The 113890-nt window shown below is 56.4% G+C and carries 104 protein-coding genes (1 of these 104 only partly in view); 76 read left to right on the forward strand and 28 right to left on the reverse strand.

Annotated elements, in window-relative coordinates; translation table 11 throughout:
- From MID00_RS13985 to MID00_RS14060, 16 genes are all read left to right on the forward strand, one after another.
- On the forward strand, window positions 1–112 hold the end of the coding sequence (locus MID00_RS13985) for a porin (RefSeq protein ID WP_003801062.1). It extends 1082 nt beyond the left edge of the window; 112 of the gene's 1194 nt are visible here — the last part of the coding sequence; the start codon falls outside the window, past its left edge; it ends in the stop codon at window positions 110–112.
- A 606-nt stretch (window positions 113–718) separates the two neighbouring features.
- Window positions 719–1078: an NADH-quinone oxidoreductase subunit A gene (locus MID00_RS13990; protein ID WP_003801061.1), complete on the forward strand. Its 360-nt coding sequence runs from the start codon at window positions 719–721 to the stop codon at window positions 1076–1078.
- Between the two features lie 147 nt (window positions 1079–1225).
- Window positions 1226–1702 (forward strand): NADH-quinone oxidoreductase subunit B family protein, encoded by a 477-nt coding sequence (locus MID00_RS13995; protein ID WP_003801059.1) that lies wholly within the window; start codon window positions 1226–1228, stop codon window positions 1700–1702.
- Between the two features lie 26 nt (window positions 1703–1728).
- Entirely contained in the window at window positions 1729–2340 is a 612-nt protein-coding gene (locus MID00_RS14000; protein WP_254498963.1) for an NADH-quinone oxidoreductase subunit C, read from the forward strand.
- A 5-nt stretch (window positions 2341–2345) separates the two neighbouring features.
- Window positions 2346–3599 carry an NADH-quinone oxidoreductase subunit D gene (locus MID00_RS14005; RefSeq protein ID WP_009456688.1) on the forward strand — a complete coding sequence of 418 codons (1254 nt, stop codon included), beginning with the start codon at window positions 2346–2348 and terminating at the stop codon, window positions 3597–3599.
- Window positions 3600–3628: 29 nt separating this feature from the next.
- Entirely contained in the window at window positions 3629–4123 is a 495-nt protein-coding gene (gene nuoE / locus MID00_RS14010) for an NADH-quinone oxidoreductase subunit NuoE (protein ID WP_026483139.1), read from the forward strand.
- Window positions 4120–5487, forward strand: a complete 1368-nt coding sequence (gene nuoF / locus MID00_RS14015) for an NADH-quinone oxidoreductase subunit NuoF (protein ID WP_009456684.1) — start codon at window positions 4120–4122, stop codon at window positions 5485–5487. Before nuoE ends, nuoF begins: the two co-directional genes overlap by 4 nt.
- Before the next feature lie 14 nt (window positions 5488–5501).
- A complete protein-coding gene (nuoG, locus tag MID00_RS14020; RefSeq protein WP_035272463.1) occupies window positions 5502–7832 on the forward strand; it encodes an NADH-quinone oxidoreductase subunit NuoG in 2331 nt (776 codons plus the stop codon).
- Window position 7833: 1 nt separating this feature from the next.
- A complete protein-coding gene (gene nuoH / locus MID00_RS14025) occupies window positions 7834–8907 on the forward strand; it encodes an NADH-quinone oxidoreductase subunit NuoH (protein ID WP_060186470.1) in 1074 nt (357 codons plus the stop codon).
- Between the two features lie 17 nt (window positions 8908–8924).
- Window positions 8925–9413: an NADH-quinone oxidoreductase subunit NuoI gene (nuoI, locus tag MID00_RS14030; RefSeq protein WP_003801051.1), complete on the forward strand. Its 489-nt coding sequence runs from the start codon at window positions 8925–8927 to the stop codon at window positions 9411–9413.
- A gap of 18 nt (window positions 9414–9431) precedes the next feature.
- The gene (locus MID00_RS14035; RefSeq protein WP_009456678.1) at window positions 9432–10073 is read left to right on the forward strand and encodes an NADH-quinone oxidoreductase subunit J; all 642 of its coding nucleotides are present in this window, start codon (window positions 9432–9434) and stop codon (window positions 10071–10073) included.
- 2 nt (window positions 10074–10075) lie between these two features.
- Entirely contained in the window at window positions 10076–10384 is a 309-nt protein-coding gene (nuoK, locus tag MID00_RS14040; protein ID WP_026483136.1) for an NADH-quinone oxidoreductase subunit NuoK, read from the forward strand.
- 15 nt (window positions 10385–10399) lie between these two features.
- A complete protein-coding gene (nuoL, locus tag MID00_RS14045) occupies window positions 10400–12403 on the forward strand; it encodes an NADH-quinone oxidoreductase subunit L (RefSeq protein ID WP_060186471.1) in 2004 nt (667 codons plus the stop codon).
- A 12-nt stretch (window positions 12404–12415) separates the two neighbouring features.
- A complete protein-coding gene (locus tag MID00_RS14050; RefSeq protein ID WP_026483134.1) occupies window positions 12416–13903 on the forward strand; it encodes an NADH-quinone oxidoreductase subunit M in 1488 nt (495 codons plus the stop codon).
- A gap of 11 nt (window positions 13904–13914) precedes the next feature.
- Window positions 13915–15393: an NADH-quinone oxidoreductase subunit NuoN gene (gene nuoN, locus MID00_RS14055; RefSeq protein ID WP_009456673.1), complete on the forward strand. Its 1479-nt coding sequence runs from the start codon at window positions 13915–13917 to the stop codon at window positions 15391–15393.
- A 12-nt stretch (window positions 15394–15405) separates the two neighbouring features.
- Window positions 15406–15939, forward strand: coding sequence for a DUF2818 family protein (locus MID00_RS14060; RefSeq protein WP_254498964.1), 534 nt, complete (start codon window positions 15406–15408; stop codon window positions 15937–15939).
- A gap of 131 nt (window positions 15940–16070) precedes the next feature.
- Here MID00_RS14060 and MID00_RS14065 read toward each other — a convergent pair whose 3' ends face one another.
- Window positions 16071–17186, reverse strand: coding sequence for a nitronate monooxygenase family protein (locus tag MID00_RS14065; RefSeq protein WP_254498965.1), 1116 nt, complete (start codon window positions 17184–17186; stop codon window positions 16071–16073).
- Between the two features lie 170 nt (window positions 17187–17356).
- Between MID00_RS14065 and serB the strand changes: the two genes are divergently transcribed.
- The gene (gene serB, locus MID00_RS14070; RefSeq protein ID WP_009456669.1) at window positions 17357–18208 is read left to right on the forward strand and encodes a phosphoserine phosphatase SerB; all 852 of its coding nucleotides are present in this window, start codon (window positions 17357–17359) and stop codon (window positions 18206–18208) included.
- 62 nt (window positions 18209–18270) lie between these two features.
- Here serB and mfd read toward each other — a convergent pair whose 3' ends face one another.
- The gene (mfd, locus tag MID00_RS14075) at window positions 18271–21750 is read right to left on the reverse strand and encodes a transcription-repair coupling factor (protein ID WP_021446887.1); all 3480 of its coding nucleotides are present in this window, start codon (window positions 21748–21750) and stop codon (window positions 18271–18273) included.
- A gap of 29 nt (window positions 21751–21779) precedes the next feature.
- On the opposite strand from mfd, the gene ispD reads away from it, so the two are divergent.
- On the forward strand, window positions 21780–22481 hold the full coding sequence (gene ispD, locus MID00_RS14080) for a 2-C-methyl-D-erythritol 4-phosphate cytidylyltransferase (protein ID WP_009456665.1): 702 nt from the start codon (window positions 21780–21782) through the stop codon (window positions 22479–22481).
- Window positions 22478–22963, forward strand: coding sequence for a 2-C-methyl-D-erythritol 2,4-cyclodiphosphate synthase (gene ispF / locus MID00_RS14085; protein ID WP_021446886.1), 486 nt, complete (start codon window positions 22478–22480; stop codon window positions 22961–22963). Before ispD ends, ispF begins: the two co-directional genes overlap by 4 nt.
- Before the next feature lie 64 nt (window positions 22964–23027).
- Here the strand turns inward: ispF and MID00_RS14090 are convergent, their stop codons facing one another.
- Both MID00_RS14090 and ompR read right to left on the reverse strand, forming a co-directional pair.
- Window positions 23028–24437 (reverse strand): ATP-binding protein, encoded by a 1410-nt coding sequence (locus MID00_RS14090; protein ID WP_128831615.1) that lies wholly within the window; start codon window positions 24435–24437, stop codon window positions 23028–23030.
- Window positions 24438–24472: 35 nt separating this feature from the next.
- Complete coding sequence (gene ompR / locus MID00_RS14095; protein WP_003801024.1) at window positions 24473–25207, reverse strand: two-component system response regulator OmpR; 735 nt, start codon at window positions 25205–25207, stop codon at window positions 24473–24475.
- Between the two features lie 277 nt (window positions 25208–25484).
- Between ompR and tsaB the strand changes: the two genes are divergently transcribed.
- Both tsaB and MID00_RS14105 read left to right on the forward strand, forming a co-directional pair.
- Window positions 25485–26717 (forward strand): tRNA (adenosine(37)-N6)-threonylcarbamoyltransferase complex dimerization subunit type 1 TsaB, encoded by a 1233-nt coding sequence (gene tsaB / locus MID00_RS14100; RefSeq protein WP_254498966.1) that lies wholly within the window; start codon window positions 25485–25487, stop codon window positions 26715–26717.
- Window positions 26714–27637: a uracil-DNA glycosylase gene (locus MID00_RS14105; RefSeq protein ID WP_254498967.1), complete on the forward strand. Its 924-nt coding sequence runs from the start codon at window positions 26714–26716 to the stop codon at window positions 27635–27637. The genes tsaB and MID00_RS14105 overlap by 4 nt, the downstream gene beginning before the upstream one ends.
- 123 nt (window positions 27638–27760) lie before the next feature.
- Here the strand turns inward: MID00_RS14105 and lplT are convergent, their stop codons facing one another.
- Window positions 27761–29071: a lysophospholipid transporter LplT gene (lplT, locus tag MID00_RS14110; protein WP_009456657.1), complete on the reverse strand. Its 1311-nt coding sequence runs from the start codon at window positions 29069–29071 to the stop codon at window positions 27761–27763.
- A gap of 500 nt (window positions 29072–29571) precedes the next feature.
- Between lplT and smc the strand changes: the two genes are divergently transcribed.
- From smc to ligA, 3 genes are read left to right on the forward strand one after another with little or no spacing between them, the layout of a single operon-like run.
- The gene (gene smc / locus MID00_RS14115; protein ID WP_254498968.1) at window positions 29572–33096 is read left to right on the forward strand and encodes a chromosome segregation protein SMC; all 3525 of its coding nucleotides are present in this window, start codon (window positions 29572–29574) and stop codon (window positions 33094–33096) included.
- A 45-nt stretch (window positions 33097–33141) separates the two neighbouring features.
- Complete coding sequence (locus tag MID00_RS14120; RefSeq protein ID WP_021446882.1) at window positions 33142–34164, forward strand: cell division protein ZipA C-terminal FtsZ-binding domain-containing protein; 1023 nt, start codon at window positions 33142–33144, stop codon at window positions 34162–34164.
- Window positions 34161–36248 carry an NAD-dependent DNA ligase LigA gene (ligA, locus tag MID00_RS14125; protein ID WP_254498969.1) on the forward strand — a complete coding sequence of 696 codons (2088 nt, stop codon included), beginning with the start codon at window positions 34161–34163 and terminating at the stop codon, window positions 36246–36248. Before MID00_RS14120 ends, ligA begins: the two co-directional genes overlap by 4 nt.
- Window positions 36249–36549: 301 nt before the next feature.
- Here the strand turns inward: ligA and MID00_RS14130 are convergent, their stop codons facing one another.
- The 4 genes from MID00_RS14130 to msrB are packed head-to-tail and all read right to left on the reverse strand — an operon-like array spanning window position 36550 to window position 38564.
- Window positions 36550–37326 (reverse strand): peptidylprolyl isomerase, encoded by a 777-nt coding sequence (locus MID00_RS14130; protein ID WP_026483124.1) that lies wholly within the window; start codon window positions 37324–37326, stop codon window positions 36550–36552.
- A gap of 8 nt (window positions 37327–37334) precedes the next feature.
- Window positions 37335–37598 carry a BolA family transcriptional regulator gene (locus tag MID00_RS14135; protein ID WP_009456641.1) on the reverse strand — a complete coding sequence of 88 codons (264 nt, stop codon included), beginning with the start codon at window positions 37596–37598 and terminating at the stop codon, window positions 37335–37337.
- A 7-nt stretch (window positions 37599–37605) separates the two neighbouring features.
- A complete protein-coding gene (locus MID00_RS14140; RefSeq protein ID WP_009456639.1) occupies window positions 37606–38172 on the reverse strand; it encodes a septation protein A in 567 nt (188 codons plus the stop codon).
- Window positions 38169–38564 carry a peptide-methionine (R)-S-oxide reductase MsrB gene (gene msrB / locus MID00_RS14145; protein WP_239054505.1) on the reverse strand — a complete coding sequence of 132 codons (396 nt, stop codon included), beginning with the start codon at window positions 38562–38564 and terminating at the stop codon, window positions 38169–38171. Before msrB ends, MID00_RS14140 begins: the two co-directional genes overlap by 4 nt.
- Window positions 38565–38903: 339 nt before the next feature.
- Here msrB and MID00_RS14150 point away from each other — a divergent pair, with 339 nt between their 5' ends.
- From MID00_RS14150 to MID00_RS14165, 4 genes are all read left to right on the forward strand, one after another.
- A complete protein-coding gene (locus MID00_RS14150; RefSeq protein ID WP_009456635.1) occupies window positions 38904–40073 on the forward strand; it encodes an ABC transporter substrate-binding protein in 1170 nt (389 codons plus the stop codon).
- A 138-nt stretch (window positions 40074–40211) separates the two neighbouring features.
- Window positions 40212–41249, forward strand: coding sequence for a branched-chain amino acid ABC transporter permease (locus MID00_RS14155; protein ID WP_035272757.1), 1038 nt, complete (start codon window positions 40212–40214; stop codon window positions 41247–41249).
- A 5-nt stretch (window positions 41250–41254) separates the two neighbouring features.
- Window positions 41255–43087, forward strand: coding sequence for an ATP-binding cassette domain-containing protein (locus tag MID00_RS14160; protein ID WP_052159445.1), 1833 nt, complete (start codon window positions 41255–41257; stop codon window positions 43085–43087).
- Complete coding sequence (locus tag MID00_RS14165) at window positions 43084–43866, forward strand: ABC transporter ATP-binding protein (RefSeq protein ID WP_026483121.1); 783 nt, start codon at window positions 43084–43086, stop codon at window positions 43864–43866. Before MID00_RS14160 ends, MID00_RS14165 begins: the two co-directional genes overlap by 4 nt.
- Here the strand turns inward: MID00_RS14165 and MID00_RS14170 are convergent.
- From MID00_RS14170 to fdxA, 6 genes are all read right to left on the reverse strand, one after another.
- Entirely contained in the window at window positions 43863–44504 is a 642-nt protein-coding gene (locus MID00_RS14170) for an OmpW family protein (protein WP_009456629.1), read from the reverse strand. The two genes, MID00_RS14165 and MID00_RS14170, sit on opposite strands and share 4 nt — an antisense overlap.
- Window positions 44505–44840: 336 nt before the next feature.
- Window positions 44841–45554, reverse strand: a complete 714-nt coding sequence (locus tag MID00_RS14175) for an ATP-binding cassette domain-containing protein (protein WP_060186482.1) — start codon at window positions 45552–45554, stop codon at window positions 44841–44843.
- 244 nt (window positions 45555–45798) lie between these two features.
- Window positions 45799–46437 (reverse strand): endonuclease III, encoded by a 639-nt coding sequence (nth, locus tag MID00_RS14180; protein WP_026483118.1) that lies wholly within the window; start codon window positions 46435–46437, stop codon window positions 45799–45801.
- On the reverse strand, window positions 46434–47075 hold the full coding sequence (locus MID00_RS14185; protein WP_009456623.1) for an RnfABCDGE type electron transport complex subunit B: 642 nt from the start codon (window positions 47073–47075) through the stop codon (window positions 46434–46436). Before MID00_RS14185 ends, nth begins: the two co-directional genes overlap by 4 nt.
- Before the next feature lie 52 nt (window positions 47076–47127).
- Entirely contained in the window at window positions 47128–48351 is a 1224-nt protein-coding gene (locus MID00_RS14190; protein WP_009456621.1) for a polyhydroxyalkanoate depolymerase, read from the reverse strand.
- Between the two features lie 212 nt (window positions 48352–48563).
- On the reverse strand, window positions 48564–48887 hold the full coding sequence (fdxA, locus tag MID00_RS14195; protein ID WP_009456619.1) for a ferredoxin FdxA: 324 nt from the start codon (window positions 48885–48887) through the stop codon (window positions 48564–48566).
- 240 nt (window positions 48888–49127) lie between these two features.
- On the opposite strand from fdxA, the gene pncB reads away from it, so the two are divergent.
- Window positions 49128–50303, forward strand: a complete 1176-nt coding sequence (pncB, locus tag MID00_RS14200) for a nicotinate phosphoribosyltransferase (protein ID WP_035272486.1) — start codon at window positions 49128–49130, stop codon at window positions 50301–50303.
- Window positions 50304–50484: 181 nt separating this feature from the next.
- Here pncB and MID00_RS14205 read toward each other — a convergent pair whose 3' ends face one another.
- Window positions 50485–51003, reverse strand: coding sequence for a flavodoxin family protein (locus MID00_RS14205; protein WP_254498970.1), 519 nt, complete (start codon window positions 51001–51003; stop codon window positions 50485–50487).
- An 83-nt stretch (window positions 51004–51086) separates the two neighbouring features.
- Here MID00_RS14205 and MID00_RS14210 point away from each other — a divergent pair, with 83 nt between their 5' ends.
- The 4 genes from MID00_RS14210 to accD all read left to right on the forward strand — a co-directional run bounded on the left by MID00_RS14210 (window position 51087) and on the right by accD (window position 56502).
- Entirely contained in the window at window positions 51087–53381 is a 2295-nt protein-coding gene (locus MID00_RS14210) for a bifunctional (p)ppGpp synthetase/guanosine-3',5'-bis(diphosphate) 3'-pyrophosphohydrolase (protein ID WP_254498971.1), read from the forward strand.
- Window positions 53382–53456: 75 nt separating this feature from the next.
- Window positions 53457–54656, forward strand: a complete 1200-nt coding sequence (trpB, locus tag MID00_RS14215) for a tryptophan synthase subunit beta (RefSeq protein WP_009456612.1) — start codon at window positions 53457–53459, stop codon at window positions 54654–54656.
- A gap of 16 nt (window positions 54657–54672) precedes the next feature.
- Window positions 54673–55506, forward strand: coding sequence for a tryptophan synthase subunit alpha (gene trpA / locus MID00_RS14220; RefSeq protein WP_083053270.1), 834 nt, complete (start codon window positions 54673–54675; stop codon window positions 55504–55506).
- A 117-nt stretch (window positions 55507–55623) separates the two neighbouring features.
- Window positions 55624–56502, forward strand: coding sequence for an acetyl-CoA carboxylase, carboxyltransferase subunit beta (accD, locus tag MID00_RS14225; RefSeq protein ID WP_026483112.1), 879 nt, complete (start codon window positions 55624–55626; stop codon window positions 56500–56502).
- Between the two features lie 843 nt (window positions 56503–57345).
- Here accD and MID00_RS14230 read toward each other — a convergent pair.
- Window positions 57346–60687, reverse strand: coding sequence for an Rne/Rng family ribonuclease (locus tag MID00_RS14230; RefSeq protein WP_254498972.1), 3342 nt, complete (start codon window positions 60685–60687; stop codon window positions 57346–57348).
- Between the two features lie 548 nt (window positions 60688–61235).
- Between MID00_RS14230 and MID00_RS14235 the strand changes: the two genes are divergently transcribed.
- Genes MID00_RS14235 through MID00_RS14250 form a run of 4 tightly spaced genes read left to right on the forward strand, consistent with a single transcriptional unit; the run spans window position 61236 to window position 64410 of the window.
- Window positions 61236–62138: an RluA family pseudouridine synthase gene (locus MID00_RS14235; RefSeq protein WP_026483109.1), complete on the forward strand. Its 903-nt coding sequence runs from the start codon at window positions 61236–61238 to the stop codon at window positions 62136–62138.
- A 2-nt stretch (window positions 62139–62140) separates the two neighbouring features.
- A complete protein-coding gene (locus tag MID00_RS14240; RefSeq protein WP_009456607.1) occupies window positions 62141–62794 on the forward strand; it encodes an HAD family hydrolase in 654 nt (217 codons plus the stop codon).
- 54 nt (window positions 62795–62848) lie between these two features.
- The gene (msrP, locus tag MID00_RS14245) at window positions 62849–63802 is read left to right on the forward strand and encodes a protein-methionine-sulfoxide reductase catalytic subunit MsrP (RefSeq protein WP_254498973.1); all 954 of its coding nucleotides are present in this window, start codon (window positions 62849–62851) and stop codon (window positions 63800–63802) included.
- Window positions 63802–64410 carry a sulfite oxidase heme-binding subunit YedZ gene (locus MID00_RS14250; protein ID WP_254498974.1) on the forward strand — a complete coding sequence of 203 codons (609 nt, stop codon included), beginning with the start codon at window positions 63802–63804 and terminating at the stop codon, window positions 64408–64410. The genes msrP and MID00_RS14250 overlap by 1 nt, the downstream gene beginning before the upstream one ends.
- A gap of 43 nt (window positions 64411–64453) precedes the next feature.
- On the opposite strand, the gene MID00_RS14255 is transcribed toward MID00_RS14250, so the two are convergent.
- From MID00_RS14255 to MID00_RS14265, 3 genes are read right to left on the reverse strand one after another with little or no spacing between them, the layout of a single operon-like run.
- Entirely contained in the window at window positions 64454–65263 is an 810-nt protein-coding gene (locus MID00_RS14255) for an N-acetylmuramoyl-L-alanine amidase (RefSeq protein WP_254498975.1), read from the reverse strand.
- A 1-nt stretch (window position 65264) separates the two neighbouring features.
- Entirely contained in the window at window positions 65265–65987 is a 723-nt protein-coding gene (locus MID00_RS14260; RefSeq protein ID WP_021446873.1) for an SAM-dependent methyltransferase, read from the reverse strand.
- A 12-nt stretch (window positions 65988–65999) separates the two neighbouring features.
- Entirely contained in the window at window positions 66000–66554 is a 555-nt protein-coding gene (locus MID00_RS14265) for a Maf family protein (RefSeq protein ID WP_254002104.1), read from the reverse strand.
- A 340-nt stretch (window positions 66555–66894) separates the two neighbouring features.
- Between MID00_RS14265 and MID00_RS14270 the strand changes: the two genes are divergently transcribed.
- The 20 genes from MID00_RS14270 (at window position 66895) to rarD (ending at window position 84176) form a co-directional block, all read left to right on the forward strand.
- Window positions 66895–67416 (forward strand): DUF177 domain-containing protein, encoded by a 522-nt coding sequence (locus MID00_RS14270; protein WP_009456592.1) that lies wholly within the window; start codon window positions 66895–66897, stop codon window positions 67414–67416.
- A gap of 74 nt (window positions 67417–67490) precedes the next feature.
- Window positions 67491–67673, forward strand: coding sequence for a 50S ribosomal protein L32 (rpmF, locus tag MID00_RS14275; RefSeq protein ID WP_003800968.1), 183 nt, complete (start codon window positions 67491–67493; stop codon window positions 67671–67673).
- A 41-nt stretch (window positions 67674–67714) separates the two neighbouring features.
- The gene (gene plsX, locus MID00_RS14280) at window positions 67715–68803 is read left to right on the forward strand and encodes a phosphate acyltransferase PlsX (RefSeq protein WP_009456590.1); all 1089 of its coding nucleotides are present in this window, start codon (window positions 67715–67717) and stop codon (window positions 68801–68803) included.
- A 25-nt stretch (window positions 68804–68828) separates the two neighbouring features.
- Complete coding sequence (locus MID00_RS14285; RefSeq protein ID WP_009456588.1) at window positions 68829–69806, forward strand: beta-ketoacyl-ACP synthase III; 978 nt, start codon at window positions 68829–68831, stop codon at window positions 69804–69806.
- A gap of 46 nt (window positions 69807–69852) precedes the next feature.
- A complete protein-coding gene (fabD, locus tag MID00_RS14290; RefSeq protein ID WP_021446871.1) occupies window positions 69853–70791 on the forward strand; it encodes an ACP S-malonyltransferase in 939 nt (312 codons plus the stop codon).
- Complete coding sequence (fabG, locus tag MID00_RS14295; RefSeq protein ID WP_021446870.1) at window positions 70792–71535, forward strand: 3-oxoacyl-ACP reductase FabG; 744 nt, start codon at window positions 70792–70794, stop codon at window positions 71533–71535.
- A 184-nt stretch (window positions 71536–71719) separates the two neighbouring features.
- Complete coding sequence (acpP, locus tag MID00_RS14300; RefSeq protein WP_003800961.1) at window positions 71720–71959, forward strand: acyl carrier protein; 240 nt, start codon at window positions 71720–71722, stop codon at window positions 71957–71959.
- A gap of 140 nt (window positions 71960–72099) precedes the next feature.
- Complete coding sequence (fabF, locus tag MID00_RS14305) at window positions 72100–73332, forward strand: beta-ketoacyl-ACP synthase II (protein WP_021446869.1); 1233 nt, start codon at window positions 72100–72102, stop codon at window positions 73330–73332.
- A 274-nt stretch (window positions 73333–73606) separates the two neighbouring features.
- The gene (locus MID00_RS14310; protein ID WP_235484275.1) at window positions 73607–73792 is read left to right on the forward strand and encodes a hypothetical protein; all 186 of its coding nucleotides are present in this window, start codon (window positions 73607–73609) and stop codon (window positions 73790–73792) included.
- Window positions 73792–74394 carry an RNA polymerase sigma factor RpoE gene (gene rpoE, locus MID00_RS14315; RefSeq protein WP_009456579.1) on the forward strand — a complete coding sequence of 201 codons (603 nt, stop codon included), beginning with the start codon at window positions 73792–73794 and terminating at the stop codon, window positions 74392–74394. The genes MID00_RS14310 and rpoE overlap by 1 nt, the downstream gene beginning before the upstream one ends.
- 6 nt (window positions 74395–74400) lie before the next feature.
- Complete coding sequence (locus MID00_RS14320) at window positions 74401–74898, forward strand: sigma-E factor negative regulatory protein (protein WP_009456577.1); 498 nt, start codon at window positions 74401–74403, stop codon at window positions 74896–74898.
- Window positions 74895–75920 carry a MucB/RseB C-terminal domain-containing protein gene (locus tag MID00_RS14325; RefSeq protein WP_230940648.1) on the forward strand — a complete coding sequence of 342 codons (1026 nt, stop codon included), beginning with the start codon at window positions 74895–74897 and terminating at the stop codon, window positions 75918–75920. The genes MID00_RS14320 and MID00_RS14325 overlap by 4 nt, the downstream gene beginning before the upstream one ends.
- A 24-nt stretch (window positions 75921–75944) precedes the next feature.
- Window positions 75945–77453, forward strand: coding sequence for a DegQ family serine endoprotease (locus MID00_RS14330; protein ID WP_250755914.1), 1509 nt, complete (start codon window positions 75945–75947; stop codon window positions 77451–77453).
- 243 nt (window positions 77454–77696) lie between these two features.
- Window positions 77697–79490, forward strand: a complete 1794-nt coding sequence (gene lepA / locus MID00_RS14335) for a translation elongation factor 4 (RefSeq protein WP_009456571.1) — start codon at window positions 77697–77699, stop codon at window positions 79488–79490.
- A gap of 64 nt (window positions 79491–79554) precedes the next feature.
- The gene (gene lepB, locus MID00_RS14340) at window positions 79555–80439 is read left to right on the forward strand and encodes a signal peptidase I (RefSeq protein WP_009456564.1); all 885 of its coding nucleotides are present in this window, start codon (window positions 79555–79557) and stop codon (window positions 80437–80439) included.
- Window positions 80439–81197: a ribonuclease III gene (gene rnc / locus MID00_RS14345; protein ID WP_009456563.1), complete on the forward strand. Its 759-nt coding sequence runs from the start codon at window positions 80439–80441 to the stop codon at window positions 81195–81197. The genes lepB and rnc overlap by 1 nt, the downstream gene beginning before the upstream one ends.
- Window positions 81194–82084: a GTPase Era gene (gene era / locus MID00_RS14350; protein WP_009456562.1), complete on the forward strand. Its 891-nt coding sequence runs from the start codon at window positions 81194–81196 to the stop codon at window positions 82082–82084. The genes rnc and era overlap by 4 nt, the downstream gene beginning before the upstream one ends.
- Window positions 82077–82667: a DNA repair protein RecO gene (gene recO, locus MID00_RS14355; RefSeq protein WP_026483095.1), complete on the forward strand. Its 591-nt coding sequence runs from the start codon at window positions 82077–82079 to the stop codon at window positions 82665–82667. The genes era and recO overlap by 8 nt, the downstream gene beginning before the upstream one ends.
- Window position 82668: 1 nt before the next feature.
- Entirely contained in the window at window positions 82669–83274 is a 606-nt protein-coding gene (locus tag MID00_RS14360; protein ID WP_254498976.1) for a PIN domain-containing protein, read from the forward strand.
- Window positions 83271–84176 (forward strand): EamA family transporter RarD, encoded by a 906-nt coding sequence (gene rarD, locus MID00_RS14365; RefSeq protein ID WP_250755912.1) that lies wholly within the window; start codon window positions 83271–83273, stop codon window positions 84174–84176. Before MID00_RS14360 ends, rarD begins: the two co-directional genes overlap by 4 nt.
- A gap of 245 nt (window positions 84177–84421) precedes the next feature.
- On the opposite strand, the gene epsC is transcribed toward rarD, so the two are convergent.
- From epsC to MID00_RS14385, 4 genes are all read right to left on the reverse strand, one after another.
- Window positions 84422–85351, reverse strand: coding sequence for a serine O-acetyltransferase EpsC (epsC, locus tag MID00_RS14370; RefSeq protein WP_021446866.1), 930 nt, complete (start codon window positions 85349–85351; stop codon window positions 84422–84424).
- A 266-nt stretch (window positions 85352–85617) separates the two neighbouring features.
- On the reverse strand, window positions 85618–86328 hold the full coding sequence (locus tag MID00_RS14375) for a Bax inhibitor-1/YccA family protein (protein ID WP_254498977.1): 711 nt from the start codon (window positions 86326–86328) through the stop codon (window positions 85618–85620).
- 81 nt (window positions 86329–86409) lie between these two features.
- A complete protein-coding gene (locus MID00_RS14380) occupies window positions 86410–86832 on the reverse strand; it encodes a DNA polymerase III subunit chi (protein ID WP_009456558.1) in 423 nt (140 codons plus the stop codon).
- Window positions 86833–86834: 2 nt separating this feature from the next.
- Complete coding sequence (locus tag MID00_RS14385) at window positions 86835–88328, reverse strand: leucyl aminopeptidase (RefSeq protein WP_009456557.1); 1494 nt, start codon at window positions 88326–88328, stop codon at window positions 86835–86837.
- 56 nt (window positions 88329–88384) lie between these two features.
- Here MID00_RS14385 and lptF point away from each other — a divergent pair, with 56 nt between their 5' ends.
- Entirely contained in the window at window positions 88385–89494 is a 1110-nt protein-coding gene (gene lptF, locus MID00_RS14390; protein ID WP_021446865.1) for an LPS export ABC transporter permease LptF, read from the forward strand.
- A gap of 66 nt (window positions 89495–89560) precedes the next feature.
- On the opposite strand, the gene MID00_RS14395 is transcribed toward lptF, so the two are convergent.
- Window positions 89561–90454, reverse strand: a complete 894-nt coding sequence (locus tag MID00_RS14395) for a LysR family transcriptional regulator (protein WP_009456556.1) — start codon at window positions 90452–90454, stop codon at window positions 89561–89563.
- 165 nt (window positions 90455–90619) lie between these two features.
- Between MID00_RS14395 and MID00_RS14400 the strand changes: the two genes are divergently transcribed.
- The 3 genes from MID00_RS14400 (at window position 90620) to MID00_RS14410 (ending at window position 93692) form a co-directional block, all read left to right on the forward strand.
- On the forward strand, window positions 90620–92113 hold the full coding sequence (locus MID00_RS14400) for a CoA-acylating methylmalonate-semialdehyde dehydrogenase (RefSeq protein WP_009456555.1): 1494 nt from the start codon (window positions 90620–90622) through the stop codon (window positions 92111–92113).
- A gap of 86 nt (window positions 92114–92199) precedes the next feature.
- Window positions 92200–93150, forward strand: coding sequence for a CysB family HTH-type transcriptional regulator (locus tag MID00_RS14405; RefSeq protein WP_009456554.1), 951 nt, complete (start codon window positions 92200–92202; stop codon window positions 93148–93150).
- 206 nt (window positions 93151–93356) lie between these two features.
- Window positions 93357–93692, forward strand: coding sequence for a DUF2325 domain-containing protein (locus MID00_RS14410; protein WP_254498978.1), 336 nt, complete (start codon window positions 93357–93359; stop codon window positions 93690–93692).
- A 111-nt stretch (window positions 93693–93803) separates the two neighbouring features.
- Here MID00_RS14410 and MID00_RS14415 read toward each other — a convergent pair whose 3' ends face one another.
- A complete protein-coding gene (locus MID00_RS14415) occupies window positions 93804–94523 on the reverse strand; it encodes a C40 family peptidase (protein ID WP_031232602.1) in 720 nt (239 codons plus the stop codon).
- 346 nt (window positions 94524–94869) lie between these two features.
- Between MID00_RS14415 and MID00_RS14420 the strand changes: the two genes are divergently transcribed.
- The 3 genes from MID00_RS14420 to MID00_RS14430 all read left to right on the forward strand — a co-directional run bounded on the left by MID00_RS14420 (window position 94870) and on the right by MID00_RS14430 (window position 99309).
- Window positions 94870–96174 carry an MFS transporter gene (locus MID00_RS14420; protein WP_026483086.1) on the forward strand — a complete coding sequence of 435 codons (1305 nt, stop codon included), beginning with the start codon at window positions 94870–94872 and terminating at the stop codon, window positions 96172–96174.
- Window positions 96175–96271: 97 nt separating this feature from the next.
- Window positions 96272–98257 (forward strand): acetate--CoA ligase, encoded by a 1986-nt coding sequence (acs, locus tag MID00_RS14425; protein WP_026483085.1) that lies wholly within the window; start codon window positions 96272–96274, stop codon window positions 98255–98257.
- Window positions 98258–98421: 164 nt separating this feature from the next.
- The gene (locus MID00_RS14430; RefSeq protein ID WP_031232600.1) at window positions 98422–99309 is read left to right on the forward strand and encodes a DMT family transporter; all 888 of its coding nucleotides are present in this window, start codon (window positions 98422–98424) and stop codon (window positions 99307–99309) included.
- A gap of 84 nt (window positions 99310–99393) precedes the next feature.
- On the opposite strand, the gene MID00_RS14435 is transcribed toward MID00_RS14430, so the two are convergent.
- Window positions 99394–101040, reverse strand: coding sequence for an electron transfer flavoprotein-ubiquinone oxidoreductase (locus MID00_RS14435; RefSeq protein ID WP_254498979.1), 1647 nt, complete (start codon window positions 101038–101040; stop codon window positions 99394–99396).
- 182 nt (window positions 101041–101222) lie between these two features.
- Here MID00_RS14435 and MID00_RS14440 point away from each other — a divergent pair, with 182 nt between their 5' ends.
- The 8 genes from MID00_RS14440 to MID00_RS14475 all read left to right on the forward strand — a co-directional run bounded on the left by MID00_RS14440 (window position 101223) and on the right by MID00_RS14475 (window position 108506).
- Window positions 101223–101645, forward strand: coding sequence for a thioesterase family protein (locus tag MID00_RS14440; protein WP_009456536.1), 423 nt, complete (start codon window positions 101223–101225; stop codon window positions 101643–101645).
- 122 nt (window positions 101646–101767) lie between these two features.
- Window positions 101768–102466: a CoA transferase subunit A gene (locus tag MID00_RS14445; RefSeq protein WP_009456533.1), complete on the forward strand. Its 699-nt coding sequence runs from the start codon at window positions 101768–101770 to the stop codon at window positions 102464–102466.
- A 19-nt stretch (window positions 102467–102485) separates the two neighbouring features.
- Window positions 102486–103139 (forward strand): CoA transferase subunit B, encoded by a 654-nt coding sequence (locus tag MID00_RS14450; protein ID WP_009456529.1) that lies wholly within the window; start codon window positions 102486–102488, stop codon window positions 103137–103139.
- A 93-nt stretch (window positions 103140–103232) separates the two neighbouring features.
- Window positions 103233–105011 carry an aminopeptidase P family protein gene (locus tag MID00_RS14455; protein WP_254498980.1) on the forward strand — a complete coding sequence of 593 codons (1779 nt, stop codon included), beginning with the start codon at window positions 103233–103235 and terminating at the stop codon, window positions 105009–105011.
- 148 nt (window positions 105012–105159) lie between these two features.
- Window positions 105160–106806, forward strand: coding sequence for a CTP synthase (locus MID00_RS14460; protein WP_009456525.1), 1647 nt, complete (start codon window positions 105160–105162; stop codon window positions 106804–106806).
- An 88-nt stretch (window positions 106807–106894) separates the two neighbouring features.
- The gene (locus MID00_RS14465) at window positions 106895–107275 is read left to right on the forward strand and encodes a VOC family protein (RefSeq protein ID WP_009456523.1); all 381 of its coding nucleotides are present in this window, start codon (window positions 106895–106897) and stop codon (window positions 107273–107275) included.
- Window positions 107276–107351: 76 nt separating this feature from the next.
- Entirely contained in the window at window positions 107352–108203 is an 852-nt protein-coding gene (gene kdsA, locus MID00_RS14470; protein ID WP_009456521.1) for a 3-deoxy-8-phosphooctulonate synthase, read from the forward strand.
- 18 nt (window positions 108204–108221) lie between these two features.
- Window positions 108222–108506, forward strand: coding sequence for a DUF1330 domain-containing protein (locus MID00_RS14475; protein WP_009456520.1), 285 nt, complete (start codon window positions 108222–108224; stop codon window positions 108504–108506).
- A gap of 125 nt (window positions 108507–108631) precedes the next feature.
- Here the strand turns inward: MID00_RS14475 and MID00_RS14480 are convergent, their stop codons facing one another.
- Window positions 108632–109357: an SDR family oxidoreductase gene (locus MID00_RS14480; RefSeq protein WP_254498981.1), complete on the reverse strand. Its 726-nt coding sequence runs from the start codon at window positions 109355–109357 to the stop codon at window positions 108632–108634.
- A 163-nt stretch (window positions 109358–109520) separates the two neighbouring features.
- On the opposite strand from MID00_RS14480, the gene MID00_RS14485 reads away from it, so the two are divergent.
- The 4 genes from MID00_RS14485 (at window position 109521) to ftsB (ending at window position 113530) form a co-directional block, all read left to right on the forward strand.
- Complete coding sequence (locus MID00_RS14485; protein WP_031232598.1) at window positions 109521–111089, forward strand: MFS transporter; 1569 nt, start codon at window positions 109521–109523, stop codon at window positions 111087–111089.
- Between the two features lie 2 nt (window positions 111090–111091).
- Window positions 111092–111538: a MarR family winged helix-turn-helix transcriptional regulator gene (locus MID00_RS14490; protein ID WP_021446859.1), complete on the forward strand. Its 447-nt coding sequence runs from the start codon at window positions 111092–111094 to the stop codon at window positions 111536–111538.
- A 354-nt stretch (window positions 111539–111892) separates the two neighbouring features.
- Window positions 111893–113179, forward strand: coding sequence for a phosphopyruvate hydratase (gene eno / locus MID00_RS14495; RefSeq protein WP_009456510.1), 1287 nt, complete (start codon window positions 111893–111895; stop codon window positions 113177–113179).
- A gap of 45 nt (window positions 113180–113224) precedes the next feature.
- Window positions 113225–113530, forward strand: a complete 306-nt coding sequence (ftsB, locus tag MID00_RS14500; RefSeq protein WP_009456508.1) for a cell division protein FtsB — start codon at window positions 113225–113227, stop codon at window positions 113528–113530.
- Window positions 113531–113890: the final 360 nt, after the last annotated feature.

Consider the following 113890-nt stretch of genomic DNA (forward strand, 5'->3'; position numbering starts at 1 on the left):
ACTGAGCAAGCGCACGAACGTGTACGCCATCGGCTCCTACGCCAAGAACGTGTACTTCCTGCCTGATGCTAAGTCGACTCTGATCGGCGTCGGTCTGCGTCACCAGTTCTAATCGTTTCGCGTAGCTTGTCTACGCGTTGCGAAGGGCAAATCTCCGGACTTGCCTGAACTGTAGAAGTATAAAAAGCCATCCTTCGGGATGGCTTTTTTATTGTCTACTGCTTTTTTGAGGCCTCTGCTTAAGTCCGTTTGGGCTATAGAGGCTTTATTGGGTTTTGTCGCTCGTGTTTATGGGTTCGTTGGTATGTGTTGGCTATTGGTGTAAGGTCCGTGAGTTTCCTGGGGTGGTGCTCTGTTGTTGTGGTGTGGGGTCTGGGGCCGGAGCTGGGGTGCGTGCTAAACCCTTCTAACGACCATTGCGACTACTTGGTCTTGTTTGGCTTGCTTACAAAATAAGCAGGAAAAATCATTTTCTTCTGTTTGGTGGCTGACATTTACCTTACAAAAACGAGTAAGATATTTGATTGAGGTCTACAATCACAACCCTTAATAGAATAAATAATCAATAGTTGAAGGGTTTCCAGTCAGGTAGCTGACAGTTTTTGCGGCATGGGTGCAACACCCTTGCATAGATGTAATGGTTTGGGGTTATCCCCCAAAACTGTGCTCTCAAAATGCTACAATCCAAGAGTTTATTTACTGCGATTGGATGCTTTGCATGAACCTGCAAGAGTACTTTCCCGTTTTGCTATTTATCATCGTCGCCACTGGGATTGGCCTGGCTCTACTTTTAGTCGGTCGAGTGCTCGGTCCAAACCGGCCCGATGCTGAAAAGCTCTCTCCTTACGAATGCGGTTTTGAAGCATTCGGTGATTCGCGCATGAAGGTGGACATTCGTTACTACCTGATCGCGATTCTGTTCATCATGTTCGATCTGGAAATCGCTTTTCTGTTTCCCTGGGCCATGGCCAATGGAACAGTAGGCCTGGTCGGTTTCTGGACCGTTATGGCGTTCCTGGCCGTTTTGACGGTCGGTTTTATCTACGAATGGAAAAAAGGCGCTCTGGACTGGGAGTAAACCCATCCATAGAGAACCCTGCTAGGGGTTTTCGCGTCTGCTGCTGGGCATAAGGGGCACGAGGATGCGTCTTGATGACAGCGGGTTTGGTCAGCAACAGGATAGGCCGGGGCTTCCCAGGGTCTGATCCGGCAAAAGGCAACTACTATGGCTATCGACGGCATTCTCAAAGAAGGTTTTGTGACGACCAGTGCAGACAAGTTTCTGAACTGGGCAAAAACAGGGTCCATGTGGCCCATGACATTTGGTCTGGCCTGTTGTGCAGTGGAAATGATGCACGCTGGTGCAGCTCGTTATGACCTGGACCAATTCGGCATTATTTTCCGTCCCAGTCCACGTCAATCTGACTTGATGATTGTGGCGGGCACCCTGTGCAACAAGATGGCACCCGCCTTGCGCAAGGTGTACGACCAGATGGCCGAGCCACGCTGGGTCGTTTCCATGGGCTCCTGTGCCAACGGTGGCGGTTACTACCACTACTCCTACTCGGTCGTTCGCGGCTGTGATCGCATCGTGCCGGTAGATGTGTACGTGCCAGGCTGCCCTCCGACTGCTGAGGCTTTGGTTTACGGCTTGCTGCAGATGCAGAACAAGATCCGTTTGACCAATACCATCGCACGCTGAACGGTTAGAACAGGCTAAACAAGACTATGACACGGCTAGAAACTTTAAAAACCAACTTGCTCTCTATCCTTGGCGAGCAGGCTGCGTTGACGCAAGCGCGCAATGAACTCACTTTGGAAGTGCCCGCTGATGCATGGGTCGACACTTGCACATTGCTTCGCGACCACGCTGATCTGCGCTTTGAGACCTGTATCGACTTGTGCGGGATTGATTATTCCGCCTGGAAAGCGCCTACCTATCAGGCTGCATCGGCTCAGTTCCCCCATCGCTTTGCCGTTGTGCTGCACCTGATGTCCTTGAAGCACAACTGGCGCCTGCGTGTGCGCTGCTTTGTGCCCAACGACGATTTCCCCACTTTGCCAACCCTGTTCGAGGTCTGGCCGTCGGTGAACTGGTTCGAGCGCGAGGCGTTTGACCTGTACGGCATTATTTTCGAGAACCACCCTGATCTGCGTCGCATCCTGACCGACTATGGTTTTATCGGTCATCCGTTCCGCAAAGACTTCCCCATCTCCGGCTACGTCGAAATGCGCTATGACACCGAGCAGAAGCGGGTCATTTACCAGCCCGTCACCATCGAGCCGCGTGAAATCACGCCACGAGTGGTGCGCGAGGACGATTACGGAATTGGGCGATAAGCATCATGGCAGAAATTCAAAACTACACCCTGAACTTTGGTCCTCAGCACCCAGCCGCACACGGTGTGTTGCGTTTGGTGCTTGAGCTGGACGGCGAAGTCATTCAGCGTGCTGACCCCCATATTGGTCTGTTGCATCGTGCCACCGAAAAGCTGGCCGAGCACCGCACTTTCCTGCAAACCCTGCCATACATGGATCGTCTGGACTATGTGTCCATGATGGTCAACGAGCACGCTTACTGTATGGCCGTGGAGCGTCTGGTCGGTGTTGAGGTGCCGTTGCGTGCTCAATACATCCGCGTCATGTTTGACGAGATTACCCGCATCCTTAACCACCTGATGTCGGTCGGTTCGCATGCGCTGGACGTGGGTGCCATGGCTGTGTTCCTGTACGCCTTCCGTGAACGTGAAGACCTGATGGACTGCTACGAAGCGGTCTCCGGCGCCCGTTTGCACGCGGCCTACTACCGTCCAGGTGGCGTTTACCGCGATCTGCCCGGCACCATGCCACAGTACAAGGCCAACAAATACCGCTCCGACAAAGAACTGAAAGCCATGAACGAAGCGCGTTCGGGTTCTTTGCTGGATTTCATCGAAGACTTCACCAACCGTTTCCCCACTTGTGTTGACGAATACGAAACCCTGCTGACCGATAACCGTATCTGGAAGCAGCGTCTGGTGGGCGTGGGCGTCGTGGATCCTGATCGCGCCAAGGCGCTGGGCTTTACCGGCCCCATGCTGCGTGGTTCGGGCGTTGAGTGGGATCTGCGCAAGATGCAGCCCTACGAAGTCTATGATCGCGTCGAATTTGATATTCCTGTGGGTCGCAACGGTGACTCTTACGACCGTTACCTTGTTCGTATCGCGGAAATGCGCGAGAGCAACCGCATCATCCGTCAGTGTGTACAGTGGCTGCGCAACAACCCCGGTCCTGTCATCACGGATAACCACAAAGTGGCACCGCCATCGCGCGAACGCATGAAAACCGGGATGGAGGACTTGATCCACCATTTCAAACTGTTCTCCGAAGGTATGCACGTGCCTACTGGCGAAGTGTATGCCGGTGTGGAGCATCCCAAGGGCGAGTTTGGCATTTATCTGGTATCTGACGGCGGTAACAAGCCTTACCGCATGAAGATCCGTGCTCCGGGCTTCGTCCACTTGCAGGCCCTCGATGAAATGAGCCGCGGTCACATGATTGCCGACGCGGTAACGATCATCGGCACGCAGGACATTGTGTTTGGCGAGATCGACCGCTAAGGTCGCGCCTGGAAAAACGGAACCGAATTATGTTGCTTTCCGAAAAAGCCTACCAACAGATAGATAAGGAACTGAGCAAGTTCCCGGCAGATCAACGTCGCTCTGCCATCATGGCCTCCCTGGCCATTGCCCAGCAGGAAAAAGGCTGGGTATCGCCAGAAATTATCGAGGATGTGGCTCAATACATTGGCGTGGAGCCTATCGCTGTGCAGGAGGTTGCGACCTTCTACAACATGTTCCACACCAAGCCCGTTGGCCGCGTCACCATTTCCGTTTGCACCAACTTGCCCTGTGCGCTGCGTGATGGCGTCAAGGCTGGCGAGTACCTGAAAGAGAAACTGGGTATCGAATACGGTGAAACCACGGCGGACGGCCAGTTCTCCCTGATCATGGGAGAGTGCATGGGTTCATGTGGTGATTCGCCCGTCATGCTGCTGAACAATCAGCATATGTGCGTGCGCATGGAAGCCGAGCGCATTGATGCCATGCTCGAAGAATTGAAGACACACGGAGAATCGGCATGATTGCACCGGACATTCTGCGCAAGTTCGCACAGGGATTGGAACCTAACCCTGGTGGCGACCTGTCGCGCAGCATGATTTTTCATGATCGTCATATTCAGCCACAGATTCTGGCTGGTTTGAACGGCGACAACTGGGGCCTGGAAGAGTACGTCAAGCGTGGTGGCTATGAAGCTCTGCGTAAAGTACTGACTACCGGCATGAAGCCCGAAGACGTGATTGCTGAAGTCAAGACTTCGGCCTTGCGCGGTCGTGGTGGTGCAGGTTTTCCATCGGGTTTGAAGTGGAGCTTCATGCCCCGCAGCTTGCCCGGTCAAAAGTACCTGGTATGTAACTCCGACGAGGGCGAACCCGGCACTTTCAAAGACCGCGATATCCTGCGTTTCAACCCGCACATCGTGATCGAAGGCATGGCCATTGCAGCCTACGCCATGGGTATTACCGTGGGCTACAACTACATCCACGGTGAAGTGTTCGAAATCTATCAGCGTTTTGAAGAAGCGCTGGAACAGGCCCGTGCGGCAGGCTTTCTGGGTGACAAGATCCTGGGTTCGGATTTCAGCTTCCAGCTGCATGCGTTCCACGGTTACGGTGCCTATATTTGCGGTGAAGAAACTGCGCTGCTGGAGTCCCTGGAAGGCAAGAAGGGCCAGCCTCGCTTCAAACCACCATTCCCGGCCAGTTTTGGTCTGTACGGCAAGCCGACGACCATCAACAACACCGAAACCTTCGCGGCTGTACCCTGGATTTTGCGCAACAGCGGTCAGGAATACCTGGAAGTGGGTATCCCCAATGCGGGCGGTACCAAGATCTTCTCCATTACTGGCGACGTAGAGCGTCCCGGTAACTACGAAGTGCCTCTGGGTACGCCGTTTGCCACCTTGCTGGAATTGGCAGGCGGCATGCGCGACGGTCGCAAACTGAAAGCTGTGATCCCTGGTGGTTCCAGCTCGCCCGTTTTGCCCGCCGACATCATCATGGCGACCAACCTGGACTATGACTCCATTGCCAAGGCTGGTTCCATGCTGGGTTCGGGCGCTGTCATCGTGATGGACGAGACTCGTTGCATGGTCAAGTCCCTGCTGCGCCTGTCCTATTTTTACTATCACGAAAGCTGCGGCCAGTGCACGCCGTGCCGGGAAGGCACAGGCTGGTTGTGGCGCATGGTGCATCGTATCGAGAACGGTCAAGGTCGCCCAGAAGATCTGGACATGCTCGATGACATCGCACAGAACATCATGGGTCGCACCATTTGCGCCCTGGGTGATGCTGCTGCCATGCCGGTGCGCAGTTTCGTTAAGCATTTCCGCGACGAGTTCGCACACCACATCGAGCATAAAGGCTGTGTGGTGCCTCAATATTTGTAGGCCAGGACAACGTAATGGTAGAACTCACCATCGATGGCATTAAAGTTGACGCCCCGGAAGGCAGCATGGTCATTCAGGCTGCCCATGACGCCGGGGTCTACGTGCCGCACTTCTGTTATCACAAAAAACTGAGTATTGCCGCCAACTGCCGCATGTGTTTGGTGGACGTGGAAAAAGCGCCCAAGCCTTTGCCTGCTTGCGCCACTCCCGTCACCAACGGCATGGTTGTGCGTACTCGTTCGGAAAAAGCCATTGCCGCTCAAAAAAGCGTCATGGAATTCCTGCTGATCAACCACCCCCTGGATTGCCCCGTGTGCGACCAGGGCGGTGAGTGTCAGCTACAGGATCTGGCCGTGGGTTACGGTGGCTCCGAGTCGCGCTACAAGGAAGAAAAGCGCGTTGTGGCCGCCAAATCCATGGGCCCACTGATCTCGACCGAAGCCATGCAGCGCTGCATTCACTGCACCCGCTGTGTGCGTACGGGCGAAGAAATCGCCGGCGTTCAAGAGGTTGGTATGCTCAACCGCGGCGAGCACGCCGAAATCACCACCTTCGTGGGTCGCGCAGTCGAGTCCGAATTGTCGGGCAACATGATTGACGTTTGCCCCGTGGGTGCCTTGCTGTCCAAACCCTTCCGCTTCAATGCCCGTACCTGGGAACTGGCCCGTCGTCGCAGCGTTAGCCCGCACGACAGCGTGGGTGCCAACCTGGTGCTGCAAGCCAAGATGGACAAGGTGCTGCGTGTTGTTCCTTTCGAGAACGACGAAGTCAACGAGTGCTGGATCAGCGACCGTGACCGTTTCTCCTACGAAGGCCTGTACACCGAAGATCGTCTGACTCGCCCCATGGTGCGCGGTGATGACGGCCAGTGGCGCGAAGCCTCCTGGAACGACGCCATGCAAACCATCGTTGCCGGCATGAACGCCGTGCGCGAGAAGTTTGGTGCAGATCAGCTGGGCTGTATTGGTTCGGCTACCTCCACGACTGAAGAACTGGCTTTGCTGGCTCGTCTGGGTCGTGCTCTGGGTACCGAAAACGTGGACTTCCGTCTGCGTCAGACCGATGCCCGTCTGGATGGTGCTCTGGCCGGTGTGCCTTGGTTGGGTATGCCTCTGACCGCCTTGAACGAGCTCGATCGCGTTCTGGTCGTGGGCTCCTTCCTGCGTAAAGATCACCCCTTGATGGCCCAGCGTCTGCGTCAGGCTGTCAAACGTGGCGCTCAAGTTTCCTTTATTGATTCGGCTGCCGATAATCCATTGTTCAATGCGATTGCTGGCCGCATGACGGTGGCTCCCAGCCAGTTGGCCAACTCTCTGGCTCAAGTGCTGGTTGCCGTTGCCAAAGCCAAAGACAGCGCAGTTCCTGCGGGTCTGGAAGGCGTGCAAGTTTCTGCTGAAGCTCAGCAGATTGCTGACAGCCTGGTTTCCGGCGAACGCGTGGCTATCTTGCTGGGCAATATGGCTGTCAACTCGGATCAGGCTAGCGTAATTGCTGCCAACGCCAATGCGATTGCACAGGCTAGCGGTGCCAAGCTGGGCTTCCTGACTGCCGGTGGTAACACCGTGGGTGGCTACTTGGCTAACGCCGTACCGGGCAAGGGCGGTTTGACTGCCGAGCAAATGCTGGCTCAAACCCTGCGTGCTTACCTGGTTCTGAATGTTGAGCCAGCACTGGACAGCGATCTGGGCGAACGTGCAGTAGAAACACTGAAGTCCGCCACCTTCTCGGTCGCGCTGACTTCCTATCGTTCCGCTGCCGAGCAGTGGGCCGATGTGATGCTGCCCGTGTCTCCTTTCACTGAAACCTCCGGCACCTTCGTGAACGCCGAAGGCCGTGTACAAAGCTTCAAGGGTGCTGCTGCTCCTGTGGGCGATACACGTCCGGCCTGGAAGGTTCTGCGCGTGCTGGGCAATCTGTTCCAGCTGGATGGTTTTGACGATGAAACCTCGGAATCGGTTCGTGACTCTGTCATGGCTGCCGGTGTGGAATCGCGTCTGTCCAACCAGATCAATCTGGCTGCCAGCGTTCTGCCTGCAGCAAGCGGTCTGGAGCGTGTGGCTGATGTGCCTATCTACCGTAGCGATGCGCTGGTGCGCCGTTCGGCTCCCTTGCAGGAAACACCTGCTTCGGCAGCACCTACGGCTCGCATGGCCGCTGCCACGCTGGCCCAACTGGGTCTGGCTGACGGCGATCTGGTAAAGGTTCGTTCTTCGCAAGGCGAAGTCAGCCTGCCAGCTCAGCTGGATGACACCGTGGCATTGAACTCGGTGCGTGTTGCCACCGCTTTTTCTGAAACAGCCGCTTTGGGTAGCGCATTCGGTCAATTGACAGTGGAGCGTGCATAACATGGAATTTCTCTCTGCCATCAATAGCTACGGCACGGACCTGCTGGGTCCGACCGCATGGTATGTGGTGTGGACGCTGCTGAAGGTTGTTGCCATCGCTGTGCCCGTCATTCTGTGTGTTGCCTACCTGACTTACTGGGAACGCAAGATGATCGGCTTCATGCACGTTCGTCTGGGACCAACCCGTGTTGGTTACCGTGGCTTGCTGCAGCCTTTCGCTGACGTTTTCAAACTGCTGACCAAAGAGCTGATCGTTCCTGCGAAGTCCAACAAGGTCCTGTACCTGCTGGCTCCGGTTGTGACGCTGATGCCTGCTCTGGCTGCCTGGGCTGTGATTCCTTTCAGCCCCGATGTGGTTCTGTCCGACGTTAACGCCGGTCTGCTGTACATTCTGGCGATTACCTCGCTGGGTGTGTACGGTGTGATCGTGGCCGGTTGGGCTTCCAACTCCAAGTACGCCTTGCTGGGTGGTCTGCGTGCAGCCGCTCAGGTGCTGTCCTACGAGCTGGCCATCGGTTTCGTGCTGATTACCGTGCTGCTGGTTTCCGGCACGCTGAATCTGTCGGGCATCGTGCTTGGTCAGACTCAGGGTTACTTTGCGGACAAGGGCTTGAACTTCCTGTCCTGGAACTGGCTGCCATTGCTGCCACTGTTTGTGATCTACGTGATTTCCGCCGTTGCTGAAACCAACCGTCACCCGTTTGACGTGGTGGAAGGCGAATCGGAAATTGTGGCCGGTCCCATGGTGGAGTACTCCGGTACCGGTTTCGCTCTGTTCTTCCTGGGCGAATACGCCAACATGATTTTCCTGTCGGCTCTGGCGTCCATCATGTTCTTGGGTGGCTGGACTCCCATTGTCGAGTTCGCTCCATTTACCTGGATTCCGGGGTGGCTGTGGCTGGGTCTGAAGACCTTTGTCGTGGTCTCCATGTTCATCTGGTTCCGTGCAACGTTCCCACGTTACCGCTATGACCAGATCATGCGTTTGGGCTGGAAAGTATTTATCCCGCTGACCGGTGTTTGGCTGGTTATTGTGGCGATCTGGATGCAGACGCCCTGGAACATCTGGCATTAAGGCTAAGGGGCAAGATTATGGAAGCAATCAAAGATTTCTTTGGCAGCCTGATGCTGTCCGAGATGCTCAAAGGCATGCGCCTGACGGGGAAGTATTTCTTCAAGCGCAAGGTAACCCTGCGTTATCCCGTTGAAACCACGCCCGCTTCGCCACGTTTTCGCGGTCTGCACGCTTTGCGTCGCTACGAAAACGGCGAAGAGCGTTGCATCGCGTGCAAACTGTGCGAGGCCGTATGTCCCGCCATGGCCATCTCGATCGAATCGGCAGAGCGCGAGGACGGTACCCGTCGTACTACGCGTTATGACATCGATCTGGCCAAGTGTATTTTCTGTGGTTTCTGTGAAGAAAGCTGCCCGGTCGATTCGATCGTGGAAACGCACATTCACGAGTACCACGGTGAAAAACGCGGCGATTTGTACTACACCAAGGACATGCTGCTGGCTATCGGTGACCGCTACGAAGACGAGATCGCTCGTCGTCGTGCCGCAGATGCACCTTATCGCTAAGGCCGGAGCTCTACACTCATGTTATTTACTACTGTTCTGTTTTATGTGCTGGCGCTGGTGATGGTGGTGGCCGCGTATCGCGTGATCGCTGCTAAAAACCCGGTTACAGCCGTATTGCATTTGATTCTGGTGTTCTTCACGGCCGCCATGATGTGGATCACGATGGGCGCCGAGTTCCTGGGCCTCTTGCTGGTGGTGGTCTATGTGGGCGCCGTGATGGTGATGTTCCTGTTCGTCATCATGATGCTGGACGTTCGTCAGGAATCCGCTGCCAAGAAATTCAAGGCTCACGTGCCTATGGGGCTGTTGATCGGCGCCATCATGGTTCTGGAAATGGGCTTTGTGCTGACCAAACTGTGGTTCACGACGGCACCTGCTGCCGCGGTGGCTGCGGACTACAACAACACCCGTGTGATTGGCGAGTTGATGTACTCCCAGTACGTGCTGGCGGTGTTGCTCGGTGGCATTGTGCTGCTGGTTGGCATGATCTCGGCCATTGCACTGACTCTGCGTAAACGTGAAGGTGTCAAACGCACCGTTTCCAGCGAACAAGTCAAGGTTCGTTCGCAAGACCGTCTGCGCATGGTTTCCATTCCTTCTCAAACCGAAAAGCCGTCGGCGTCCAGTTCGGCTGACGCTGTCGTGCCAGGAGACAAATGATGATGACGCTGACGCTTGCGCACTATTTGGTCCTGGGCGCTGTGCTGTTCACGATCGGCCTGTTCGGCTTTTTCCTGAACCGTCGCAACCTGATTATCTTGCTCATGTCTGTTGAGCTGATTCTTTTGTCGGCCAACATGAACTTTGTGGCCTTCTCCACCTGGATGGGCAACGAGGCAGGTCAGGTGTTTGTCTTTTTCGTCCTGACGGTCGCTGCGGCCGAGGCGGCCATTGGTCTTGCAATTCTGGTTCTGTTGTTCCGTAACCTTAATTCGATCAATGTCCAGGATCTCGACCAGCTCAAGGGTTGATGGGATAGCACACTAATGAACTCCATAAATCTTTACTTAACGATTGCGCTTGCTCCCCTGGTGGGTTCGGCGCTAGCCGGTTTGTTCGGTACCGGCTTTCTGGGTCGATTTATCGGCAAGACAGGCGCTCACCTGATTACGATCGCGGGCGTGCTGATTTCCTTTATCGGCTCGGTCATGGTCATGTTGCAGGTTCTGGAAGGCCAGACCTTCAACGGTCCGGTCTACACCTGGATCACCATTGGCAGCATTCAGTGGGATATCGGTTTCCTGATCGACAAGCTGACTGCCCTGATGATGGTGGTGGTGACGTCCGTGTCGCTGATGGTGCATATCTACACCATTGGCTACATGAAGGATGATCCGGGCTACCAGCGCTTTTTCTCCTACATCTCGCTGTTTACCTTCTCGATGCTGATGCTGGTCATGTCCAACAACATGCTGCAGCTGTTCTTCGGTTGGGAAGCGGTGGGTCTGGTGTCTTACCTGCTGATCGGTTTCTGGTACGAGCGCAAGACTGCCATTTTTGCCAACATGAAGGCCTTCCTGGTCAACCGTGTGGGTGACTTCGGTTTTGCTCTGGGTATTGGCTTGCTCTACGCCTACACCGGCTCCATGAACTACAGCGACGTGTTCGCCAAGGTTCAGGAACTGAGCACCATGACATTCCCCGGTACTGACTGGCAATTGCTGACCGTTGCTGCTCTGGCCCTGTTTGTGGGTGCCATGGGTAAATCGGCTCAGGTTCCTTTGCACAGCTGGCTGCCTGACTCCATGGAAGGTCCTACTCCTATCTCGGCGCTGATTCACGCCGCGACCATGGTGACGGCCGGTATCTTCATGGTGGCTCGTTTCTCGCCTGTGTTTGAACAGTCGACAACCGCGCTGTCCTTCATCATCGTGATCGGTGCAACGGGTGCCTTGTTCCTGGGCTTGCTGGGTATTATCCAGAACGACGTCAAACGCGTTGTGGCTTACTCCACCTTGTCCCAGCTGGGTTACATGACGGTAGCTCTGGGTGCTTCGGCTTACTCGGCTGCTGTGTTCCACCTGATGACACACGCTTTCTTCAAAGCCTTGCTGTTCCTGGGTGCTGGTTCGGTGATTATCGGTATGCACCACGATCAGGACATCCGCAATATGGGTGGTCTGCGCAAGTACATGCCTATTACCTGGCTGACTTTCCTGATCGGTACGCTGGCTCTGGTGGGTACGCCGTTCTTCTCGGGTTTCTACTCGAAAGAGCACATCATCGAAGCCGCAGGCGAAGCCGGTATCTGGGGTTCGACCTACGCTTACTACGCCACACTGATCGGTGTGTTCGTCACCTCGCTGTACTCCTTCCGTCTGTACTTCCTGGTATTCCACGGCAAAGAGCGCTTCCGTGACGTCAAGCACGACGAGTCGCATGGTCACGACGACCATCACGCTCACGGTGGCGATCCTCACGAGTCGCCTTGGGTGGTTACGCTGCCTCTGGTTCTGCTGGCCATTCCGTCGATCTTCGCCGGTATCTGGTTCGTTGATCCATTGCTGTTCGGTGGCTACTTTGAAGGCATTGTGACGGTTCTGCCTGACCATCCTGCAATGGCAACGCTGGCCGAGCACTGGACCGACTGGATGGCTTACGCCGTACACGGTTTTGGCACACTGCCATTCTGGCTGGTTGTGGCTGGTGCTGTGGTGGCCTGGTACATGTACCTGGTTAATCCTGCTTTGCCTGCCGCTATCAAAAAGAACTGCTCTTTTATCTACCGTATCCTGGAGAACAAGTACTACGTTGACTGGTTCAACGAGCAAGTGCTGTCTCGTGGCGTTCGCTGCCTGGGTACGGGCCTCTGGAAAGGTGCTGACCGCGGTCTGATTGACGGCCTGGTGGTCAACGGTAGTGCACGCGTAGTGGGCTGGGTGGCTGCAATCAGCCGTCATATCCAGTCCGGCTATGTCTATCACTACGCCTTTGCCATGATCCTCGGGATCCTGGCGCTCTTATCCTTTTTTGTACTGACGGTTCGGTAAATGGCTAGCGATATGGCGTCTTCTACTCTTCCTTGGTTAACGCTGGCGATTTTCGTACCTATCGTCGCTGGCCTGTTGGTGCTGGCTCTGGGGCGTGATGATCGTCCCACCTTCACCCGCTGGCTGGCTCTGCTGGGTTCGATTGCCGGTCTTGTTGTCACTATTCCTCTGTACACGGGCTTCAATCCCGGTACGGCCGACATGCAGTTTGTCGAGCTGGCCCCCTGGATTGATGCCTTCAAGGTGAATTACCACCTTGGCGTGGACGGTATTTCCATGTGGTTTGTTCTGCTGACCGCTTTCATCACGGTGATCGTGGTGCTGGCGGGCTGGCAGGTGATCAAGAACCGCGTGGCTCAATACATGGGTGCCTTCCTGATCCTGTCGGGTCTGATGGTTGGCGTGTTTGCCGCTCTGGATGGCTTGCTGTTCTATGTGTTCTTTGAAGCCACGCTGATCCCGATGTACTTGATCATCGGTATCTGGGGTGGTCCGAACCGCGTGTATGCATCGGTCAAGTTCTTCTTGTACACCTTGCTCGGCTCGCTGTTGACCCTGATCGCATTCATCTACTTGTGGAATGTGTCCGGCGGTACTTTCGATATCCTGACCTGGCATAAAGTGCCGCTGGATTACACCACTCAGGTGCTGATCTTTGCTGCTCTGTTCATGGCTTTTGCTGTGAAGGTGCCTATGTGGCCTGTCCACACCTGGTTGCCGGATGCCCACGTGGAAGCACCTACTGGTGGTTCCGTGGTGCTGGCTGCCATCATGTTGAAACTGGGTGCTTACGGTTTCCTGCGCTTTTCCCTGCCCATCGCTCCTGATGCTTCGCAAGGTCTGGCCGGAATCATCATTGCCCTGTCTCTGGTCGCGGTGATCTACATTGGTCTGGTCGCCATCGTTCAGGACGATATGAAAAAGCTGGTGGCTTACTCCTCTGTGGCTCACATGGGTTTTGTCACGCTGGGCTTTTTCGTGTTCAACACCACGGGTATGGAAGGCGCGATCATGCAAATGATCTCGCACGGTTTCGTGTCCGGTGCCATGTTCCTGTGTATCGGTGTTCTGTACGACCGTCTGCACAGCCGCCAAATCGCCGATTACGGTGGTGTGGTCAAGGTGATGCCTCGTTTCGTTACCTTCTTTGTGCTGTTCTCGATGGCCAACAGCGGTTTGCCAGGCACCAGCGGCTTTATCGGTGAGTTCACCGTCATCATGGGCGCGGTGGAGTACAACTTCTGGATCGGTCTGTTGACAGCAACAGCGCTGATTACAGGCGCGTCTTACTCGCTGTGGATGCTCAAGCGCGTGGCCTTTGGCCCCGTGGGTAACGACAATGTTGCCGGCATGAGCGACCTGAGTGGCCGTGAGTTCTTCGTTCTTGGCGTAATGGCGATTGCGGTGCTGGGCATGGGTGTGTATCCCAAGCCATTTACCGAGGTCATGCACGTTTCGGTTGAAGCGTTGCTGCAACACGTCTCCATCTCGAAACTGTAGGCCGAATCACTATGGATACTACCTTTAACTTTTCTCTGGCTTTGCCCGAGATCCTGCTCCTGGTTCTGGCTTCGTGTGTGCTGATTTTTGATGCTTTCAGCAAACACAAACAGCGCCACTCGACGTTTGTTCTGAGCCTGTTGACGCTTGCCGTGGTTGCGGCCAGCGTAGCCTGGCAGTGGTCCAAGGGTGTGAGCGGTGTCTCGTTTGGTGGCCTGTTCGTCGCAGACGAGTTGGCGCACTTCCTGAAGCTGCTTTCGTGTGCTGCGGTCGCCGCTACCCTGATCTACGGTCGTGAGTACGCCGAACAGCGCGACATGATGGAACGCGGTGGGGAACTCTACACTTTGACTCTGATGGCTCTGCTGGGCCAGATGATCATGATTTCGGCCAACAGCATGTTGACCGCTTATCTGGGTGTGGAGCTGATGTCCTTTGCGCTGTACGCACTGGTTGCCCTGCGTCGTGAACACCGTCAGTCCATTGAAGCGGCGTTGAAGTACTTCGTTCTGGGTGCGTTGGCATCGGGTATCTTGCTGTACGGTATGTCCATGATTTTTGGCGCTACCGGCCATCTGGAATTCCCACGTATCGCTGAAGTCATCGCTAACGGGCAAGCCGAGCGTCTGGCTCTGGTCTTCGGTGTGGTGTTTGTAGTGGCAGGTCTGGCCTTCAAATTGACGGCTGCTCCTTTCCATATGTGGACACCGGACGTCTATCAAGGCGCTCCTACTACCGTTACCCTGATCATCGGTGCTGCTCCTAAACTGGCTGCTTTTGCCGTAACCATGCGCTTCCTGGTTGAGGCTCTGCACGGTATTGCCGTGGACTGGCAGCCCATGTTGCTGATCATGGCTGTGCTGTCGCTGGCTCTGGGTAACCTGACTGCGATCATGCAAAAGAATCTCAAGCGTATGCTTGCGTATTCGACCATCTCGCACATGGGTTTCATTTTCCTGGGCTTGCTGGCTGGCGTGTTCAATGGCGAGACTCACTCTCAAGCCTACGGTGCTTCGCTGTTCTATGTGGTGATCTACGTTCTGACCACCCTGAGCACTTTCGGTCTGATCCTGATCCTGAGCCGTCGTGGTTTTGAATGCGAAAACATCAGCGACCTGAAGGGCCTGAACCGCCGTAACCCTGGTCTGGCCTTGATCTGGCTGCTATCCATGTTCTCCCTGGCTGGTATTCCTCCGCTGTCCGGCTTTGCTGCCAAGCTGAGTGTTCTGCAAGCTGTGGTGGGTGCGGGCTATGTCTGGCTGGCCGTGTTTGCCGTCATCATGTCCTTGATCGGTGCTTTCTACTACCTGCGTGTCGTGAAGGTTGTTTACTTCGACGAACCTGAAGGTGAAGAGCATCCTGTGGCAACGGGCTTGCTGACCAAGCTGGTCATGCTGGTAAACGGCGTTCTGATTATCGGCCTGGGCGTTTTGCCTGGTGGCTTGATGGACACCTGCATCCGCGTGATTCAGTCTTCCTTGCAGTTTTAAGTAGGTAGCACTATGGACCAAAGCCTTTCCATCTGGGTCTTGATTGTTCTTTCCGTGATTACGGCTAATCTGCCGTTTCTCGTGGAAAAGCCCTTGCTGGTTTTGCCTTGGTCCATGCCGGGCGAGCGCTCAGGCCTCTCGCCCTGGCTGCAGCTGATCGTTGGCCTTGTGTACCTGGCCGCGCTGGCTGCTTTGGGTTTGGGAATCTACACGGTGATTGCCTCCAGCTCTGGCCTGAGCTCCTTGCCAGTCATGTTGGGCAAGTTGTTTTTGGGTCTGGCTTTGGTGGGAGCCATGTTTTATTTTCCGGCCTGGCGCTCCCGCCATCAGAAAGTTTCCAAAGGCTTTTTTTCTCGCCTTCTGGAAGTCTGTGCGTTTTACGGGATTATGGGTGCGTTCGGCTTTGCTTTTGAAGCCAGCATCGGTAACCCGTTCAAGCAGACTTGGGTGTTCTACACCATTACCTTTGCTTTATTCTTGGTGATGGCGTACCCCGGCTTTGTGTATCGCTATTTGATGCGTCACCCCAAGGGCAAGTTTGAATAGTGCTGAATGCATGAAAAAACCTCGCAATTTTGCGAGGTTTTTTTTGTCCTGAATGTCTGGGCCATGCCGTCAGCGGCTGGTTTTGACGCATGTGAGGGGCTGCACACCGCGTGTGCAGCCCCCAGAATCGATCAAGGTTTGTCCAGGGGAGCATGGGTAGCGCCAGCCACGCCCAGACGCTTGCAGACGCCCTGAGCCTCTTGGGCGAGAACCAGTGTCAGTTCCTCGGCAGGCAGGGCACGACCCAAGGCAGCGCTTTGTCCGCTCCAGAGGGAACTGAATTCGGTACGGCCTTGTTTTTCGGCTTCGATACGCAGCGGGCTGAGAGCCGAACCCGCATGGGGAAATACCGGAGCGCTGGCACTTAAAGGACCGATTTCATCCATCAGACGAGTGCGGATACTGCGGGCAGGGCGACCGGAGAACAGATTGGTCAAGGCTGTGCTGTCCGAGCGACTATTGGACAGTGCTTCGCGATGCAGTGGAGTGATCTTGGATTCAGGGCAGAACAGGTAGGCCGTGCCAATTTGAGCGGCGCTGGCGCCCAAGGCCAGGGCGGCAGCAATACCGCGTCCATCGGCAATACCACCGGCCGCAATTACGGGAATAGTGACGGCATCGGCAATCTGGGGAACCAAGGACATGGTGCCCACTTGGGTATGCACTTTATCGTCCAGGAATATGCCACGGTGGCCACCGGCTTCCAGACCCTGGGCGATGATGATGTCGGCGCCGTGCTCTTGCAGCCAGACTGCTTCAGCCGTCGTGGTAGCGCTGGACATGATCAGGGCACCGGCTTTTTTCACGCGCTGGACCAGCTCGGGGGAGGGCAGGCCAAAGTGGAAGCTGACGACTTCGGGTTTCAGGTCTTCGACCAATTCTGCATGCTGGTTGGAGAAGGGCGCGCGTGCCGCTTTGGGCAATTCCTGATTGGGGTCCTGGCCGTATTCCTGGTAGTAAGGCATCAGGCGCAGACGCCACTCTTGCAGAGCCTCTGGCTCCAGGCGCAGGTCTTCATGACAAAAGAAGTTCAGATTGATAGGGGCCGATACGGCTTGCCGGAACAAGCCTACTTGTTCCCGAATCTGCTCCGGGCTGAGCATGGCGCAGGCCAGAGAGCCCAGGCCGCCAGCACGAGCAACGGCAATAGCCAGTTCGCTGTCTTGGGCGCCGGCCATAGGGGCTTGAATGATGGGATGTTCGATGTGGAGCAGATCCAGCAGGGTATTGTTGGGCCAGATGTACATGGAGGGCGTCCTCGGTCATTTCGCGATAGCTTTTATCGTAGCAGGATGAGTTCAGGCTGAAAACTGACATTGCACCTGTTGGCAGGGCCGTGCCGGGGCCGCAGCAGGCTACAATAATCGTCTTTTGGCACAGTGGCTGTGCTGTATTTTCTTGCTTTGTGGACGATCTGATGTCTCATCTCATTCTTCAAGGGCCGCGCCTGGATAGCGCCATCATCGAAAAAATTGCGGCAGTGGTGCAGGCCGATGGAGTGCAGGAGCTGGGTCCTACCGCCGTGCGTCTGCTGGGTGCAGATGCTACGCAACGCGCTGAGGTGCAGGCCCTGTGCAAGACCGGCGCGATGGATTTTGCCTTTCTGGAGCAGATTGATCGCCTGAAAGAAATGCGTGTGCTGGCAATGGACATGGATTCCACGCTGATCAATATCGAGTGTATTGACGAGATCGCCGATATGGCTGGCCGCAAGGAGCAGGTTGCCACAATTACTGAAGCGGCCATGCGCGGCGAAATCAAGGACTTCACCGAGAGTCTGAATCGTCGTGTCGCATTTCTGGAGGGTGTGCCCGTCAGCGATCTGACTCGCGTCTATGAAGAGCGCTTGCAGCCTAACCTGGGTGCAGACCGCTTGATTGCGACGGCCCATGCCCACGGGGTGAAAACTTTGCTGGTGTCGGGGGGCTTCACCTTCTTCACCGAGCGCATGAAAGACCGTTTCAGTCTGAGCTACGCCCACTCCAATACCTTGGAAGTGGTGGACGGCAAACTGACCGGTAAAGTGTTGGGCGCAATTGTAGATGGTCAGGCTAAAGCCCGTTTCCTGCAGGAACTGGCGGCTGAGCTGGGTGCAGGTCCAGAGCAGTGTATTGCGATTGGAGATGGGGCCAATGACTTGCCCATGATGTCCAAGGCCAAGTACTCGGTGGCTTATCGTGCCAAGCCGGTGGTGCAGGAGCAAGCCAGCTTTGCCTTGAATCACTCTCCGTTGGATGCCGTGTTGAACTGGTTCCGCCTGGACGTTTGATGTCGGCGGATCGTCAGCCTAGTATGGCGAAAAAATGAAGGTGGGCGCCGCAAACTCAAGGCTTACTTTTCTTTGCGCAAGCTGTTCAAGACATTGCGCACGGCTTGAATACGGTTCTTGATTTCCTCGCCTTTGGTAATTTCAACCTTGAGCTTGTCGGGCCCAGCCAGGCGTACCTGCTTGTTCTTTTGCACCAGCTCAATAATGCTGACCGCGTCCACATTGGGCTTGGAGGAAAACTGAATCGTCGCTTGAGCTTCGCTGGCATCGATTTTCACAATGCCCAGCGGTTCGGCCTTGATGCGCAAGCGATGTACGGCCAGCAGGTTCTCGCCCGCTTCTGGCAGCAGGCCGTAGCGGTCGATCAGCTCCTCATGGATATGGATCAGGTCGTCTTCGGTACGGGCGTGCGACAGGGCTTTGTAGTGTCCCAGACGGGCATTCACATCCGGACAGTAGTTGGCCGGCAGCAGCGCAGAAGTATGCAGATTCACTTCGCACTGCAAGGCAAAGGGCGAGTCCAGATCAGGTTCTTCACCGGCCTTCAGGGCTTTGACGGCGGTGTTGAGCATATCCGCATACATGGAATAGCCCACTTCCTGAATGTCGCCGGATTGGGATTCGCCCAGCACTTCACCGGCACCCCGAATTTCCAGATCGTGCATGGCCAGGAAAAAGCCGGCACCCAGCTCTTCCATGGCCTGAATGGCTTCCAGTCGCTTTTTCGCATTGCTGGTGATGGCATCCTCGCCGGGGGTCAGCAGATAGGCATAAGCCTGGTGGTGGGATCGACCCACTCGTCCACGCAACTGGTGCAGTTGAGCCAGACCCAGGCGATCCGCACGGTGGATGACGATGGTATTGGCCGTGGGCACGTCAATGCCGGTTTCAATAATCGTGGTACACAGCAGCACGTTGTAGCGCTTCTGGTAGAAGCCCTTCATGACGGCTTCCAGTTCGCGTTCCGGCATTTGGCCGTGGGCCACTGCAATACTGGCTTCCGGCACCAACTCTTCCAGACGGGCACGGCGGTTGTGAATGGTTTCGACTTCGTTATGCAGGAAGTAGACCTGACCACCGCGTTTCAATTCGCGCAGCAGCGCTTCGCGTATGGTGCTGCCATCTTCACGACGCACGAAGGTCTTGATCGCCAGACGTTTTTGCGGTGCCGTGGCAATGACGGAAAAGTCCCGTATGCCTTCCAGGGACATGCCCAAGGTGCGTGGAATAGGTGTGGCGGTCAGGGTCAGGATATCGACTTCGGCACGCAGCTGTTTCAAGGCCTCTTTCTGGCGCACACCAAAGCGGTGTTCCTCGTCGATGATGACCAGACCCAGTTGTTTGAAACGCACATCCGAGGACAGGATTTTGTGCGTACCAATCACAATATCTACGCTGCCATCGCGCAGGCCAGCAATTGCGGCCTGCGTTTCCTTGGTCGAACGGAAGCGGGACAGTTCGGCAACACGGATGGGCCAGTCGGCAAAACGGTCCGAGAAGGTCTGCGCATGTTGCTCGGCCAGCAGAGTGGTTGGGCACAACAGGGCAACCTGTTTGCCATTGGCCACGGCCAGAAAGGCGGCACGCAGGGCGACTTCGGTTTTACCAAAGCCCACATCCCCGCAAACCAGTCGGTCCATAGGCTGGCCGGACGTCATGTCGTTCACGACGGCTTCAATGGCAGCAGCCTGGTCCGGTGTTTCCTCAAAGCCAAACCCTTCGGAGAAGGCTTGATAGTCATTGAGCGGCAGCTTGAACTTGAAGCCTTCACGAGCGGCGCGCTGAGCGTACAGGGCCAGTAATTCCGCAGCGCTGTCACGTGCTTGTTTCGCAGCACGGCGGCGGGCCTTATCCCATTGGCCGGAGCCGAGCTGGTGTAAAGGTGCATGCTCGGGATCAGCACCGCTGTAACGGGCAATCACGTGCAACTGGGCTACGGGCACATATAAAGTGCTGCCTTTGGCGTATTCCAGGTGCAGGAACTCGACCGGGCCTTCGCCCAGGTCCATTTCTTTCAGGCCGCAGTAGCGTCCAATCCCGTGCTCGGCGTGAACGACGGGGTCGCCTTCACGCAGTTCGGACAGGTCCCGCACCATGGCTTCCACATCGCTGCTGCGCTCGTTGCGGCGACGGCTGCTTTGGGTGCGAGTCTGGGTGGGGTAAAGGTCGTTTTCAGTCAGCAGGCTCAGGCTGTCATGCACCAAGGCAAAGCCACGCGACAAAGGCGCGACGACCAGGGCAAAAGCCGCGTCTGACTCCAGGAAATCGGCCAGACTCTGGCAGTCTGTTGCGGGTGACAGATCATGTTCACGCAGCATCTGCAGCAGCGTTTCCCGACGACCTGCCGAATCCGCACACAGCACGGTCCGGTTTTTCGGGTCCAGCACTTCTTGCCGCAGTTGAGCCAATGGATCCTTGTCGCGTCGGTTTACAGCAACCACAGGCAAAGGCTCGAAATCGGGATGAGCTATAGGCTGGTTGTCAGCCTGGGCGCTCAGGCTCAGGCGGCTGAAAGGCTTGATGCCATTGAAAAACTGCTCGTCTGACAAAAACAGGCTTTCTGGCGGCAGAATCGGGCGTTCACGGTCGTTCTTCAGGAAGGAAAAACGGCTATGAGTATCGCTCTGGAAGCGGCCAATCGCGTTTTGTGCATCCCCGTGAGTAATGACCAGGCTACCTTGGGGCACATAGTCCATCAAGGTGGCCGTTTCTTCAAAGAACAGCGGCAGATAGTATTCAATACCGGCAAAGGCAATGCCATTGCCTACATCTTTATAGGGCAGGGCGCGTGAAGGATCGCCTTCAAAGAACTCGCGAAAACGAGCCCGGAATTGCGTGCGCGCCTCTTCATCCATGGGGAATTCACGGCCGGGTAGCAGCTGGATTTCCTTGACCGGATACAGGCTGCGCTGGGTGTCGATATCAAAGCTGCGTATGCTTTCAATTTCGTTGTCGAACAGGTCCAGACGATAAGGCAGCACTGAACCCATAGGGAACAGGTCAATCAGGCCACCGCGAATGCTGAATTCGCCTGGAGCGCTGACCTGTGTCATATGGGTGTAGTTGGCCAACATCAACTGGGCGCGCAGTTGCGCCTCATCCAGCTCGTCGCCCTGGCGGAATGAGAAGGTGTAGGCGGCCAGAAAGGAGGGCGGTGCCAGACGATACAAGGCGGTGGTGACGGGGACCGTCAGTACATCGACCTCGTGCATGGTCAGGGCATGCAAGGTGCGCAAACGCTCGGAGATCAGATCCTGGTGCGGAGAGAAGCTGTCGTATGGCAGTGTTTCCCAGTCCGGCAGTTGGCGAACGCGCAGGGCGGGGCCAAACAACAGGATCTCCTCGGCCAGCCTTTGGGCCGTCAAGGGATCGGCGCAGAGCACCAGAATAGGCGCTTTATGTTGGCGGGCCAGGTCGGCAATCAGGCAGGCATCACCCGAGCCGGGGGGCATGGGCTGCGAGTAGCGTTGACCGGGGCGTAAGGCAGCCAGCACATCTTGGGTGCTGGGCAGGGACAGGGAGTGCTGTTTTTCGGTTTCCATCAGGATTGTCATTATAAAATCACCCACCTATGAAGACTACCTTGATTGCAATTGTTCCAGCCGCCGGTATTGGCTCGCGCGCCCTGGATTCTGCCACGAAGGCGCAAGGCTTGCCCAAGCAATACCGTTTGCTGGGTGGGCAGCCCATGTTGCGCCGCTCGGTACAGGCTTTGCTGGCTGATGAGCGCATCAGCCAGGTGCGGGTGGCCGTGGCCCCCGGTGATACCTGGGCCGCCGCCGCCCTGGAAGGCTTGCCGCGCACGATTTGTCTGCCTTGTGGTGGAGAAACGCGAGCAGAAACGGTGCTCAATACCTTGCAGAGCCTGGATAAGGACGAACAAGCCTGGGCTCTGGTTCACGACGCTGCTCGTCCCGGTTTGCCCAGGAAGGCTTTGGCGCGCCTGATTGATGCCTGCTTGCAGGCGCAACGCGGTGGCTTGCTGGCTTTACCCGTGCCTGATACCGTCAAGCGCGCAACGCCCGCCGAGCCGGTCGCGGTGCAGGGAACAGTGGACAGAGATGGACTGTGGTTAGCGCAGACTCCCCAGCTGTTTCCTGCCCATACTTTGCGTGAGGCTCTGCTAGCGGCTAAAGAACAGGGTTTTGCGGTGACGGATGAGGCCAGCGCCATGGAGTTGACGGGCAGCCAACCCTTATTGATATTGGGTTCGGCGCGGAATTTTAAAGTCACCTGGCCTGAAGATTTTGAATTGATGGAGAAATGGTTATGAGCATGCCGATTCGCGTAGGACAAGGTTTTGATGTGCATGTGCTGTGCGAAGGCCGGCCTTTGATTCTGGGCGGCGTCACCATTCCGCATACGCATGGCCTGATGGGGCATTCGGATGCCGATGCCTTGCTGCACGCCATTACCGATGCGATTTTGGGGGCGGCGGGTCTGGGAGATATTGGGCGTCACTTTCCGGACACGGACCCAAAATACAAGGGTGCCGATAGTCGAGTGCTGCTGCGTCATGCTTATGAGCAGGTACGCGCGGCGGGCTGGTTGGTAGGCAATGTGGATGCCACGATTCATGCGCAAAAACCCAAGATCGCACCACATGCTCCGGCGATGGTGGCCAATATCGAGGCCGATCTGCAATTGGAACCCGGCAGTGTGAACATCAAGGGTAAAACAAACGAGGCGATCGGTTTTGTGGGACGCCAGGAAGGGATTGCGGTGACCTCAGTCGCCCTGTTGTACCGTGCTTGATCGGCTTGGGACTGAACCCGGCCTTGGGCAAGGGGGGCTATCCCCTGCCTAAGGCTCAAGGTACTCAGATGGCTTTGGTGTCTTTATCGCCTTGCGTTCCAGGTGCATTACGACTGGCACGGATGCGGGGCAATTGAATGCGCGCGGTCAAGCCCTCGGACGGCGCACTGACCAGCTCGAAGTGACCTCCGACTTGTCCCAGCAAACGCTCCACAATAGCCAGTCCCAAGCCTGCGCCACTGACGCCTGTGCGTGCAGAGACGCCGCGCGAGAAGGGGCGCAGCAGGCGCTGGATATCGCCCTTTTCAATACCGGCTCCCTGATCCTTGACGGCAATCACCAGAATATTGCCATGCTGATGCGCCGACAGCTCAATGCGTGCCCGATCATCCTCAGGACTGCGTCCATAGCGACGGGCATTTTCGATCAGGTTGGAGACGATACGCTTCAAGTCGTGCGCGCTGATGCGAGCATACAGATTGGGTTCGACGGAGGCCGTCAAAATTCCACCCAGCGATTCTGTATGCGTGCGTTCGCGTTCGTAGACGTCATTGAGCACGGCGGAAACATCAATGCCATGTTCAGGGACTGCCGTAGCGGGACGGGCGTACTCCATCAACTGACCAATACTGTGGTCAATCTGGGCCAGGTCCTCGTCAATGGCGGCGCGGGTTTCGTCCGAGACCTGGCTTAATTCAATTTCCAGACGCATGCGCGCCAGCGGTGTGCGCAAGTCGTGCGAAATACCGGCCAGCATGATTTCTCTATCGGCCTCCGTCTGGCGAATGTCGCGCGCCATGCGGTTAAAGGCGATATTCATGTCGCGGATTTCAACCGGACCTTTTTCAGGCAGGGTACTTGGGGTCTCGCCACGGGCCAGTTGCTGAGCCACTTTGGCCAACTGAGCCAAAGGCCGGTTCACAAAACGCACACTGACAGCGGCACCAATCAAGGCCAGCAGCAAGGCGGTAGCGCCCCAGCCAAGCCATTCCACGCCGGCAGTCAGACTTAATTGTTCGCGATCAAAGACCAGCCAATACTGATCTTCATTGATATCAAAGGAAACCCAGATGCCCGGCACGCTGTTGACCGACCACATGATCAAGGTCTGGCTGCCCAGTGCGCCACGCACTTCGGTAGAGACGTGCTGCCAGTAGTTGGAGCGCGGCAGGGGTTCCAGTTCGTCCGTGTTCTCGCGTGGTTGTACGCGCAGACTTTCCTTGGTGGCCAGATCCAGCAACAGGGCAGGGCGTACCGCCGGGGGCGCGTACACCAGGGCCGAGCGGGTGATGCTGACAATGGACGCCACGCGCTGCGCCATTTGGGCTGCGCGTGGGCCTTCTTCCATACTGAAGAATACTTGCAGCCAGGCACCCAGGCTGACGAGCATCAACGCTGCGAGCAATAAAAAAGACCGGCTGAATAAACCCAGCCGGATACTTGAGTTTTTTGTTGCTCGGCGTTGGGCGGCCACGGCGGGCCGCCCTTCTTGCTGACCGGAAGACAAGGTCAGTTACCGCCGTCTGGAACAAAAACGTAGCCCAGACCCCAGACCGTTTGAATGAACACGGGCTTGGAGGCATTGGGTTCGATCAGCTTGCGCAGACGCGAAATCTGCACGTCCAGGCTGCGGTCAAAAGCTTCGTATTCGCGGCCACGCGCCAGTTCCATCAGTTTGTCGCGCGACAAGGGGATCTTGGGATGACGGGCAAACACCTTCAGCACGGAGAACTCGCCCGTTGTGATGGGGACGACTTCGTTGTTGCGTGTCAGTGTTCGTGTGGACAGGTTCAGCACATAGGGGCCGAACTCGATCGATTCATTTTCCTGACTAGGTGCGCCGGGGTGTTCCTCGGTACCACGGCGTCGCAAGATAGCGTTGACACGGGCTAGCAGTTCGCGGGGGTTGAAAGGTTTGATGAGGTAGTCATCGGCACCCATCTCCAGGCCCACGATACGGTCGATTTCTTCGGCCTTGGCTGTGAGCATGATGATGGGAGTGTTGTCGTGTCCGCCGCGCAGCCGACGACAGATGGACAGGCCATCCTCGCCTGGCAGCATCAGATCCAGTACCAGCAGATCGAAATGCTCGCGTTGCCAGAGTTTGGCCATTTCTTTACCGTCTTCGGCGACGAAAACGTTGAACCCTTGTTCAGACAAGTAGCGGCGCAATAAATCGCGCAGCCGGGGATCGTCGTCAACGACAAGGATTTTGCGGGTGAGGGGGGGGGTCGGCGTATTCATAGCGAAAATGTAACAGGCATCAGAAACCGCGTATAGGGGGGTGTAGAAAAATATTACACATTAAGCGTTTTGTACTATTTATGCGCCTTGCAGCGGATTTGGACTGGCTTCACAGAAGATTATATGGTGGCAAATAGTTTGACAGCCCGGCTTGAGTCAGGGCAAAAAAAGAGCGGCCAGAGGGCAAATACACCCGAAATTCCATGGTGGACTGCTTTGTCCTTGTCCGATCCCAGGGAGCTGCCTATTTTGAGTCTGCTTAAACTAAAATAGCGCGATGGATGCACATATTCTTGCCCTGGAGACTTCCTCCAATCTCTGTGAACTGACCTTGTTGTCTCGCACCCAAGCGGGTATTTCGCTGGTGGAGCTGAGCCACGAGGGGACTGGCGATCATGCCGAACGCCTTTTGCCCATGGCCGAGCAACTGCTGGAGCAGGCGGGTCTGGATAGGCACGCTCTGACGGCGATTGCTTTCGGCCAAGGCCCTGGTGGTTTTACCGGCCTGCGCGTGGCCTGTGGTGTAGCTCAAGGTATGGCTTTTGCCTTGGACTTGCCGGTGCTGCCGGTCTCGTCCTTATTGGCGGCTGCTGCTTGCGGTACGCCTGTAGAGGGCACCGCCTATGTGGTGGCACAGGATGCGCGCATGCAAGAGGTCTACGCGGCTGTGTACTGCTGGACAGCTGAGAAGTCCTGGTCTGTGCTGCAAAGCCCGGTCTTGCTGGATGCCCCGCAGGTCACTACCTGGATCGCCCGTTTGCAGGCTGAGGGTTTGATCGCAGAGCAGCAGCCTATTCAAGTCGTCGGTGACGCATTGGAGCAGTTTCCTGATCTGGCCCCAGCTGTGCTCGCACAGGGTTGGGAAGTGGGTCAGGCATGGCGTGCAACAGGTGCCAGCGTGGCGCATTTGGCTCTGCATGATCTGGATGAAGGACGGGGGATCTCCCCGGATCTGGCCATGCCGCTGTATGTGCGCGAGAAAGTCGCCTACACCATCCAGGAGCGTGAGCAGGGCCTGGGCGGAAACCCTGCGGCTCTGGATCAACCTCTACAAATTGAAGCCATGCAGGCCGGGCATGTGTCCGCCGTGTTGGATATTGAACGTCGTGTGGAAAGCCATCCCTGGACGGCTGGCAACTTCACGGATGCCCTGGGCAATAGCGCGTACTGCTCCCGGATCATTCACAAACAAGGCTTGGTGCAAGGCTATGCCATCTGGCTGCAAGCTCCCGATATGATCGAACTCTTGCTGATTGGGGTGGCCCCTGAACAGCAGCGGCGCGGTCTGGCTCGGCAATTGCTGGATGACGGCCTGCTGTGGGCTCGTCAGCATCAACTGGAGCGCGTGGTTCTGGAAGTGCGGGCCTCGAATGCGCCAGCTATTGGCTTGTATCAGAAGTACGGTTTCAAGGCGGATGGTCTGCGTAAAAACTACTATCCGCTGGGCGATGGACAGCGTGAAGACGCGGTCTTGATGAGTCTGAATCTGGCCAGCAAGGCAGGGGCATGATCGATTTTCAGCCTATCTCTCCTTTGCAGCGCACCTGGCTTTTGGAGTTGGGGCTGGAGCGTGCTTTTCTGGCGCGTCTGCCGCAGCCACAACCTCTGGTGCAATCCGCCGCCAATACCGCAGCCCCTGCGCAAGAGGCCGCAGCGTCACCGCAGACGGCTCAGTTGGCAGGCCGAAATCTGGATGATGCAGGCAGCCCTGCGCCTGTTTCAGCTCCCGCAGCGGCTACTGATGCCATGTCGGCGCGTGATCAGGCGCTAGCAGTTTTGCGTAAATCCGGCGCTCGACCTGTTGCAGCGGCTCCTGTGGAGGAGGTCGTGCAGCGGCCTGCTGTACTGATTCAGCCCGAAAAAGCCCAGGATATGGCCAGCTTGCTGGAGCAGGTACAGGCTTGTCAGGAATGCGGTTTGCATACGGGCCGCGCTCAAGTGGTATTTGGTTCAGAGCTCTTGTCCGAGCCGGACTGGATGATTATTGGTGAAGCGCCGGGCACCAGCGATGATCGCAGCGCCCAGCCTTTTGATGGCAAAGCCGGTCTGCTTTTGCAAGCCATGCTTAACAGCGCGATTCCTGATGCTTCGGTCTATAAAACGCATCTGGTGAAATGCCGCCCCTTGGGCAACCGTCCACCCACCCAAGAAGAGCTGGCCGCGTGTCGTCCCTTTCTGGATGCACAAATTCGCTTGGTACAGCCCCGTCGCTTGCTGGCCGTTGGCCATTTGGCGGCGGTGGCACTAAGTGGTCGTGATGAAGATCTGGAGGCTTTGCGGGGCCAGGCCCTGACGTATACCGATGCCCAGGGTCGTAGCCTGCCTTTGGTGGTGACTTATCATCCTGCCTCGCTGTTGCTGCGCCCGCAGCACAAAGCCAATGCCTGGCGGGATTTGTCCTTGCTTCGCGAGTTGCAGGGCCAGTCCTGATCTCAGTTCTTGCAGGCGGCTTTTAGCGCTGAGTTGCCTCGTCAGACGTCATCATGGAAAAACACCCCAAAGATTGGATTCATGTCCAACTTTTGGGGTGTAGTGCCTTTTTGGGGCTGTCCCTTACTTGGCCGTCAAGGCCTGCCCATGACCTTCCTGGCCTATGCAGGCTTCCAGCTCGGGATGCGCGCGTAGATTGGCGTTTTTCCAGATGATGAATACCGTCATCAAGGACGCTACCATCAGGCCAAAGAACACAATGATGTAGTTGATGGGCAAACGCAGCCACAACAGCAGGCTGTACAGCGCCAGCATGAACAGAATGTTCAGCTGTTCATTGAAGTTCTGCACGGCAATGGAATGACCGGCCGACAACATGACGTGGCCACGATGTTGGAGCAGGGCATTCATGGGAACGACGAAAAAGCCGGACAAGCCGCCGATGCCCATCAGCAGGGTGTAGACCGCCCATTTCTCGTGCACCAAAGGCATGAGCAGAACCACAAAGCCCATTGCCACGCCCACTGGCAGAACGGCCAGTGATTTCTTCAAGGGAACGCGGGCCGCAAAAACGGCGCCAAAGACCGTACCCAATGCGGCCACGCCCATCAGAACCGAGGCCTGGTCCAGACGGTAGCCCAGATGCTGAGCGCCCCATTCGATCACAATGAATTGCAGCGTGGCACCGGCACCCCAGAATAAAGTGGTTACTGCCAGCGAGATCTGGCCCAGCTTGTCACGCCACAGAATATGTACGTAGGTACGGAATTCCTTGAGCAGCAGAATGGGGTTCTTTTGTTGGGGCGGGTAGTCGATATTGGTGCGGGGAATCAGCAGGTTGCACAGCGCTGCCGACAGGTAGATAAAGGAAATCAGCAAGATAGCGACTTCGGCACGCGTCTGGGCCAAAGGTGCAATCAGTGGGTGTTCGGCCAGTGAACTGGCGATCGACGGGTTGATCAGAATACCGCCCAGCACGGTGCCGCCGATAATGGACAGAACGGTCAGCCCTTCAATCCAGCTATTGCCCTTGACCAGCTGTTCGGGCTTGAGCATTTCGGTGACGATGCCGTATTTGGCGGGAGAGTAGGCAGCAGCACCGATACCTACCAGGGTGTAGGAGATAAAGACCAGAACCAGCTGCTGGGAGTCGTTCATGCCAAAGTACTGGTGGCAGAACATCAACATACAGCCTATCAGCTTGATGGCATTGGTGGCGAACATCACCCGGCCCTTGGGATACGAGTCGGCAAAGGCCCCTACAAAAGCGGCCAATAGCACGTAGGACAGCGCAAACCACCATTTCATCATGGGGACCATCCAGATAGGTCCGTGCAGGTCAGCGATCAGGGCGATGGCGGCAATCAGCAAGGCATTGTCGGCAACTGACGACAATGCCTGCGCGGCCATGACCAGATAAAATCCTTTATTCAAAATACATCCCGAATACGTGTGCCCACAGGTGCAGTCTCGGGACTGCAGAGCACGAATCAAAGCCAGGTGTCAGGCCTGGGGAGCTTTTTCAAGGCGGCTCCTCATGGTTTTTCTGACCAAGCCTGAGCCGGTGTGAAATTTACGAAGAGAGATGGGGAGCAAGAATAACAGGGACTGCGGGGGCAGTGGTATCAGAAATTCATTGCGGCTATCTGTCTGCGCGGATTTTCTGGCCGGGCGGGCGCTGGCAAAGCGCTATTGTAAATGCCCTGTCTGACACTCTTGTCCTGCTTGCCAAGCAGGGTAAACAGGACTTGACGGCAAGGGGGAGTTTACTGCCTTATCATCCCAGCAGCCGTGCCGTGGTTTTCATTTGTTTTTTGGCGTGTTTTGCTGTGGGTGGCAGGTGCTGCGGTATCATACGACTCGCGGTGCCGGGCAGATCAAGATGCGCCTGTGCGCCTGTTCAAATTGGTCTTTTCTGAGCTGACTTCTACCCTGTGCGTCTAACCCAGATCAAACTAGCTGGTTTCAAATCCTTTGTGGACCCGACCTCCATCCCAACTCCCAGTCAGTTGGTTGGCGTTGTCGGGCCCAACGGCTGTGGAAAATCCAACATCATCGATGCGGTGCGCTGGGTGCTGGGCGAGAGCAAAGCCTCCGAGCTGCGTGGCGAGTCCATGCAGGACGTGATTTTCAATGGCTCCTCGCAACGCAAACCGGCGGGCCGCGCATCGGTTGAGCTGGTTTTCGATAATTCTGAAGGGCGGGCCTCGGGTCAGTGGAGCACCTATGCCGAGATCTCGGTACGGCGTGTCCTGAGCCGGGACGGGACCAGCAGCTACTTTCTGAACAATCAGGCGGTTCGTCGGCGTGATATTCACGACATCTTCCTGGGTACGGGCTTGGGGGCGCGGGGTTACGCCATCATCGGGCAGGGCATGATCAACCGCCTGATTGAAGCCAAGCCGGAAGAGCTGCGTGTGTTTCTGGAAGAAGCCGCGGGCGTATCGCGCTACAAGGAGCGTCGTCGCGAAACGGAAAGCCGCTTGCGCGATACTCGTGAAAACCTGCTGCGTGTGGAAGACATTCAAAGAGAACTGGATGCGCAGCTGGAGAAATTGCAGGCGCAGGCCGAAGTGGCACGTCAGTATCGTGATTTGCAGCAAGACGGTGAGCTCAAGCAAAACCTGCTGTGGCTGCTGAAAGAGTCCAATGCACAGAGCGATCAAAAAGCCCGTTTCCTGGCAATTGAACAGGCTCAGACCAAGCTGGAAGAATCCATTGCCGGTTTGCGGCATGCCGAATCCACGTTGGAGTCACAGCGACAAGCTCATTTACAGGCAGGCGATGCCTTGCATCTGGCGCAGAGCCAGTTGTATGAGGCCGGCTCTCAAGTGTCCAGCCTGGAAGCGGAAATCCGCCACGTGCTGGATTCGCGCAGCCGCATGGCGCAGCGCCGTGAGCAACTGGAACAACAGCAGCATGACTGGATTGAACAACAAGAACATTGCCAGCAAGAACTGGAAAACAGTGAGCAGCAGCGCGAAGAAGCCGCGGTAAAGCTGGAAGAATTACAGATTCTGCTGGAGGAGGCGCAAGGCGCCTTGCCCGATCTGGAGCTGCGTGTACGCGAACAGGCCCAGCGTCGGGACGAAATGCGCATGGCTTTGGCGCGTCTGGAACAGAACTTGGCCCTGGCTGCGCAATCGCAGCGTGATGCCGACCGCCAGATTCAAGGCGTGGAGCAGCGTCAGGAGCGCTTGAAACAGGAGTTGCGCGAACTTAATGCTCCGGACCCGGACAATCTGGAGCGCCTGCAAGGCGATCTGAACATGCTGCAAAACCAGTTGCAGCAAGCTCAGGAGCATATGCAGCAACTGGAAGCCCAACTTCCTCGACTGGAAGAGGAGCGCAAGAAGGCGCAGGAGCAAGCCTTGCAAGGCGGGCAGGATATGGCCCGCCTGGAAGCACGTCATCTGGCCTTGAGTCGTTTGCAGGAGGATGTGGCGCGCAAGGGAACTCTGGAACCCTGGCTGGCCAAGCATGGACTGGAGAGCATGAAGCGTCTATGGCAAAGCCTGGACGTGGAAAAAGGCTGGGAAACCGCGCTGGAGGCTGTGCTGCGCGAGCGCATGACGGCCTTGGAGCTGCGCCGCCTGGATATGGCCGCAGCTTTCGCCAGTGATGCACCACCGGCCCGTTTAAGTTTTTATCAGTTGCCCGAAGCGGGAGCGCCGGCCAAGCCTGTCCTGGATTTACCCTTGTTGACTTCGGTGTTGCGACAGCAAGAGGGTGGCTTGCGCAGCTTGCTGGATAATTGGTTGCACCAGGTTTATGTCTGTCAGGATTTGAAGCAGGCCCTGAGCTTGCGCGATCAACTGACAGATCAAATGGCAATCGTGGTGCGTGACGGCCATTTGGTGGATAAGCACAGCATTCGCTTTTATGCACCCGACTCCGAACAAGCCGGGATGCTGGCACGTCAGCAGGAAATTGCTCATCTGGAGCGCGAGCTGCGCGGCGCTCAACTGATTGTCGATGAACTGGGCCATACCAGCACCCAGGCCGAAATGGCCTTGCAGCAAGTGCGTAACGGCCTGGTTCCGGCCCGAGCCCGCGTGGGCGAGCTGACAGCTCGGATGCACGATGTGCAGCTGGAGCACTCCAAGTTGGCCCAACAGGCGCAGCAGTCGCAAGAGCGTGGTAGCCGCATCAACGAAGAGCTGGAAGAACTGGCAGTACAGCGCGAAGAGCTGCAGGCGAACCGCGAGGAATTCGAGGCCCGCTTTGAAACGCTGGATGTAGAGCTGGCTGAACATCAGGGCGTGTTTGCCGAAGCGCAGATGGAAGGCGAGAAGGGCGCTGAACAGGCAGAACAGGCCCGTCGTACCGTACACGAGCGTGAGCGCGCCGTGCATGATGCCCAGTTTGCCGAGCGTGCTTTGGTGCAGCGCATGGCCGAACTGCAGCGCAATCTGGCCCTGGCGCAGGAGCAGGCACAACGCACAGCCGGTCAGCTGGAAGGTTTGCAAGGCGAACTGCTGGATCTGGATGCTTCCGCTGCACAAGCCGGTTTGCAAGATGCCCTGGAGTTGCGTGCCGAACGTGAAGAAGCCGTTCGTCTGGCAAAAATTCAACTCGATACGCTGGCTGCCCAATTGCGTGAGCATGAACAGGCTCGTGCCGAGAACGAAAAGAATCTGGCACCCTTGCGCGAGCAAGTCACTGAATTGCAGTTGCAGGAACAAGCGTCGCGTCTGGCGGTCGAACAGTTTGCTGAACAGCTGGACAGCAGAAAGGTGAACCGTTCCGAACTGTGGAGCTTGTTACAGGAAAAGACACCGGAATGGCAGCGTGTGGGCTGGTTGCAGTCTGAAGTGCAGCGTATCTCGCGCCAGATTGAAGGCCTGGGTCCGGTGAACCTGGCGGCCCTTGAGGAGCTGACTACGGCCCAGGAACGCAAGACCTATCTGGATGCTCAGCATAAAGATTTGAGTGATGCCATCGAGACCCTGGAAGATGCAATTCGCAAGATTGACCGCGAGACGCGCCAGTTGCTCATGGAAACATTCAACATCGTTAATCAGCACTTTGGCGAGCTTTTCCCAAGGCTATTTGGTGGTGGAGAGGCTAAACTGACGATGGTGGGCGATGAAGTGCTGGAAGCTGGGGTGCAGGTCATGGCTCAGCCACCAGGCAAGCGTAATAGCACGATTCATTTGCTCTCTGGTGGTGAAAAGGCATTGACGGCGACAGCGCTGGTTTTTGCCTTCTTCAAGCTCAATCCCGCGCCCTTTTGTTTGCTGGACGAGGTGGATGCGCCACTGGATGATGCGAATACCGAACGCTATGCCAATCTGGTGGCTAGCATGAGTGACCAAACCCAGTTTTTATTTATTTCTCACAATAAAATTGCCATGCAGATGGCCAAACAACTGATCGGGGTCACCATGCAAGAGCAAGGTGTATCCCGAATTGTGGCAGTGGACGTAGACGCTGCCATGCAAATGAGCAGTGTGTAAGCCTGTTTTTTTTAATCCGCTAGTGTTGATTCGACGGAACTGACAATGAGTGATTTGCAAATCGCACTGATTTTATTGGGCATTTTGCTCATCTTGCTCGTGGTGGTCTTTAACTGGTGGCAAGACCGCCGAGTGCGCCAGCAGATGCAAAGCCAATTCCCGGATGGGGATACCGATCCCTTGATGAGCCAGCTCACCGAGCTGGAACGCCGCGAGCCCAGCATGACGCGTGGCGGCGATTCTGCGTCTGCTGACGGTGAGCACGATGCGGCCGAGGCCGACTGCACGACCGAGGCTGTTATCGATATCAGTTTCAGCCAGCCCGTGGATGCTCAGGATCTGGCTCAGGCCTTGCAATCGGTATCGCGTACCGGTGCCAAGCCTGTGCGTTATTTTGCGGAATGCGAAGGGGGCGGTCATCGTGCTCGCCTGCGTTCGGGCGAGTCCTACGCCAGCATGCAGATTGCCGTTTTGCTGGCCAACCGTAGTGGCCCCTTGTCGGCGATCGAGTGGTCGCAGGTCTGGATGGCTGCGCAAGCGCTGGCACAGCAGTTTGATGGTTCGGTAGAAGGTCCGGAACAGGATGATGTGCTGCGTCGTGCGGCTGCCCTGGATAATACCTGCGCTGATCTGGATGCCCTGGTGGGCGTGTCGGTGCGCTTGCCTGGCCCCATGCCTGCCTCGTCCGTGATTCAAATGGTCAAGGATGCCGGTTTTCTGCCCTTTGGCCAGCAACTGGCCTGGTTGGCAGATTCGGGGCAACCCCGTTTCACCGCCATGTTCGATGGTGTCCAGCCTAAAGATATTCAGTCGGCCAGCATTGAGCGTATCGACTTGCTGCTGGATTTGCCCAACAGCCCGGCGGACGATCATGCCTTCAGCCGCATGGCAACGGTGGCCCGTGATCTGGCCAGCCGTCTGGACGGCGTGGTGCTGGATGATCAAGGTCGCCCCTTGCCCGAGAGCACCGATCAAAACATTGATGAACAACTAAGTAATCTGTACGAACGCCTGGAGCAGGCTGGCTTTACAGCAGGCCAGGAACGTACAGGCAGGATTTTTTCGTGAGCTTGAAGCGAGTACAGCAGTTACATGAAGAACTGGCCCAGCATAACTGGGCCTATTACGTTCAGGATGCGCCCAGCATTTCGGACGCGCAATACGACGCATTGATGAACGAGCTGCTGGCGCTGGAAGCCGAGCACCCGGAATGGATTACTCCGGACTCGCCCACACAGCGTGTGGGTGCAGCGCCACTGGACGGTTTTGATACGGTTCAGCACGCTGTCCCCATGCTGTCCTTGGGTAATGCCTTTGATGCTGAAGAAGTTCAGGCCTTTGACAAGCGTGTCGCCGATACCCTGGTCGAGGCAGGTGTGGTGGGACTGGACCGTCGGGTAGATTATCTGGCCGAATACAAGTTTGACGGCCTGGCGATCAGCTTGCGCTATGAGCAAGGTCTGTTGGTACAGGCATCGACTCGCGGTGATGGCACCACGGGCGAGGACGTCACCAGCAATATTCGCACCATCAAGTCCATTCCTCTGCGCTTGCGTGGCGATGCGGCACAATTGCCCGCCGTGCTGGAGGTGCGAGGCGAGGTTCTGATGAACCGGGCGGACTTTGAGCGCCTGAACGAGAACCAGACCAAGCGTGGCGAGAAAGTATTTGTGAATCCGCGCAATGCGGCCGCAGGCAGCTTGCGTCAGCTGGACCCGAAAATAACTGCCAAACGGCCTTTGCGCTTTTTTGCCTATGGTTGGGGTGAGGTCAGCCCCATGCCTGCCGCGAATCAGCCACAAAGTGCCTTGTTTGCTGAACCCGCTGGCGAGGCACTGCCCCGTGATACCCAATCGGGCATGATGGACTGGCTGGAAAGCCTGGGTATGCCCTTGAGCCGCGACCGTAAAGTCGTGAAGGGCGTGCAGGGCTTGCTGGGTTTCTATGGTGAAACCCAGCAACGTCGCCCCGATTTGCCCTTTGAAATTGACGGTGTGGTTTATAAGGTCAACTCTTTGGCTGCGCAGCGTGTTCTGGGCTATGTGGCCCGTGCGCCGCGCTTTGCCGTTGCTCATAAATTCCCCGCGCAAGAAGAAATGACGCGTGTGGAGAGTATCGAGTTTCAAGTAGGCCGTACCGGGGTTGTCACACCTGTCGCACGTTTGAAGCCGGTGTTTGTGGGCGGTGTCACAGTCACTAATGCCACGCTGCATAACGAAGACGAAGTGCGTCGCAAAGATGTGCGAGCGGGCGATACCGTCGTGGTACGCCGTGCTGGTGATGTGATCCCTGAAGTGGTTGCTGTGGTGTTGGAGCAGCGTCCCGAGAGCAGCGTGCCTTTCGAGATGGTCAAGGAGTGTCCCGCTTGTCAGTCGGCACTGGAGCGTCTGGAAGGAGAGTCTGCCTGGCGTTGTACTGGTGGTCTGATTTGTCCTGCCCAGCGCAAGCAAACCCTGATTCACGCCGCCAGCCGTAAAGCGCTGGATATTGAAGGCTTGGGTGAAAAGCTGGTGGATCAGTTGGTGGAAACCGGGCTGGTGCATACCTTGGCCGATATCTTCAAGCTGCAAGTCGAAAAGTTGGTGCTACTGGAGCGTATGGGACGCAAGTCGGCCGAGAATCTGATCGAGGCGATTGATAAAGTGCGCGAACCGGCCTTGAATCGTCTGATTTACGCCTTGGGCATCCGCCATGTGGGTGAGACCACGGCGCGCGATCTGGCACAGCATTTTGGCTCCTTGCAGGCATTGGAGCAGGCTGATGAAGAAGCGCTGCTGCAGGTCAATGAGGTGGGCCCGGTTGTAGCGGCTTCCGTACGGCACTTTTTCCAGGAGCCGCATAATCGTGAGGCCCTGGATGCGCTGCTGGCGGCTGGGGTCACACCTCAACAGGGGCAAGCCCGCGCCAATAGCGCTAATCTGCCGCTGGCGGGCAAAACGGTGGTCATTACGGGTACGCTACCCAGCATGAGCCGGGACGAAGCTACACGCCGTGTATTGGAAGCAGGGGGCAAGGCCAGTGGCTCGGTCTCCAAAAAGACCGCCTATGTGCTGGCAGGTGCAGAGGCGGGTTCCAAGCTGACCAAGGCGCAGGAGTTGGGCGTGACTATTCTGGACGAAGCCCAGTTCCTGGCTTTACTGGCGGGTGAATAGCGCAGGGGGAAGAAGTGAAGTTCTGCCACCTTGCAGGCTTAGCTTTTTTGCCAAGAGTCTATGAGTCAGCAGGATATTTGCTCTGGTAGCTATTTTTCGACTTTTAGGCAGTGCGCTAAGCACGCACTGCCTTTTGTTTTAATGCGCGTTGAATAGTCCTGGTGGTGGTTCAGCAGTGATCTGGGCTTTTAATTACCGCATGAACGACCTGCACAACAAACAAATATGGCGCCATTGAGGCGCCATATTTGTTTTTCCTGCAAGCCGCCTTATCGGGATGATAAAGCGGCCTGCAAAGCCATTACTTGATATTGGCTTCTTTCAGGATTTTCTGCTGGTACTCGGCCAGCTTGCGCTGACGCATCATTTCTTCCAGCTGAGGCTTCACTTCGGCCATGGCGGGGAAGGTCACAGGGCGAGCATCGTCCACCTGGATGATGTGCCAGCCAAACTGCGACTGCACAGGTGCAGCGCTCAGCTCGCCTTTTTTCATCTTCTCTACAGCCTGAGCGAACTCGGGCACGTAGGTGGAGCTAGGAGCCCAGCCCAGATCGCCGCCTTGCTGGCCGCTACCGGTGTCGATGGAGTCTTTCTTGGCGGCATCAGCAAAGCTGATTTTCTTGGACTTGATCTTGGCCAGCAAATCTTTGGCGGCAGCTTCGTCCTTGACCAGAATGTGGCGCACCTTGTATTCCTGCTGACCTTCTTCCATCGCCTTGATGGTGTTGTATTCCTTGGTCAGGTCGGCGTCGGTGACGGGGTTCTTTTTCAGGTAGTCAGCCATCAGGGCACGGACCAGAATGCTCTGGCGGGCCAGTTCCAGCTCTTGCTGAACCTGGTTGGTCTTGTCGATACCGGCTTTTTCAGCGGCTTGCACCACAGCCAGACGGTTGACCATTTCCTGTTTGACTTGCTCACGCAGCTCGGGCGAGTCCTTGGCGCCTTGCTCGACCAGAACGGCGACGAACTGATCCAGGTCTTTTTGCGTGAGGTTTTTGCCGTTTACGGTGGCAATCGTCTGTGCATAGACGGGAGCAGCCATAGCGCAGGTCAGGGCAAATGCGGCAATACGTTTCATGAGCATCCTTAAGCGGTGGTTTTGGCTTGAATAGCCAATGCGTGAATCGGGAAAGGCATTAGATCGTGGACGCGATCATACACAAGTCTGTGTCGTGCCAGTGTTGAAATTCCATCAAATTGTTTCGAGGCGATGATCACCCGAAAGTGGCTTGCACCACCTTGTGCACCGGCGTGGCCAGCGTGCAGATGGGACTCATTGATGATGTCCAGTTCCGACGGCTCCAGTGCCTGGAGCCGTTCGTGAATCAGGGAAGCAAGTGCGTCTGTCATGGCGAAATCAAGATTTTGGGGGAGTGGAGTTGTCGGAAGAGTCTTGCAGGTAGCGGCCCAGCCACAAGGATTGGGCAACGACAAACACCAGCATCAAACCCAGCAGGCCGAAGGCCTTGAAGTTGACCCATTGGGATTCGGTAAAGTGACCCGAGAAGGCAACGTACAGATTGACCAGGCCCATGGCGACAAAAAAGCTCGCCCAGACCAGGTTTAATTTGTCCCAGACATGGCCGGGCAAGACCAGATGGGTGCCCATGAATTTTTGCATCAGATTGCGATGCATCAGGTAACGTCCGCCCAGCAGCACCAGCGCGAAGATCCAGTACAGCACCGTGGGTTTCCAGCGGATGAAGACATCATTGTGGAAAAACAGGGTGGCACCGCCAAAGACCACAATGACGGCCAGATTGATCCAGTGCGAGGTCTCGATCGCCTTGCTGGTGAGCTTCAGCCACAGTATCTGCAGGACCGAGGCGGCCATGGCCACGCCGGTGGCGACATAAATGTCGGAGAAGCGAAACGCCAGAAAGAACAGTACGAGCGGGAATAGATCAAATAAGAGCTTCTTCATGCTTCGGGTTCAAAAGTCATGGATAGAGAGTTAATGCAATATCGTAGCCCAGTGGGTGGGGGACCGTCTTCAAAGACGTGCCCCAAATGAGCATCGCAGATATTGCAAAGCACTTCGGTACGGCGCATGCCGTGACTGGTATCCAGCTCCTCGCGCACATTGTCCGGGTTCAGGGGCGTGAAGTAGCTGGGCCAGCCGCAACCGGCATCAAACTTCGTGTCCGAGGCAAACAGGGGTGTGCCGCAACCGACGCAGCGGTAGATGCCGGGCGTGGTGGTGTCCCAGTAGCGGCCGGTAAAGGGGCGCTCCGTCCCTTTCTGACGGGTGACATAGAATTCTTCCGGGCTGAGCTGGGCGCGCCACTCAGCGTCTGTTTTACGTACTTTTTCCACGTGTGCTGCCTTATGAAAAACAGTTCAATGCCTACAGGAGGTGCAGTCCTACATAGTAATCGACAATTAGAGTGCGTTTGGAACAGAGGGTTCCAAAGTGCAGATCTTCCTGACCTCCAGTGGGCTCTCCAGTGAAGAAAATCGCGGCACAGGGCACTTAATTAGTGAGCTATCACTTTAGTTAGTGCACTATTTAAACTTTTAATATTTAAGGTAAACACCAATATCTGAAATTCTCGTGACTTGATACGTTTCTGGTATGTGCTGGTGATTATCTGTATTACGATTTTTTGACCGTTAAATCGGTCCACAACAATGAACAAAATTTGGGAGAAAAGGATGAACTGCATTACTACTGGTCGCCTGACGACATTGGCTGCAGCCCTGGCCTTGAGCCTGCCCGTGGCCGTGTCCGCGCAGATCAAGGTGGGTGTGACGGTGGCAGCGACAGGACCGGCGGCCTCGTTGGGCATTCCTGAGCGCAATACAGTCAGCCTGCTGCCTACTGAAGTGGCCGGCCAGAAAATCGAGTACATCGTTCTGGACGATGCAACCGATACCACCGTAGCCGTACGCAATATGCGCAAGCTGATCACCGATGACAAAGTGGACGTGGTGATCGGTACTTCCGTGACCCCCGGTTCCCTGGCCATGGTGGACGTTGCCGGCGAAACCAAGACTCCCATGATCAGTGTGGCCGCCAACGCCAAGATTGTTGATCCTGTGGAAGGCGCCCGTACCTGGGTGTTCAAGACCCCTCAGAATGACCAGTTGATGGCCGGTGCCCTGGCCGATGCCATGGTCAAGCAGAACGTCAAAACCCTGGGCTTTATCGGCTACAACGACGCCTACGGTGACGGCTGGCTGAACGTGATTACCGAAGCCGCTCAAGCCAAAGGCATCAAAGTGCTGGGCGCCGAGCGCTACGGTCGTAACGACACCAGCGTGACCGGTCAGGTTCTGAAGCTGCTGGGCACCAAGCCTGATGCCGTTCTGATCGCCGGTTCCGGCACCCCTGTTGCCTTGCCCCAGCGCGAACTGAAAGGTCGCGGCTACGCTGGCATCATTTACCAGACACACGGTGCCGCCAACAGCGACGTGCTGCGTGTGTGTGGCAAAGACTGTAACGACATGATCTTGCCAGCCGGTCCATTGCTGGTTGCCGAACAACTGCCTGACAGCAGCTCGGTGAAAAAGACCGCCATGGACTACAAGGAAAAATACGAAGCCAAATACGGCGCTGGTTCCATCAATACCTTTGGTGGTCACATGTGGGATGCCGGTCTGCTCGTGACCGAAGCCATTCCGGAAGCCCTGAAGTCCGGCGCCAAGCCAGGTACCCCCGAGTTCCGCGCAGCCCTGCGTGATGCTCTGGAGCAAACCAAGGAACTGGCTGCTTCCCAAGGTGTGTTCAATATGTCTGCAACGGACCACGCCGGTCTGGACAAGCGTGCCCACGTGATTGTGAAAGTGGTCGACGGTAAATGGACGTATCAGCCTGATCTGTAATATCTGACAGGCAAAAACCGGCTCAAGAGCCGGTTTTTTCCAAGGCGGGTGCTGGCTGATCCTGGCACCCGTTCCCGCTACAGGCCTGCGTTTGCCGTAAGCCCTTTGCCCATTTTGTTGTACAGGATGTTGTCCGACATGGATACCACCATCGCTTTAATTTTGTTGCAGGATGGCATATTGAATGGCGCCATCTATGCCTTGCTCGGGCTCGCCCTGGTTCTGGTTTTCCTGGTTACCCGCGTCATCTTTATCCCGCAAGGTGAGTTCGTCACCTTTGGCGCCTTGACCCTGGCCTTTGTGGTCAATGGCCGCATGCCGGGAACCGTTATTTTGCTATTGATCGCTGGTGCGCTGGTGTTCTTGCTGGAGTTGCTCTCTGCCTTGCGCAGCCGCAGCCTGGCCGGCATGCCCCGCAAGTTTCTGGTCAATATCGTGATCCCCGTCGCGGTTTACTTTGCCGCTCCCGCCATTGTCAGCTCGGAGCTGCCATTGTGGGTGGCCGTGCTGTTCTCGCTGGCGGTAGTGATTCCTCTGGGCCCTATGGTCTACCGCCTGGTATACCAGCCTATCGCCGAAGCCAGTGTGCTGGTGCTGCTGATTACCTCGGTGGCCGTGCACTTCGCGCTGACGGGTCTGGGCCTGGTGTTCTTCGGTCCGGAAGGCTGGCGCACGCCTCCCTTCATGGAAGGTGAAGTGTCCCTGGGTGCAGTGAGCTGGTCCGCTCAAACCTTCTTTGTGATGGGCGCCTGCGTGGTCCTGATTCTGGCCTTGTGGGGCTTTTTTGGTAAGACTCTTTACGGTCGCGCCCTGCGTGCCACGGCGGTGAACCGTCGTGGTGCCCGTCTGGTGGGTATCAGTACCAATATGTCCGGCTCCCTGACCTTCACTCTGGCTGCGGCCATCGGTGCCTTGTCAGGCATGCTGATTGCGCCTGTAACGACCATCTACTACGACACGGGCTTTTTGATTGGTCTTAAAGGCTTTGTGGCTGCAATCTTTGGCGGCCTGATCAGCTACCCCGTCACCCTCTTGGGTGCCTTGTTCCTGGGGGTTCTGGAAGCGTTTTCCTCTTTCTGGGCCAGTGCCTACAAAGAAGTTATTGTATTTACCATGGTGATACCGGTGTTGTTGTGGCGCTCCTTCGGTAGCAAGCATGTGGATGATGAGGAGTAAATCACATGAGACACTGGCTGACGCTACTATTTATTGCGGTTCTATTGGTTTTGCCGCAGCTGGGCGCAACGCCCGAATTCTGGATTACCCAGCTTAACTATATTGGCTTGACCAGCTTGGTCGTGCTGGGTCTGGTGTTGTTGACTGGCGTGGGTGGTCTGACTTCTTTTGGTCAGGCTGCATTTGTGGGCCTGGGTGCATACACTACGGCGTACCTGACGGCTCGCCTGGGCTGGTCGCCCTGGTTCAATCTGCTGATTGGCATGGCCATTACCATGATGGTGGCCTACATTCTGGGCGCGATCACACTGCGCTTGTCCGGTCACTTCCTGCCCCTGTGTACCTTGGCCTGGGGCCTGGCCTTGTACTACCTGTTCGGTAACCTGGAGTTCCTGGGGCAGTACGATGGTATTTCCGGTATTGCTCCTTTGGAGTTCTTCGGTATTTCCCTGTCCTCCGGTCGGGATATTTACTACCTGATCTGGGCCTTTGCCTTGCTGGCCATGTGGGGTACGCGTAACTTGCTGAACTCCCGTCCCGGACGTGCTATTCGCGCTCTGAAACACGGCAGCGGCATGGCCGAGTCCTTTGGTGTGAACATGGCCAATTACAAGGTCATCGTGTTCGTTTACGCCGCTTTGCTGGCTTGTGTGTCCGGTTGGCTCTACGCGCACTACCAGCGCGCCGTCTCGCCCAGCCCCTTCGGTTTGAACTACGGTATTGAATACCTGTTCATGGCCGTGTTGGGCGGAGCAGGCAGTGTCTGGGGTGCCGTTCTGGGTTCGGCCCTGGTGCTGAGCCTGAAAGACCAGTTGCAGAACTGGTTGCCCAAACTGCTCAATACCGACATCAACTTCGAGCTGATCGTTTTCGGTATCTTGATGGTTCTGATCTTGCAGTACGCGCGCGACGGTTTGTGGCCCATCCTGCACAAGGCCTGGGAACAGGTTTTCGGTGCACAGAAGCGTCATCAGGCTGCTCCCCCACAAGCCGAGGCTTTGCCTCAACGTGAGCGTCCGCAGGCCGGTTCGCTGGTTCTGGAAGTGAACAAGATTCGCAAGGAGTTCGGTGGTCTGGTGGCTGTGAATGACATCAGCTTCACCTTGAATGCAGGTCAGATCATGGGCCTGATCGGTCCTAACGGTGCGGGCAAGAGCACGACCTTTAACCTGATTACCGGCGTGCTGTCGGCCACCAGTGGTCAGGTCAGCTTTCTGGGGCAGCGGATTGATGGCAAACCTGCACGCGAGATTTCTCGTCTGGGCGTGGGCCGTACCTTCCAGCACGTGCAATTGCTGCCTACCATGACGGTTCTGGAGAACGTGGCACTGGGCGCTCACTTGCGTCGGAATGTCGGTGTGGTGTCCGCCGTCCTGCATACCGAGCGTCGCAGCGAAGCCGAGCTGTTGCACGAAGCGGCTGTTCAGCTGCAGCGTGTGGGTCTGGGTGACTACCTGTACGAAGAGGCGGGCAATCTGGCCCTGGGCCAACAGCGTATTCTGGAAATTGCCCGTGCTCTGGCTTCTGATCCGCTGCTTTTGCTGCTGGACGAACCGGCTGCCGGCTTGCGCTACAAGGAAAAGCAGGAACTGGCCAAAGTGCTGGATCAGCTGCGTAGCGAAGGCATGAGCATTCTGCTGGTGGAGCATGACATGGACTTTGTCATGAATTTGACGGACAAGCTGGTGGTCATGGACTTTGGCACCAAGCTGGCCGAAGGTTTGCCCAAGGAAATTCAGGAAAATCCAGCCGTGCTGGAAGCCTACCTGGGTGGTATTGATGACGACCTGGATCTGGATCAGGTCAATGAGCCCGCCTCGGCAGGAGCAGCGCTATGAGTTCGGCACAATCGAAAGACATTATTCTGAAGGTAGACAATCTGGCGGCTCAGTATGGCAAAGTCAGTGCCGTGATGGGTGCCAGCCTGGACGTGCGTGCCGGCAGCATTGTGACCGTGATTGGTGCCAACGGCGCCGGTAAGTCCACTTTGCTCAATTCCATGATGGGTTCTTTGCCCAGCGTGGGCCGCAGCACAGGCTCGGTGCAGTACGAAGGGCAGGAGATCAGCCATTGGGAAGTGGAGCGTCGCGTTGCGGCCGGTATTTCCCTGGTGCCAGAACGCCGCGAGCTGTTTGGCAGCATGACAGTAGAAGACAATCTGCTGCTGGGCGGTTTTCGCCTGTATCGTGCCCGCCATCCCGGTTGGCGCGACACCATGGACAAGGTTTACACCTTGTTCCCACGCTTGAAAGAGCGTCGTACTCAGCTGGCAGGGACTTTGTCAGGTGGGGAGCGGCAGATGCTGGCCGTAGGCCGTGCCTTGATGGCACAACCCAAAGTGCTGATGCTGGATGAACCCAGCCTGGGCCTGGCGCCGCGTGTGGTGCGGGAGATCTTCATGATCATTGCCCGACTGCGCAGTACCGGCGTGGCCATCTTGTTGGTCGAGCAAAATGCGCGTGCCGCTTTGCAAGTGGCTGACTACGGTTATGTTCTGGAGACGGGCGATGTGGTGCTGCAAGGGCCCGCGTCTGACCTGGCTCATAATCCCCGAGTGATAGAAAGCTATCTGGGCTTGGGGCAGGGCAAACGCGAGCAGGAAGAGGCGACAGCTTAGAAGCGGTAGCCGACCCCGATGGTGGCAACCACGGGGTCCAGCTTGGCTTTGCCAATGGACTGGCCGTTCAGCTTCACGTCTGGGCGGATGCTGATGTAACGCACGTCAGCATTCAGGAACCAGTTCTTGTCCAGCTTGTAATCCACACCGACCTGGGCTGCAAACCCCCAGCTGTTTTTCAGCTTCAGGTCGGAACCCGCCAGAGCACCGCGCGACTCGGTGTCAAAGAACATGGTGTAGTTCACGCCCACGCCCACATAGGGCTGGAAGTCGCTGTCAGGTAGGAAGTGGTATTGCAGGCTCAGGGTTGGGGGCAAGTGCTTGGTCTTGCCGATACGACCCAGATTGCTGTCGATATTGTGCTGGAAGGGGAAAGCGCCCAGCAGCTCAATACCAATATTGCGGGTGGCCATGTAAGTCAGCGAGAAGCTGGGGCGGGCATTATTGCCTACGTCCAGCTTGACGGTGCCATCAGCCACAGAGCCGTTATTGGATTTTGGGGATACCCAGGTCACGCCACCTTTGAGCAAGAAATCACCCGCTTCGTGTGTTTGGCCTTGAGGTGCGTACAAAACAGCGGCCAGTCCAACAGCAAGCAAGGACAGGTGCAGACCTGGAATCAAGTGGCGGGATTTCATAGGAGCTCCGTAGGTGTGTGTAAAGCCTACAGAGTGCATGAGGGCTGGGCCTGCGGATTTGATCCAAAGCAAGCTTCAGAGGTAGTTGGCCGCCTGACCTTGTTGTAGATCAAGTAAGCAGAATTCATGCGGGGCCAATTTGGCCGCTATGTCTGTTTTTAGCATCACCTGGTAACAGCCCGGAAATGGAAAGCCTTGGAACCTGTCCGGTTATTTCTGGGCGTTTTTCCACTTTTCGGGATGCCTGTTTATTGGGATCCTGGGATCCTGTACCTGCCTTCTAGGCAAGGACAAGCAGGGGGAAAACGCAGGTTTGGAGCTTGGCGAATCAAGTGCTCATACATTCAGGAGTGCGTGCAGGGCTTCGTATTTATGGCTTAATTCGTTGCGGCTGAATCGCTCGATAATTTGCCCTTGTTCCAGCACATGAAACTGATCGCTGAACTCTGCCGAGAAATGCGGGCATTGTTCGGCCAGCACAATGGTGTAGCCCTCATTGCGCAGCGTGCAGATCAACTTGCTCAGTGTCTGGGCCTGCACCGGGGCCAAGCCCTCGGATACCTTATCCAGAAGCAGCAGATTCACACCCGTGCGCAGCAAGCGCGCAATCGCCAGTATCTTTTGTTCCCCAGTAGACAGGTGGGTAGCCATATGGTGGCGACGCTGCTCCAGACTGGGCAATAGTTCATAGATTTGTACCAGCGACATTCCACCACCCAGGGCTGTTCCTATAGCAGGCGGCAGCAGGAGATTTTCCTCGCAGCTCAAGCCGGTAAAAATGCTTTGTTCGTAGGGGCTGTAGCCCACGCCCAGATCTGCCAGCTGATGCTGGTTCAGGTGAATGGCTTCGGTGCCTTGGATACGGATGGAGCCGCGGCGGCTATCCGTTAAACCCACGATGGCGCGTAGCATGGCGCTGCGGCCGGCCCGGTTGCGGCTCAAGACAGTGCAGATTTCGCCGGAAGCGACCTGCAAATTCAAACCGCGCAAGAGCGGGAACTCTCGGTGCCAGGCGTACAGATTCTCAATATCCAGGGCAGCCCGTGTCATGAGAACGCTCCTTGTCGTGAGTCGTCAATATGGGCCTGTACGTTGGCTGGTCGGCGCAGGAACCCGTTACGCGTCCTTTGCCTCTTACCGCGGTGATTCCATCGCCAGCAAACTATAGGCAGAGTCCTTCATGCGTTTCAGTATGGAAGCGCCGACGAAGCAAAACTATGCGGGTTTGTCATAGGATGGTCCGGTTTAATGCACTGTTTGGTAAACAAATGTTGTTAAACCGGGTATGTGTTACTTAAGTGTTAACGGTTTTCGGTTTGAAGTCGCACAAATCCGAGATGCCGCACTGGGGGCACTTGGGCTTGCGGGCTACACAAATGTAGCGGCCATGCAAAATCAGCCAGTGGTGAGCGTCCAGCAAAAAAGGCTTGGGTATGACTTTCTCCAGCTTCTTTTCCACTTCGACCACGTTCTTGCCGGGCGCAATGCCGGTGCGGTTCGCGACACGGAAAATATGTGTGTCTACCGCAATGGTGGGCAGGCCAAACGCGGTGTTCAAGACCACGTTGGCAGTTTTACGACCTACACCGGGAAGCGCTTCCAGAGCGGCGCGATCACAGGGAACCTTGCCTTGATGCAAGTCCAGCAGCATCTGACAGGTCTTGATGACATTGGCGGCCTTGGTCTTGTACAGACCGATGGTCTTGATGGCCTCGCGCAAGCCTTCTTCACCCATGGCCAGAATTCCTTCGGGTGTGCCATGCTCGGGAAAGAATCGGGCTGTGGCCAGGTTCACGGAGCGATCAGTGGCCTGAGCCGACAAAATCACGGCAATCAGCAGCTGAAAGGTGTCAGCGTATTCCAGTTCGGTAGTGGGTTTGGGGTTGGCAGCCTGAAAACGACTGAAAATCTCGTAGCGCTTGGCAGCGTTCATGGTGTGGTTCCGCTTGCAGTCTTGCTGGCACGGCGGGCACGGGCGCGAGCCAAGGCAGAGGCGATGGATGCCTCGCGTTTATCAGCCTGATCGGCATCATTGGCCAGAACGGGTTTATTGGCCAGGGTACGGGCCGCCAGGTCCGAGCTTTCCTTGTGGCGATTCAGCAGGCGCTCCCGGCGCTGTTCGGTATCCAGACGTGCTTGAGCGGCCTGTTCGGCGCTCCAGTCGTCGGTGGGCACCATGCTGATGCAGTCCACCGGACAGGGTGGTACACAGAGCTCACAGCCCGTGCAGCGATCGGCCAGCACGGTATGCATCAGCTTGTTGGCGCCAATAATGGCGTCCACCGGACAGGCTTGAATGCACAAGGTGCAACCAATACAGTGTTCTTCGATAATCACCGCCCGACTGGGGCCGGTGAATTCGCCACAGGACGGATCCAGGGGCAGGGCCTCACGACCCAGCAGCTCGGCCAGGGCTTGTACGCCTTCCTGCCCGCCTGGCGGGCAGCGGTTGATCGCCTCGCCCTCAAGCGCGATGGCTTGGGCATAGGGCAGACAGGCGTCGTAACCACAGCGGGTGCACTGGGTTTGAGGGAGCAGGGCGTCAATGCGCCGTATTAAGGTGTCGGACATGAATGCAAAAACGGGGCCAACTGGCCCCGTCAGAAACGGCCTGAGCCAAATATCAGTTGTGCTGACGGATGAAGTCCCTGATTTTAGGACAGATCAGCGTGCGCCAGCGACTTCCGGAGAAAATCCCGTAATGCCCACAGTTGGGTGCGGTGAATTGTTGCTTGAGTTCAGGGGCAATTTTTGCGCACAGCGCTTGAGCCGAATGGGTCTGGCCCTGGCCGGAAATATCGTCCAGTTCGCCCTCAATGGTGAACAAGGCTACGCCATCAATATCTTGTGGGCGCACCTGTTCGCCATGCACGTGCCATTGGCCCTTGGGCAGGCGGTGCTCCTGGAACACAATGCGGATCGTGTCCAGATAGAACTCGGCAGGCATATCCAGCACGGCATTGTATTCGTCGTAGAAACGGCGGTGTGCTTGTGCGTCGTCATCATCACCCTTGATCAGATGCTGATAAAAGTCGTAGTGCGAGCTGACGTGACGATCCGGATTCATGGCCACAAAGCCGGCATGCTGCAAAAAGCCGGGGTACACGCGACGGTGAGCACCGGGGTACTTGGTGGGCACGCGATGAATCAGATTGTTTTCAAACCAGGAGTAGGACTTGGTCGTGGCCAGACGGTTCACCTCCGTAGGCGACTGACGCGTGTCGATGGGACCACCCATCATGATCATGCTGCGCGGCATCACGGCCGAGCGGCGGGTCGCCATTAGCGAGACGGCAGCCAGTACTGGCACTGTGGGTTGGCAAACCGACATGACGTGCACCTTCGAGCCCAGCGCCTGGATGAACTCCTGCACATACAGAACGTAATCGTCCAGATGGAAGGGGCCGGCCGAACGGGGCACCATGCGGGCATCAATCCAGTCGGTGACATAGACGGAGTGATCGGGCAACAGCGCACGTACGGTTTCACGCAGCAAGGTGGCGTGGTGGCCGGACAAAGGGGCTACCAGCAAAATTGTGGGGTCCTGAGCGGCTTTGGGGTGATCGCGCTCGAAGTGGATCAACTTGCAGAAGGGCTTGCTCAGGTGTTCGACCTCGCGCACGGCAACGGTCTGGCCGTCGATCCGGGTTTCGTTCAGCCCCCAGGCTGGCTTTTCGTAATCCTTGCCGATACGGTGTACCAGTTCAGAGGCCGCCGCCAGTTGGCGCGACAGGGGCGTGTAGGCCAGTGGACTGTATGGGTTGGAGAACCATTGGGAGCTGGTGCCGGTAAAGGCAGCCAGCGGGGCCAGAAAGGACCGCTGAAGTTCGTGCAGATCGTAAAGCATAGTGTGCGCCTTGGTGTTGCCTAATTTGATACAGAGGAATGTATATGCTTATTCCTGTGGGAAACAATACGACGTTTACCGTTCCTCTGTACTTGGGATTTTCCCTTGCTGCAGTGCGGCAAGTTTTTTTATCAAAAGGCGAGATTGGGCGCAAGAGTGGCTGGATAGGAACGCAGCCACCGGGTCGGACTTCTATAGAGCGAGCGAAGGGCTTAGCGCTCCAGATACTGTAGTTTGTTCTCCACACCGTTCCAGTCGTCCGCATCTTCCAGCGGTTTCTTGGAGCGGTTGATGCTGGCAAAAATAGGCGTCAGTTCTGCGTTCAGTTCGATGAAGGGAACTTGATCCTGCGGCACATCTTCTTCAGCAAAAATGGCATTGGCCGGGCATTCGGGAATACAGACGGCGCAGTCAATGCACTCGTCCGGGTCAATCACCAGAAAGTTCGGGCCTTCACGAAAACAGTCGACGGGGCACACATCCACACAATCGGTGAATTTGCACTTGATACAGTTTTCGGTGACGACGTGGGTCATTTCAGTAACACTCCTGCGGTATCGCTAAGGCGGTCAGTCACGGCAAAGGGCCGTGGATGGGGTGCGCGACAACGCACAGGGCCTGAACGATAAAAATGGGATTTAAATCGAATCTTTCGATTTTAACGAATATTCAGCTTCTTGCTTATTGAGATGGCGCAATAGCTCACCTGCTAGATAGCTGTACGCAAGAACTGGCGCCCGTGCTATGGTTGCGCAATCAAAATCGGTAGGTTTGTGATGATCATTACCTCTTTACTTGATACGGACCTGTACAAGTTTTCCATGATGCAGGTTGTTTTGCATCATTTCCCGGCTGCGCACGTGGAGTATCGCTATAAGTGCCGTACTCCCAATATTAATTTGAGCCAGTACCTGGACGAGATTCGGGCGGAAATTCACGCGCTGTGCCAGTTGCGTTTTTCAGACGCCGAGCTGGATTATTTGCGTAGCCTGCGCTTTATCAAAAGCGACTTCGTCGATTTTCTGGGCCTGTTCCACCTGCCCGAGCGCTGCATTCAGGTGCAGGCCGGTGATGTGCCCGGCGAGATCGAAATTTCGGTTCAGGGGCCCTGGCTGCACACGATCCTGTTCGAGATCCCGGTGCTGGCCATTGTGAACGAGGTTTACTTTCGCAACGAATGTCCGCAGCCACCATGGGCAGAAGGGCGCGAGCGTCTGCAGTCCAAGATGCGGCTGGTGGTGGATGATCCAGCCCTGAGCGACTTTCGTGTGGCTGACTACGGTACGCGCCGCCGTTTTTCCAAGCAGTGGCACGAAGAAGTGGTCACTACCATGATCGAGCAGATGAAGCCGCACTTTGCGGGCACCAGCAACGTCTGGTTGGCCATGAAGTATGGGGTGACGCCGCTAGGCACCATGGGCCACGAATACTTGCAGGCTTGTCAGGCTCTGGGCCCCCGTTTGCGTGACTCGCAGATTTTTGCTCTGGAAGTGTGGGCCAAAGAGTATCGCGGTGATTTGGGCATTGCCTTGTCGGATGTCTACGGCATGGATGCCTTCCTGCGCGACTTTGACATGTACTTCTGCAAGCTGTTTGACGGTGCTCGTCATGACTCGGGTGACCCATTCATTTGGGGCGAGCGCTTGCTGGCGCACTATCAGGCCAACCGTACCGATCCACGTACCAAGACCTTGGTGTTCTCTGACGGTTTGACCATACCCAAAGCCATTGAGCTGGCCCTGCGTTTTGCCGGCCGCTGCAAGGTGTCCTTCGGGATTGGCACCAACCTGACCAATGACCTGGGCCATGAGCCCTTGCAGATTGTCATGAAGATGGTGCGTTGCAATGGCCAGCCCGTGGCGAAAGTCTCGGATGCGCCTGAAAAGACCATGTGTGATGATCCGGCGTATCTGGCTTACTTGCGGCAGGTTTTTCAGCTGCCTCCGGCTTAGAGCTTGAGGCTTCCCTTCTTGAGGTCCTTGCTGCTTGAGGCAAATGCTGCTTGGGTAGGGGAGCTAAGGGCATCGTAGTCAGTGATGCTCGTGATTTCAGGCGGGCGGCATCGTTTTAAAGCGATAAAGCCATAGCACTAAAAGTTTGAATCAAAGCCCTTTGCACACGCAAAGGGCTTTTTCATAGACACAGCAGTGCCGCCAGATGCCCTCCGGCCTCTCGTGCCTGGGCAATTTGCTCTTCACTCAAGGTCTTGGGAGCCAGAATGGCTTCCGGCGTCTGGGCATGAAAATTGAAGATACGGATGGGGGCGGCCAGCTCCAGCCGCCAGCCCGTACAAATCCGCTCCAGTTGCCGTTGCACACCTTGCCCGTCGCTACCCGCACTGATCAGGGCGGAATAAGGACGCCCGTTGAGTTGATCCAGCACCTCGTAGTAGTTCCGGTCCAGACACTCTTTCATGGCACCGCTCAGACTGCCCAGATTCTCGGGCGCGCAGAACAAATAGGCGTGGGAATCGCGCAAATCCTGTGCTTGCACCTGATCACAATGCAAGCGTTTGATACAGACCTGCTCTGTCTCGCCCAGTTCTTTGAGGACCTGCAGCGCGCCTTCCTCGGCCTGTTCGGCCAGTTGACGGGCGGCGCCGGTACGGGAGTGCCAAATCAACAGAAGCTGGCGGCATGTGTTCAGACTCATAAGCTCTTACTCGCGGTGATAGACTAGCGTCTACAGTATAGAGAGCCACTTCAGCGCTGAGTGGCCACATCGACGTAATCCACATGAATCACACCGCTTCTCCCCCTATGGCCGAGTCGGCCTTCAATCCTCAATGGTTCGCGCAAGCCAGCCACGGACTGGATGAAGCAGGGCGTACGCTATTGCAGGCGGCTGCCGACTGGGCGGGGCCTATTTTGCTGGATCTGGCCGGAAGTACCGGCGAACCCTTGGACAGCCATTGCGCTCAGGTCGCGCTTATTTTGGCTGGCTTGGGTGTGGACGCTCAAACCCGTGCCAGCGCCTTGCTGGCCGTCACTCCTGCTCCTGGGCCGGAGGTCAAGCAGGACCCGGTTCAGAAAGCCTTTGGTGCCGAAGTCATGACGTTGGTACGTGGCTCGCGAGCCTTGTACCGTCTGGGTTCGCTGACAGGCCAGGCCAAGGAGCAGACAGGCGGGGGCGATCAAAAGGAAATGAAGCGCAAGATGCTGCTGGCGATGGCCGCTGACTTGCGCATTGTGATGATGCGCCTGGCTTCGCGCCTGCAGTCCTTGCGCTGGTATCGGCAGTCCAAGACCGTCTGCCCGGTCGAGTTTGCGCGTGAAACGCTGGAGCTTTATACGCCCTTGGCGAATCGTTTGGGGATTTGGCAGATCAAGTGGGAAATGGAAGATCTGGCCTTTCGCTTTCTGAATCCCGAGGTCTACAAGAATATTGCCAGTAAGCTGGAAGACAAGCGCGTAGAGCGCGAAACCCTGATCAGTCAGGTCCGCGACCAACTGCTGGCAGCCTTGAAACGCGAGCATATCGTGGCTGAGGTTTCAGGCCGGCCCAAGCATATCTTCAGTATCTGGAACAAGATGCGCAACAAGCATCTGGATTTCGATCAGCTGTTTGATCTGCGCGCCTTGCGTGTCATTGTTGATGACGAGCGCAGCTGCTACCACACCCTGGCGGTGGTGCATTCGCTGTGGACGCCGGTGCCCGAGGAGTTTGACGATTACATCTCCCGGCCCAAGCCCAATGGCTACCGTTCCCTGCATACCGTTATTGCGGATGCACAGGGGCGCTGCTATGAAATCCAGATCCGCACACGCGACATGCACCAGTTCGCGGAATACGGGATGGCTGCCCATTGGCGCTACAAGGAAGCTGGAGCCCAGGGCGGACAGCAGGTGGCCGATGGTGAGGACGATAGAAAGATCGCCTGGATGCGTCAATTGCTGGCCTGGGACAGGGAGGCGTCCACCTCGAACGCTACCGAGCCTGCCCCGCAAGCAGACAGCAGCAAAGATTCGGCTTCCGAAAAGGTAGTGGAGCCCGTTGCCAGCAAGAAACCGGCTGTTGCCAGGCCTTTGAAGGCTCAGGAAGACGAACATATTTATGTGCTGACGCCGCAGGCTCGGGTTATCGAGCTGCCTGTGGGGGCGACGCCGGTGGACTTTGCCTACTACCTGCATACCGATCTGGGCCACCGTTGCCGGGGTGCGCGGGTTGATGGACAGATGGTGCCTTTGTCCACGCGCTTGTCGACTGGTCAGACGGTAGAGATTGTGGCGGCCAAATCCGGCGGTCCATCGCGTGACTGGCTGAACGTGCAGTTGGGCTTTCTGGCCAGCCCACGCTCGCGCTCCAAGGTGCGCGCCTGGTTCAACGCGATTGAGTTGCAGCAGCGCATCTCTCAAGGCCAGAGCATGGTCGAAAAAGAGTTACAACGACTGGGTCGTACGGCCGTGAATCTGGAGCAGATGGCGCAACAGCTGGGCTTTGCCAAGGCGGATGACCTGTATGTTGCCGTGGCCAAGGATGAGTTCAGCCTGCGCCAGGTGGATGCCTTGTTCCGTGAGGATGTGCAGGAGGAAGAACCCGTACAGCGTGTGTTTGATGCGGCCCGGGAAAGTGTTTCCAAGACCGGGAAAAGCGGCGTGCTGGTGGTGGGTGTAGATTCGCTAATGACGCAGCTGGCCCGTTGCTGCCGTCCCGCACCCCCTGATCTGATTGCTGGTTTTGTGACTCGTGGTCGGGGCGTGTCCATACACCGTGCTGACTGCAAGTCCTACCAGGAACTGGCTGATCGACAACCTGAAAGGGCTATTAGCGTCGATTGGGGCGATACGGGGGAGACTCAGTATCCCGTGGATCTGGCCATTGAGGCTCAGGAGCATCCCAGCCTCTTGCGTGATCTCTCGGAAGTGTTTGCCCGCCTGCGTTTGAACGTAACGGGTATCAACACCTTGAGTCGCCGCTCGTTGACGCGCATGATATTTACTATTGAAGTGCGTGATGGCGAGCAAATTCAAAAGGCTTTAGCGGCCTTGAACGAGTTATCGGGCGTCAGCGCCCGCCGCTACTCGTCCTGAACTGCTAAAATCGGTAAACCTAAACCTCGCGGGCGTTGTGCCCGCGATTGTTCTTGTCAATCAAGAGAGCGAGCTTTGAAAACCTATACCTTGCCCGACCCGGATGGACATTTTGGTCAGTTTGGTGGTTCGTTTGTCGCTGAAACGCTGGTCCACGCCCTGGACGAGTTGAAAGCAGCCTACGAACAGTATCGGAACGATCCTGAGTTTCTGCGCGAGTTTCACTACGAACTCAAGCATTTTGTCGGTCGTCCCAGCCCCGTGTACCATGCCCGTCGATGGTCGGAGCAACTAGGTGGAGCTCAGATCTGGTTCAAGCGCGAAGATCTCAATCACACTGGCGCACACAAGATCAACAATTGTATCGGTCAGATTCTGCTGGCTCGCCGCATGGGCAAGCCACGCATTATTGCTGAAACCGGTGCAGGCCAGCACGGCGTGGCAACGGCTACGGTCGCCGCCCGCTATGGTCTGGAGTGTGTGGTCTACATGGGTAGCGAGGACGTGCGCCGTCAGGCTTCCAATGTGTACCGCATGAAGTTGTTGGGTGCGACGGTCGTTCCTGTGGAATCCGGTTCGCGCACCCTGAAAGACGCGCTGAACGAAGCCATGCGCGACTGGGTCACCAATATCAGCAATACCTTCTACATCATTGGCACGGTGGCTGGCCCTCATCCTTACCCGATGATGGTGCGCGACTTCCAATGCGTGATCGGTGACGAGTGCGTGGAGCAAATGCCTCAGGACGCCGGTCGTCAGCCTGACTACGTTTTGGCGTCGGTGGGCGGTGGTTCCAATGCCATGGGCATTTTCTACCCCTACATCGAGCACAAGGATGTGGAGCTGATCGGAGTGGAAGCGGCTGGCCGCGGTCTGGATACGCTGGAGCACTCGGCTTCCCTGAACAAGGGCATGGTGGGTGTGCTGCACGGTAACCGTACCTATGTGCTGCAGGACGATGACGGTAACGTCATGCCTACGCACTCGGTGTCGGCTGGCCTGGATTACCCCGGTGTGGGTCCCGAGCACGCCTGGCTGAAAGATTGTGGCCGTGCGCAATACGCCACCTGCACCGATGAAGACGCCCTGAAAGCGTTTCACGATTGCTGCCGCATCGAAGGCATCATGCCCGCGCTGGAGTCCTCGCACGCGCTGGCCCATGCGGCTCGCATTGCCCCGACTTTGCCCAAGGATAAAATCATCCTGGTCAGTTTGTCTGGTCGCGGTGATAAGGACATGCACACGGTCGCCGAGTACGGCGGCTTGACTCTGTAAGCAATCGGGAACGGATATGTCGAGTAATGTGCGTCTGAAAAAGACGTTTGAAGGTTTGAACGGGCGCTGTGCCCTGGTGCCTTATATTACGGCCGGAGACCCTTCGGTGCCTGCTACCGTGGCCTTGATGCATGCCTTGCGTCAGGCCGGGGCAGATGTCATTGAATTGGGTGTGCCGTTTTCTGATCCCACTGCCGATGGCCCGGTGATTCAGCAAGCGGCTGAACGTGCCATCAGCCGTGGTGTGGGCTTGCGTAAAGTGCTGGAGATTGTGCAGCAGTTTCGCTTGATCGACGAGGAAACGCCGGTTGTTCTGATGGGTTACGCCAATCCTATTGAGCGTATCGGTCAGGCTGAATTTGCTGTCATGGCAGGCAAGGCGGGTGTGGACGGTGTGCTGACGGTGGACTACCCACCTGAGGAGTCCGAGGATTTCACCCGTTTGCTGACCGAGCAGGGCGTGGATACCATTTTCCTGCTCTCGCCTACGTCCACGGACGAGCGTATTGCCAAGGTAGCCGCTTTGGCGCAGGGCTATGTGTATTATGTGTCCCTGAAAGGTGTGACCGGTTCGGCCCAGATTGATGTGGCTGATGTGGAACAACACTTGCAGCGTATTCGTCAGCACGTCAAAATTCCGGTCGGAGTGGGTTTCGGGATTCGGGACGCGCAAAGCGCCAAAGCTATTTCCCGTAGTGCGGATGCAGTTGTCATTGGCTCCAAGCTGATCCAGACCATGGAACAGGCTGTGCAGGAGAACGCTGGCAAAGAGCAAAAGGATATGGATGCGGCTGCGGTTGCAGCAGCCAGCCAATGGCTCGCACAGATACGTCAGGCACTGGATAATTAGCCTAAATACCTATTCCGCGTATAGAATCATCTGCCTGTTCTTTAGGAACAGGCGCTTTTTTTCAGAATAAAGAGCTTGGTGGGCCGGGTGCCGGCCAGGCGAAAACAGGATCTAACAATGAGCTGGATCGAGAAAATACTCCCGCCGCGAATTAACCGTAACCCCGAAAGCAGCCGTCGCGTTCCCGAAGGGCTGTGGGTGAAATGTCCGTCGTGTGAGTCTGTGCTCTACAAGGAAGATCTCCAGGCCACCTTGAATGTCTGCCCCAAATGCAGCCATCACATGCGCATTGGTGCTCGTGCCCGGATCAAGTCCTTGCTGGACCCTGAAGGCCAGACCGAGATTGGTTCCAACACCCGTCCTATGGACCCCTTGAAGTTCCGCGATTCGCGCAAGTACACCGAGCGCGTTTCCGAGGCGGCCAAGCAGACGGGCGAAACTGAAGCCATGGTGGTCATGAGCGGCACGATTCTGTCTGTGCCTGCCGTGGTGGCCTGCTTCGAGTTTGAATACATGGCCGGTTCCATGGGTTCCGTGGTGGGCGAACGTTTCACACGTGGTGTGCAGGCGGCTATTGCCAACCGCAGTCCTTTTATTTGCGTGGCCGCTTCGGGTGGTGCGCGTATGCAGGAGAGCTTGTTCTCTCTGATGCAGATGGCCAAGACGACGGCTATTTTGGCTGAATTGTCCGAGGCGGGCTTGCCGTTCATCAGTATTTTGACTGATCCCACCATGGGTGGTGTGTCGGCCAGTTTCGCTTTTATGGGCGATGTGGTGATTGCCGAGCCTAATGCCTTGATCGGTTTTGCCGGTCCTCGCGTGATTGAGCAGACTGTGCGCGAGAAACTGCCCGAAGGCTTCCAGCGTGCCGAGTTCTTGCTGGAGAAGGGCGCTATCGATATGGTGGTTGATCGTCGCGAGCTGCAGCGTGAGCTGGCCGAGTTGCTGGCTTTGCTGACTCGTCAGCCGGCTGAGGCTGTGTCGCGGCATTCTTGATTGCCAAGGAATTGCTAAAGAAGAACGCCACCTGGGTTTAGGTGGCGTTTTTTTTGGGCTGCCGTGTTTTTGTTTTTTTGCAAAGCGGTTTTTGGTATTGAGGCGTTGGCTTGTGAGTTGAAGCTTCAGGGCGAGATTGGGTTGGTTTTCTTGGTGTGGGGAGTACGACCCTGGGGCGGGGCCCTGGCCCGTGCTGCGCACGGGTACCCTTGGCTATTGAACAATCCAGGCGCCCAGTGAACTCGCCAGGTACTTGGTCCCCCGGACCAAGTACCTGGCGAGTTCACTGGGCTTGCACCCTGGATTGTTCAATGACCCGCGGCCAAGTCCCTGACTCGCCCCAGGGCCGTACTCCCCACACCAAGAAAAAAGGAATATCGCAGAGGGCTCAAATAGAGGGCTGTATCTACTATCTGCACCTGCACCTGCACCTGCACCTGTGCCTGTCCTGCCCAGTGCTTGTACTTGTACCTGAGCCTGTGTTGGAAGCTATGCCTCGTTCGGTTGTGTGTGTACGCGCGTTTTCTGCATTGTTGGTTTCAGCTTTGTTTTTCTCTTTATTTTTATATTTGGCTGTGTCTGCTGCTGGAGTTGAAAGATTTATAGGCTTGGGATTAAGGCCAGGGCAGGTTTAACGCCGAGCTCGACGCTGCAGCAGGCGGAGCTAGGCTAGGTTTGGGTTTGGGTGAAAGAGAATAGTGACTTTTTTGGGAGGCTGGGATTAGCGGGGAAGGAGAAAGGGCCCAGGTGACTACTCTTTGTGGATACGGGTAGGTATAAAAAAACGGATGCGACAGGCATAAAAAACGCCGCCCTTGTGGGCGGCGTTTTTAGTCTTGCTGTTTACTGCGTTTCAACCTGTTGCAGCGGCTCGCTGTTCTCGGTTTCTGCAGCACGTTGCTTGCGTGGGCGACCCAGGCGCACTGGTGCGGGCTGGTAGTCGTCCTGTGTTGCCGAGCGAACGGTTTCCACTAGTTCGATGCCCGCTGCGTTCAGTACGGCTTCCAGAGGGGCGGCTGTGGGCTTCTGTGCTTGTTCGGCAGCAGGGGCTTTTGCAGCTGCAGTCGTTTGAGTCTCAACGCGAGTCTCTACGGCTGTGGTTTCCACTGGAGTGGCTTCAACGGCCGGGGCTTCAACTGCAGGTTGTGCTTCTGCGGGAGTAGCAGTTGTCTCCACGGCTTCAGCTTGAGCTTCGGTGGCTTCTGCTTTGGCTGGTTCGGCAGCAACTTCTGCTTGCGCAGGAGCAACAGCTTCTTCAGCGGCAGGAGCTTCTGGCGCTACCTCGGCCTGAGCGGCTGGAGCAGCAACTTCTTCCTGGGCAGTAGCGGTTTCTACGGCTGCAGTTTCCACTGGAGCGGCTTCAACGGCTGGGGTTTCTGCTGCGGCTTGCGTTTCTGCGGGCGCTGCGGCTGTTTCTACAGCTTCAGCTTGAGCTTCGGTCACTTCTGCTTTGGCAGGTTCGGCGGCAGCTTCTGCTTGCACAGGAGCAACGGTTTCTTCTGCGGCAGGAGCTTCTGGAGCAACTTCGGCCTGAACGGCTGGAGTGGCTACTTCTTCCTGGGCTGGAGCGGTTTCAACAGCGCTTACCTGGGTTGTAGCGACTTCTTCAGTTTGCTGTGCAGCTGGGGTAGCGGCAGGAGCTTCTTGAGAGGCCTCTACGGCGACAGGAGCGGCTTCTTGGGCTGCTGGTGCTTCTACGGCTGCTTGGGGCTGTTCAGGCTCGGCTGCTGCGGTTTGGGCGGCAGCTTGTTCCTGGGCATCCAGGGCAGCGGGGTTGAAGCTAGGTGTTTCGTGAGCAACGTAGGCGCTGGTATTGCCTTCTTCGTTGTTCTCTTCGTTCTCGGCTACGGCGTTGGCGTCGGTGTTACGACGACCACGACGGCTACGACGACGGCGACGTTTGCGTTCTGGGTCCAGAGCGCCGTTTTCGCTGTTCTCGTCGGTTTCGGCATCCGAGTTGTCGCTGGTATCAGCGCTGTCGGCCTCGGCCAGCTGTTCAGCGCGGGTTTGCGCTTCTTGCTTGGTGGCGGCCACGGCAGCCACTACGGCGACGCTGGCCACTGCGGCAGCAGCCTGTTCGTGCTGGGCTTCAGTGCTGGCGACGTCTTTGTTCAGCTCGACGTTTTCTGTGCTGCCTTCTTCACGGCGTTGACGGCCACGGCCACGGCGGTTACGTGGGTTGCGGCTGTTGCTGCTGCCTTCGTCGGCAGTGGCGGGCGTGGTGTTGGCGCTTTGTGGAGTTTCCAGAGCAGATTCGTTACCTGCTGAGGCGTTACGGCGGCGACCACGGGTATTACTGCCGGTGTTTTCCGTGCTGGCTTTTTCTTCCTGAGCCGCTTCCGGGCGGTTGGACTGGCGACGGCCACGACCACCTTGGCCACGGCCACTATTGGATTGGCCGGGACGACCTTGGCGGCGGCCAGAGGAGGATTTGCTGCTTTCGGATTTGGTGGTCTCGGCCACGGGTTCGGCAGGTGCGCCGGACAACCAGTTCAGCAGGCGCTTGAGCAGGCCGGGCTTGTTGTCGCTAGCAGCGGCGCTGGCGGCTGCGGCGGCAGCAGGCTTGCTCATGGGAGCTGGCTGGGCCGGTGTGGTGCTCTTGACCAGGGCTTCTGGACGAGGCTTGATTTCGTGGCTGCGGTGCGGCACCAAGCTGTCTTGCTGCTCAGGCTGCTGGACCAGCTCGTAGCTGCTGCGCAGTTCGTCCAGACGGGGGTCGTCGTGGCGCAGGCGCTCGATGATGTGGTGTGGGGTTTCCAGATTCTTGTTCGGAATCAGGATCAGGGCAATGTTCAGGCGCGATTCGATCTTGGTGATGTCAGCGCGTTTTTCGTTCAGCAGGAAGGTAGCCACATCCACCGGCACCTGAGCGTGCAGGGCGGCCGTGCCTTCTTTCATGGCTTCTTCTTGCAGCAGACGCAGTACGTGCAGGGCGCTGGATTCGGCATCACGAATGACGCCAGTGCCGGTGCATCGTGGGCAAGTGATGTGGGAGCCTTCGTTCAGGGCAGGGCGCAGGCGCTGACGGGACAGTTCCATCAGACCAAAGCGCGAGATCTTGCCCATCTGGACGCGAGCACGGTCCAGGTGCAGGGCATCACGCAGGCGTTGTTCGACAGCACGCTGGTTCTTGCTGTCTTCCATATCGATAAAGTCGATAACAATCAGGCCACCCAAGTCACGCAAACGCAACTGGCGGGCCACTTCGTCGGCGGCTTCCTGGTTGGTGCGCAGGGCGGTTTCTTCAATGTCGGCACCACGCGTGGAGCGAGCCGAGTTCACGTCAATGGCAACCAGGGCCTCGGTGTGGTCGATAACGACAGCACCGCCCGAAGGCAATTGCACGGTACGCGAGTAGGCGGTTTCGATCTGGTGTTCGATCTGAAAGCGCGAGAACAGCGGGATGTCATCGCGGTACATCTTTACGCGATGCAGATTGTCGGGCATGACCACGCTCATGAAAGCGGCGGCCTGCTCGTGAATCTCGTCCGTGTCGATCAGGATTTCGCCAATATCGGGCGAGAAGTAATCGCGGATGGCCCGGATAACCAGGCTGGATTCCAGATAAATCAGGATAGGAGCTGCATTGTCGCGGGCAGCGCCGTCAATGGCGGTCCACAACTGCATCAGGTAGTTCAGGTCCCACTGCAGCTCTTCGACGCTGCGGCCGATACCTGCGGTGCGGGCGATGATGCTCATGCCCTGCGGAATGTCCAGCTGGTCCATGGCTTCGCGCAGTTCCTGCCGGTCTTCGCCTTCAACGCGGCGCGATACGCCACCCCCACGGGGGTTGTTGGGCATCAGAACCAGATAGCGGCCTGCCAGGGAAATGAAGGTGGTCAGGGCAGCGCCCTTGTTGCCACGCTCTTCTTTTTCAACCTGGATGATCAGTTCCTGGCCTTCAACCAGGGCGTCCTGGATGCGGGCGCTGCGTACATCAACCCCTTCCTTGAAGTAGCTGCGAGCTACTTCCTTGAATGGCAGAAAGCCGTGACGCTCTTCACCGTAGCTGACGAAGCAGGCTTCCAGGCCGGGTTCGATGCGGGTGATGACCCCTTTGTAGATATTGCCTTTGCGCTGTTCGCGCCCGGCTGTTTCGATGTCGAGGTCAATCAGTTTTTGACCGTCGACAATGGCGACGCGTAGTTCTTCTTGATGCGTCGCATTGAACAACATGCGTTTCATGAGTGTGGATCTCCGTTGTCATGGAGCACCGAAATATCGGCGCACGACCGCGGGTCACAGGTGTGTAGCGCTATAGCTGCATCAGTTTGGTGCAGGCAGGCAAAATCGGCCTACCGGCTTATAGTCTGGGAGGCACGAGTCGCGCCAAAGCGCGAAGTTCAATCAGCAGGGGGGTCAGAGTCACGGTGTGTGTTTGACGAATATAAAATTGCTGGGGGAACGGCAGCCGCATAAATCATGCGGCTGGTGCAAAAGAGCGGGACAATCTGTGCAGGAATTCAGCGCCGCACGCGGGAGGAAAACATCTCTTGGAAAGCGGGCCTTCTTGCCACACGACTTTCGCTATTTCGGACTCACCCCGGCGACCTTATGACCCGGAAGCTGGAACTCAAGGATACAATTATCAGTCCTTGGTCATCCAACGGAGACGCACCCTTTGCATCTCTACGCTGGACCCAGTCTCAGCTTCCATAGGCTGAAGCGATTATATGCCCCTTTTTGTTATGTGCAAACCTCATGAATCACAAAGATCAGCCCCTCAAGTGCGAATATTACGCATTGATGAAACGCGGGCAGGTCAGCGTATAGATAATTTTTTGTTACGTGAATGTAAAGGGGTGCCAAAAAGCCACATTTACAAAGCGATCCGTGGCGGTCAGGTGCGCGTGAATAAAGGCCGTATCAGCAGTGACTATCGTTTGCAGGACGGCGATATGGTGCGCATTCCGCCGCTGCGCCTGCCCGAGCCCGAGCAGCCGCGTCATGTTCCCGCTGCCGTTTTCCCGGTGGTGTTCGAGGACGAGCACCTGATGGTCATCGACAAGCCTGCTGGTGTTGCCGTGCATGGTGGCAGTGGTGTGTCTTTTGGTGTCATCGAGCAGTTGCGTGCTGCCCGTCCTCAGGAGCCCTTTCTGGAGCTGGCCCACCGTCTGGACCGGGATACCTCCGGTTTGCTGATTATCGCCAAGCGTCGTGCTGCCCTGGTTGGTTTGCACGATATGTTCCGCGAAATCCGTGCTCGCAAATTTTATTGGGCGCTGGTGCAGGGCGATTGGGTGAACGATCGCCAGCATATCCGTTTCCCCTTGCTGCGCTGGCTGACCGAAAGCGGGGAGCGGCGCGTCAAGGTTGACCCGACTGGCAAGCCTGCGCATACCATCATCACCATGCAGCGCCGTTTTGGTCGCTTTACTTTGGTACAGGCGGAGCTGAAAACCGGCCGCACTCACCAGATCCGGGTTCATTTGGCCCATTCGGGCTTTCCGATTGTGGGCGACGACAAGTATGGCGACGATGCCATTCGCGATCAATTCGCCCGCCAGGGCTTCAAGCGCATGTTCCTGCATTCGGGGCGCCTGGAGTTCAATCATCCTGTCACCGGACAGCCTCTGGTTCTGGAGGCCGCCTTGCCGGCTGCCTGTCAGGCCGTTCTTGAGCGTTTGGAGAAGTAGTTATGACGCGTTACGCCGCCGTTCTGTTTGATTGGGACGGCACAGTTATGGATTCGACGTACTCAATTGCCAGTTCTATTCAGTTGGCCAGTGCGGATCTGCAATTGCCTGTGCCCTCGATTCAGCAAGCCAGCTGGGTTATTGGTTTGTCGCTGGAAAGCGCCTTGTATCGCGCTGTGCCGGATTTGACTGCCGAGCAGATGCCGCTGTTTCTGGAGCGCTATCGGCATCACTTTATGCAGCGCGACCCGCATATCAAGCTGTTTGACGGAATTTTGCCTTTCATGGGTGAACTTCGGGGCCGCCAGATTGCCTTAGGAGTGGCAACGGGTAAAAGTCGTCAAGGTTTGGATAGAGTGCTGCAGCAGGTCAATCTCAGCACTTTTTTTGATGCTACCCGTTGTGCAGATGAAACCCGCAGCAAGCCGGACCCGGAAATGCTGCATCAATTGCTGGCCGAATTGATGTTGGAGCCCGAGCAGGTCTTGATGGTGGGCGATACCGTGCACGATATTCATATGGCGGCCAATGCGGGCATGGATAGCGTGGCTGTCACTTACGGCGCGCATGATCCTCAAACCCTGGCCAAGGCTGAGCCCACGGTCATGGTTGATAATGTGGCGCAAATGCGCGATTGGGTATTGGCACGGATTTAATAGGCGGCAAGCCGGTTTGACGACCATCTTGCCAGACAGGTTCAGGAGATGGAGATGTTCAAATCACGTTCGCAGCCCATACGTCCCTCTGAAATTACCGACGAGTCGGTCTGGCGGGCGCGCCGCCGCCTGCTTTTGCAGGCTCCCGGCGCCTTGGCCCTGGCGGCCAGCTTGCCGGGTCGGGCTCAGGCGGTCCCGGTAGGGCAGGACTTGTCGTTCACGCCTTCCCAGCGCTGGAAACTGGACGATATGCCCACCAGCGAGTCCGATGTCACCTCCTACAATAATTTCTACGAATTTGGCACGGGCAAGGAAGATCCTGCCCGCCATTCGGGGAAATTCAAGACTGAACCCTGGACTTTGCAGATTGACGGTTTGGTGAACAAGCCGCTTACCTTGGATATGGACCGGATATTGAAGCTGGCCCCTTTGGAAGAGCGTATTTATCGTCTGCGTTGTGTTGAAGCCTGGTCCATGGTGGTGCCCTGGGTGGGCTATTCCTTGTCGGCCTTGCTAAAGCAGGCGTCGCCCCAGGGTTCGGCCCGCTTTGTTCGGTTTGAAACAGCGGCGGACCCGGAAACCATGCCGGGTCTACGCTCTCGTATCTTGGCCTGGCCCTATGTGGAGGCGCTGCGGTTGGATGAGGCCATGCATCCTTTGACTCTGCTGGCTACCGGTCTGTACGGAAAAAGCCTGCCTGTTCAGAATGGAGCACCTGTGCGGCTGATCGTGCCGTGGAAGTATGGGTTCAAATCGGCCAAGTCTTTGGTGCGCATCACCTTGACGGACACCATGCCCGAGTCCAGCTGGATGAAGGTGGCTCCGCATGAGTATGGCTTTTACGCCAATGTGAACCCGGAAGTGCCGCATCCCCGCTGGAGCCAGGCCACTGAACGTGTCATCGGTTCGGGATTCTTCGCCACCAAAAAGCCGACTTTGCCTTTTAACGGCTATGCCGAAGACGTGGCAGGTCTGTATGCCGATATGGACTTAAGGCGTTATTACTGATGAGTACCTGGAAGGCTGCGCAGTTGGATAGGCTCAAGCCCTTGGTATTCTTGCTGGGCTTGTTTCCCTTGGGGCGCTGGGTATGGTTGGGTTTCAACAATGGCCTAAGTGCCAATCCAGCTGAATTTTTGACCCGATCCAGTGGGGTTTGGGCCTTGGTACTCTTGCTGCTGACCCTGGCTTTAAGTCCTGTAAGGCGTTTGCTGGCTCAGCCCGCCTTGGTGCGTTGGCGCCGCATGTTGGGTTTGTTCAGTTTTTTTTATGCAGCTTTGCATACCCTGGCCTGGGCCTGGTGGGATCGCTCGGGCGACTGGCTGTCCATGTGGCAGGACGTGGTGCAGCGGCCCTTGATTGCGATCGGGGTAGTGGCTGTGCTGATTTTATTGGCCCTGACCCTGACCTCCACGCATGGCTGGCAGAAACGTTTGGGTCGTGGCTGGAGCCGCTTGCATCAAACCGTGTATTTGGCGGCGGTCCTTTCCATCCTGCACTTTTACCTGATTCGTACTGGTAAAAATGATGTGGTGGAAGTTTATGTCTATGGTTTGGTTCTGGTGGGCTTGCTGGTTTTGCGCCGCTGGCCCGTATTGAATAAGACAGCGCACTAAGAAAAACAGGTAATGAGCATAAGCCCATTACCTGTTTTTTTTATCAATCCAGACTTTGCAGAATGGCGGCTGTTTCGGCATCCAAAGTGCCGTCGTAGCGGGCTGGGCGGTAGTGCATCTGGAAGGCGGCGATCACGTTTTGTGTGGCCTTGTCGAACACGCCACTGTCAGGCGTTTCGTAGCCTGCTTTGCGCAGCAGGGCCTGGGTTTGAGCAGCAGAGGGCAGGGGGCGCGTGGCGTACTGCGCCTGCAGTGCTCGGGCCTGTGATTCCTTGTACCAGCGGCCTATGCCTGCTTGGGCCAGTTCCTTCCAGGGGAAATGAGGGCCGGGGTCCAGCTTGCGTTGTGGGGCAACATCGCTGTGGCCAATAATATTGCGGGCAGACACGCCATGGCGCTGAGCCAGGTCTTTCAGCAGTGCTTTGATTGCTTCAATCTGCCCGGACGTATACGGAGCCCAGCGACCATCTGCCAAGCGGCCCATGTTAACGATTTCGATGCCGATAGAGCCGGTATTCAGGTCTGTGAAACCGTACCAGGAGCCCAGACCTGCATGCCAGGCGCGGCGTTCCTCTGGAACCAGACGGTAGACAGTGGGACGCTGCTCGTCGCTGACCAGGTAATGGGCGCTGACATCACGCTGTGTCAGCACCTTCAGGGAGGTGGCGTGGTCGCCAGCGGTGTAGTGCATGACCAGATAACGCACTCGGCTGTTCTGGCCCTGAGCGCTATAGCTGTCATCAAGTTTGAAGGGGCCGCTACTGCCACAAGCCGCCAATAAGGCCGTCAGGCTAAGTACGCCAATCTGAACGCTGCGCTTCAAGGCGGGTGTAAGAAAAGACAGGGATTTCATCTTAACGACCAGCCAGAAACAGGAAAATGCAGGGGGTTTTGTCCAGGGCAGGCGGCTGGCGCTCGCGCCATTGTTCAACTGTGGCAGTCTGGATCAATTCACGCGTACCTGTCAGGTCACGAGCCAGGCACAAGCGTGTTGTGGGCTTGAGGGACTGCAGCAAGGTGCTGTACATGGCCTGGTTGCGATAAGGTGTTTCGATCAGGATCTGGGTTTGTTTCAGAGCTTGGGACTGGCTTTCCCATTGCTTGAGCTGCTTGGCGCGAGCGGCCCCATCTACAGGCGCATAGCCGTGGAATACAAACTGCTGACCGTCCAGGCCGCTGGCCATCAGGCTCAGCAAAATGGAAGAGGGGCCAACGTGAGGGCGCACGGGGATCTTCATTTCGTGGGCCATGGCAACTACCAGCGCACCGGGGTCGGCGACGGCGGGGCAGCCAGCTTCCGATACCAGACCAATGGCTTGACCTTGCAGGGCTGTTTTCAACCACTCACGCATTTCACCGGGTTTATTGCCGCGCTTGTCCAGCGTGTGAATAGTGATTTCTTGCAGGGGTACCACGGGCTCAACCAGTTTCAGGAAAGCACGGGCGGTTTTGGCGTTCTCGGCAATAAAGACGGTCAGTTCGCGCGTCAAAGCCTTGACGTCGGCGGGTAGCCAGCCGCTGATCGGGCTCTCGCTTAAGCCTACGGGGATCAGGTGCAAAGGGGCGGCTTGGGGCATGGCGTATCAGTCCTAAACGGAAGGGGGCAAAAGGGTGGGGCGCAAGGGGTTCAAGCCAAAGTGACGCAGCATGGTGCACAGCTCGATCAGCGGCAGGCCAATGATAGCGGTTGGGTCGTCCGAGCGCATGGACTCCATCAGGGCAATACCCAGGCTTTCGGCCTTGGCGCTGCCAGCGGTGTCATACGGTTTTTCCTGCAGCAAATAGTGCTCGATTTCTTCATCACTCAATGCGCGAAAACGACAATTGGTAACAATATCGCTGCACAGAAATTCCTGGCCATCCGTCACGCATAAAGCGCTATGGAAATCGATGTCTTGACCGCTCAGGCGACGCAGTTGTTTCTGCGCACCGGCATGGTCGCCAGGCTTGCCAATAACATCCTGGCCCGATGTGGCGACCTGATCGGAGCCGATCACGAGGGCGCCTGGGTTCAGCTGGCTGATACGGGCCGCTTTTTCACGCGCCAGACGCAGGCTGAGCTGGGCGGGAGCCTCTGCGGGAAGTGGGGTTTCATCAATGTCAGGAGACTGACAGGTGAAAGGCAAGCCCAAACGCGCTAACATAGCGCGGCGATAGACTGAGCTTGATGCAAGGATGAGACGCATAGTGTGTTTTAGCTGTGCTTTGGTTTGACTGCCTTGTGCTTAGCACGGTATTATCTAATGTTTTCTTCGTTATTGAAATGGTTGTGGGCTAGCTTGGCGGTTTGCCGACTGCGCTTTACATGCTTCAATACCGAGGGGCAGGAAAAAAAGCAGTACAAGAAAAAGTGGTAGAGCCCCCAAGCGATACCAAGGCAGTGAAACAAGCAAGCAGCAAACAAGCGAAAGCGACAAATAAGGCAGAACAAACAAGCGGTTCCAGATCCTGGTAAAACCGTGGTTTGATGCCCTAAGCATACTTATGACGACACAGTATATCGACACCTTGAATCTAGCCCGTGCCCCTCAGGAAATGTCGGGCCAGGTGCTGGTGGAAGATTTGTCTCGTCTGGTATCCGATTTGCCCGATCAAGGCGATTTGCGCATTGACTGGAGTGTGTCGGGTCGGGAAGATTCTGCCCGGCGTCGTTTTGTGCATGTGCAGGCCAAAGGTAGTGTCATTTTGGAATGCCAGCGCTGTGTGAAGCCTTTTGAGTGGCCCATCGATATTTCCAACGAAGTACAGATTGTGGCAACCGAGGACGAACTTGAGCTGGATGATGACGATACGGAAGGTCCTGATCGCATCTTGTGTGAAGGCCAGTTGGATGTCCTGGGACTGGTCGAGGACGAGCTGATTCTTAGCGTGCCTTATGTGCCGCGCCATGAGGTTTGTCCCGACGCGCAGTCGCTGTCCATGGAAGCCAAGTCTGACGACCTGGATGAGTCTGCCTTTGAGCGGCCGTCCCCGTTTGCCGTATTGGGCTCGCTCAAGAAGTCTTGATTGTTTGTTACTAATTCGTTAATTTTTTCGGGCTGCACCCATTTATTCGGGGTTGTCCATCTACAGGAGTCATCATGGCTGTTCAGCAGAATAAAAAGAGCCCGTCCCGGCGTAACATGCGTCGTTCGCACGACGCGCTTACTGGTCCTTCGACGGCTATCGAGCCTACGACTGGCGAACTGCACCTGCGTCACCACATCAGCCCTAACGGCATCTACCGTGGCCGTAAAGTGCTGAAAACAAAGAACGACGAGTAATAGTCTCTTTGTCGTTGCAAGCAACATAGGTTGCATGCTTGATGTCTAACAAAAAAATACGTATTGCCATCGATTGCATGGGCGGCGATATCGGTTTATCCGTCACTGTCCCTGCAGCGCTGCTTTTTGCCAAGCGCTATCCGGATGTGCACTGCTTATTGGTTGGCGAGCCTCAGGCCATCGAGCAAACATTGCGTGCGCAAGGTAATGTCGATACCTCCTGGTACGACATTCTTCCCGCATCCGAAGTTGTCACCATGGCCGATTCGGTCGAGGTGGCCCTGCGCCGCAAAAAAGACTCCTCCATGCGAGTGGCTGCCCAGTCCGTCAAGGACGGGATAGCTGATGCCTGCATTTCTGCGGGCAATACCGGCGCATGGATGGCAATTTCGCGCTACGTACTCAAAACTCTGGATGGGATTGATCGCCCAGCCATTGCCACGTCCATCCCTAACCAAAAGGGCGGGGCCACGATCATGCTGGACCTGGGTGCCAATGTGGATTGTTCCGCAGAACACCTGTTGCAGTTCGCCATCATGGGTTCTGCGCTGGCCAGTATCGTGGATCGTCATGAGCGTCCCACCGTGGGCTTGCTCAATATTGGTGAAGAGGTCATCAAGGGCAACGAGGTCGTCAAGAAGGCGGCTGAATTGCTGCGCTCCAGCGGACTGAATTTTTACGGCAACGTAGAAGGCGACGATATCTGCAAAGGTACCGTCAACGTGGTCGTGTGCGACGGTTTCGTGGGCAATGTGGTCCTTAAATCCATTGAAGGGCTGGCCAAGATGGTCGGCAGTATGCTGCGCGACGAATTTACCCGTGACCCCTTGAGCAAAGTGTCCGCTTTGCTGGCTCGTCCTGTCTTGAATCGTTTCCGCGACAGGGTGGATAATCGCCGTCATAACGGTGCGGCCCTTTTGGGTTTACGCGGTATTGTTATCAAGAGTCATGGTTCTGCCGATGCCTACGCTTTCGGTTATGCTTTGCAACGGGCCCGCGGTGCGGTGCTCAATGGTCTGCTCAGCGGTACCAGCCAGGCAGTCGAACGCATCATGCAAAGTGTGAACTTGCATGAAGAGCAAAGCGGCGAACCAGATACACGCCATACTTCAGAGCCCTCGTCCTCATAAGAACGGGCTTGATCGGGAACATAAAATGACGATATTTGCCAAGATTATCGGTACAGGCGGCTACCTGCCTCCTCGGATTGTGTCTAACGATGATCTAGCGGTGGAGCTGGCTCAAAAGGGTATCGAAACCTCCGATCAGTGGATTGTCGAGCGTACCGGTATTCACCAGCGTCATCTTGCCGATCCCGGTGTCCGTACCAGCCACTTGGCAACCCAGGCCGCGCGTCAGGCGCTGGAAGATGCGGGCATTGCTGCCCAGGATCTGGACCTGATTGTGGTGGCTACTTCCACTCCCGATTACGTTTTCCCCAGCACCGCGTGTCTGGTGCAGGCCGAATTGGGCAACAAGGGCGCTGCCGCGTACGACGTACAAGCGGTGTGCAGCGGCTTTGTCTATGCACTGACGACTGCCGACGCCATGATCAAGGCCGGCCGTGCGCGCAATGCGCTGGTCATCGGTGCCGAAGTGTTCTCCAGCATCCTGGACTGGAACGACCGCTCTACCTGCGTCCTGTTTGGCGACGGTGCGGGCGCTGTGGTTCTGCAAGCCAGCGATGAACCCGGTGTTCTGGCTGCCCAGCTCAATGCAGATGGCAGTCAAATGGGTATTTTGTGCGCGGCAGGCAATGTCTCGCACGGTCAGGTAGTGGGCGATCCCTTCCTGCGTATGGATGGTCAGGCTGTGTTCAAGCTGGCTGTCACTTCTCTGGCCGCTTCGGCCAATCAAGTCTGCGAACAGGCTGGCGTCTCTCTGGCCGATATCGATTGGCTGGTGCCGCACCAGGCCAACGTTCGTATCATCAATTTTCTAGGTCGTAAGCTGGGTATCCCCTCCGAGAAGGTGGTTATCACGGTTGATCAACATGCCAACACCTCGGCAGCCAGTGTGCCATTGGCCCTGAATGCCGCTCGCCGGGATGGTCGTATCCGTGCCGGTGATCTGGCGCTGTTGCAAGGCGTGGGTGGCGGCTTTACCTGGGGTTCGGTGCTGGTCCGCTGCTAAGTAGCGCGATCCGGATTACCGCCTCATCTCTTTGGGTTTTTCTACCATGAAAATTGCGTTTGTCTTTCCAGGACAAGGCTCGCAGTCCGTAGGCATGCTCGATGCCTGGGCCGAGTCTGCTGTCGTACAGCAAGCCATTGCACAAGCCAGCCAGTCGCTGGGCCAGGACCTGGCTCAGTTGATGGCACAAGGGCCTGCCGAGGCTCTGAACCTGACTACCAATACTCAACCTGTCATGCTGGCTAGCGCCGTGGCCATGTATCAGGCCTGGATTCAGGCCGGTGGCCCCGCGCCTGCCGTGATGGCCGGTCATAGCCTGGGTGAATACTCGGCCCTGACTGCTGCCGGTGCTCTGAGCCTGGAACAAGCAGTTCCGCTGGTTCGCATCCGTGCCGATGCCATGCAAGCTGCCGTACCTGTGGGTGTCGGTACCATGGCTGCCGTGCTGGGTCTGGATGACGATCAAGTGCGCGATGTGTGTGCTCGTGCCTCTGAGGGACAGCAGATTGTTCAGGCTGTTAACTACAATGCGCCTGCTCAGGTTGTGATAGCCGGGAATGTGGAAGCGGTAGATCGTGCATGTGCGCTGGCTAAAGAAGCCGGTGCCAAGCGTGCCTTGGTGCTGCCTGTATCGGCTCCTTTCCACTCCAGTCTGTTGGAACCGGCAGCTGCTGTGCTGGCCCAGGCTCTGGCCTCGGTTCAAGTGCAAACTCCTGCTATTTCCGTGATCAATAACGTGGACGTAGCCGCGCCTACCGACCCCGAACAGATTAAAGATGCGCTGGTCCGTCAGGCCTGGCATCCCGTGCGCTGGGTTGAGACTATCCAGGCCATGAAGGCTCAAGGAGTCACCCACGTGGTCGAGTGTGGCCCGGGCAAAGTGCTGACGGGGCTGGTCAAGCGTATTGACCGTGATCTGGTCGCCTTGTCGATCAGCGACCCTGCGTCCTTGCAGGCCACTTTGGAAGCCCTGGAGGGAGCATAAATGCAAGAATTGGACCTAAGCGGCAAGACTGCCCTGGTAACCGGCGCATCGCGTGGTATCGGTCAGGCGATTGCTAAAGAATTGATGGCACGTGGTGCCAAGGTGGTTGGTACCGCTACTTCCGAGTCCGGCGCACAGGCGATTTCCGCTGTGCTGGATCAGAATGGCAGCTACGGCCATGTTTTGAACGTGGACGACCCGGCTGCTTGCGAAGCGCTGATTTCGGCTTTGAGCAAAGAAGACGGTGGCCCGCACATTCTGGTTAATAATGCCGGTATTACGCGTGACAACCTGGCCATGCGCTTGAAAGATGAAGACTGGGATGCCGTTATCCAGACCAATCTAAGTGCCGTGTTCCGCCTGTCGCGTGCCGTTATCCGCCCCATGATGAAAGCCCGCTGGGGCCGTATCATCAGCATCACTTCGGTGGTGGGCGAGAGCGGTAACCCCGGTCAAGCCAACTACGCAGCTGCCAAAGCCGGTGTCGCCGGCATGAGCCGTGCCTTGGCGCGCGAGCTCGGTAGCCGTAACATTACAGTTAATTGTGTCGCTCCGGGCTTTATTGATACGGACATGACACGCTCTCTGACCCCTGAGCAGTCGGCGGCAATTTTGTCGCAAATCCCCCTGGGACGACTGGGCGCTGCTGAAGATATCGCTAATGCGGTAGCCTTCCTGGCCGGGTCGCAAGCGCAATATATTACGGGCAGCACCATCCATGTGAATGGTGGTATGCACATGTAAGGCTTGGCATCGCGCCCGGCTGAGGTAAAATTGCGGGATTATTTGGGGCCTATTGCTTGAGCCGGCGTTGTAAGAATAACGTTGGGCCTCATACAAGAACGCCGTTTTTTGTCATAGCTTATCCCTCTTAGCAGTATGGATTGGCTATAATTTGCGGGAATTTTTCCCAACTTGGAGAATCTGCATGGAAAGCATCGAACAGCGCGTCAAGAAGATCGTCGCTGAACAACTTGGCGTTAACGAAGCCGAGATCAAAAACGAATCTTCTTTTCTCGACGACCTCGGTGCCGACTCGCTCGACATGGTCGAGCTCGTGATGGCGCTCGAAGACGAATTCGAAACCGAAATACCAGACGAAGAAGCTGAGAAAATCACGACGGTCCAGCAAGCTGTGGACTACATCAATTCTCACAGCAAGCAGTAAGTTCAATTAAGAGGGTGGGCGGCATTGTGCACGCCCTCGCTCCAGAGCGGTTTCCAGAGAGTAGCCTGTGCCCGGCGGCTTTAGCTTGCAAGACGCAGTTATTCCCTTTAAACCGCTTTTTTTGTGTTTAGGAGTCATCCGTGAAACGACGTGTCGTGATTACCGGGCTGGGTATTGTTTCCCCGGTCGGCAACGATATTCCTACCGCGTGGGATAACATCGTCAATGGGCGTTCGGGCATCGGGCGTATTACCCGTTTCGATCCTTCGGCCCTAACAGCCCAGATAGCGGGTGAGGTCAAGGATTTTGATTTAACACCATACATTTCGTCCAAAGAAGCCAAGCAGATGGATACCTTTATCCATTACGGCGTGGTGGCAGGTATGCAAGCCTGGAAGGACTGCGGCCTGGACATCAACAGCATCAATGCTGAGCGTGTCGGCGTTATCGTAGGTTCGGGGATTGGTGGTTTGCCCCGCATTGAAGAAACCCAAAAAGATTATCTGGAACGGGGCCCACGTCGGATTTCCCCGTTCTTTGTGCCTGGCTCCCTGGTCAATCTGGTGTCTGGCCAATTGTCCATCGGCCTGGGCCTGAAAGGTCCTAGCTACGCTGTTGTGTCGGCATGTACAACCGGCCTGCACTCCATTGGTGACGCTGCTCGCTTGATCGAGTATGGCGACGCCGATGTGATGATTGCTGGCGGTGCCGAGTCCACCGTGTCCCCGCTGGGTATTGGCGGTTTTGCTGCCATGCGTGCTCTGTCCACCCGTAACGACGATCCTGAAACGGCATCGCGTCCCTGGGATATGGACCGCGACGGCTTTGTGCTGGGTGAGGGCGCTGGTGTGCTGGTACTGGAAGAGTACGAACACGCCAAAAAACGTGGCGCACGCATTTACGGCGAGTTCTCCGGCTACGGCATGAGCTCTGACGCTCACCATATCACTTCGCCCGACCGTGACGGTCCGCGTCGTGGCGTGATGAATGCCTTGCGTAACGGTGGCATCAACGCTGACGAAGTTCAGTACGTCAACGCACACGGTACTTCCACGCCATTGGGCGATGTGAACGAGTCCGAAGCATTGAAACTGGCTTTTGGCGATCACGCTTACAAGCTGGTGGTCAACTCCACCAAGTCCATGACGGGTCACCTGCTGGGTGCGGCCGGTGGTATTGAAGCGGTGTTCACCACCTTGGCGGTGTATAACCAGATCTCGCCTCCAACCATCAACATCTTCAACCAGGACCCTGCCTGCGACCTGGATTACTGCGCCAACCAGGCGCGTGACATGAAGATTGATGTCGCTCTGTCCAACTCCTTCGGGTTTGGCGGCACTAACGGTTCGATGGTGGTACGCCGTCTTCGCTAAGCTGGACTGCCCCACTCGTAACGCCCAGTCTTGGTCGATCGGAGCTCCGGCTCCGGTGCGCCGACTGGGCGCTTTTGTCTGTGCCTTGCTTGCAGCAGCCCTGGCCTGGACAATGTCTAGCTGGCAATGGCCCTGGGCTCTGGCAATATTGGCAGGTGCTTTGTGGGCTTATTTTTTGTATGCTCGCAGTCGTGGGGCATGGGATGAGCGCGCTACACTAGCGTATCGTGCAGGGCTATACTCCTTGAAGTGCGAGGGGGCTGCAAAGGAGTCCGTGCAAATAGAGCAGATCTGGCGTTGTGCCTGGTTCATGACCTTGCGTTTGCGCCGTGATTGCTCCAAGGCTTGCCGTACCGTGACCGTATGGCGCCGCGCCCAGTCGCAGCAGGACTGGTGGGCCTTGTCTTTATGTGCCAACCGACTGTCTCATCAGGTCCGTGCTCAGAATAAGGATTCTTAATGAGTGAACGCGATACCGATGCCGAACTAGTTGCACGTGTTCAGCGTGGGGATAAGCGAGCCTTTGACCTGCTGGTACTGAAGTACCAGCGCAAAATCATGCGTCTGCTCAGCCGCATGGTACGTGACCCGTCTGAAGTCGAGGACGTGGCTCAGGAAACCTTCATCAAAGCGTACCGAGCTCTTCCCCAGTTCCGGGGCGAGAGTGCTTTTTACACCTGGCTGTACCGCATTGCGATCAACACGGCCCGTAACTGGCAGGCCTCGGCCGCTCGACGTCCCAACACTTTGCAGAACGTCGAAACTGAAGAAGGTGAAACTTTTGACCGAATCGACAACCTAAGCGATATAAGCACGCCAGAATCGATGATGGTCAGTCGCCAGATTGCTGAAACGGTAAATACAGCGATCCAGGCACTGCCCGAAGAGTTGCGGACGGCTATCGTGCTACGTGAAATAGAAGGTATGAGCTACGAAGATATTGCTCAGACCATGGACTGCCCTATAGGAACTGTACGCTCACGCATCTTTCGAGCCCGTGACGCCATTGCTGCGCAATTGCGTCCCATTCTCGATGGTGAAGATAGTGAACGACGGTGGTAAGGATTGATGATGCAAGCCCTGAAATCCCATTCCGATGATGATCAACTCAATGCCTGGGAGGCCGCCGTGTCTTCCTGGGTGGATGGCGAGGCTGAAATACGCCCCGAGGAACTAGACTCCCCCTACGGGCGTCAAGTCTGGGATACCTACCATTTGATTGGTGACGTCATGCGTACCGATGCGCTGGCGATCCGTACGTCGGATCGCTTTTACGCGCGTCTGTCCAAAGCAATTGACGAAGAGCCTACCGTGCTCGCCCCGAATGCCATGAAACGACCCTTGGTGCAGCGCTATGGTGTCAGCGGCCTGGCCGTGGTGGCTGCCGTGGCTGCCGCCTTGTGGGTAGGCCTGCCGTATATGGGGGTGAACTCCGTGCCAGGCACGCTGGTGGCCAGCGCCCAGGATGATCAGCTCTGGAATGATTACGCGGATTTGCACCGCGACTTTGTTGGTACCGGTCCGGTACGCCATGTTTCCTTTGAAAGTGGAGCCCTGGGTCAATGAGGTCTGTACGTATGCCGTCGCAGATGGGCTTGGCGCGTCTCTATAAGGGCTTGTTTGCCCTTTCTCTGGCGGTGCTGTGCACACCTGTACTGGCTCAGGATGCCAGCGGGCTGGAGCCCCTGGATCTGCCCTGGTTGCAGAAAGTCCATAAAGCGGCGCGTGACCTGGATTATTCCGGGGTCATTATTTACACCCAGGATCAGGCCAGCCAGTCCATGAAACTGGTCCACATTATTGATGGTACCGGCGAGCGCGAGCGTCTGGAGATTCTGGACGGCGAGCCGCGCGAGTTTCTGCGTCAGAACGAAGTCACCCAATGCCTGATTCCCGAAAAGAAAATGGTGGTGATCGAGCGTCGTGAAAACGAACGCTTTCCCAGTTTTCTGGTTGGTGATGTCAGCCAATTACCCAATTTTTACGATATGCGCCGCTTGCCATCGCGCGAGCGCGTGGCCGGTCGCCCTTGCGACCTGATCGAGCTGGTTCCCAAGGATGATCAGCGTTACGGCTACCGCGTGTGTGCCGATACCGATCATCATTTGCTATTGAAAATGCAGACTCTGGACCCACAACAAGAGGTAGTGGATCAGATCGCTTTTGCCTCTGTTGCCTTTGGCGAGCAGGTGGATTTGCAGGAACTGCGTACCAGTTGGAACCCCAGCAAGTGGGAAGTGGTCGAACCCGAAGTACGAAAAATAGATTTGAACGAGCTGGGTTGGCATCTGGCCATGCCTGCCGGTTTTACCTTGCGGTCCGAAATGCTCCGGCCCATGCGTGCGGGGCGTCAGGTCACCCATTTGATGTTGTCTGATGGTCTGGCTGCCATTTCCGTGTTTCTGGAGAAGGTAGGGACCCCTGAAGCAGAAGAAAACAGCCTGGGTGCCTTTCACCGTGGCTCCATGAATATGTACCGCAGTCGCATTAATGATTATGTTTTGACCAGCACGGGTGCCGTACCTGTACAGACCTTGCGCGCCTTGCTGGAAGGTACCCAGTTCACCCCTCTATCCCGGACACATTGACTATCGTCCACCAGGAGTCTTTGAATGGAAAAATCGAGTCAAAAAATGCGTATTCCTGTTCTCTCGGCCTTGACGGCGGCCGTGATGCTGGCGGCGGGTGCGCCTATGGCCTACGCGCAGGCTCAGCCTGTCACGACAACCGAGCAAGTCCAGGGCACGACGCTGGGGCTGCCTGACTTTACTGGCGTTGTTGCCAAGACCGAGGATGGAGTAGTCAATATCCGTACCACCGAGGCCGTCCGGGTGCGCTCCCCCGCCATGGGTCCGGGCTCGGATCCTTATGATATGTTCCGCTGGTTCTTTGGGCCCGATTTCATGCCGCCCGGCATGGCGCCGCAGCGCCCTCGTGGCGGTGGCAATGAAGGCCAGCAGCCTCAAGAGCGCACAGTGCCACGTGGTGTGGGTTCGGGTTTCATCATCTCTGCTGACGGCTACATCCTGACCAATAACCATGTGGTGGCCGACTCCAATGGCATTTTCGTCACGCTGAGCAACGGCAAGGAATATCCAGCCAAGATCATCGGGACGGACGAGCGCACCGACGTGGCCCTGATCAAGATCGAAGCCAAAGACCTGAAGCCCATGGTGATCGGTGATTCCAAGCAGCTCAAGAAAGGACAGTGGGTTCTGGCTATTGGCTCGCCCTTCGGTCTGGAATCCACCGTGACTTCCGGGATTGTCAGCGCCATCAACCGTGAAACCGGCGATTACCTGCCTTTCATTCAGACCGACGTGGCTGTGAACCCTGGTAACTCCGGTGGTCCGCTGATCAACCTGAATGGTGAAGTAGTGGGTGTGAACTCCCAGATCATTTCGCGTAGCGGTGGCTTCATGGGTATTTCCCTGGCCATTCCTATCGACGAAGCCATGAATGTGGTCGAGCAGCTCAAGTCTGACGGCAAGGTGACTCGCGGTCGTATCGGTGTGCAGATCACTCCGGTAGCCGATGATGTCGCTACCGCACTGGGTCTGAAAGACAGCAAGGGAGCCTTGGTCAGCAGCGTGGAAGAGGGCGGTCCTGCCGCCAAGGCCGGTATTCAGTCTGGCGACGTGATCCTGAAGTTCAACGGTCGCACCATTGATCAAATGACAGACTTGCCCCGTATTGTGGGAAGCACCAAACCAGGTCAAAGCTCCACACTGGAAATCTGGCGCAAGGGCAAGTTGCAGACCATCAAGATTGATGTCGAAGAAATGCCTTCCAGCAGCCCAACTGCTGCCGCCAAGGACGAGAAAGACAGTTCTGCTGCCAGCACGGCCGATGCTTTTGGTTTGAAAGTGACGGCAGTTCCTGCTGCTGATCTGAAGCGTTTGGGCGTTGAAAGTGCGGTTCAGGTAACAGAGGCCACGGCCCCTGCCAGCGAAGCCGGTCTGCAGCCTGGTGACCTGATTTTGCGTGTCAACGATAAAGACGTAGGGACGCCGGATCAATACGCTAAAATGGTGGCTTCCTTGGATAAATCCAAAGCAGCAGCCTTGCTGGTTTTGCGTGCAGGGCAGTCGCAATGGGTTTTGATTACGCCATCGAAATAAAAATTCTGTAAAACGGCTAAAATGGTAGTCATTGATGAACTCCGGCCAGGGGCCGGAGTTTTTCCGCCGCTATTCGCGGGGGCAGTTTGCCCCGAATGGATACTGGCTCCACGTGCGCCCGTCTGACAGGACGGGTCTTGCGTTTTCGGCGCGTGGACTGAAAAGGGGCGTCATTGGCGCCCCTTTCTTGTGCCGTCTCTCTGGCATTGCGCCTCAACATTTTCTTTGTTTATTAACGGGTTTATGGATCACATCCGCAATTTCTCTATTATTGCCCATATCGATCATGGCAAATCGACCTTGGCTGACCGCCTGATCCAACGCTGTGGTGGCCTGGCCGACCGCGAGATGTCGACCCAGGTTCTGGATTCGATGGACATCGAGAAAGAGCGTGGCATCACGATTAAGGCCCAGACCGCCGCTTTGCACTACAAGGCTCAGGATGGCAAGGTATACAACCTGAACCTGATCGACACTCCCGGCCACGTTGACTTCTCCTATGAAGTCAGCCGTTCCTTGTCGGCCTGTGAAGGTGCCTTGCTGGTCGTGGACGCTTCCCAAGGTGTGGAAGCGCAGACTGTAGCCAACTGCTATACCGCTTTGGATCAGGGCGTGGAAGTGATCCCAGTGCTCAACAAAATGGACTTGCCTTCGGCTGACCCGGATGCAGCTCGCCAGGAAGTGGAAGACGTGATTGGCATTGATGCCAGTGACGCAATTGCCGCCAGTGCGAAAACCGGCCTGGGTATCGACGAGATTCTGGAAACCATCGTGGCGCGTGTTCCGCCGCCAGTGGGTGATCCGACTGCTCCCTTGCAAGCCCTGATCATTGACTCCTGGTTTGACAACTACGTGGGCGTGGTCATGCTGGTGCGCATCGTCAACGGTGTGCTCAAGCCCAAGGAAAAAATTCTGCTGATGGCCACCCGTGCGACGCACCTGGTCGAGCATATCGGTGTCTTTACCCCCAAGTCTGAAAACCGTCCTCATCTGTCTGCAGGCGAGGTGGGTTTCATTATTGCCGGCATTAAAGAGCTGGAACACGCCAAGGTTGGTGACACCATCACTCTGGCTGGCAAACCTGCTGAAAAAGCCTTGCCTGGCTTCAAGGAAGTGAAGCCTCAGGTGTTTGCCGGTTTGTACCCGGTGGAAAGCAGTGAGTACGACCAGCTGCGCGACTCTCTGGAAAAGCTCAAGCTGAACGACTCGTCCCTGATGTTCGAGCCCGAAGTGTCCCAGGCGCTGGGTTTTGGTTTCCGTTGCGGCTTCCTGGGTCTGCTTCATATGGAAATCGTCCAGGAGCGTCTGGAGCGCGAATTCGACATGGATATCATCACCACCGCACCGTCGGTGGTGTACGAGGTCGAGCGTCGTGACGGCGAAGTCTTGATGATTGAAAGCCCTTCCCGCATGCCGGAAGTGGCCCATATCGAAGACGTACGCGAGCCTATTGTTGTGGTTTCGCTGCTAATGCCGCAGGAATACGTAGGCCCGGTCATGACCCTGTGTACAGCCAAGCGCGGTTTGCAGTTAAATATGACCTATCATGGCCGTCAGGTGAACCTGGTCTATGAGATGCCTCTGGCCGAGATCGTGCTGGACTTCTTTGACCGACTCAAATCGGTATCGCGCGGCTACGCTTCCATGGACTACGAGTTCAAGGAATACCGTTCGGCCGATGTGGTCAAGGTTGATATCCTGATCAACGGCGACCGGGTTGATGCCCTGTCCATGATTGTGCACCGTAGCAACGCCCGTTACCGTGGACGCGAAGTGGTCGCCAAGATGCGCTCTCTGATTCCGCGGCAGATGTTTGATATTGCGATTCAGGCTGCCATTGGCGCCGAAGTTATTTCTCGCGAAAACGTCAAGGCATTGCGCAAGAACGTGCTGGCCAAGTGTTATGGCGGCGATATTTCTCGTAAGAAAAAGCTGCTTGAGAAGCAAAAAGCCGGTAAGAAGCGGATGAAGCAAGTTGGGAACGTGGAAATTCCGCAGGAAGCCTTTTTGGCAATTTTGCAGGTCGAGGATAAGTAATGCTCTGGTCGGCAGCTCAAGCCGACCACAGCCAGGACTGCTTTAATTTCTTTAAAGGAAACCGATGAGCTGGGATTTCGCTCTGATTTTGTTTGTACTGCTGATATTGACCGGCGCAATCTGGTTTTTGGATCGTTTCTCCCTGCGCTCGCGCCGTCTGGCGCGTGCGCAGGCCGCGATGCAGGCGGTACCGGAAACGGCAGCTCAAGACCCCGAGCACTTGCAGCAACTGCGCCAGGACGCTTATGACCAGGCCAACCGTATGCCGTGGTGGATTGAGTATGGCGTCAGTTTTTTCCCAGTCATTCTGTTCGTGTTTGTATTGCGCTCTTTTATCATCGAGCCTTTTCGCATTCCGTCGGGCTCCATGTTGCCCACGCTGAAAAATGGCGATTTGATTCTGGTGAACAAATACGAGTACGGCATTCGCCTGCCTGTCAGTGGTACCAAGGTTGTGCCTTTGGGCCATCCCGAGCGTGGCGATGTGATTGTGTTCCGCTATCCCGTTGATACCACTGTGGATTACATCAAGCGTGTGGTTGGTGTGCCCGGTGACCGCGTGGAGTACCGCGACAAGGTGCTGTCCGTGAATGGTCAAGTCATTACCCAAGTGCGCAGTGGCGATTACTACGAACCGGATCGCTCCGCCTACATTGGGCGCTATCTGGAAGAGCTGGGCAAGGTGCAGCACAATATCTTGCTGAACAAGACTCAGCCTCAGGGTTTGATGCCTATCGTGGCGTTCCCCAACCGCGACTCCTGTGAGTATTTCTCCAACGGTATCTCTTGTGTGGTGCCCGAAGGTAATTACTTCGTCATGGGAGACAATCGCGACAATAGTCTGGACAGTCGTTATTGGGGCTTTGTGCCCGATGAGAATATTGTGGGACGCGCCTTCTTTATCTGGATGAATTTCCGCGAACTTAGCCGTATAGGTCGCTTCCATTAATGAAACGTCTTGCTTTGCTTGAAGCCGCTATCGGCTACTCCTTCAAAGACACAGGCCTGCTTGAGCAGGCCTTGACCCATCGTAGCCACAGCGCTCGCCATAACGAGCGGCTGGAGTTCCTGGGGGATTCGGTCTTGAACTTCACGGTTGCGGCCTTGTTGTTCGACCGTTTCCAACGCATTGATGAAGGCGATCTGTCCCGCCTGCGAGCGAATCTGGTCAAACAGGCCGCTCTGGCGGAAATTGCTACTCGTCTGGGTTTGTCGGATTATTTGCGTCTGGGGGAAGGGGAGCTGAAAAGCGGTGGTTTCCGTCGTCCCTCCATTCTGGCAGACGCGCTGGAAGCCATTTTTGGCGCTGTCTTTCTGGACGCGGGCTTTACGCAAGCCCAAACCGTCATCACCCAGCTCTATGAGCCCATGCTGGTAGATGTGGACCCCAAAACCTTGGGGAAAGATCCCAAGACCTTGCTGCAGGAGCTGCTGCAAGGTCGCAAGCTGGATTTGCCGGTGTATACCGTGGTGGCCACCCATGGCGCAGCCCACGATCAGCTCTTCGATATCGAATGCACGATCGCCAAGCTCAACATCCATGTTCGTGCCAGTGGCAGCAGCCGTCGTGCGGCTGAACAAGCCGCCGCTACGCAGGCCATTGCTATTTTAGAAGCTGAATTTCCAGCCAAGACGACGCGCGCCAGTCGCCATCGTCGCCCCTCACAATTGACACTGCCTGTGGCAGTGTCGCAGGAAACAGAATGACAGAGACCCCTTTTCGCTGCGGCTTCGTGGCTATTGTTGGACGACCGAATGTCGGCAAGTCCACGCTGGCCAATGCCCTGATCGGCAGCAAGATTTCGATCGTGTCGCGCAAGGCGCAGACCACGCGTCACCGCATCAACAGTGTGCTGACGCGTGATCACGATCAAATGGTGTTTGTGGACACCCCCGGTTTTCAGACCAAGCACGGTGGGGCCATGAACCGCATGATGAACCGCGTCGTGACCCAGGCCCTGGCCGATGTGGACGTGGTGGTGCATGTGGTCGAAGCCGGCAAGTGGTCCGCTTCGGACGCCGAATTGCTGCCCATGCTGCCTAAAGGTGGCAAGACCATTCTGGTCATCAACAAGGTGGATGCCTTGAAAAGCAAGAATGACTTGCTGCCCTATATCGCCCGCCTGTCGCAGGAATTCGACTATGGTGCCGTGATTCCGGTCAGTGCTGCCAAGCGTCTGCAACTGGACCCTTTGCTGAACGAGATCGCCTCCCGCCTGCCTGAAGGCGAGGCCATGTTTGACGCTGACACCATTACCGACCGCTCGGTGCGCTTCATTACCTCGGAGCTGCTGCGCGAGAAGATCTTCCGCCTGGTGGGTGACGAGCTGCCGTACGGGTGTACCGTGGTTATCGAACAATGGGACGAGAACGAGCAGGGCGCGCGTATTTCGGCCTGCGTGGTGGTGGAGCGTGAAAGCCACCGTCCGATTCTGTTGGGAGCGGGTGGCATGCACATGAAGCGCATTGCAACCGAGGCTCGCCAAGATATTGCCAAGCTGATCGACAAGCCTGTGTTCCTGGATGTGTATATCAAGGTGCGCAAGGGCTGGTCCGATCGTGAAGCGGTCCTGCGCGACCTGGGGTATGAGTAATCCCCGTCATCGCTTTCAGGACGAAGCGGGCTACATACTGCACACCAGTGCCTGGCGTGAAACGTCCCTGATCTGTCATGCCTTTACGCGTAACCACGGGCTGGTGCCCCTGGTCGCGAAAGGCGCTAAAAGGCCGCATTCCATTTTGCGGCCTGCTTTGTCTGTGTTTCAGCCTTTGTTATTGGCCTGGTCGGGCAAGAATGAAGTCAAAACGCTGACACGGGCGGACTGCGCCGGGATTCGCCCCTTGAAAGGTCGTGCCCTGATGTCGGCCTGGTACATGAACGAATTGCTGATTCGTTTGTTGCCGCGTGAAGACCCACATCCTGTTCTGTTCGATGCCTACGAAGAGGCTCTGGTGCACTTGGCCCAGATTCCTCGTCCACCCGTGGCGGGGGCCTTGCGGCGCTTTGAGTGGGTGCTGCTGACCGAAACCGGCTATGGCTTTGATGAAGCCACGCCGGACTTTGACGATCCTGTCGGCGAGCCGGAGTTGCGCATACGCTTGCGCGAACGCCTGAACAGCTTGCTGGGTCGCCCCTTGCATACCCGCTCCGTTCTCATGCAGCTGCAACGCTATTGATATGGCCGTCTCCCTTCCTTCCGTGCTGGTTCTGGATACCTGCGTACTGATCTCCAACGTACTGCGCCGCCTGCTCCTGGCCCTGGCTGACGAGCAGTTGTTCAAGCCTGTCTGGAGTCCGGTGATCGGGGACGAATGGCGGCGTAATGCGGGCAGGTTGTGGAAAGTCATGCCCACCTCTATCGAGGAGCAGTGGGAAGCGCTGCAACAGCGTTACCCCGAAGCCGATTTAGGCGATAGCAGCGAGTTCAAGAAGGACTTGCGCTACTCCGATGCCAAGGACTGGCATGTGATCGCCACTGCCCGTTTGGCACAGCAGCGTTATCCCGGTCAGCCGGTGGGAATCCTGACCCGTAATCTGAAAGACTTTAATCGTTCCGAGCTGCGACGTCTGGGAATCAGCCTGTGGGAGCCGGATCAGTTTTTGGGTTTGCTCATGGCCGCTCATCCGGATGTGATGCAGCGCTTGCTGGATGGTTTGCCCGCTTTGATGCTGACGCCCGAAGCGCAGGCACTGAATACGCATACTTTGTTAAAGCGTGATCGTTTGTTCAGTGTGGGGCAGGCTTATTTGCGGCGTCAGAAAATGGATGAGGCGCACTCATGAAGCAAGGTGTATTGCTGTCGGTCCTGGCCTCCGCTTTATTTGCCTGCCTGTACTACTACGCTACCGTCTTGCACCCGCTCAGTGGCGAGCAGATTTTTGCCTGGCGCATTGTGCTGGGCTTGCCTGCCTTGGCTTTGGTGATCACGCGCGCACGACGCTGGCGGGAGGTACGTTGGGTTCTGCGACACTGGCCCGGTAATTGGCGCTATTTTGCCTTGCTCTTGCTGGCTGCAGCCCTGGTCGGGGTACAGCTCTGGATTTTTGTCTGGGCGCCTTTGCACCAGATGGCGCTGGACGTGTCCCTGGGCTACTTCCTCTTGCCGCTGATGATGGTGCTGGTAGGGCGGGTGATCTACAAAGACAGATTGAGCACTATTCAGTGGATTGCTGTGGCATTGGCCGGCGTGGGTGTGCTGCACGAGCTGTTCCGCGTAGGGAGCGTCTCCTGGGCGACAGCGGTGGTGGTTGTGGGTTATCCACCTTATTTCATGCTGCGCCGTTATCTGCGTCTGGGCTCGCTGGCTTCACTCTGGTTTGATCTGAGCTTCTTGTTCCTGCCAGCTTGCTGGCTGCTCTTTGTTCAAGACACGCAGATGTGGGGCCTGTTCGCGGATCAGCCTCGCTTGATCTGGCAGGTCCCGGTTCTGGGCCTGATCAGTTCCGTTGCACTGGTCAGCTATCTGTCTGCCAGTCGTCAGTTGCCTTTGGCCTTGTTTGGCATTCTGGGTTATGTGGAGCCGGTGCTCTTGTTCTGGGTGGCGTATTTGCTGCTGGACGAGCCCATGAGCGCGAATCAGTGGTGGACCTATATTCCGATCTGGATTGCCATTTCCTTGATGGCGATGGAAGGTTTCATCAAAATGTGGCGACCCGGACCCCCTGTGCCGCCTCCCAAGGCGTAAATTCTGCTAGTTAGTACCAGCCAGTGCCGAAGGGCAGTTAGCGTCTGCCCAGACGTTCTGGGGGCTTCCTGAATGAAGTAGAACTCCGATAGAAAACGACTCCTGAAAGACCCTCTCCAAAGTTGGATAGCTATCCATGCTTTTTGGAAGGACATGACAGGAGTCGTTTTTTTACTACGGGGCTCTTCTAGAGGAGATAGGCCGGGCCGTACCAGACTGGGTCCTGCGCGATATAAGCAGGCTGCTTAGCGCAGTTTCTCCGGGCAGTCAGGTTGATTGCGCAACAAATTTGCCTGGGTCACCGAACAACCCGCTGGTACGTCTTCCGTAATCCAGACATTCCCACCAATCGTGGAGCCCGCACCCAGCGTGACGCGGCCCAGAATCGTGGCACCCGCGTAAATAACCACGTCGTCTTCCACGATGGGGTGACGTGGCTGGCCTTTCAGCAGCAAGCCTTTTTCGTCCTTGCTAAAGCGCTTGGCACCCAGGGTGACGGCCTGATAAATACGAACCCGCTTGCCGATGATGGCGGTCTCGCCAATAACAACGCCGGTGCCGTGGTCGATGAAACAGGAGTGATCAATTTGCGCGCCGGGGTGAATATCAATACCGGTCTGACTATGGGCCAGTTCTGCAATAATGCGCGCCGTCAGGGGCAGTCCCAGATTGGTCAGAGCATGGGCGATGCGGTGATGGATCATGGCCAGCAGACCGGGATAGCACAGCAGTACCTCGTCCACATTGCGGGCAGCCGGGTCGCCTTGATAGGCGGCGACCACGTCCAGATCCAGGGTGCGGCGCAGGTCTGGCAGCTTGTTGGCAAAAGCCTGTATGGCCTTGTGTGCCTGCTCTTCAATGGTTTCGCGATCGTACTTGTCACCACGGAGCAGAGCAGCGCGTTGCAGCTCGATACGCGCCTGTTGCAGCAGCGTATTGAGCGCCTGGCCCAGGTGGTGGCCGACAAAGTGGTCTTCATACTCGCGACGCAGCTCCGGGCTGCCCAGACGCATGGGAAACAGAATGCCTTTGAGCTGCTCGGTCACTTGAATCAAAGCTTGTACCGACGGAAATTCCTGGCCTTCAAGCTCGTTCAAGCGTTGATGCGCCTGTCGCCACTCTTCGCGGGCCCCGCGCAGATTGTCGACGATATGTTGAGTTTCAAAGACTGCCACCAGTGTTCTCCAAAGGGGAAATTTTCTACAAGGTTTACTATACCCGCGCGTCTGAGCAAGGACACGAAAAACAGGGCGCTGCGTCAGGGTGATTCCCTTTGCCATGGCTCAGGCCTGGTCGTGCCGCTTCAAGGCCCCATGAGCTTGGGGCAAGACCAAGCAGATGAGGGGCATGGTCAGGTTTTCAAGCCAAAGTGCTTGAGCGTGCGGATAATAAAAAAAGCCCCCTTCGAAAAGGGGGCTTGGGGAGTGTGGGGTTCGCGATCTTATTCGCGGTTACCGCCCAGCACGCCTAAAAGCACCAGCAGGTTGCTGAAAATGTTGTAGACGTCCAGATAGATCGCCAGGGTGGCCGACACGTAGTTGGTTTCACCACCGTTGATGACGCGCTGCAGATCAACCAGCAAGAAGGCCGAGAAGATACCGATAGCCATCACGGAGATGGTCAGCATCAGCGCAGGCAGTTGCAGGAAGATGTTGGCCAAGGCCGCAACCAGCAAGATAACGGCACCGACAAACAGGAATTTCTGCATGCCGGAGAAATCACGCTTGGTGGTGCTGGCAATAGCTGCCATGGCGCCAAAGACCGCAGCGGTACCGCCAAAGGCCAGCATGATCAGTTGTGCGCCATTACCCATGCCCAGGACAAAGCCCAGCAGACGGGACAGCATCACACCCATGAAGAAGGTAAAGGCCATCAGCAGGGCGACACCCAGCGAGCTGTTCTTGTTCTTTTCGATCAGGAACATCAGGCCAAAGGCACCGACCAGGAAAACAATGGCGCTCAGGCCTGGGCTGGCGCCCATAACCCGGTTAATGCCGGAGGACAGGCCCAGCAAGGCTCCCAGCACGGTGGGAATCATGGACAGGGCCAGCAGCCAGTAGGTGTTGCGCAGGACGCGATTGCGAGCAATCAGCGACTGGGCGCCCAGGGTGCCGTTATGCTCAGGCAAGCTTGATTGACGAAATTCGCTCATGATGAGTCCTTAGAATACAGAGAGATCAGTGGTCAAGAATAACTGACAACTACCTGAATAATCAAGAATCTTCTTTATTATTCAAGCACCCAGTTTATGGGCATGCACTTGGCAGCCCTGTGCCTGGTACACACGCCAGCGTTCGCGAGCCTGGGTACGGTCAGCTTCCCGTTCGGAGACAATTTCCAATATACGCGGGAATTGTTCAAAACCGGGCGGGCATTGGGCATCCAGATTCAACAGCCAGCTTTGCTCACCTGCGGGCACGGGGGCGGCACTGGTCAACAAAACAGGGGTGGTGGCTGCCAAGGGGTCTTCCACACCGACGTGCGGGACAAAAGCCGTGGATTCAAAACCCCAGAGCAGGCGATCGAAACGGGCCAGTTGGCGGGCATCGGAAAGATACACCACCACCTGACGGCCCGCCTCGTAGTGCTTGCGCACGACCTCGCAGGCCATACGCAAGCGATCTGGCGCGCCGAAAGCGAAATCGACGCGGCTCATGCTTAGCGACACTGATTAAGCAGGTACTGAACCAGCAAAGGCACGGGACGGCCTGTGGCGCCCTTGTCCTTGCCGCTGCGCCAGGCAGTGCCGGCGATGTCCAGGTGAGCCCAGCGGTACGCTTTGGTGAAGCGGGACAGGAAGCAGGCGGCGGTTACCGAACCGGCTGGTGGGCCACCAATATTGGCCATATCAGCAAAGTTCGAGCGCAGTTGCTCCTGGTAGGCGTCGTCCATGGGCATGCGCCATGCCGTGTCACCCGTTTGCTTGCCAGCTTGCATCAGTTCATCAGCCAGGTCGTCGTCGGTCGAGAACAGGCCGGTGTTGACGTGGCCCAGAGCGACCACGCAAGCGCCGGTCAGGGTGGCCATATCAATCACGGCAGCGGGTTTGAAGCGCTCGACGTAGGTCAGGGCATCGCACAGGACCAGACGGCCTTCGGCGTCCGTGTTCAGGATCTCGATGGTCTGGCCAGACATGCTGGTCACGACGTCGCCCGGTTTATTGGCGCGGCCGCTGGGCATGTTCTCGCAAGAAGCCACTACAGCGATCACTTCACGGTCGATGTTCAGTTCGGCAATGGCGCGCATGGTGCCTAGAACGCTGGCAGCACCGCCCATGTCGTACTTCATTTCGTCCATATTGCCGGCTGGCTTGATGGAGATACCGCCCGAGTCGAAGGTCAGGCCCTTACCCACCAGAACGATAGGACCGTCCTCGTGTTTGGTCTTGGTGTTGGGGGTATGGCGCAGCACGATGAACGCAGGCGGTTCATCCGAGCCCTTGGCCACCGACAGGAACGAACCCATCTTCAAGGCTTCGATCTGCTTGCGCTCCAGCACTTCGGCCTTCAGCGTCTTGAATTCCTTGGCCAACTGCTTGGCGGTTTTGCCCAGGTAGGTAGGAGTGCAGATATTGCCGGGCAGGTCGGCCAGCAAGCGAGTCAGGTTGACGCCGTTACCAATGGCCTGACCTTGCTCCAGACCGGCCTTGGCTTCGCTGGCTTGGGTGCGGGCCGTCCACAGCAGGAACTGGCTCAGCTGGGGAGCAGGTTCGGGCTTGCTGAACGTGGCGGTGTAGCGGTAGCTGGCGCGGCATACGGCCACGGCAGCGTCCTGAGCGCGGCTGCGCAAGGTGGTGCCTTTGCAATCAATGCTGGCCAGGGCCGAAACGGCTTCTTTCAGGTCTGCTTTCAGGCAGTAAGAAGCAAGGCAGGCCTGGGCTTGCGTATGAGTTGCTGCTTTGTATTCCTCTTGAGCGCCTAAGCCGACTAAAATAACGCGTTCGGCCTTAACACCGGGCAGATTGCGCAGCACCAGGTGGGTATTGGGCTTGCCTTTAAACTCGGCTTTGACAGCAGCGCTCACAGCTCCGTTGCTGGCGCGGTCGATAAGTTCCGCTGCGGGGCTTAGAATGCCCTCGGCAAAGACGCCTACGCCTAGTGCGGCCGTCTTAATTTGGTGCAAAGAAGCGGATGTCTGTGTGCTAAATTCCATTCAACTATCCTCAGTGTGTCGCAAATCGTACCTGCGATTATCTCGCAAATTCTCATATGTCTCTATTTAAACGCTCTGCGGTATCCGAAATCTTAAGTCACAGTGGCGTTGTACTGTCCACTTTGCTGATTGTGTGGCTTAGTGTACTTCTGGTGCGTTTGTTAGGCGAAGCGGCCAATGGCACGATTGGCCCTGACGTGGTGCTGGGTCTGGCCGCCTTTTCCAGTATTACCGCCTTGCCGATTATTCTGGCCGTTTCCCTGTTCATTGCCGTGCTCACTACGGTGACGCGCAGCTTTCGGGAATCCGAAATGGTGGTCTGGTTTGCCAGCGGCCTGTCCTTGAAAAACTGGGTAACGCCCGTTTTGCAGTGTGCAGTGCCGGTTGCCATTCTGATTGCCGTTCTGACCTTGCAGGCTTCGCCATGGGCTTATCGTCAGATTGCCGAGTACCGCCAGCGTTTTGAGCAGCGCTCGGACCTGAGTAAGGTGACCGCCGGGCAGTTTATCGAGTCCGATGATGGTGCCCGTGTGTTTTACGCCGACTCCCCAGAAAAAGAAGGGGATGAGCTGGGTAATGTGATCGCCCGCGTGATCGACCCGCAGTGGCTCAGCATTGTGACTGCGCAAAGTGCCCGCATGGAAGAGCAGCCCAATGGCGATCGCTTTCTGGTCTTGAGCGAAGGCCATCGCTACGACTTGAAGCCCGGTCAGGCTGAATTCCGTATGGTGGACTTTGAAAGTTATGGCATGCGTCTGGAGAGCCGTGATGCAGGCAATACCGCTGAAACGATCCGCGCCCGTGCCGAGCAGCAGATCAAGGCTCGTCAAACCACCTTGTTACTCAGTGATGACGATGCCGAGGCGCGCTCACAGATCATGTGGCGCTTGGCTTTGCCCCTGGCGGCACTGAATCTGGCCTTGCTGGCGATTCCTCTGGGAGCGGTGAATCCCAGGATGGGACGCTCAGGCAATATTCTGGTGGCTGGTCTGGTAGGTCTGCTCTATATGAACCTGATCAACCTCTCGCGCGGCTGGATTCGTAATGGCCAATTGGGTTTTGAAATCGGTTTGTGGCTGGTTCATGCCATCTTCTTGCTGATCATGCTCTTCATGATGTGGCGTAAATTGCGCATCAAGGCACCTAAACCGCCAGCAGTAAGCTGATCGGCAAAAGGGGCGTCCAGCCCCCTTTTTGTGCCTGTCGAATGGCTTTTTGATCGGTTTGGCGGCTCAAGCCCCATCCAGCAAATCCTGCCGCTCTTCCACTGACTGCTTCAGAAAGTGCCACAGCCGAGTCAGGCTGGGGTTCTGGCGTTGCTCTTCATGACAGAACATCCAGAAGCGTCGACGCAATTCCACCTGGTCGGGTAGAACACAACGCAGGCGCGGATCGGTTTTTGCCAGGAAGCAGGGCAGAACGGCAATTCCTTGCCCCTGCAAGGTGGCCTGGTACTGCGCAATCACGCTGGTGCTGCGAAAGCGTACGGCGGCGGATCTGACGATTTCTTCCAGATAGCGCAGGCTGTCGCTGAACACCAGATCATCCACATAGGCAATAAAGCGATGCTGGGACAAATCCTGCACGCTTTCTATGGGCGGATGGCTGTTCAAATAATCCTGATGGGCATAGAGCCGCAAGCTGTAGTCTGCCAGGCGCGTACACCAGTAAGGGCCGCGTTGGGGGCGCTCCAGTGCAATGGCCAAGTCGGCATCCCGGCGTGACAGACTGATAGGGCGGGGTACAGGCAAAAGCTCCAGGGTCAGCTCTGGGTATTGGGCCTGGAAAATGCTGAGCAAGGGCGTCAGCACATAGCTGCCAAAGGCTTCGGTGCAGCCCAGGCGCAGCTTGCCGGTCAAGGGCCTGGCCTTGCCCGTAATCGCATCGCGAGCCGCCAGCAAGCGGCTCTCTACCGGCTCCATGCGTTGCTGCAGATTCTGCCCTTCGCTGGTCAGGCTATAGCCGCTGACCGTGGATTTGTGGAACAGCCGCAAGCCCAGCTCCTGCTCCAGCGCCTGGATACGGCGTGCCACGGTGCTGTGTTGAACGCCCAGCCGTTGAGCGGCAACGCTGATACGCTGGCAGCGGGCCACTTCCAGAAAGTAACGCAGATTATCCCAGTCCATCGTGATGGGCCCGCCCTGAAAAAGACTTGTGCATAAATGCCCAGCTCCTGTGCATTTTTCAACATGGTAAACGGGTCTTGAGGCTTCTACACTCGATGAGAACCCTCATACAAGTGGGATAACAAATAAGGCTTAGCCGCCTGAGCAATTCATTGGAGACATGCTATGACGGAAGTGGTTCGTGTACCTTTGCTGATCGATGGACAACATGTTCAATCCAAGAGCACCCGTTGGGACGATGTGCTCAATCCAGCCACCCAGGAAGTCGTGGCCCAAGTGCCTTACGCCACGATGGAAGAGCTGGAAACCATTATTGCCAGCTCGGCCAAGGCTTATGAGAGCTGGCGCCATTCCAGCCAGGGCGCGCGCATGCGCGTCATGCTGAATCTGCAGCGTCTGGTGCGTGAAAACAGTGCCAAGCTGGCTGAAGCCATCTCGCGTGAACACGGCAAGACTATGCCTGACGCTGAAGGTGAAGTAGGCCGCGGCCTGGAAGTGATCGAATACGCGTGTTCCATTGCTTCGATGCAATTGGGCGAATACGCAGAAAACGCTGCGGGCGGTATTGATGTCTACACCCTGATCCAGCCCTTGGGCGTGTGTGCCGGTGTGACCGCGTTCAACTTCCCGGTGATGCTGCCCTGCTTCATGTTCCCGCTGGCTGTGGCTTGCGGTAATACCTTCGTGCTCAAGCCTTCCGAGCAGGATCCTAGCGCCAGTCTGATGCTGGCTGAACTGGCTCTGGAAGCTGGCCTGCCTCCAGGAGTGCTGAACGTGGTCCACGGCGGTGCAGATATTGCCAATGCCCTGGTGACCCATCCTGAAGTCAAGGCTGTGTCCTTTATTGGTTCGACGGCCGTTGGCACCGAAATTCACCGTCGTGCCACTGAAGCAGGCAAGCGCTCGCAAGCCATGATGGGCGCCAAGAACCACTGCATTGTGATGCCTGATGCGGATCGTGATGTGGCGATCAACCAATTGCTGGGCGCTGCTTTTGGCGCGGCCGGCCAGCGCTGCATGGCGATCTCGGTAGCCGTGATGGTCGGCGAAACTGGCGAGTGGGTTGATGAACTGGTCAAACGTGCTGCCACCATGAAGGTCAACGTAGGTACGGACCGTCAGGCCGATCTGGGCCCCTTGGTCTCGCCGCGTGCTCGCCAGCGTGTGGAATCCTTGATTGAAGCCGGTGTACAGGAAGGTGCCAGCCTCTTGCTGGATGGTCGTGGCGTGAAAGTGCCTGGCTATGAAAGCGGTAACTTTGTCGGCCCAACCATCTTCAATGATGTGAAAGCCGATATGCGCATTTACGAAGAAGAAATCTTCGGACCCGTGCTGTGCATTGTGCGTGTCAATACGCTGGAAGAGGCGGTGCAGTTCATCAACCGCAACCCCAACGGTAATGGCGTGTCCATCTTCACCCAGGACGGCGGCCATGCGCGCTACTTCCAGAACCGTATTGACGTAGGCCAGATCGGTATCAATATTCCTATCCCTGTGCCGGTGGCCTGGTTCAGTTTTACTGGCTCGCGTGCGTCCAAGCTGGGTGATCTGGGTCCGAACGGCAAACAAGCCGTTCAGTTCTGGACACAGACCAAAACCGTGACGGCCCGCTGGCAAGCTCATGCCAATACGATGAATACAACAATCAGCATGACGTAATTGTTGAATCTATATATATAACTTAATGCAATAAGCGAGCTGTTCCTTATTACATATAATAGCCCTGTACCTGGGGCTATTAACATATGAATATTCAACAATTCCGCTTTGTCCGAGAGACCATCCGACGTAACTTCAATCTGACTGAAGCCGCTCGCTCGCTCTATACCTCCCAGCCGGGGGTGTCCAAAGCGATCATCGAGTTTGAAGATGAACTGGGCATCAAGATTTTTGAACGTCATGGAAAACGCATTAAGGGCTTGACCCGACCGGGCGAAGCTGTCGCCGAGGTGATCGACCGCATCATGCGCGAGATCGACAACCTCAAGCGTGTCAGCGACGACTTCGCCCGCCGTGATGAAGGCACCTTGGTGATCGCTTGTACCCACGCCCAGGCACGATATTTGCTGCCCAAGGTGATCCCTGAATTCCGCCGTCGCTTTCCCAAGGTCCATATGTCCTTGGCTGAAGGCAGCCCGCCTGTGCTGGCCCAGATGGTGATACACGAGCAGGCTGACGTGGCCATCGCTACCGAAACCCTGGCATTGACGCCGGGCCTGGTCGCTTTGCCGGTCTACACCTGGGAGCATACGGTGGTGGTGACGCCGGATCATCCACTGGCTGATCTGCCTGCCAACAAGCAGCTGTCCATTGAAACCCTGGCGCAGTACCCCATCGTGACTTATGACCATGCTTTCTCGGGTCGAGGTTCGATCGACGAGGCCTTTGCCAAGCATGGCATCACTCCGGATATTGTGCTGGAAGCTATTGATGCTGACGTGATCAAAACCTACGTTGATGTCGGTCTGGGTATCGGTATCATCGCAGGCATCGCGTTCGATCCGCGTCGTGACAAAGGTCTGGTGGGCCTGCCAGCGGGGCATTTGTTTGGCGCACACCACACCAAGGTGGCGGTGAAAGCCGGGGCTTTCCTGCGTGACTATATTTTTGAACTGCTGGAGATGCTGGCACCGGAATTGACCCGGGATGTGGTGCTGAGCGCTCTGGATGAGAAACAAGCTGGTGGCCCGTTGTAGAGCTAGCCGCTGTTTAGTTGGAAATACGGGCCATCGTGATTACACGGTGGCCCTTATTGTTTGTGCAGTCGGCGTGGTTTTGCAGGGCAGGTGAGAGCTTATGGTCAAAGGCTATAAGTAAAAATTGAAACAAGCTATCGACTCAATTGACTATGATAATAAGAATGATTATCATTATCCAGCTTTCTTAGCCAATGGAGCTTCCTGTGTCTCAATACGTCAGTGCAGTCGTGGTTGGAGCAGACCGTCTGGGGAACATTCCCGACTTGCTCAAGATCCACAATATCTCGATCAAACATCATATTAGCGGGCGTGATCCAGCCCACCAGAAAAAAACCCTGCAGTTGCCTTCCGGCACCGATTTGCTGATTTTGCTGACCGACTTCCTGGGTCACAACGTCATGAAAACCTTCCGGGCTGCTGCCTTGAAGTCCGGTATTCAAGTAGTTGCCTGCCGACGCTCGGTTTGTAGCATGAAGCAAGCCTTAACCCAATGCGGCTATTGTGAATCTTGTCCGCTCGGTAAGTCCAAGAGCCACTAGATTGGCGGCATGACTTACTGGGGCAAAGAAGGAATCTTTACAGATCAAAAAAAGCCACTGTTATGAAACAGTGGCTTTTTTGTGTGCTGCCGGTTTGGCAGCAGGGCGGTCTTATTTGACGCTACGCAAACGAGCTTCCGACTGCTGCGTATCGGCAGCCGCCAGACGGCGTGCGCCGTTATAGCGTTTTTTCCAGTAACCCACTTCCATGTTCTCGACGCGGACAACAGCGCCAGTGCGAGGGGCGTGGACAAATTTGTCATCACCCAGGTAAATGCCTACGTGAGAGAAACGAGCGCCACGAGTATTGAAGAAGACCAGGTCACCTTTGCGCAGCTCGCTACGGTTAACCGAAGTGCCTTCTTTGGCAATGTCCTTGGATTGGCGGGGTAGCTTCAGACCCAGGGACTTTTCAGCCACGTAGGACACCAGACCGCTGCAATCAAAGCCAGTGCTGGGAGCATCGCCACCAAAACTGTACTTCACGCCCAGGAAGTCCAGGGCGGCGTTGGCAAGGCCGTGGGTAGAGGAAGAAGCTTGGCTACTGCGGCTTTCGGCGCGCCCTTGGCGACGATCGCTGCTGTAAGCAATATTGATGTCGTTACGAGCGCGGTTGGCTAGATATGTACCCAGCGGGTCGGACTCGGTCTGGAATTCGTAGTCGGCGTAATAGCCGTGATCCAGTTCTGCACGATCTTTGTTCTGGCTGGACTGTTGAGTTCCAGTGGTGGCACACCCTGTCAGAGCGAGCGCGCCAGCTAACAAAAGATACTTGGCGCTGCGATAGGTAATGTGCAAAAGTGCGGGTGGATTCAGGTAATGTGGCGGCATGACCAGGGCTTTTTTAAGGACTTGGTGGGCAGCAGCACAACCTTGATGCCTATTTTTGCTGAAATTAGCAGCAATTGATGGGTATCAGGGCTGTAAGTATGGCTAAAAGCACCATACTTTGCCGGACGTTGCTGTGCGTTGAATGTTTGGCAGTGTACCGGATGATAATTGCACCGTAAAGCATTGTAGGAGTGTATTTTGCGATTGAATCATACTGTTGCAAAGTGCGGCTGACAGCGGTTTTCAGGCCCTGTGCATGGGTCCAGTGCTCTTCTTGCTGACTTGTTGAAAGTTAGCCGAAATAGAGCGAAGTTTTACTGTTTATAGGGATTGAATGATGCGATTTATGGGACAAGCCCTAGGGAAAGCCCTGAACGAAGGAGTACGGCTGCGCGAGTTGTGGGCTTGGGCTATGTATGATTTCGCAAACTCTGGCTACACCACCGTCATTTTGACCAGTGTTTACAGTGCCTATTTTGTTGGTGTCGTCGCCGAAGGCCGCAGCTGGGCTACCTTGGCGTGGACCTTGGCCTTGTCCGCTTCGTATTTGAGCATCATGTTGACCATGCCGGGGCTCGGTGCAAAAGCCGATGCACGTCAAGGCAAAAGGCGACTTTTGTTCAGCAGCACCATAGGCTGTGTGTCGGCAACCGTGATGCTGTATTGGGCCGGTCCCAATGACATTGTCTGGGCCCTGGTTTTTATCGCTTTATCCAATTATTGCTATTGCATAGGCGAGTCCATCATCGGCGCTTTCTTGCCGGAAATTGCCCGGCCTGACGCCTTGGGGCGTGTCTCCGGGTGGGGCTGGGGTTTTGGTTATTTTGGTGGCATGTTGGCCTTGGGACTTTCCCTGGCTTTTCTGACCTGGGCGACCTCGCAAGGGTGGACGGCTCAGGAGTATGTGCCGGGAATTGCCCTGATTACGGCTGCCTTGTTTGCCTTGTCAGCCTTGCCTTCTTTTCTGTTTCTGCGCGAACGCAGTGCACCCAGCGGGGCAGAGCAGCAGGGCATGTTGTCGCGCCTGATTGCATCGGCGCGTGATGTGCATCAGCATTTTCCCGATTTCCGCACCTTGTTGTTATGTGGTGCTGCCTATCAAGCCGGGATTGCCGTCATTATTACTTTGTCGGCGGTGTATGCCACCGAGGCCATGGGTTTCACCATGGCGCAAACCATGACACTGATCTTTACCGTCAATATTGCGGCCGCTGTGGGGGCTTTGTTGTTTGGACATGTGCAGGATCGCATCGGCCATAGACGTGCTCTAGCACTGACGCTGTGTGCCTGGCTGGTCATGGTGGGCATTGCTGTCAGCACGCGTTCCTTGGCGGGGTTCTGGGCGGCGGCAGCCGTCGCCGGGCTATGCATAGGGAGTAGCCAAAGTGCGGGGCGAGCCATGGTTGGACTGCTGGCTCCCAAGAGTCGTCTGGCTGAATTTTTCGCCTTGTGGACCTTTGCCATTCAACTGGCCGCAGTATGTGGTCCGCTGTCTTACGGTCTGGTGACTTGGCTAAGCGGCGGGAACCACCGCTTGGCTCTGGCCTGCACGGGATTATTCTTTCTGGCGGGCCTGCTGATCCTGTCGCGTTTGAATTTTCAGCGCGGCATTTTGGCCAAGAATCAAGCCGATCTCAGTTGTCAGGATTGAGTAAGTAAGGCGCGTTACGTTTATATAAAATTAAGCTGGGCTGCCCATGCGCGGCCCAAAAAAAACACCAAATCTGGAAAATAAAGGAGCCAACACCATGAGCGGTCCAACGTCTATTGAATCCGTCCTGTCGGAAAGCCGAGTCTTTCCCGTGTTCCCCAAACTGGAACGCGAAGCAAGCATTGCTGGCATGGCGGCCTACCAGGAGCTTTGCCAGAAAGCCGAGCAGGACAACCCCGGTTTCTGGGCGGAGTTGGCCCGTGATCGTCTGGTCTGGACCAAGCCTTTTACCCAGGTTCTGGACGACAGCAAGCCCCCGTTTTACAAGTGGTTCCATGATGGCGAGCTGAACGTCTCGGCCAACTGTCTGGACAAGCACCTTGGCACCCCCACTGAAAACAAAACTGCACTGATCTTTGAAGCCGACGGCGGTGAAGTCACCAAAGTGACCTTCCGCGAACTGTATGAACAGGTTTGCCAGTTTGCCAATGGTTTGAAAGCCCTGGGTTACAAGACGGGCGAACGTGCCCTGATCTACATGCCCATGTCGGTGCAGGCCATTGTGGCCATGCAAGCATGTGCCCGTTTGGGTATTACTCACTCCGTCGTGTTTGGTGGTTTCTCGGCCAAGAGCCTGCACGAACGGGCCGTGGATGTGGGCGCCTCCCTGGTCATTACCGCTGACGAACAGCGTCGTGGTGGCCGTGCCATCCCCCTGAAAAATGCAGTTGACGAAGCCCTGAGCGGCGGTGACTGCGAAGCCGTGCGTCACGTCATTGTGTACAAACGCACGGGCGGCCCCGTTGCCTGGCATGAAGGTCGCGATCTGTGGTGGGAAGATGCTGTCAAAGGTCAAGGCAGCGAGTGCCCAGCCGTGTCCGTGAATGCAGAGCACCCTCTGTTTGTTCTGTACACCTCCGGCTCTACGGGCAAGCCTAAAGGCGTGCAGCACTCCTCGGCAGGTTATCTGCTGGGTGCCATGCTGAGCGTGCAGTGGACCTTCGATGCCAAGGACAGCGATGTGTTCTGGTGTACCGCCGATATCGGTTGGGTAACAGGCCACACCTTCATCACTTACGGCCCTCTGGCTGCTGGCGTGACGCAGGTTGTGTTTGAAGGCGTGCCTACCTACCCGGATGCTGGCCGTTTCTGGAACATGATTGAACGCCACGGCGTGACGGTGTTCTACACCGCACCTACCGCTATTCGCTCCTTGACCAAGGCAGCCGAAGCGGACGAGGCCATTCATCCCAAGCAATACAATCTGGATACCCTGCGCATCATCGGTTCGGTGGGTGAACCCATCAACCCCGAAGCCTGGATGTGGTATTTCAAGAATGTGGGCCGCGAGCGTTGCCCTATTGTGGATACCTGGTGGCAAACGGAGACCGGCGGTCACGTCATTACTCCCTTGCCTGGCGCCACTCCCCTGAAACCCGGTTCCTGCGGCCTGCCGTTCCCCGGCATGGACGTTGCCATTGTGGACGAGGTGGGTGAAGAAGCGGAACGCGGCAATGGCGGTTTCCTGGTCATTCGCAAGCCTTGGCCCAATATGATCCGCACCATCTGGGGCGATCCAGACCGTTTTGTGAAAAGCTACTTCCCACCCGAGCTGAAAGGCTATTACCTGGCCGGTGACGGCGCACAGCGTGATACTGACGGTTACTTCTGGGTCATGGGCCGTATCGACGACGTGCTGAACGTTTCGGGTCACCGCTTGGGCACGATGGAAGTGGAGTCTGCTCTGGTGGCACACCCGCTGGTCGCTGAAGCCGCTGTTGTGGGCAAGCCTGACCCAACGACAGGTGAAGCCATTGTGGCCTTTGTGGTGCTGAATGGCGATCTGCCTTCCGGCGAAGAGGCCGACAAGGTTGCCACTGAGCTGCGCAATTGGGTAGGCAAGGAAATCGGTCCTATCGCCAAGCCTCGTGAGATCCGCTTTGGTGAAAACCTGCCCAAGACACGTTCGGGCAAGATCATGCGTCGTTTGCTGCGCTTTGTTGCCAATAACGAGCCGATCACCCAAGACGTATCCACGCTGGAGAATCCGGCTATTCTGGATCAGTTGTCCGAAGCACACTAATTTTTTTGGTAGTTCCTGTTTGACCCTGGTTTCTTTGCAGAGCCAGGGTTTTTTTATTTCTCCTGATTATTTTGTTACTGAAAACCTGCGCAGTGTGGAATTAGCCTAGCATTGAGTCCGTGGCCAAAACATCGGTCCATGAATTCAAAGAAAAGGGGAAAGGTTTGAGCGGGGAACAGCAGGCAGACAGGGGCGCTTTGGCGCTGATGGGCTTGGTGGTACTGACCTGGGGCATGAGCTGGGTCGTGATGAAGGCGATGACTGTCTACATCGGGCCAGTGGATCTGATTGCAGCACGCTATGCGGTGGCATTTGTTTTTTTATGGCTGGTGCTGCGTCTTAAAGGCGGGCATTTACGGCCTACGCCATGGAAGCTGAGCCTGGGTGTTGCCATTTTCCAGACTACCGGCTTTCAACTGCTTAGCCAGTTTTCCTTGCAAGCCGGTGGGGCAGGCAAGATGGTGGCCCTGGCCTACACCATGCCAATCTGGATTCTGCTGTTGTCCTGGCCCATGTTGGGGCAACGACCTCAGAAACGTCACGTAATGGGTATGGTGCCCGCAATTTTGGGCTTGATGCTTCTGATTGCGCCCTGGGAAGGAATGGGCGGCATACTTGGTTCGGTTCTGGCGACATTGAGTGGCGTGAGCTGGGCCTTGGGGGCGGTTTTCTCCAAACAGCTATTTGAGCGTCATCGAGTGGAGCTGCTCAATGCCACAGTCTGGCAGTGTCTTCTGGGGATTGTGATTGTTCTGCCCTTGAGCTTCCTGATTTCCCAGCGTCCTATCGTGATGGAATGGCAGATGTTCAGTGGCGTTCTGTACCTGGGCGTGATTGCAACTGGGGTAGGTTGGCTGCTGTGGATGGCGGTAGTCAGTCGTGTCAGCGCGACCTTGGCGGGGATGTCCAGTCTGGGCGTGCCTGCACTGACTGTTTTGCTGGCCTGGCTGTTGTTGGACGAATGGCCAACTCAACTGGAGTTAATGGGGACAGGCCTGATTCTATTGGGGCTGTTCGTAGTGAACTGGCCCAGCCGATCTCGCAAGTCATAGAGCAAAAAAAAGCCACCCTGAGGGGTGGCTTTTTCGACATTAATACTTCTGGCCTTGGCGGTGACACCAAGGCCAGATTTGTTTTTACATGCCGTTGTACACCGGACCTTCGCCGCCTTGCGGGGGAACCCAGACGATATTCTGGGTGGGGTCCTTGATGTCACAGGTTTTGCAGTGCACGCAGTTCTGTGCATTGATCTGCAGCTTGTCGTCGCCGGTTTCAGTCTTGATGAACTCGTATACGCCAGCCGGACAGAAACGGGCTTCGGGGCCACCGTAGCGAGCCAGGTTCACCGCCACAGGAACGGACGGATCTTTCAGCGTCAGGTGGACAGGTTCGTCTTCTTCGTGGTTGGTGTTTGAAATAAACACGGAGCTGAGACGATCGAAGGTGATCTTGCCATCTGGCTTGGGGTAGTCGATACGCGCGCATTCGGCTGCAGGCTGCAAACAGGCGTGGTCAGGCTTGTTGTTGCGCAGTGTCCAAGGCATTTTTCCTTTGAACAGGCCTTGCTCCACAAAGGTCATGACGGATGCAATCGAGCGGCCTTTCTTGAACCATTGCTTGAAGTTGCGGGCCTTGTTCAGCTCCTCATGCAGCCAGGACTGTTTGAACTTTTCGGCAAATTGTGACAGCTCGTCTTGCTTGCGTCCGGCTTGCAAGGCTTTAAAAGCGGCTTCAGCGGCCAGGGAGCCGGATTTGATCGCAGCGTGGCTACCCTTGATGCGCGAAGCATTCAGGAAACCGGCATCACAACCGACCAAAGCACCACCGGGGAAGCTGAGCTTGGGTAATGCCAGCAAACCACCGGCGGTCAGGGAGCGAGCCCCGTAAGCAATGCGCTTGCCACCTTCAAACGTGGCGCGCAGGGCAGGGTGGGTTTTGTAGCGCTGAAATTCTTCAAAGGGGGACAGCCAGGGGTTGGCGTAATCCAGACCGACTACCATCCCGACCATGACCAGATTGTTATCCAGGTGGTACAGGAAAGAGCCGCCGTAGGTGTCCGAATCCAGTGGCCAGCCAGCGGTGTGGATCACCAGGCCGGGCTGCGATTGGGAGGGGTCTACTTCCCACAATTCTTTAATGCCAATGCCGTAGCTTTGGGCATTGCGGGACTCGTCCAGCTTGAAACGCTCGGTCAGCTCACGGCCCAGGTGGCCACGCGAACCTTCGGCAAAAATGGTGTAGGACGCCAGCAGTTCCATGCCGGGTTGATAGTGGGCGGTGTGCGTGCCGTCGCGGGCCACACCCATATCGCCCGTCAGGACGCCACGGACCGCGCCGTTGTCGTCATACAGAATGTGGGCAGCGGCAAAGCCGGGGAAAATATCCACGCCCAGGGCCTCGGCCTGTTCACCCATCCATTGCACGACATTGCCCAGGCGAACAATGTAATTGCCATGGTTTTTAAAACAGTCAGGCAGCAACCACATCGGGGTGCTGCGTGCGCCTTTTTCGGTCAGGAAAAGGAATTTGTCTTCAGTCACCTCTACCGAAATAGGAGCGCCTTGCGCTTTCCAGTCTGGCAGCAGCTCGTCCAGGGCGCGCGTGTCCATGACAGCGCCTGACAGGATATGGGCACCCACTTCAGCGCCTTTTTCCAGGACACAGACGCTGATTTCTTGTTCTTTTTCTTGGGCGAGCTGTTTAAGACGTATCGCGGTGGCCAGGCCTGCAGGGCCAGCGCCGACGATAATAACGTCATATTCCATCGATTCACGTTCAGACATTGCTGCTGATCTCCTATTACGGCTTAGCGCTTTGTTCTTGATTGTTGGCGGGTGAAATTCGTGTACTGTGCGTACGGTCGATTGTATTGTAGTCTGAGCAATCCCGTTTTGAGTTCAGAGGCCAGAGGCAGTGCCCCTTGGCTTCCGGCTTCATCAGTAAATATCAGTAAGGAGAGCATGTAATGACACAAGTAGTAGATTCTGGTGCAGGAGCCACTTTTGATATTGCCGTGCGCTGGGGCGATCTGGATGCCATGAATCATGTTAACAATACGGTCTACTTTCGCTACATCGAGGAAGCCCGTGTCCAGTTAATGATGAAGCTGGGCATGGTGCCACCTTCTCCACGTACCGGGGTGCTGGCGCACGCCAGCCTGGATTTCCTGCGTTCGGTCCTGTATCCGGCCACTGTGCGGATTGTGCACAAATTGCTGAAAGTCGGTGGCAGCAGCATTGAGTTGGAAGTCTTTGTATGTGACGCAAATCAAGCTGATGTCATTTATGCACGTGGCCGCTGTGTGCTCGTGTCCATTAACCCCCAAGGCGGCTCACAACCTTGGACCGAAGATGAGCGTAAACAGATACACTCGGTTTTTCAGGGTTAAGCTTTACGTATACGGAAAGCATAGTCAAGTCGTAGAATGCCTGATAGCACTGTATGGTGCATAGCGGCATTATTGGGCAAAGTTTGCTGTTTAGGCCAATTAAAGAGTTATTGGAGAGTCAATTGAATAAAGTCTATCCAAGCGCCAAGGAGGCGTTGCAGGGGGTCGTTGCCGACGGACAGACAGTCGCGGTAGGTGGATTCGGCCTGTGCGGAATTCCCGAAGCGCTGATTGCTGCGCTGCGCGATAGCGGAGTCAAAAACCTGACCTGCATTAGCAATAATGCCGGGGTGGATGGCTTTGGTCTGGGTCAGTTGCTGGAAACACGCCAGATCCGCAAGATGATTTCCTCCTATGTGGGCGAAAACAAGGAGTTCGAGCGCCAGTATCTGGCGGGCGAGCTGGAACTGGAGTTCACTCCTCAGGGCACACTGGCTGAAAAGCTGCGTGCCGGTGGCGCAGGCATCCCTGCGTTCTTTACCGCAACGGGTGTGGGTACTATCGTGGCTGACGGTAAGGAAATCCGCGAGTTCAATGGTCAGCAATACGTGATGGAAGAGGCCCTGGTGCCCGATGTGTCGCTGGTTAAAGCTTACAAGGCCGACCGCAGCGGCAACCTGGTGTTTCGCAAGACCGCGCGCAACTTCAACCCGAACGTGGCCATGGCTGGAAAAATCACCATTGTCGAGGTCGAGGAAATTGTCGAGACCGGCAGCCTGGATCCGGATGATGTGCATTTGCCCGGCATTTACGTGCACCGTATCGTGCTCAATGCCCAGCCCGAAAAGCGCATTGAACAGCGTACCGTTCGTTCTTCCTGATTAGCGAGGCAAGATAATAATGGCTTGGAATAGAGATCAAATGGCGGCACGCGCCGCTCTGGAGCTTCAGGACGGCTTTTACGTCAACCTGGGTATCGGTTTGCCTACGCTGGTTGCCAACCACGTGCCCGAAGGCATTGAGGTCTGGCTGCAGTCGGAAAACGGTTTGCTGGGTATCGGCCCCTTTCCGACTGAGGACAAGATTGACGCTGACCTGATCAACGCCGGCAAGCAAACCATCACCACCTTGCCCGGTTCGTCCATCTTTTCCTCGGCAGACTCGTTTGCCATGATTCGCGGCGGCAAGATCAATATCGCGATTCTGGGTGCCATGCAGGTGTCGGAAAAGGGTGATCTGGCCAACTGGATGATCCCCGGCAAGATGATCAAGGGCATGGGCGGTGCCATGGACCTGGTCGCTGGCGTTGGCCGTGTCGTGGTTCTTATGGAACACGTGGCCACCAAGAAAGACGGCACAGAAGACCTGAAAATTCTGCCTTCTTGCACCTTGCCCCTGACGGGCGTGGGGGTAGTTGACCTCATCATTACCGATCTGGGGGTGATGGAAGTGACGGAAAATGGTTTAAAGTTGCTTGAGTTGGCACCAGAAGTCAGCCTTGAGTACATTCAGTCCAAGACAGGCGTCCCGCTGGACGTCAGTGCTTTGGCCTGATCGGTCTCTCTGGCTAAAAAAGCTTCGGCGCGAGTCGGAGCTTTTTTTATGCTTGATCGGTGCGTGAACGCTGTTTATGTAAAGGAAGTTGGCATGGCCCATCCCCCCGTTGCCGCACGCTTGCAGGCGCTGCGCGAACAAATGCAATTTCAGTCCGTGCAGGCAAGTATCTGGCCTACATCTGACCCCCATCTGTCTGAATACCTGCCCGATCGCTGGAAAAGCCGTCAGTGGCTAAGCGGATTTGTCGGGTCGGCCGGGCTCCTGGTGGTGACGGCAGATTGGGCCGGTTTGTGGACCGATAGCCGTTATTGGGAACAGGCTGCCAAGGAGCTGGAAGGTAGCGGCATTCAATTGCAACGTGCGGGCGAGGCCGGGGTGCCGGAGCCAGCCAACTGGCTGGCGGAACATTTGCCTGCCCAGTCGCGAGTCGCACTGGATAGCCAGTCGGTGTCGGCACAAAGTCTGCTGGCCTGGCAAAAAGCGACGCCAGAGCTGGAATGGGTTCTGGAGGCTGACTTGCTCAGCCCTATCTGGACGGAGCGACCTGCTGCACCTGTTGGTCAGGTGGTGGAGCATTTACCCCCGTTTGCCTGCCGCACTCGTCAGGAAAACTTGAGCAGCACGCGGGCGGCCATGCAGGAGCAGGGGGCACATTGGCATTTGCTGAGTGCGCTCGATGATATTGCCTGGACCTTGAATTTACGCGGCAGCGATGTGTCCTATAACCCGGTGTTCCTGTCGTACCTGCTGATAGGCCCGGATCAGGCGTTTCTGTTTGTGGATAGCAACAAGCTGTCAGCAGGCATACAGGAGGCGCTGGCTGTGGATGGCGTGCAAGTTCAAGGCTATACCGAACTGTCCTCCTTCATGCGCGCCTTGCCGGCATCCATGCCCATCTTGCTGGATATGGCTCGGACCACGGCCTGGGCCGCCCAACTGGCTGCGCATTTGAATGTGGTCGAACACATCAATCCCGCTCAATTGCTCAAGTCCTGCAAGACCGATGCCGAGCTGGATCATGTGCGTGAAACCATGGAAAAAGACGGCGCTGCCTTGTGCGAGTTCTTTGCCTGGTTTGAACAGCAAAGCGATGTCAATGAGCTGGATGTGGACGAACATATCTGCGCGGCGCGTGCTCGTCAGGAAGGTTTTGTCAGCCCCAGCTTTGGCACGATTGCCGCCTATAACGCCAATGGTGCCATGCCGCACTATCAGGCTACCCAGCAGTCCCATGCCCACATCGACGGCAATGGTTTATTGCTGATCGACTCGGGTGGGCAGTATCAGGGCGGGACGACCGACATTACCCGTGTAGTGCCGGTAGGTCAGGTGTCTGCCGAGCAGATTCGTGACTTCACGCTGGTGCTCAAAGGCATGGTGTCCTTGTCCATGCTGGTGTTCCCGGAAGGCATTGCCGGTCAGCAAATTGATGTACTGGCCCGTCAGCCTTTGTGGGAGCAGGGCCTGGACTTTGGTCATGGCACTGGCCATGGCGTGGGTTACTTCATGAATGTGCATGAAGGCCCGCAGTCCATTTCCTGGCGCGGTCGTATCGGGCCTCATTCCGCCATGCGTGCCGGCATGATTACCTCCAACGAGCCTGGCTTGTACCGTCCCGGCCAATGGGGCATTCGCATCGAGAATCTGGTGGCGGCGGTTCCGGCCCTGCGCAGCGAGTACGGGCAGTTCCTGCGTTTTGAAACCCTGACCCTGTGCCCCATTGATACGCGTTGTATAGATGCCGCACTACTGACGGCTGCCGAGCGTAACTGGCTCAATGAATATCATCAGCAAGTGCGTGAACGTCTCTTGCCTCGTGTTCAGGGGGATGCACGCAAGTGGCTTGAGCAAAGGACGCAGGCGATCTGATCGCCACCCTCTGCTCTTGTCAATAGCTGCAAGGGCTAGTGGTATTTCCGCTGTGAAATGCCACTAGTCGGGTCGCCAAGCATGGGCGCTTGCCGTTATAATCCAAATTTCCCGCTATCGCCTGATTTGACCTCAGGCGCCTTTTATAATGACCACCAAATATGTATTCGTAACGGGAGGCGTTGTGTCCTCCCTGGGCAAAGGTATTGCGGCTGCATCCCTGGCTGCCATCCTGGAGTCCCGCGGTTTGCGCGTGACTATGCTCAAGCTGGATCCCTACATCAACGTAGATCCGGGCACCATGAGCCCCTTCCAGCACGGTGAAGTGTTTGTTACTGAGGATGGTGCGGAAACCGACCTGGACCTGGGCCACTACGAGCGCTTTATTTCCGCTCGCATGCGCAAGGTCAACAACTTCACCACGGGCCAGATTTACGAATCCGTGCTGCGCAAAGAGCGTCGCGGGGACTATCTGGGCAAGACCGTGCAGGTTATCCCGCACATCACCAACGAAATCCAGGATTTCATCATTCGTGGCGCCAAGGCTGCCTACAATGGTGAGGCCGATGTTGCCATCGTCGAGATCGGCGGCACAGTGGGTGATATCGAATCCCAACCTTTCCTGGAAGCTGCCCGCCAGATGAATCTGCGTCTGGGCCGCAACAACACCGCTTTTGTTCACCTGACGCTGGTGCCTTTCATTGCATCGGCAGGCGAGCTGAAAACCAAACCTACCCAGCACTCGGTGCAAAAGCTGCGTGAAATCGGTATTCACCCACACGCTTTGCTGTGCCGTGCGGATCGCGTCATTCCTGACGACGAACTGGCCAAGATTTCGCTGTTCTCCAACGTGCCCATGGACGCCGTGATTTCGGTGTGGGATGCGGATTCCATCTACAAGATTCCAGCCATGCTGCACAAGCAAGGCCTGGACAGCCTGGTGTGCGATGCACTGGCGCTGTCGCCTCCACCGGCTGATCTGTCCATGTGGGATCGTCTGGTACAGGCCCTGGAAAATCCGGAGCACGAAGTGCGTATCGGTATGGTCGGCAAGTACGTAGACCTGACCGAATCCTACAAGTCGCTCAGCGAAGCACTGGTTCACGCCGGTATTCACACCCGTACCCGTATCAATATCGAGTACCTGGATTCCGAAGTCATCGAGAACGAAGGCACCGATTGCCTGAAAGGTCTGGACGCCATTCTGGTGCCAGGCGGCTTTGGTAAACGCGGTACCGAAGGCAAGATTCGCGCCATTCAATACGCTCGTGAAAACGGCGTGCCCTTCCTGGGCATCTGCCTGGGCATGCAATTGGCGGTGGTTGAATTTGCTCGTAATGTGGGCAATCTGGTGGGCGCGAACTCGACTGAATTCGATCCATCGGCCGTGCACCCGGTTGTGGCCTTGATTACCGAATGGGCAGACCGCGAAGGCAAGATTGAGCACCGTGATGGTTCCTCCGATTTGGGTGGCACCATGCGCAAGGGCGCACAGCGTTGCCCAGTGAAGCCAGGTTCGCGTGCTGAAGCCATTTACGGTCCGGAAGTAAATGAACGTCACCGCCACCGTTTCGAAGTGAATACCTTGTATGTGCCACGTCTGGAAGAAGTGGGCATGGTGATTTCCGCTCGTACTCCTACCGAGAACCTGCCAGAAATCATGGAATTGCCTGATCATCCCTGGTTCATGGGCGTGCAATTCCATCCGGAATTCACTTCCACTCCGCGTGATGGCCATCCGCTGTTTACCAGCTATATCAAAGCTGCTCTGGACCACCAGAAAAAATCAGCCTGATAATTTGGTATGACTGAAAAGGCCCGCGCTACGCGGGCTTTTTCATTCGGGGCGACAGAGTGTGTTGCCCGCTTTCCTGGGAGTTGTCATGATCGAACAGCTGGATCATTTGGTGCTCACCTGTACCGACCCGCAAGCCACAACCCATTTCTATACACAAGTGTTGGGCATGAAGCAGGAAGTCTTTGGGCAAGGACGCATTGCCTTCAGCTTTGGCTCGCAAAAGATCAATTTGCATGTGCGTGGGCAGGAGTTCGAGCCCAAGGCGCATTTGCCGGTGCCGGGGGCGCTGGACCTGTGCTTTATTGCCAGCATTCCGCTGGAGCAGGTGATCGCGCATCTGCAGTCACAAGCTTGGCCCATTATTGAAGGGCCGGTGCAGCGTACAGGAGCTACCGGCCCGATTCGCTCAGTCTATGTGCGCGACCCGGACTTGAACCTGATCGAAATCTCCGAACGATTGGGCTGACAGGCTTGCTGCACTGCGGTGCAGCAGCGCCGTCAGGAATGTGGGAGAATGCAGAAATACTGAAACGAGGTCTATTATGGATTTATGCGGTTACGACGTTGGCCTGGATCGGCCCTTTTTTCTGATCGCTGGCCCTTGTGTGATTGAATCGCGTCAAATGGCGTTTGATACAGCGGGCCAGCTTGCTGAGATTACTTCGGCTCTGGGTATCCCCTTTATCTACAAAAGCTCGTTTGACAAGGCCAACCGGAGTTCGGACAAGTCTTATCGTGGCCCCGGCATGGCCGAAGGTCTGCAGATTCTGGCGGATGTGCGCTCGCACTACAAAGTGCCGGTCCTGACCGATGTGCACGACAAGGACCAGGTCGATGATGTGGCGGCCGTCGTGGATGTGCTGCAAACCCCGGCTTTCCTGTGCCGTCAGACCGACTTTATTCAGGCCTGCGCTGCTACCCTGAAACCCGTGAATATCAAGAAGGGCCAGTTCCTGGCTCCTCAGGATATGGTGCAGGTGGTGGCAAAAGCACGTGCGGCAGCGATGGAAATGGGCGGAGATGGCTCCACCATCATGGTCTGTGAGCGTGGTGCTTCCTTTGGCTACAACAACCTGGTGTCCGATATGCGGTCCCTGGCGATCATGCGCGCCACGGATTGCCCGGTCGTGTTTGATGCCACGCACTCGGTACAGTTGCCGGGCGGGCAGGGCACGACATCGGGTGGTCAGCGTGAGTTTGTGCCCGTCCTGGCGCGTGCTGCTGTCGCAGCGGGTGTGTCGGGCGTGTTCATGGAAACTCACCCTAACCCGGACAAGGCCTTGTCTGACGGCCCGAATGCTGTCCCTCTGTCGCAGATGGCAGACTTGCTGCGGACATTGCAGCAGATCGATTCGATTGTTAAAAACAGCGGTGCCTTGCAGCACGGCTATTAAAAGTAGTTTGGAGACACTATGTCCGCATTTTTGATTGCTAATGTCGAAGTAACCAACCCCGAGCAGTACAAGCAGTACCAGGAGTTTTCCAGCATTGCCATGAAAACCCACAACGTGAAAGTGTTGGTACGTGGCGGTGAAACGGTCACTCTGGAAGGCAATGCGCCTTTGCGTACCGTGGTTATGGAGTTCGACACACTGGAACAGGCCCAGGCGTTCCACGATTCCGAGGAATACCGCCGTGCTCGTCAAGCACGTGAGGGTGCTGCCAACATGACGATGTACGTGGTGCAGGGTCTGTAAGAAGCGGACTACGCCATGTAGTCAGGCAGGAAAAAGGGAGTGTGAAAACACTCCCTTTTTTGATGCTTGCAGGGACACAGCCCGACCTTCTTGAGCACGATGGCAGGAAGGAGTTGTGTGGCTGTTTAGAAACGCGGATCACGCAGGGCTGGTAGGGTCAGCTCACGTATGAAGCTGGCGGGAGACAGTTGCAGCAGGCTACGCACAATCGTGAGCACGTCATGCACTGGAATCGTCTCGCCCTGGTCACGCTCTGCGGCGGCGTGCAGTGGCACATCCAGGCCGTCTTCCGTATTCAGGTAGCCCAGTTGCAGGCAAGTGACGGCCAGGCCTTGATCTCTATAGCCTTCACGCAGACTGTCTGCCAAACCATTCAAGGCAAATTTTGTTGCTCCGAAGGCAACTTCTGGGCGACCGCTTTGACGCAGACCCGAGGTGGAACCAGTCAAAATCAGGCGGGGCTGTTTGCTGCGCAGTAAATGAGGCAGCAGATGACGTATGGCCAATAAGGCTCCAGTCAGATTCACATCGATCAGACGACGGATGGCCTGATCGTTTTGCGACAGAAAATCGTAATCCTCACTGAAGGCAGTGTCTTCCCAAATCCCAAGGTTATAAATCAGCACGTCCAGTGATTCCGGGCAGGCGGCTGCTAATTGGCTGGCGGCGTCAGGCTGGGACAAGTCGGCACTGATCCAGTGTTGATTGATGCCGGGATCGGGACTGAGCGGGCTGGCCGATGGCGCGGGTGTCCGGCGAGCCACGCCATAAAGCGTGTTGCCGTCTTGGGCCAGGCCGTCCATCAAGGCGCGTCCCAGCCCCATGCTGGCACCGACAATCATGATATTCATACTGTTTTCCTGTGGGGGGGATGTGCTTGGAAAGCGGTGCTTTCCGGATGGTCGCTATTGTGTACCGGGATGCCGGGATATGGGTTGATTCAGACAGCGCTTGTCAGGTTTTTATCACTCTCGTAAAATTGTTGACTAGGCAATAGTTGCATGGTCAATGGAAATGGTAAACGTATCGGAAACAGCACAAAAGACGCCGGGGCGGGTCTTGTCAGTCACAGAGTCCATACTGGCGATGATGGGGCTGTGCTTTGTGGTGATGTTGGTGGCAATTGATCAGACCGTGGTCGGGACAGCCTTGCCCACCATTGTCTCCGAGCTGCATGGTTTTGAACTGTATGCCTGGGTGGCAACGGCGTATTTGCTGACTTCAGTGATTACCGTGCCTATCTTTGGCCGTCTGGGAGATTTTTATGGGCGCCGCCGCTTTGTGCTGGTGTCCATCGTTTTGTTTACCCTGGCTTCCGTGCTCTGCGGCATGGCGCAAAGCATGTTGCAGCTGGTACTGGCACGTGCCTTGCAAGGGATTGCGGGGGGCATGCTGGTGGGGACCGCATTTGCCTGTGTGCCTGATCTGTTTCCGGACCCCCGTGTGCGTTTGCGCTGGCAAGTCATGCTGAGCGCTTCCTTTGGGATTGCGAACGGGATAGGGCCCTTTCTGGGCGGAATTCTGACCGAGCACTATGGCTGGCGCTCCGTGTTTTATGTGAATCTGCCCGTGGGTTTGTTAAGCCTGTATTTTGTCTATCGCTATTTGCCGCAGATCCGTCATTTTCGTCAAACCCAGGTCCGCATGGATTACTTGGGTGCTTTCTTGTTGATGGTCGGTTTGGCCTGTATCCAGTTGCTGGTAGAGTTGCTGCCGCAATATGGGGGCAGCTATTTGATGGTTTTGCTTGGCCTGTGCAGTGTGGCTGCTTTTGTTCTGCTGGTGACCTGGGAGCGACGGGTGGCAGAACCTTTGCTGCCCCTGGTCTTGTTCAGTAGCCCAGCCCAATTCTCTTTGCTGGTTTTGTCTGCGGGCTTGGGCTTTATTCTGTTTGGTCTCTTGTTCTATGCGCCCTTGTTGTTGCAAGGGGGGTATGGCCTGCGACCACAAACCGCCGGTTTGTTGATCACGCCCTTGGTCGTGTTCATTACGGTGGGCAGTATCATTAATGGCCGTACGATTACGCGTCTGCGTCGTCCTACCTTGATGCTGTATCTGGGTCTGGTGCTGTTGACCATCGCCTGCCTGGGTATGGTGTTCATCAAGAAAACCGATCCGCACTGGCATTTTGTGATCTATGCCACTATTGCCGGCACTGGGGTCGGTTGCATCATGCCCAATCTGACGGTATTTGCGCAGGAAATTGTGGAACGCTCCATGCTGGGCATCGCCACGGCCATGCTACAGTCCATGCGCATGGTGGGTGGCATGTTGGGTACTGCTGTGGTTGGAACCCTGATCAATTACCAGTATGGGGAGGCCATCCGCACGCAATTGGCGGCTTTGCCCACAAGCCTGGTCAACTCCCTGCAAGATCCGCAAGTTCTGATGAGCGCGAGTCAGCAGACGCAGTTTCTGGAGCAGGCCGGGCAGGAAGGGCTGGTGTATCTGGGCTTGGCCCGCGACGCCCTGGCACATGCCGTCAATATGGGGATGGCCGTGACCTTGCTGCTGATAGTCTGGTGTTTTTATTGGGTACGCAAAGTGCCACCGATACGATTTAATCGTCAAGAACAGTCTTGAACATGATGAATGAATTTCCGCAACTTCAAGCGGCTCAGCAGCTGGGGCGCACGTATCGCAGCCTGATGGCGGCATTTGATCAGCAGTTGGGGATGCCCTTGCCACGCTGGCGTATCCTGATTTCCTTGTACCAGGAAGAGGGCAGTCTGTCTCAAAAGCAGTTGGTGCGTCTGCTGCGCATTGATCCGGCTGCGGTGACACGGCAGCTTAAAAGCATCGAGTCCCTGGGGCTGATCGAGCGTTTCACGGATGAGCAGGACAACCGGCTGACCAATGTGCGTCTAAGCCCCGCTGGCCGCGAGCTGGTGGAAGCTACCTTGCCCCGGCGGCGTCGTCTGGTGGAAGCCATGCTGCAAGACTTCTCTGATCAGGATCTGAATCAGTTGATCACCTTGCTGGGCAACTGGGAAAGCGCCTTGTTGAAAGCGGCCGACAAAGATTTACTTTGAGACGTATCGGTACTTTTTGTATTTACAGAGACGCCGCCTAGTCTCGGAATTTCTGGTGATAATAAACACGTGCCGGTTTCGATCCGGATGAAGGCAGGGTCTTGAATCCAGGCTTTTTTCCAGCTTTCGGGACCAGACATGGCACGGCTGTGTCATGGGCAGGTACAATCCTGTTTTAGCAGGAGGGCAGGGGGCGCTGATTGCACTATAGCTGTCGCGCTTGCTGATCTTTTCAACTTCCAGGCTAGGCGCCTTTTCAAGCTGATTTTCACATCGGCTTACGGCGATATGCCCGGCAGCAGGATTGTTTAACTTATCTAGCTTAATGCTACTTCAGGCAGGACTGTCAAAATCATGAGTGCAATCGTAGATATTATTGGCCGCGAGATTCTGGACTCCCGTGGTAATCCAACGGTGGAGTGTGATGTATTGCTCGAATCGGGCGCTATGGGGCGTGCCTCCGTTCCATCTGGTGCATCCACTGGCGCTCGCGAAGCGTTGGAGTTGCGTGATGGTGACAAGAGCCGTTACCTGGGCAAAGGTGTTTTGCGCGCTGTCGAGAACCTGAACACAGAAATCTCCGAAGCCTTGATGGGCTTGGATGCTCAAGAACAAACCTTTATCGATCGTACCCTGATCGAGCTGGACGGCACCGAAGACAAGAGCCGCCTGGGCGCTAACGCCATGCTGGCTGCCAGTATGGCTGTGGCCCGTGCCGCTGCTGATGATTCGGGTCTGTCCCTGTACCGCTACTTCGGTGGCAGTGGTGCCATGGCCATGCCCGTGCCGATGATGAACGTCATCAACGGTGGTGCACACGCCAACAACACCCTGGATCTGCAAGAATTCATGATCATGCCCGTGGGTGCCAAGAGCTTCCGCGAATCGCTGCGCATGGGTGCAGAAGTGTTCCACACGCTGAAAGGCCTGATCCACGATCAGGGCATGTCCACCGCTGTAGGCGACGAGGGGGGGTTTGCTCCCAACGTGGCCAATCATGAAGCCGCTATCGAACTGATCCTGCGCGCTATCGAACAGGCTGGCTACGAGCCTGGCACCCAGATCGCTCTGGCCCTGGACTGCGCCGCTTCCGAGTTCTACCGCGACGGCAAATACCACCTGGCTGGCGAAGGCGGCGTGTCCCTGAGCTCGCAAGACTTTGCCAATCTGTTGGCCAACTGGTGCGACAAGTACCCCATCATCTCCATCGAAGACGGCATGGCCGAAGACGATTGGGACGGCTGGCGCATTCTGAGCCAGCAACTGGGCGACAAGATCCAGTTGGTTGGTGACGATTTGTTTGTGACCAACACCAAGATCCTGAAGAAGGGCATCGAGCTGGGTATCGGCAACTCCATTCTGATCAAGATCAACCAGATCGGCACCCTGACCGAAACCTTTGCTGCCATCGAAATGGCCAAGCGCGCTGGTTACACCGCCGTGATTTCGCACCGTTCGGGTGAAACCGAAGACTCCACGATTGCGGACATCGCTGTGGCAACGAACGCCATGCAGATCAAAACAGGCTCCCTGTCCCGTTCCGATCGCATGTCCAAGTACAACCAGTTGTTGCGTATTGAAGAAGAATTGGCAGAAGTTGCTACCTTCCCAGGTCGCGAAGCGTTCTATAATCTGCGCTAATTCTGTTTGATGAACCGGGTCGGAAGACCCGGTTCTTATATCGCCATGCGCCTTATCGTCCTGCTTCTGCTGTGCCTGACCCTGGTAACCCATTACGCTTTATGGTGGGGCAAAGGCGGTTGGCTGGATGTACGGCAAATGCAGACCAGGCTGGTTGCGCAAAAAGAAACCAATGAAGCCCTGACGGCGCGTAACAACGCCTTGCTGGCCGAGGTTCAGGATTTACGCTCGGGTACACACGCAGTTGAAGAGCGCGCCCGTAGCGAGTTTGGCATGATGCGTGAAGGCGAGATCTTTGTGCAGATTGTGCCTCCGGGTGGTTCGGCTGCTACGACAAGCAGCCCACGTTAAGAAGTAGCGCGCAAGGCGCTGCTGGAACTGCCGATCGGCCAGTTCATTTCTGATTACTCTTCTACCTTATGTTTGGATCGTTGATCCGGGCTTTGTTGCGCCCTTTGTATGTGGGCCTGGATCGGGCTTGGTTGTAAGTCGCAGGCATTTCAGGGTCGGAGTGGTGGCAGAGTAGCTATCGAGTTCCTTTGGCTTTGTTGGTTTTGTGACGGCCTTATCCGTGCTTTCCTTCTCCTTGTTCCCTTCACTGCCCCGGCTACGGCCACAAGAGGCTGTAACTCTGTCTACCACTTGTGGCAGGAATGCGTTTATAGCGTCCTATGCTGCCGACTCCTGAAGCCGCCCCGAATAGCGCGGCAG

Source organism: Alcaligenes sp. NLF5-7, assembly GCF_024266725.1.
Classification (GTDB): domain Bacteria; phylum Pseudomonadota; class Gammaproteobacteria; order Burkholderiales; family Burkholderiaceae_B; genus Alcaligenes; species Alcaligenes phenolicus.

Excerpts from the sequence above, each read along its gene's own strand:
- MID00_RS14415 (WP_031232602.1), bottom strand. The coding sequence starts at position 94,523 with ATGCCGCCACATTACCTGAATCCACCCGCACTTTTGCACATTACCTAT.
- MID00_RS13990 (WP_003801061.1), top strand. The coding sequence starts at position 719 with ATGAACCTGCAAGAGTACTTTCCCGTTTTGCTATTTATCATCGTCGCC.
- nuoE (WP_026483139.1), top strand. The coding sequence starts at position 3,629 with ATGTTGCTTTCCGAAAAAGCCTACCAACAGATAGATAAGGAACTGAGC.
- tsaB (WP_254498966.1), top strand. The coding sequence starts at position 25,485 with ATGGATGCACATATTCTTGCCCTGGAGACTTCCTCCAATCTCTGTGAA.
- lepA (WP_009456571.1), top strand. The coding sequence starts at position 77,697 with ATGGATCACATCCGCAATTTCTCTATTATTGCCCATATCGATCATGGC.
- nuoG (WP_035272463.1), top strand. The coding sequence starts at position 5,502 with ATGGTAGAACTCACCATCGATGGCATTAAAGTTGACGCCCCGGAAGGC.
- rpoE (WP_009456579.1), top strand. The coding sequence starts at position 73,792 with ATGAGTGAACGCGATACCGATGCCGAACTAGTTGCACGTGTTCAGCGT.
- fdxA (WP_009456619.1), bottom strand. The coding sequence starts at position 48,887 with ATGACCCACGTCGTCACCGAAAACTGTATCAAGTGCAAATTCACCGAT.
- recO (WP_026483095.1), top strand. The coding sequence starts at position 82,077 with ATGAGTAATCCCCGTCATCGCTTTCAGGACGAAGCGGGCTACATACTG.
- rnc (WP_009456563.1), top strand. The coding sequence starts at position 80,439 with ATGAAACGTCTTGCTTTGCTTGAAGCCGCTATCGGCTACTCCTTCAAA.
- MID00_RS14400 (WP_009456555.1), top strand. The coding sequence starts at position 90,620 with ATGACGGAAGTGGTTCGTGTACCTTTGCTGATCGATGGACAACATGTT.
- MID00_RS14285 (WP_009456588.1), top strand. The coding sequence starts at position 68,829 with ATGACGATATTTGCCAAGATTATCGGTACAGGCGGCTACCTGCCTCCT.
- MID00_RS14250 (WP_254498974.1), top strand. The coding sequence starts at position 63,802 with ATGAGTACCTGGAAGGCTGCGCAGTTGGATAGGCTCAAGCCCTTGGTA.
- MID00_RS14155 (WP_035272757.1), top strand. The coding sequence starts at position 40,212 with ATGGATACCACCATCGCTTTAATTTTGTTGCAGGATGGCATATTGAAT.
- MID00_RS14210 (WP_254498971.1), top strand. The coding sequence starts at position 51,087 with ATGAATCACACCGCTTCTCCCCCTATGGCCGAGTCGGCCTTCAATCCT.
- MID00_RS14205 (WP_254498970.1), bottom strand. The coding sequence starts at position 51,003 with ATGAGTCTGAACACATGCCGCCAGCTTCTGTTGATTTGGCACTCCCGT.
- MID00_RS14395 (WP_009456556.1), bottom strand. The coding sequence starts at position 90,454 with ATGGACTGGGATAATCTGCGTTACTTTCTGGAAGTGGCCCGCTGCCAG.
- MID00_RS13995 (WP_003801059.1), top strand. The coding sequence starts at position 1,226 with ATGGCTATCGACGGCATTCTCAAAGAAGGTTTTGTGACGACCAGTGCA.
- ispF (WP_021446886.1), top strand. The coding sequence starts at position 22,478 with ATGAGCATGCCGATTCGCGTAGGACAAGGTTTTGATGTGCATGTGCTG.
- MID00_RS14190 (WP_009456621.1), bottom strand. The coding sequence starts at position 48,351 with ATGCTTTACGATCTGCACGAACTTCAGCGGTCCTTTCTGGCCCCGCTG.
- lepB (WP_009456564.1), top strand. The coding sequence starts at position 79,555 with ATGAGCTGGGATTTCGCTCTGATTTTGTTTGTACTGCTGATATTGACC.
- acs (WP_026483085.1), top strand. The coding sequence starts at position 96,272 with ATGAGCGGTCCAACGTCTATTGAATCCGTCCTGTCGGAAAGCCGAGTC.
- kdsA (WP_009456521.1), top strand. The coding sequence starts at position 107,352 with ATGGATTTATGCGGTTACGACGTTGGCCTGGATCGGCCCTTTTTTCTG.
- MID00_RS14140 (WP_009456639.1), bottom strand. The coding sequence starts at position 38,172 with ATGAAGAAGCTCTTATTTGATCTATTCCCGCTCGTACTGTTCTTTCTG.
- ftsB (WP_009456508.1), top strand. The coding sequence starts at position 113,225 with ATGCGCCTTATCGTCCTGCTTCTGCTGTGCCTGACCCTGGTAACCCAT.
- MID00_RS14460 (WP_009456525.1), top strand. The coding sequence starts at position 105,160 with ATGACCACCAAATATGTATTCGTAACGGGAGGCGTTGTGTCCTCCCTG.
- MID00_RS14135 (WP_009456641.1), bottom strand. The coding sequence starts at position 37,598 with ATGACAGACGCACTTGCTTCCCTGATTCACGAACGGCTCCAGGCACTG.
- MID00_RS14440 (WP_009456536.1), top strand. The coding sequence starts at position 101,223 with ATGACACAAGTAGTAGATTCTGGTGCAGGAGCCACTTTTGATATTGCC.
- acpP (WP_003800961.1), top strand. The coding sequence starts at position 71,720 with ATGGAAAGCATCGAACAGCGCGTCAAGAAGATCGTCGCTGAACAACTT.
- MID00_RS14320 (WP_009456577.1), top strand. The coding sequence starts at position 74,401 with ATGATGCAAGCCCTGAAATCCCATTCCGATGATGATCAACTCAATGCC.
- MID00_RS14375 (WP_254498977.1), bottom strand. The coding sequence starts at position 86,328 with ATGAGCGAATTTCGTCAATCAAGCTTGCCTGAGCATAACGGCACCCTG.
- MID00_RS14465 (WP_009456523.1), top strand. The coding sequence starts at position 106,895 with ATGATCGAACAGCTGGATCATTTGGTGCTCACCTGTACCGACCCGCAA.
- eno (WP_009456510.1), top strand. The coding sequence starts at position 111,893 with ATGAGTGCAATCGTAGATATTATTGGCCGCGAGATTCTGGACTCCCGT.
- plsX (WP_009456590.1), top strand. The coding sequence starts at position 67,715 with ATGTCTAACAAAAAAATACGTATTGCCATCGATTGCATGGGCGGCGAT.
- accD (WP_026483112.1), top strand. The coding sequence starts at position 55,624 with ATGAGCTGGATCGAGAAAATACTCCCGCCGCGAATTAACCGTAACCCC.
- nuoF (WP_009456684.1), top strand. The coding sequence starts at position 4,120 with ATGATTGCACCGGACATTCTGCGCAAGTTCGCACAGGGATTGGAACCT.
- fabG (WP_021446870.1), top strand. The coding sequence starts at position 70,792 with ATGCAAGAATTGGACCTAAGCGGCAAGACTGCCCTGGTAACCGGCGCA.
- MID00_RS14160 (WP_052159445.1), top strand. The coding sequence starts at position 41,255 with ATGAGACACTGGCTGACGCTACTATTTATTGCGGTTCTATTGGTTTTG.
- MID00_RS14000 (WP_254498963.1), top strand. The coding sequence starts at position 1,729 with ATGACACGGCTAGAAACTTTAAAAACCAACTTGCTCTCTATCCTTGGC.
- MID00_RS14405 (WP_009456554.1), top strand. The coding sequence starts at position 92,200 with ATGAATATTCAACAATTCCGCTTTGTCCGAGAGACCATCCGACGTAAC.
- MID00_RS14330 (WP_250755914.1), top strand. The coding sequence starts at position 75,945 with ATGGAAAAATCGAGTCAAAAAATGCGTATTCCTGTTCTCTCGGCCTTG.
- fabD (WP_021446871.1), top strand. The coding sequence starts at position 69,853 with ATGAAAATTGCGTTTGTCTTTCCAGGACAAGGCTCGCAGTCCGTAGGC.
- MID00_RS14105 (WP_254498967.1), top strand. The coding sequence starts at position 26,714 with ATGATCGATTTTCAGCCTATCTCTCCTTTGCAGCGCACCTGGCTTTTG.
- MID00_RS14060 (WP_254498964.1), top strand. The coding sequence starts at position 15,406 with ATGGACCAAAGCCTTTCCATCTGGGTCTTGATTGTTCTTTCCGTGATT.
- nuoN (WP_009456673.1), top strand. The coding sequence starts at position 13,915 with ATGGATACTACCTTTAACTTTTCTCTGGCTTTGCCCGAGATCCTGCTC.
- MID00_RS14360 (WP_254498976.1), top strand. The coding sequence starts at position 82,669 with ATGGCCGTCTCCCTTCCTTCCGTGCTGGTTCTGGATACCTGCGTACTG.
- MID00_RS14420 (WP_026483086.1), top strand. The coding sequence starts at position 94,870 with ATGGGACAAGCCCTAGGGAAAGCCCTGAACGAAGGAGTACGGCTGCGC.
- MID00_RS14230 (WP_254498972.1), bottom strand. The coding sequence starts at position 60,687 with ATGAAACGCATGTTGTTCAATGCGACGCATCAAGAAGAACTACGCGTC.
- MID00_RS14065 (WP_254498965.1), bottom strand. The coding sequence starts at position 17,186 with ATGTACATCTGGCCCAACAATACCCTGCTGGATCTGCTCCACATCGAA.
- trpA (WP_083053270.1), top strand. The coding sequence starts at position 54,673 with ATGTCGAGTAATGTGCGTCTGAAAAAGACGTTTGAAGGTTTGAACGGG.
- nuoL (WP_060186471.1), top strand. The coding sequence starts at position 10,400 with ATGAACTCCATAAATCTTTACTTAACGATTGCGCTTGCTCCCCTGGTG.
- MID00_RS14005 (WP_009456688.1), top strand. The coding sequence starts at position 2,346 with ATGGCAGAAATTCAAAACTACACCCTGAACTTTGGTCCTCAGCACCCA.
- MID00_RS14490 (WP_021446859.1), top strand. The coding sequence starts at position 111,092 with ATGATGAATGAATTTCCGCAACTTCAAGCGGCTCAGCAGCTGGGGCGC.
- MID00_RS14475 (WP_009456520.1), top strand. The coding sequence starts at position 108,222 with ATGTCCGCATTTTTGATTGCTAATGTCGAAGTAACCAACCCCGAGCAG.
- MID00_RS14435 (WP_254498979.1), bottom strand. The coding sequence starts at position 101,040 with ATGTCTGAACGTGAATCGATGGAATATGACGTTATTATCGTCGGCGCT.
- MID00_RS14165 (WP_026483121.1), top strand. The coding sequence starts at position 43,084 with ATGAGTTCGGCACAATCGAAAGACATTATTCTGAAGGTAGACAATCTG.
- MID00_RS14260 (WP_021446873.1), bottom strand. The coding sequence starts at position 65,987 with ATGCCCCAAGCCGCCCCTTTGCACCTGATCCCCGTAGGCTTAAGCGAG.
- serB (WP_009456669.1), top strand. The coding sequence starts at position 17,357 with ATGTCTCATCTCATTCTTCAAGGGCCGCGCCTGGATAGCGCCATCATC.
- ispD (WP_009456665.1), top strand. The coding sequence starts at position 21,780 with ATGAAGACTACCTTGATTGCAATTGTTCCAGCCGCCGGTATTGGCTCG.
- msrP (WP_254498973.1), top strand. The coding sequence starts at position 62,849 with ATGTTCAAATCACGTTCGCAGCCCATACGTCCCTCTGAAATTACCGAC.
- mfd (WP_021446887.1), bottom strand. The coding sequence starts at position 21,750 with ATGGAAACCGAAAAACAGCACTCCCTGTCCCTGCCCAGCACCCAAGAT.
- MID00_RS14050 (WP_026483134.1), top strand. The coding sequence starts at position 12,416 with ATGGCGTCTTCTACTCTTCCTTGGTTAACGCTGGCGATTTTCGTACCT.
- MID00_RS14185 (WP_009456623.1), bottom strand. The coding sequence starts at position 47,075 with ATGTCCGACACCTTAATACGGCGCATTGACGCCCTGCTCCCTCAAACC.
- MID00_RS14130 (WP_026483124.1), bottom strand. The coding sequence starts at position 37,326 with ATGAAACGTATTGCCGCATTTGCCCTGACCTGCGCTATGGCTGCTCCC.
- MID00_RS14035 (WP_009456678.1), top strand. The coding sequence starts at position 9,432 with ATGTTATTTACTACTGTTCTGTTTTATGTGCTGGCGCTGGTGATGGTG.
- MID00_RS14175 (WP_060186482.1), bottom strand. The coding sequence starts at position 45,554 with ATGACACGGGCTGCCCTGGATATTGAGAATCTGTACGCCTGGCACCGA.
- era (WP_009456562.1), top strand. The coding sequence starts at position 81,194 with ATGACAGAGACCCCTTTTCGCTGCGGCTTCGTGGCTATTGTTGGACGA.
- MID00_RS14480 (WP_254498981.1), bottom strand. The coding sequence starts at position 109,357 with ATGAATATCATGATTGTCGGTGCCAGCATGGGGCTGGGACGCGCCTTG.
- MID00_RS14455 (WP_254498980.1), top strand. The coding sequence starts at position 103,233 with ATGGCCCATCCCCCCGTTGCCGCACGCTTGCAGGCGCTGCGCGAACAA.
- MID00_RS14450 (WP_009456529.1), top strand. The coding sequence starts at position 102,486 with ATGGCTTGGAATAGAGATCAAATGGCGGCACGCGCCGCTCTGGAGCTT.
- MID00_RS14150 (WP_009456635.1), top strand. The coding sequence starts at position 38,904 with ATGAACTGCATTACTACTGGTCGCCTGACGACATTGGCTGCAGCCCTG.
- MID00_RS14170 (WP_009456629.1), bottom strand. The coding sequence starts at position 44,504 with ATGAAATCCCGCCACTTGATTCCAGGTCTGCACCTGTCCTTGCTTGCT.
- MID00_RS14325 (WP_230940648.1), top strand. The coding sequence starts at position 74,895 with ATGAGGTCTGTACGTATGCCGTCGCAGATGGGCTTGGCGCGTCTCTAT.
- MID00_RS14265 (WP_254002104.1), bottom strand. The coding sequence starts at position 66,554 with ATGTTAGCGCGTTTGGGCTTGCCTTTCACCTGTCAGTCTCCTGACATT.
- MID00_RS14240 (WP_009456607.1), top strand. The coding sequence starts at position 62,141 with ATGACGCGTTACGCCGCCGTTCTGTTTGATTGGGACGGCACAGTTATG.
- pncB (WP_035272486.1), top strand. The coding sequence starts at position 49,128 with ATGATCATTACCTCTTTACTTGATACGGACCTGTACAAGTTTTCCATG.
- MID00_RS14485 (WP_031232598.1), top strand. The coding sequence starts at position 109,521 with ATGGTAAACGTATCGGAAACAGCACAAAAGACGCCGGGGCGGGTCTTG.
- ompR (WP_003801024.1), bottom strand. The coding sequence starts at position 25,207 with ATGAATACGCCGACCCCCCCCCTCACCCGCAAAATCCTTGTCGTTGAC.
- nuoI (WP_003801051.1), top strand. The coding sequence starts at position 8,925 with ATGGAAGCAATCAAAGATTTCTTTGGCAGCCTGATGCTGTCCGAGATG.
- MID00_RS14120 (WP_021446882.1), top strand. The coding sequence starts at position 33,142 with ATGAGTGATTTGCAAATCGCACTGATTTTATTGGGCATTTTGCTCATC.
- MID00_RS14385 (WP_009456557.1), bottom strand. The coding sequence starts at position 88,328 with ATGGAATTTAGCACACAGACATCCGCTTCTTTGCACCAAATTAAGACG.
- nuoK (WP_026483136.1), top strand. The coding sequence starts at position 10,076 with ATGACGCTGACGCTTGCGCACTATTTGGTCCTGGGCGCTGTGCTGTTC.
- nuoH (WP_060186470.1), top strand. The coding sequence starts at position 7,834 with ATGGAATTTCTCTCTGCCATCAATAGCTACGGCACGGACCTGCTGGGT.
- MID00_RS14270 (WP_009456592.1), top strand. The coding sequence starts at position 66,895 with ATGACGACACAGTATATCGACACCTTGAATCTAGCCCGTGCCCCTCAG.
- nth (WP_026483118.1), bottom strand. The coding sequence starts at position 46,437 with ATGAACGCTGCCAAGCGCTACGAGATTTTCAGTCGTTTTCAGGCTGCC.
- MID00_RS14255 (WP_254498975.1), bottom strand. The coding sequence starts at position 65,263 with ATGAAATCCCTGTCTTTTCTTACACCCGCCTTGAAGCGCAGCGTTCAG.
- rarD (WP_250755912.1), top strand. The coding sequence starts at position 83,271 with ATGAAGCAAGGTGTATTGCTGTCGGTCCTGGCCTCCGCTTTATTTGCC.
- rpmF (WP_003800968.1), top strand. The coding sequence starts at position 67,491 with ATGGCTGTTCAGCAGAATAAAAAGAGCCCGTCCCGGCGTAACATGCGT.
- lptF (WP_021446865.1), top strand. The coding sequence starts at position 88,385 with ATGTCTCTATTTAAACGCTCTGCGGTATCCGAAATCTTAAGTCACAGT.
- MID00_RS14380 (WP_009456558.1), bottom strand. The coding sequence starts at position 86,832 with ATGAGCCGCGTCGATTTCGCTTTCGGCGCGCCAGATCGCTTGCGTATG.